Annotated in this window: 103 protein-coding genes, 2 tRNA genes, 2 rRNA genes, 7 pseudogenes and 1 riboswitch (2 of these 115 cut by a window edge); of the genes and pseudogenes, 60 read left to right on the forward strand and 54 right to left on the reverse strand. The window is 60.0% G+C overall.

Going from position 1 to position 113450, the window contains the following annotated elements:
• From NVV94_RS04050 to NVV94_RS04070, 5 genes are all read left to right on the forward strand, one after another.
• Positions 1–511: ribosomal RNA gene (locus NVV94_RS04050) — 23S ribosomal RNA — on the forward strand (it extends 2381 nt beyond the left edge of the window).
• 145 nt (positions 512–656) lie between these two features.
• A 5S ribosomal RNA gene (gene rrf, locus NVV94_RS04055) occupies positions 657–772 on the forward strand.
• A 171-nt stretch (positions 773–943) separates the two neighbouring features.
• Positions 944–1603: a paraquat-inducible protein A gene (locus tag NVV94_RS04060; protein ID WP_258445959.1), complete on the forward strand. Its 660-nt coding sequence runs from the start codon at positions 944–946 to the stop codon at positions 1601–1603.
• On the forward strand, positions 1590–2213 hold the full coding sequence (locus tag NVV94_RS04065; protein WP_258445960.1) for a paraquat-inducible protein A: 624 nt from the start codon (positions 1590–1592) through the stop codon (positions 2211–2213). The genes NVV94_RS04060 and NVV94_RS04065 overlap by 14 nt, the downstream gene beginning before the upstream one ends.
• Positions 2206–4506 (forward strand): PqiB family protein, encoded by a 2301-nt coding sequence (locus NVV94_RS04070; protein WP_258445961.1) that lies wholly within the window; start codon positions 2206–2208, stop codon positions 4504–4506. The genes NVV94_RS04065 and NVV94_RS04070 overlap by 8 nt, the downstream gene beginning before the upstream one ends.
• A gap of 78 nt (positions 4507–4584) precedes the next feature.
• Here NVV94_RS04070 and mksF read toward each other — a convergent pair whose 3' ends face one another.
• The 3 genes from mksF to mksB are packed head-to-tail and all read right to left on the reverse strand — an operon-like array spanning position 4585 to position 9378.
• Positions 4585–7413: an Mks condensin complex protein MksF gene (gene mksF / locus NVV94_RS04075; protein ID WP_258445962.1), complete on the reverse strand. Its 2829-nt coding sequence runs from the start codon at positions 7411–7413 to the stop codon at positions 4585–4587.
• Positions 7410–8111 (reverse strand): Mks condensin complex protein MksE, encoded by a 702-nt coding sequence (gene mksE, locus NVV94_RS04080; RefSeq protein ID WP_258445963.1) that lies wholly within the window; start codon positions 8109–8111, stop codon positions 7410–7412. Before mksE ends, mksF begins: the two co-directional genes overlap by 4 nt.
• Positions 8101–9378: an Mks condensin complex protein MksB gene (gene mksB / locus NVV94_RS04085; protein WP_258445964.1), complete on the reverse strand. Its 1278-nt coding sequence runs from the start codon at positions 9376–9378 to the stop codon at positions 8101–8103. The genes mksE and mksB overlap by 11 nt, the downstream gene beginning before the upstream one ends.
• A 177-nt stretch (positions 9379–9555) precedes the next feature.
• On the opposite strand from mksB, the gene NVV94_RS04090 reads away from it, so the two are divergent.
• Together NVV94_RS04090 and rimI are read left to right on the forward strand one after the other, a co-directional pair.
• The gene (locus NVV94_RS04090; RefSeq protein ID WP_258445965.1) at positions 9556–10335 is read left to right on the forward strand and encodes an energy transducer TonB; all 780 of its coding nucleotides are present in this window, start codon (positions 9556–9558) and stop codon (positions 10333–10335) included.
• Entirely contained in the window at positions 10328–10780 is a 453-nt protein-coding gene (gene rimI / locus NVV94_RS04095) for a ribosomal protein S18-alanine N-acetyltransferase (protein WP_258445966.1), read from the forward strand. Before NVV94_RS04090 ends, rimI begins: the two co-directional genes overlap by 8 nt.
• An 11-nt stretch (positions 10781–10791) precedes the next feature.
• On the opposite strand, the gene NVV94_RS04100 is transcribed toward rimI, so the two are convergent.
• Positions 10792–11202, reverse strand: coding sequence for a serine kinase/phosphatase (locus NVV94_RS04100; RefSeq protein WP_258445967.1), 411 nt, complete (start codon positions 11200–11202; stop codon positions 10792–10794).
• A 149-nt stretch (positions 11203–11351) separates the two neighbouring features.
• On the opposite strand from NVV94_RS04100, the gene can reads away from it, so the two are divergent.
• Positions 11352–11990 (forward strand): carbonate dehydratase, encoded by a 639-nt coding sequence (gene can, locus NVV94_RS04105; protein ID WP_258445968.1) that lies wholly within the window; start codon positions 11352–11354, stop codon positions 11988–11990.
• Between the two features lie 6 nt (positions 11991–11996).
• Here can and NVV94_RS04110 read toward each other — a convergent pair.
• Positions 11997–13131 (reverse strand): annotated as a pseudogene (locus NVV94_RS04110) (hypothetical protein).
• 118 nt (positions 13132–13249) lie between these two features.
• On the opposite strand from NVV94_RS04110, the gene NVV94_RS04115 reads away from it, so the two are divergent.
• The gene (locus NVV94_RS04115; protein WP_408733448.1) at positions 13250–13819 is read left to right on the forward strand and encodes a D-Ala-D-Ala carboxypeptidase family metallohydrolase; all 570 of its coding nucleotides are present in this window, start codon (positions 13250–13252) and stop codon (positions 13817–13819) included.
• A 167-nt stretch (positions 13820–13986) separates the two neighbouring features.
• Here NVV94_RS04115 and NVV94_RS04120 read toward each other — a convergent pair whose 3' ends face one another.
• Together NVV94_RS04120 and NVV94_RS04125 are read right to left on the reverse strand one after the other, a co-directional pair.
• Positions 13987–14313 (reverse strand): DUF3077 domain-containing protein, encoded by a 327-nt coding sequence (locus NVV94_RS04120; RefSeq protein ID WP_258445969.1) that lies wholly within the window; start codon positions 14311–14313, stop codon positions 13987–13989.
• Positions 14314–14683: 370 nt separating this feature from the next.
• Positions 14684–14760, reverse strand: a tRNA-Met gene (locus tag NVV94_RS04125).
• 177 nt (positions 14761–14937) lie between these two features.
• Here NVV94_RS04125 and NVV94_RS04130 point away from each other — a divergent pair.
• Positions 14938–16155 carry an MFS transporter gene (locus NVV94_RS04130; RefSeq protein WP_258445970.1) on the forward strand — a complete coding sequence of 406 codons (1218 nt, stop codon included), beginning with the start codon at positions 14938–14940 and terminating at the stop codon, positions 16153–16155.
• Between the two features lie 67 nt (positions 16156–16222).
• On the opposite strand, the gene ychF is transcribed toward NVV94_RS04130, so the two are convergent.
• The 8 genes from ychF to NVV94_RS04170 all read right to left on the reverse strand — a co-directional run bounded on the left by ychF (position 16223) and on the right by NVV94_RS04170 (position 23135).
• Complete coding sequence (ychF, locus tag NVV94_RS04135) at positions 16223–17323, reverse strand: redox-regulated ATPase YchF (protein WP_258445971.1); 1101 nt, start codon at positions 17321–17323, stop codon at positions 16223–16225.
• Positions 17324–17345: 22 nt separating this feature from the next.
• The gene (gene pth / locus NVV94_RS04140; RefSeq protein WP_258445972.1) at positions 17346–17930 is read right to left on the reverse strand and encodes an aminoacyl-tRNA hydrolase; all 585 of its coding nucleotides are present in this window, start codon (positions 17928–17930) and stop codon (positions 17346–17348) included.
• A 171-nt stretch (positions 17931–18101) separates the two neighbouring features.
• Positions 18102–18692 (reverse strand): 50S ribosomal protein L25/general stress protein Ctc, encoded by a 591-nt coding sequence (locus NVV94_RS04145; protein WP_258445973.1) that lies wholly within the window; start codon positions 18690–18692, stop codon positions 18102–18104.
• A gap of 141 nt (positions 18693–18833) precedes the next feature.
• On the reverse strand, positions 18834–19775 hold the full coding sequence (locus tag NVV94_RS04150; protein WP_258445974.1) for a ribose-phosphate pyrophosphokinase: 942 nt from the start codon (positions 19773–19775) through the stop codon (positions 18834–18836).
• Positions 19776–19823: 48 nt separating this feature from the next.
• Positions 19824–19898 (reverse strand) — tRNA-Gln (locus tag NVV94_RS04155).
• Between the two features lie 34 nt (positions 19899–19932).
• Positions 19933–20784: a 4-(cytidine 5'-diphospho)-2-C-methyl-D-erythritol kinase gene (gene ispE / locus NVV94_RS04160; protein WP_258445975.1), complete on the reverse strand. Its 852-nt coding sequence runs from the start codon at positions 20782–20784 to the stop codon at positions 19933–19935.
• A gap of 1 nt (position 20785) precedes the next feature.
• On the reverse strand, positions 20786–21403 hold the full coding sequence (lolB, locus tag NVV94_RS04165) for a lipoprotein insertase outer membrane protein LolB (RefSeq protein WP_258445976.1): 618 nt from the start codon (positions 21401–21403) through the stop codon (positions 20786–20788).
• A gap of 4 nt (positions 21404–21407) precedes the next feature.
• Complete coding sequence (locus tag NVV94_RS04170) at positions 21408–23135, reverse strand: tetratricopeptide repeat protein (protein ID WP_258445977.1); 1728 nt, start codon at positions 23133–23135, stop codon at positions 21408–21410.
• 175 nt (positions 23136–23310) lie between these two features.
• Here NVV94_RS04170 and hemA point away from each other — a divergent pair, with 175 nt between their 5' ends.
• The 6 genes from hemA (at position 23311) to NVV94_RS04200 (ending at position 28676) form a co-directional block, all read left to right on the forward strand.
• Positions 23311–24588 (forward strand): glutamyl-tRNA reductase, encoded by a 1278-nt coding sequence (gene hemA / locus NVV94_RS04175; protein WP_258445978.1) that lies wholly within the window; start codon positions 23311–23313, stop codon positions 24586–24588.
• Positions 24585–25667, forward strand: a complete 1083-nt coding sequence (prfA, locus tag NVV94_RS04180; RefSeq protein WP_258445979.1) for a peptide chain release factor 1 — start codon at positions 24585–24587, stop codon at positions 25665–25667. The genes hemA and prfA overlap by 4 nt, the downstream gene beginning before the upstream one ends.
• Positions 25668–26498, forward strand: a complete 831-nt coding sequence (gene prmC, locus NVV94_RS04185) for a peptide chain release factor N(5)-glutamine methyltransferase (protein WP_258445980.1) — start codon at positions 25668–25670, stop codon at positions 26496–26498. It begins immediately after the preceding gene.
• Positions 26492–27247: a molybdopterin-synthase adenylyltransferase MoeB gene (locus NVV94_RS04190; protein ID WP_258445981.1), complete on the forward strand. Its 756-nt coding sequence runs from the start codon at positions 26492–26494 to the stop codon at positions 27245–27247. The genes prmC and NVV94_RS04190 overlap by 7 nt, the downstream gene beginning before the upstream one ends.
• Positions 27240–28040: a glutamate racemase gene (gene murI, locus NVV94_RS04195; RefSeq protein ID WP_258445982.1), complete on the forward strand. Its 801-nt coding sequence runs from the start codon at positions 27240–27242 to the stop codon at positions 28038–28040. Before NVV94_RS04190 ends, murI begins: the two co-directional genes overlap by 8 nt.
• A 117-nt stretch (positions 28041–28157) precedes the next feature.
• Positions 28158–28676 carry an acyloxyacyl hydrolase gene (locus tag NVV94_RS04200; protein WP_258445983.1) on the forward strand — a complete coding sequence of 173 codons (519 nt, stop codon included), beginning with the start codon at positions 28158–28160 and terminating at the stop codon, positions 28674–28676.
• A gap of 34 nt (positions 28677–28710) precedes the next feature.
• Here the strand turns inward: NVV94_RS04200 and NVV94_RS04205 are convergent, their stop codons facing one another.
• From NVV94_RS04205 to NVV94_RS04220, 4 genes and pseudogenes are all read right to left on the reverse strand, one after another.
• Positions 28711–29424 (reverse strand): SDR family oxidoreductase, encoded by a 714-nt coding sequence (locus NVV94_RS04205; RefSeq protein WP_258445984.1) that lies wholly within the window; start codon positions 29422–29424, stop codon positions 28711–28713.
• A 112-nt stretch (positions 29425–29536) separates the two neighbouring features.
• Positions 29537–30469 (reverse strand): MerR family transcriptional regulator, encoded by a 933-nt coding sequence (locus tag NVV94_RS04210; RefSeq protein WP_258445985.1) that lies wholly within the window; start codon positions 30467–30469, stop codon positions 29537–29539.
• Between the two features lie 4 nt (positions 30470–30473).
• Positions 30474–30929: pseudogene (locus NVV94_RS04215) on the reverse strand (YbgA family protein); the annotation flags it as partial.
• Positions 30930–31127: 198 nt separating this feature from the next.
• Positions 31128–32117 carry an NAD(P)/FAD-dependent oxidoreductase gene (locus tag NVV94_RS04220; protein WP_258445986.1) on the reverse strand — a complete coding sequence of 330 codons (990 nt, stop codon included), beginning with the start codon at positions 32115–32117 and terminating at the stop codon, positions 31128–31130.
• 195 nt (positions 32118–32312) lie between these two features.
• On the opposite strand from NVV94_RS04220, the gene NVV94_RS04225 reads away from it, so the two are divergent.
• Positions 32313–33215 (forward strand): TIGR01777 family oxidoreductase, encoded by a 903-nt coding sequence (locus tag NVV94_RS04225; protein ID WP_258445987.1) that lies wholly within the window; start codon positions 32313–32315, stop codon positions 33213–33215.
• 13 nt (positions 33216–33228) lie between these two features.
• On the forward strand, positions 33229–34245 hold the full coding sequence (gene hemH, locus NVV94_RS04230) for a ferrochelatase (RefSeq protein ID WP_258445988.1): 1017 nt from the start codon (positions 33229–33231) through the stop codon (positions 34243–34245).
• A gap of 55 nt (positions 34246–34300) precedes the next feature.
• Here hemH and NVV94_RS04235 read toward each other — a convergent pair whose 3' ends face one another.
• On the reverse strand, positions 34301–35575 hold the full coding sequence (locus tag NVV94_RS04235; protein WP_258445989.1) for a uracil-xanthine permease family protein: 1275 nt from the start codon (positions 35573–35575) through the stop codon (positions 34301–34303).
• A gap of 2 nt (positions 35576–35577) precedes the next feature.
• On the reverse strand, positions 35578–36216 hold the full coding sequence (gene upp, locus NVV94_RS04240) for a uracil phosphoribosyltransferase (RefSeq protein ID WP_258445990.1): 639 nt from the start codon (positions 36214–36216) through the stop codon (positions 35578–35580).
• Positions 36217–36385: 169 nt separating this feature from the next.
• Here upp and NVV94_RS04245 point away from each other — a divergent pair, with 169 nt between their 5' ends.
• From NVV94_RS04245 to NVV94_RS04260, 4 genes are all read left to right on the forward strand, one after another.
• A complete protein-coding gene (locus NVV94_RS04245; RefSeq protein WP_258445991.1) occupies positions 36386–36943 on the forward strand; it encodes a hypoxanthine-guanine phosphoribosyltransferase in 558 nt (185 codons plus the stop codon).
• A gap of 3 nt (positions 36944–36946) precedes the next feature.
• Positions 36947–37420 carry a WbuC family cupin fold metalloprotein gene (locus NVV94_RS04250; RefSeq protein ID WP_258445992.1) on the forward strand — a complete coding sequence of 158 codons (474 nt, stop codon included), beginning with the start codon at positions 36947–36949 and terminating at the stop codon, positions 37418–37420.
• Between the two features lie 207 nt (positions 37421–37627).
• Positions 37628–38038 (forward strand): hypothetical protein, encoded by a 411-nt coding sequence (locus tag NVV94_RS04255; protein WP_408733476.1) that lies wholly within the window; start codon positions 37628–37630, stop codon positions 38036–38038.
• 69 nt (positions 38039–38107) lie between these two features.
• Positions 38108–38395: a PA4642 family protein gene (locus NVV94_RS04260; RefSeq protein ID WP_258445994.1), complete on the forward strand. Its 288-nt coding sequence runs from the start codon at positions 38108–38110 to the stop codon at positions 38393–38395.
• 51 nt (positions 38396–38446) lie between these two features.
• Here NVV94_RS04260 and mqo read toward each other — a convergent pair whose 3' ends face one another.
• Both mqo and NVV94_RS04270 read right to left on the reverse strand, forming a co-directional pair.
• On the reverse strand, positions 38447–39958 hold the full coding sequence (mqo, locus tag NVV94_RS04265; protein WP_258445995.1) for a malate dehydrogenase (quinone): 1512 nt from the start codon (positions 39956–39958) through the stop codon (positions 38447–38449).
• A gap of 608 nt (positions 39959–40566) precedes the next feature.
• Positions 40567–40800, reverse strand: coding sequence for a hypothetical protein (locus NVV94_RS04270; protein ID WP_258445996.1), 234 nt, complete (start codon positions 40798–40800; stop codon positions 40567–40569).
• Between the two features lie 180 nt (positions 40801–40980).
• Between NVV94_RS04270 and NVV94_RS04275 the strand changes: the two genes are divergently transcribed.
• Both NVV94_RS04275 and NVV94_RS04280 read left to right on the forward strand, forming a co-directional pair.
• Positions 40981–41565 (forward strand): YajG family lipoprotein, encoded by a 585-nt coding sequence (locus NVV94_RS04275; RefSeq protein WP_258445998.1) that lies wholly within the window; start codon positions 40981–40983, stop codon positions 41563–41565.
• 177 nt (positions 41566–41742) lie between these two features.
• On the forward strand, positions 41743–42009 hold the full coding sequence (locus NVV94_RS04280) for a hypothetical protein (protein ID WP_258445999.1): 267 nt from the start codon (positions 41743–41745) through the stop codon (positions 42007–42009).
• Positions 42010–42118: 109 nt separating this feature from the next.
• On the opposite strand, the gene NVV94_RS04285 is transcribed toward NVV94_RS04280, so the two are convergent.
• The gene (locus tag NVV94_RS04285; protein WP_258446000.1) at positions 42119–43285 is read right to left on the reverse strand and encodes a 1-acyl-sn-glycerol-3-phosphate acyltransferase; all 1167 of its coding nucleotides are present in this window, start codon (positions 43283–43285) and stop codon (positions 42119–42121) included.
• A 121-nt stretch (positions 43286–43406) separates the two neighbouring features.
• Between NVV94_RS04285 and NVV94_RS04290 the strand changes: the two genes are divergently transcribed.
• From NVV94_RS04290 to NVV94_RS04305, 4 genes are all read left to right on the forward strand, one after another.
• Positions 43407–43589: a CPXCG motif-containing cysteine-rich protein gene (locus tag NVV94_RS04290; protein ID WP_258446002.1), complete on the forward strand. Its 183-nt coding sequence runs from the start codon at positions 43407–43409 to the stop codon at positions 43587–43589.
• On the forward strand, positions 43589–43849 hold the full coding sequence (locus NVV94_RS04295; protein WP_258447618.1) for a putative signal transducing protein: 261 nt from the start codon (positions 43589–43591) through the stop codon (positions 43847–43849). The genes NVV94_RS04290 and NVV94_RS04295 overlap by 1 nt, the downstream gene beginning before the upstream one ends.
• Before the next feature lie 34 nt (positions 43850–43883).
• Complete coding sequence (locus NVV94_RS04300; RefSeq protein WP_258446003.1) at positions 43884–44504, forward strand: SOS response-associated peptidase; 621 nt, start codon at positions 43884–43886, stop codon at positions 44502–44504.
• A 74-nt stretch (positions 44505–44578) separates the two neighbouring features.
• Positions 44579–45397: a M48 family metallopeptidase gene (locus tag NVV94_RS04305; protein ID WP_258446004.1), complete on the forward strand. Its 819-nt coding sequence runs from the start codon at positions 44579–44581 to the stop codon at positions 45395–45397.
• 196 nt (positions 45398–45593) lie between these two features.
• Here the strand turns inward: NVV94_RS04305 and NVV94_RS04310 are convergent, their stop codons facing one another.
• From NVV94_RS04310 to NVV94_RS04320, 3 genes are all read right to left on the reverse strand, one after another.
• Complete coding sequence (locus NVV94_RS04310; RefSeq protein WP_258446005.1) at positions 45594–46181, reverse strand: TMEM165/GDT1 family protein; 588 nt, start codon at positions 46179–46181, stop codon at positions 45594–45596.
• Between the two features lie 90 nt (positions 46182–46271).
• A riboswitch (yybP-ykoY riboswitch) is annotated at positions 46272–46391 on the reverse strand.
• Between the two features lie 39 nt (positions 46392–46430).
• Complete coding sequence (locus NVV94_RS04315) at positions 46431–47429, reverse strand: class I SAM-dependent methyltransferase (protein WP_258446006.1); 999 nt, start codon at positions 47427–47429, stop codon at positions 46431–46433.
• A gap of 45 nt (positions 47430–47474) precedes the next feature.
• Positions 47475–48440, reverse strand: a complete 966-nt coding sequence (locus tag NVV94_RS04320) for a 2-hydroxyacid dehydrogenase (protein WP_258446007.1) — start codon at positions 48438–48440, stop codon at positions 47475–47477.
• A gap of 83 nt (positions 48441–48523) precedes the next feature.
• On the opposite strand from NVV94_RS04320, the gene NVV94_RS04325 reads away from it, so the two are divergent.
• From NVV94_RS04325 to NVV94_RS04345, 5 genes are all read left to right on the forward strand, one after another.
• A complete protein-coding gene (locus NVV94_RS04325) occupies positions 48524–49153 on the forward strand; it encodes a LysE family translocator (RefSeq protein WP_258446008.1) in 630 nt (209 codons plus the stop codon).
• Positions 49154–49318: 165 nt separating this feature from the next.
• A complete protein-coding gene (locus tag NVV94_RS04330; protein WP_258446009.1) occupies positions 49319–51001 on the forward strand; it encodes a fatty acid--CoA ligase in 1683 nt (560 codons plus the stop codon).
• A 339-nt stretch (positions 51002–51340) separates the two neighbouring features.
• Positions 51341–53230 (forward strand): DUF1302 domain-containing protein, encoded by a 1890-nt coding sequence (locus NVV94_RS04335; RefSeq protein WP_258446010.1) that lies wholly within the window; start codon positions 51341–51343, stop codon positions 53228–53230.
• A gap of 28 nt (positions 53231–53258) precedes the next feature.
• Positions 53259–54623: a DUF1329 domain-containing protein gene (locus NVV94_RS04340; RefSeq protein WP_258446011.1), complete on the forward strand. Its 1365-nt coding sequence runs from the start codon at positions 53259–53261 to the stop codon at positions 54621–54623.
• 206 nt (positions 54624–54829) lie between these two features.
• Positions 54830–57553 (forward strand): LuxR C-terminal-related transcriptional regulator, encoded by a 2724-nt coding sequence (locus tag NVV94_RS04345; RefSeq protein ID WP_258446012.1) that lies wholly within the window; start codon positions 54830–54832, stop codon positions 57551–57553.
• 38 nt (positions 57554–57591) lie between these two features.
• Here the strand turns inward: NVV94_RS04345 and NVV94_RS04350 are convergent, their stop codons facing one another.
• Genes NVV94_RS04350 through NVV94_RS04375 form a run of 6 tightly spaced genes read right to left on the reverse strand, consistent with a single transcriptional unit; the run spans position 57592 to position 63059 of the window.
• A complete protein-coding gene (locus NVV94_RS04350) occupies positions 57592–58476 on the reverse strand; it encodes a ChaN family lipoprotein (RefSeq protein ID WP_258446013.1) in 885 nt (294 codons plus the stop codon).
• 57 nt (positions 58477–58533) lie between these two features.
• A complete protein-coding gene (locus NVV94_RS04355; RefSeq protein WP_258446014.1) occupies positions 58534–59301 on the reverse strand; it encodes a heme ABC transporter ATP-binding protein in 768 nt (255 codons plus the stop codon).
• Positions 59301–60284 carry an iron ABC transporter permease gene (locus NVV94_RS04360; protein ID WP_258447619.1) on the reverse strand — a complete coding sequence of 328 codons (984 nt, stop codon included), beginning with the start codon at positions 60282–60284 and terminating at the stop codon, positions 59301–59303. Before NVV94_RS04360 ends, NVV94_RS04355 begins: the two co-directional genes overlap by 1 nt.
• 50 nt (positions 60285–60334) lie before the next feature.
• Positions 60335–61222 (reverse strand): hemin ABC transporter substrate-binding protein, encoded by an 888-nt coding sequence (locus NVV94_RS04365; RefSeq protein WP_258446015.1) that lies wholly within the window; start codon positions 61220–61222, stop codon positions 60335–60337.
• A 12-nt stretch (positions 61223–61234) separates the two neighbouring features.
• Positions 61235–62305, reverse strand: a complete 1071-nt coding sequence (locus NVV94_RS04370) for a hemin-degrading factor (RefSeq protein WP_258446016.1) — start codon at positions 62303–62305, stop codon at positions 61235–61237.
• Positions 62306–62321: 16 nt separating this feature from the next.
• Positions 62322–63059, reverse strand: a complete 738-nt coding sequence (locus NVV94_RS04375; protein ID WP_258446017.1) for an energy transducer TonB — start codon at positions 63057–63059, stop codon at positions 62322–62324.
• A gap of 243 nt (positions 63060–63302) precedes the next feature.
• Between NVV94_RS04375 and NVV94_RS04380 the strand changes: the two genes are divergently transcribed.
• The 3 genes from NVV94_RS04380 (at position 63303) to NVV94_RS04390 (ending at position 67741) form a co-directional block, all read left to right on the forward strand.
• Positions 63303–65531, forward strand: coding sequence for a TonB-dependent hemoglobin/transferrin/lactoferrin family receptor (locus NVV94_RS04380; RefSeq protein WP_258446018.1), 2229 nt, complete (start codon positions 63303–63305; stop codon positions 65529–65531).
• 771 nt (positions 65532–66302) lie between these two features.
• Positions 66303–66947 carry an MBL fold metallo-hydrolase gene (locus NVV94_RS04385; protein ID WP_258446019.1) on the forward strand — a complete coding sequence of 215 codons (645 nt, stop codon included), beginning with the start codon at positions 66303–66305 and terminating at the stop codon, positions 66945–66947.
• Between the two features lie 95 nt (positions 66948–67042).
• The gene (locus tag NVV94_RS04390; protein ID WP_258446020.1) at positions 67043–67741 is read left to right on the forward strand and encodes an OmpA family protein; all 699 of its coding nucleotides are present in this window, start codon (positions 67043–67045) and stop codon (positions 67739–67741) included.
• A 106-nt stretch (positions 67742–67847) separates the two neighbouring features.
• Here the strand turns inward: NVV94_RS04390 and NVV94_RS04395 are convergent, their stop codons facing one another.
• The 3 genes from NVV94_RS04395 to NVV94_RS04405 form a co-directional block, all read right to left on the reverse strand.
• On the reverse strand, positions 67848–68750 hold the full coding sequence (locus tag NVV94_RS04395) for an acyltransferase (protein WP_258446022.1): 903 nt from the start codon (positions 68748–68750) through the stop codon (positions 67848–67850).
• Position 68751: 1 nt separating this feature from the next.
• Positions 68752–70848: a phosphate acetyltransferase gene (gene pta, locus NVV94_RS04400; RefSeq protein ID WP_258446023.1), complete on the reverse strand. Its 2097-nt coding sequence runs from the start codon at positions 70846–70848 to the stop codon at positions 68752–68754.
• Positions 70849–71083: 235 nt separating this feature from the next.
• On the reverse strand, positions 71084–71422 hold the full coding sequence (locus tag NVV94_RS04405; RefSeq protein WP_258446024.1) for a DUF3565 domain-containing protein: 339 nt from the start codon (positions 71420–71422) through the stop codon (positions 71084–71086).
• On the opposite strand from NVV94_RS04405, the gene NVV94_RS04410 reads away from it, so the two are divergent.
• The 3 genes from NVV94_RS04410 to NVV94_RS04420 all read left to right on the forward strand — a co-directional run bounded on the left by NVV94_RS04410 (position 71391) and on the right by NVV94_RS04420 (position 73775).
• Positions 71391–71876: a peptidylprolyl isomerase gene (locus tag NVV94_RS04410; RefSeq protein ID WP_258446025.1), complete on the forward strand. Its 486-nt coding sequence runs from the start codon at positions 71391–71393 to the stop codon at positions 71874–71876. The two genes, NVV94_RS04405 and NVV94_RS04410, sit on opposite strands and share 32 nt — an antisense overlap.
• A gap of 156 nt (positions 71877–72032) precedes the next feature.
• Positions 72033–72515: a glutathione peroxidase gene (locus tag NVV94_RS04415; RefSeq protein WP_258446026.1), complete on the forward strand. Its 483-nt coding sequence runs from the start codon at positions 72033–72035 to the stop codon at positions 72513–72515.
• A 156-nt stretch (positions 72516–72671) separates the two neighbouring features.
• On the forward strand, positions 72672–73775 hold the full coding sequence (locus NVV94_RS04420; RefSeq protein ID WP_258446027.1) for an NADH:flavin oxidoreductase: 1104 nt from the start codon (positions 72672–72674) through the stop codon (positions 73773–73775).
• Here the strand turns inward: NVV94_RS04420 and NVV94_RS04425 are convergent.
• Positions 73744–74967 (reverse strand): glycosyltransferase family 1 protein, encoded by a 1224-nt coding sequence (locus tag NVV94_RS04425; protein WP_258446028.1) that lies wholly within the window; start codon positions 74965–74967, stop codon positions 73744–73746. The genes NVV94_RS04420 and NVV94_RS04425 overlap by 32 nt on opposite strands.
• Positions 74968–75071: 104 nt before the next feature.
• Positions 75072–75827 (reverse strand): sulfate transporter CysZ, encoded by a 756-nt coding sequence (gene cysZ / locus NVV94_RS04430; protein WP_258446029.1) that lies wholly within the window; start codon positions 75825–75827, stop codon positions 75072–75074.
• A 258-nt stretch (positions 75828–76085) separates the two neighbouring features.
• Here cysZ and NVV94_RS04435 point away from each other — a divergent pair, with 258 nt between their 5' ends.
• A complete protein-coding gene (locus NVV94_RS04435) occupies positions 76086–76685 on the forward strand; it encodes a peroxiredoxin (protein WP_258446030.1) in 600 nt (199 codons plus the stop codon).
• Between the two features lie 61 nt (positions 76686–76746).
• The gene (trxB, locus tag NVV94_RS04440) at positions 76747–77703 is read left to right on the forward strand and encodes a thioredoxin-disulfide reductase (RefSeq protein WP_258446031.1); all 957 of its coding nucleotides are present in this window, start codon (positions 76747–76749) and stop codon (positions 77701–77703) included.
• Positions 77704–77869: 166 nt separating this feature from the next.
• On the opposite strand, the gene NVV94_RS04445 is transcribed toward trxB, so the two are convergent.
• The 3 genes and pseudogenes from NVV94_RS04445 to NVV94_RS04455 form a co-directional block, all read right to left on the reverse strand.
• Positions 77870–78211, reverse strand: a complete 342-nt coding sequence (locus tag NVV94_RS04445) for a HopJ type III effector protein (RefSeq protein ID WP_258446032.1) — start codon at positions 78209–78211, stop codon at positions 77870–77872.
• A 163-nt stretch (positions 78212–78374) separates the two neighbouring features.
• Positions 78375–78578: pseudogene (locus tag NVV94_RS04450) on the reverse strand (divalent metal cation transporter); the annotation flags it as partial.
• Positions 78579–78622: 44 nt separating this feature from the next.
• Positions 78623–78967: pseudogene (locus NVV94_RS04455) on the reverse strand (acetolactate synthase large subunit); the annotation flags it as partial.
• A gap of 297 nt (positions 78968–79264) precedes the next feature.
• Between NVV94_RS04455 and NVV94_RS04460 the strand changes: the two are divergent.
• The gene (locus NVV94_RS04460; RefSeq protein WP_258446033.1) at positions 79265–79534 is read left to right on the forward strand and encodes a helix-turn-helix domain-containing protein; all 270 of its coding nucleotides are present in this window, start codon (positions 79265–79267) and stop codon (positions 79532–79534) included.
• Positions 79535–80706: 1172 nt separating this feature from the next.
• On the opposite strand, the gene NVV94_RS04465 is transcribed toward NVV94_RS04460, so the two are convergent.
• Positions 80707–81183, reverse strand: coding sequence for a hypothetical protein (locus NVV94_RS04465; protein WP_258446034.1), 477 nt, complete (start codon positions 81181–81183; stop codon positions 80707–80709).
• 481 nt (positions 81184–81664) lie between these two features.
• Here NVV94_RS04465 and NVV94_RS04470 point away from each other — a divergent pair.
• The 4 genes and pseudogenes from NVV94_RS04470 to NVV94_RS04485 all read left to right on the forward strand — a co-directional run.
• Positions 81665–82522: pseudogene (locus NVV94_RS04470) on the forward strand (IS110 family transposase); the annotation flags it as partial.
• A gap of 45 nt (positions 82523–82567) precedes the next feature.
• A pseudogene (locus NVV94_RS04475) lies at positions 82568–82765 on the forward strand (helix-turn-helix domain-containing protein); the annotation flags it as partial.
• A 188-nt stretch (positions 82766–82953) separates the two neighbouring features.
• Positions 82954–83379: a structural protein gene (locus NVV94_RS04480; RefSeq protein ID WP_258446036.1), complete on the forward strand. Its 426-nt coding sequence runs from the start codon at positions 82954–82956 to the stop codon at positions 83377–83379.
• A 419-nt stretch (positions 83380–83798) separates the two neighbouring features.
• Complete coding sequence (locus tag NVV94_RS04485) at positions 83799–84419, forward strand: tyrosine-type recombinase/integrase (RefSeq protein WP_258446037.1); 621 nt, start codon at positions 83799–83801, stop codon at positions 84417–84419.
• Between the two features lie 456 nt (positions 84420–84875).
• Here NVV94_RS04485 and NVV94_RS04490 read toward each other — a convergent pair whose 3' ends face one another.
• Positions 84876–86981: a hypothetical protein gene (locus tag NVV94_RS04490; protein WP_258446038.1), complete on the reverse strand. Its 2106-nt coding sequence runs from the start codon at positions 86979–86981 to the stop codon at positions 84876–84878.
• A gap of 255 nt (positions 86982–87236) precedes the next feature.
• Here NVV94_RS04490 and NVV94_RS04495 point away from each other — a divergent pair, with 255 nt between their 5' ends.
• Positions 87237–88772 (forward strand): hypothetical protein, encoded by a 1536-nt coding sequence (locus NVV94_RS04495; RefSeq protein ID WP_258446039.1) that lies wholly within the window; start codon positions 87237–87239, stop codon positions 88770–88772.
• A 339-nt stretch (positions 88773–89111) separates the two neighbouring features.
• Here NVV94_RS04495 and NVV94_RS04500 read toward each other — a convergent pair whose 3' ends face one another.
• Positions 89112–89432 carry a TetR family transcriptional regulator gene (locus NVV94_RS04500; protein ID WP_408733477.1) on the reverse strand — a complete coding sequence of 107 codons (321 nt, stop codon included), beginning with the start codon at positions 89430–89432 and terminating at the stop codon, positions 89112–89114.
• Positions 89433–89645: 213 nt separating this feature from the next.
• On the opposite strand from NVV94_RS04500, the gene NVV94_RS04505 reads away from it, so the two are divergent.
• Complete coding sequence (locus tag NVV94_RS04505; protein ID WP_258446040.1) at positions 89646–91013, forward strand: PDZ domain-containing protein; 1368 nt, start codon at positions 89646–89648, stop codon at positions 91011–91013.
• Positions 91014–91593: 580 nt separating this feature from the next.
• A protein-coding gene (locus NVV94_RS04510) for an IS3 family transposase (RefSeq protein ID WP_258443255.1) occupies positions 91594–92756 on the forward strand; the annotation gives its coding sequence in 2 pieces (ribosomal slippage) (positions 91594–91849 and positions 91849–92756; 1164 coding nt in all).
• A gap of 178 nt (positions 92757–92934) precedes the next feature.
• On the opposite strand, the gene tnpC is transcribed toward NVV94_RS04510, so the two are convergent.
• From tnpC to NVV94_RS04550, 8 genes are all read right to left on the reverse strand, one after another.
• Complete coding sequence (tnpC, locus tag NVV94_RS04515; protein ID WP_258446041.1) at positions 92935–94563, reverse strand: IS66 family transposase; 1629 nt, start codon at positions 94561–94563, stop codon at positions 92935–92937.
• A 416-nt stretch (positions 94564–94979) separates the two neighbouring features.
• The gene (locus NVV94_RS04520; RefSeq protein WP_258446042.1) at positions 94980–95315 is read right to left on the reverse strand and encodes a TetR family transcriptional regulator; all 336 of its coding nucleotides are present in this window, start codon (positions 95313–95315) and stop codon (positions 94980–94982) included.
• Positions 95312–97210 carry an integrase gene (locus NVV94_RS04525; RefSeq protein ID WP_258446043.1) on the reverse strand — a complete coding sequence of 633 codons (1899 nt, stop codon included), beginning with the start codon at positions 97208–97210 and terminating at the stop codon, positions 95312–95314. Before NVV94_RS04525 ends, NVV94_RS04520 begins: the two co-directional genes overlap by 4 nt.
• Positions 97207–98883 carry a hypothetical protein gene (locus NVV94_RS04530; protein WP_258446044.1) on the reverse strand — a complete coding sequence of 559 codons (1677 nt, stop codon included), beginning with the start codon at positions 98881–98883 and terminating at the stop codon, positions 97207–97209. The genes NVV94_RS04525 and NVV94_RS04530 overlap by 4 nt, the downstream gene beginning before the upstream one ends.
• Entirely contained in the window at positions 98883–100028 is a 1146-nt protein-coding gene (locus NVV94_RS04535) for a tyrosine-type recombinase/integrase (protein WP_258446045.1), read from the reverse strand. The genes NVV94_RS04530 and NVV94_RS04535 overlap by 1 nt, the downstream gene beginning before the upstream one ends.
• Before the next feature lie 132 nt (positions 100029–100160).
• Entirely contained in the window at positions 100161–100457 is a 297-nt protein-coding gene (locus tag NVV94_RS04540; RefSeq protein WP_258446046.1) for a DUF1244 domain-containing protein, read from the reverse strand.
• Positions 100458–100478: 21 nt separating this feature from the next.
• Complete coding sequence (gene folM, locus NVV94_RS04545; protein ID WP_258446047.1) at positions 100479–101177, reverse strand: dihydromonapterin reductase; 699 nt, start codon at positions 101175–101177, stop codon at positions 100479–100481.
• 157 nt (positions 101178–101334) lie between these two features.
• A complete protein-coding gene (locus NVV94_RS04550) occupies positions 101335–101940 on the reverse strand; it encodes a hypothetical protein (protein ID WP_258446048.1) in 606 nt (201 codons plus the stop codon).
• A gap of 180 nt (positions 101941–102120) precedes the next feature.
• On the opposite strand from NVV94_RS04550, the gene NVV94_RS04555 reads away from it, so the two are divergent.
• From NVV94_RS04555 to NVV94_RS04575, 5 genes and pseudogenes are all read left to right on the forward strand, one after another.
• The gene (locus NVV94_RS04555; protein WP_258446049.1) at positions 102121–102576 is read left to right on the forward strand and encodes a flavodoxin; all 456 of its coding nucleotides are present in this window, start codon (positions 102121–102123) and stop codon (positions 102574–102576) included.
• Positions 102577–102888: 312 nt separating this feature from the next.
• The gene (locus NVV94_RS04560; protein WP_258446050.1) at positions 102889–103788 is read left to right on the forward strand and encodes an alpha/beta fold hydrolase; all 900 of its coding nucleotides are present in this window, start codon (positions 102889–102891) and stop codon (positions 103786–103788) included.
• A gap of 140 nt (positions 103789–103928) precedes the next feature.
• Complete coding sequence (locus NVV94_RS04565) at positions 103929–104843, forward strand: SDR family oxidoreductase (RefSeq protein ID WP_258446051.1); 915 nt, start codon at positions 103929–103931, stop codon at positions 104841–104843.
• A 128-nt stretch (positions 104844–104971) separates the two neighbouring features.
• Positions 104972–105322: a hypothetical protein gene (locus NVV94_RS04570; RefSeq protein ID WP_258446052.1), complete on the forward strand. Its 351-nt coding sequence runs from the start codon at positions 104972–104974 to the stop codon at positions 105320–105322.
• Between the two features lie 304 nt (positions 105323–105626).
• Positions 105627–105775, forward strand: a pseudogene (locus NVV94_RS04575) (response regulator transcription factor); the annotation flags it as partial.
• Between the two features lie 15 nt (positions 105776–105790).
• Here NVV94_RS04575 and NVV94_RS04580 read toward each other — a convergent pair.
• Positions 105791–106567, reverse strand: a complete 777-nt coding sequence (locus NVV94_RS04580) for an IclR family transcriptional regulator (protein WP_258446053.1) — start codon at positions 106565–106567, stop codon at positions 105791–105793.
• 169 nt (positions 106568–106736) lie between these two features.
• On the opposite strand from NVV94_RS04580, the gene hmgA reads away from it, so the two are divergent.
• From hmgA to maiA, 3 genes are read left to right on the forward strand one after another with little or no spacing between them, the layout of a single operon-like run.
• The gene (gene hmgA / locus NVV94_RS04585) at positions 106737–108041 is read left to right on the forward strand and encodes a homogentisate 1,2-dioxygenase (protein WP_258446054.1); all 1305 of its coding nucleotides are present in this window, start codon (positions 106737–106739) and stop codon (positions 108039–108041) included.
• Between the two features lie 3 nt (positions 108042–108044).
• Positions 108045–109337, forward strand: coding sequence for a fumarylacetoacetase (gene fahA / locus NVV94_RS04590; protein ID WP_258446055.1), 1293 nt, complete (start codon positions 108045–108047; stop codon positions 109335–109337).
• Positions 109338–109349: 12 nt separating this feature from the next.
• Positions 109350–109988: a maleylacetoacetate isomerase gene (maiA, locus tag NVV94_RS04595; RefSeq protein ID WP_258446056.1), complete on the forward strand. Its 639-nt coding sequence runs from the start codon at positions 109350–109352 to the stop codon at positions 109986–109988.
• 29 nt (positions 109989–110017) lie between these two features.
• On the opposite strand, the gene NVV94_RS04600 is transcribed toward maiA, so the two are convergent.
• Positions 110018–110824, reverse strand: a complete 807-nt coding sequence (locus tag NVV94_RS04600) for a SirB1 family protein (RefSeq protein ID WP_258446057.1) — start codon at positions 110822–110824, stop codon at positions 110018–110020.
• A 171-nt stretch (positions 110825–110995) separates the two neighbouring features.
• Between NVV94_RS04600 and NVV94_RS04605 the strand changes: the two genes are divergently transcribed.
• The 3 genes from NVV94_RS04605 to NVV94_RS04615 all read left to right on the forward strand — a co-directional run.
• Positions 110996–112024 (forward strand): Glu/Leu/Phe/Val dehydrogenase dimerization domain-containing protein, encoded by a 1029-nt coding sequence (locus NVV94_RS04605; RefSeq protein WP_258446058.1) that lies wholly within the window; start codon positions 110996–110998, stop codon positions 112022–112024.
• 87 nt (positions 112025–112111) lie between these two features.
• Positions 112112–113212, forward strand: a complete 1101-nt coding sequence (gene pdhA / locus NVV94_RS04610; protein ID WP_258446059.1) for a pyruvate dehydrogenase (acetyl-transferring) E1 component subunit alpha — start codon at positions 112112–112114, stop codon at positions 113210–113212.
• Positions 113202–113450, forward strand: partial view of an alpha-ketoacid dehydrogenase subunit beta gene (locus tag NVV94_RS04615; protein ID WP_258446060.1) — the 5' portion only. Its footprint extends 738 nt past the window's final position; only the first 249 of its 987 coding nucleotides appear in the window; it begins with the start codon at positions 113202–113204; its stop codon lies beyond the right edge, outside the window. The genes pdhA and NVV94_RS04615 overlap by 11 nt, the downstream gene beginning before the upstream one ends.

The following is a 113450-nucleotide window of genomic DNA, read 5'->3' on the forward strand; positions in this document are numbered from 1 at the left end:
CCGGTGGTTCTGTATGGAAGGGCCATCGCTCAACGGATAAAAGGTACTCCGGGGATAACAGGCTGATACCGCCCAAGAGTTCATATCGACGGCGGTGTTTGGCACCTCGATGTCGGCTCATCACATCCTGGGGCTGAAGCCGGTCCCAAGGGTATGGCTGTTCGCCATTTAAAGTGGTACGCGAGCTGGGTTTAGAACGTCGTGAGACAGTTCGGTCCCTATCTGCCGTGGACGTTTGAGATTTGAGAGGGGCTGCTCCTAGTACGAGAGGACCGGAGTGGACGAACCTCTGGTGTTCCGGTTGTCACGCCAGTGGCATTGCCGGGTAGCTATGTTCGGAATAGATAACCGCTGAAAGCATCTAAGCGGGAAACTAGCCTCAAGATGAGATCTCACTGGAGCCTTGAGCTCCCTGAAGGGCCGTCGAAGACTACGACGTTGATAGGTTGGGTGTGTAAGCGCTGTGAGGCGTTGAGCTAACCAATACTAATTGCCCGTGAGGCTTGACCATATAACACCCAAGCAATTTGCTGCTCCTGTAAAGAGCAGGGCCAAATTGCGGTAGTGAAGACGAAACGAACCGAAAGTTTGCGACGCACAAATCATCACATACCCGATTCGCCAAGACGTCGAAAGACGGCCTGGCAGCAGAATTTCTTGACGACCATAGAGCATTGGAACCACCTGATCCCATCCCGAACTCAGTAGTGAAACGATGCATCGCCGATGGTAGTGTGGGGTTTCCCCATGTGAGAGTAGGTCATCGTCAAGATTAAATTCCGAAACCCCATCTGCGTAAGCAGATGGGGTTTTGTCTTTATCCCGCGAAAAGCCAAGGCGACACCTCCGTGTAGCCGCGGGGAATTTGGTGTACCAAAAATGCCCGGCTATTTTCGAGTCAGAACACTAGAATAGAGCCATTTCTTTCATACAGAATCCGTTTATGCCTGATCCTGTTGAGCCCAGTCGGCTAGTGCAATTGCCGCTGGACGAGCTGGTAGCCTGCCATGAGTGTGACTTGCTGATGCGCAGACCCACGCTTGCCCACGACGAGAAAGCCCACTGTCCCCGCTGTGGATACGAGCTTTACGCCCACCGTCACAATGTCGTCAGCCGCAGCCTGGCCTTGGTGCTGGCTGCGTTGTTGTTGTACGTACCAGCGAACTTTCTGCCCATCATGCAGCTCCATCTGTTGGGCCAGGCCGCCGAAGATACGGTCTGGAGCGGTGTGGTGGGGCTGTTCAATACCGGGATGCAAGGCGTCGCGGTGGTGGTCTTTCTCTGTAGCATGGCTATTCCGCTGCTCAAACTGCTGTGCCAGTTGGCGGTGTTGCTGAGCATCCGCTTGAATATCGGCCACAGCTACGGCTTGCTGCTCTACCGCACTTATCACCACATGCGGGACTGGGGCATGCTCGAGGTTTATTTGATGGGAGTGCTGGTGGCGATCGTCAAACTGTCCGACCTGGCGGAACTGACGCTCGGGCTGGGACTGGCCTGCTTTGTCGGGCTGCTGCTGGTTCAGGTGTGGCTGGAGGTGGTGATGTCGCCGCACCAGATCTGGGTCGCGTTGTCAGGGGAGGATCCACATGCGGGCGATTGATGCAGGCATCCTGATCTGTGGCGAATGCCATGAGCTCAACCGGCAGGAGCCGGACACCGATGATCAGGTCTGCACGCGTTGCGGGGCCCTGGTGCATGCCCGGCGACCGAACAGCCTGGCACGAACCTGGGCGCTGCTGATTACTGCGGCCATTCTGTACATACCCGCCAACGTGCTGCCGATCATGACGGTCAGTACACTGGGGCAGGGAAGTCCGGACACGATCATGTCCGGGGTGATTACCTTGATGCAACACGGCATGTATCCGATTGCCGGCGTGGTGTTCGTGGCCAGTATCCTGGTCCCGACCTTCAAGCTGGTGGGCATCGCCTTGCTGCTGTATTCGGTGCAACGCCATCAGCCCTTGTCGGCCCGGCAGCGCATCTGGATGTACCGCTTCATCGAGTTCATCGGACGCTGGTCGATGCTGGACATCTTCGTCATTGCCATTCTGGTGGCCGTGGTGAATTTCGGGCGACTTGCCAGTGTCGAAGCCAACCTCGGTGCGGTGGCCTTTGCCAGTGTGGTGATTTTGACGATGCTCGCTGCAGTAACTTTTGATCCCCGACTGATTTGGGATAACACGGAGTCGGATGACGACAATGAGTGATTTGCCAACGGCTAAAACCCGCCCAGCTTCCAATTGGTCGGCCATTTGGATTCTTCCCCTGATTGCATTGATTATCGGCGGCTGGTTGGGCTGGAGGGCCTACAGCCAGTCCGGCATCGAGATTCAAGTGCGCTTTGAAAGCGGTGAAGGCATCCAGGCGAACAAGACCGAAGTGGTCTACAAAGGCATGTCGGTCGGCAAGGTCACGGCCCTGGAGCTGGACGACAAGGGTGACAACAAGGGGGTCGTCGCCACGATCGAAATGAACAAGGCCGCTGAACCGCACATGCGCAGCAACACTCGGTTCTGGCTGGTCAAGCCCAGCGTCAGCCTGGCCGGTATTACCGGGCTGGAGACCCTGGTCTCGGGCAACTACATTGCCGTCAGCCCGGGCGATGGTGAATATACCCATCGTTTCGACGCGCTTTTGACCGCGCCGCCATTGGCGGACACCGAGCCTGGCCTGCACTTGACGCTCAAGGCCGACCGGCTTGGCTCGCTCAATCGTGACAGCCCGGTGTTCTACAAGCAGATCAAGGTCGGCCGGGTAAAGAGCTATGTCTTGTCCGACGATCAGAACACGGTCGAACTCAAGGTCTTCATCGAACCTACCTACGCCAAACTGGTGCGCAAGCACACACGTTTCTGGAACGCCAGCGGCATCAGCATCGATGCCGACCTGTCCGGTGTGAAGGTACGTAGTGAATCGCTGTCGAGTATCGTTGCCGGCGGTATTGCCTTTGCAACGCCCGAGCATCGTCGGGACAGCCCGCCTACGGATCCGAGCTTGCCATTCCGGCTGTACGAAGACTTCGATGCCGCTCAGGCGGGCATTCGGATCAAGGTCAAGCTGACAGATTACGAAGGCTTGCAGGCCGGGCGTACGCCGGTCATGTACAAGGGCATCCAGGTTGGCACGCTCAAGACACTCAAGGTCGACTCGGACCTGAACAGCGCCACCTCAGAGCTCACGCTGGACCCGCTGGCCGAAGATTATCTGGTCGAGGGTACCCAGTTCTGGGTGGTCAAACCTTCCATTTCGCTGGCAGGGATCACTGGCCTGGAGGCTCTGGTCAAGGGTAATTACATCGCGATCCGTCCGGGGGACAAGAACGCTACACCACAGCGCGAGTTCGAGGCGCAACCCAAGGCCCCGCCGCTGGACCTGCGTTCGCCCGGCCTGCACCTGGTGCTCTTCAGCGAGAACCTCGGTTCGCTGGATATCGGCAGCCCGATCCTCTACAAACAGGTCAAGGTCGGTACGGTGCAGAGCTATCAGTTCTCGCGTACGCGCAAGCAGTTGGTCATCGGGGTGCACATCGAGAAGGAATACGCCAACCTGGTCAATGGTTCGACGCGCTTCTGGAACGCCAGCGGCATTACGCTAACGGGCGGTTTGTCCGGCATCGAGGTCAAGAGCGAATCGCTGCAGAGCCTGATGGCCGGTGGTATCGCCTTCGAGACGCCGAACCCCAACACGCCTTTGCAAAAGCGAATCCCGCGTTTCCGTCTGCATGAGAATCGTGAAGAAGCGAACAAGACCGGCACCACGGTGACGATCAAGGTCGAGCGCGCCGATGGCCTGAAAGCCGGAACGCCCATTCGCTTCAAGGGGCTGGATGTCGGCAAGGTCGAAGATGTCGATTTGAGCGATGACCTGCAATCGGTCCTGCTCAGCGCGCGCATCACCGAAGTGCCGGAGCACATTGCCCGTGTCGGCACGCAGTTCTGGGTGGTCAAGCCGGAATTGGGTATCGTCAAGACCGCCAACCTGGAGACGCTGGTTACCGGTCAGTACCTGGAAGTCCAGCCGGCAACCAGGAATGCCGGGCCGCAGAAGAACTTCACGGCACTGCCGCAACCACCGGACTTCTCCGAGCGCGAGGCGGGGTTGAGCCTGGTCCTCAGTGCACCTCGTCGCGGGTCGATCAAACCGGGCGTGCCGGTGACCTACCGTGAAGTGACGGTGGGCAAGGTGACCGGCTTCGAGTTGGGCGATACGGCGGATCGGGTATTGATCAAGATCCTGATCGAACCGCGCTATGCCACGTTGGTACGTGGAGGCAGTCGCTTCTGGAACAGCAGTGGCTTCGGTGTCGATTTGGGGTTGTTCAAGGGCGCCACGGTGCGCACCGAGTCGCTGGAAACCCTGATTGAGGGCGGTATTGCATTTGCCACGCCTGATGGCGAGCGCATGGGCAGTCCAGCCCGGCCACAGCAGACCTTTGCCCTGTTCGACGAGGCCGAGGAGGAGTGGCTGCAGTGGGCGCCGAAGATTCAGCTGGGTAAGTGAGATTGATAAGGCCCGCAGGGCCTTCAAAATAAAAAGGCCGCGAAAAAATCGCGGCCTTTTTTCGTTACTGGATCCGGATCAAGCCGACTCGGTCTCGACTTCCTCGACCACGGCTTTGACTTCGTCATGCCGACGAATGTACTTCCAGTCCGCCTCATCGATGTAGATGCCGTTCGGCCCGCTGCCACCTTCCAGGTCAATTGCCACCTTGGCCGAAACCTGGGGTTTCACGCTGGCCAGGATCGGCACGAAGCCCAGTTGCAGGCTGGTCTCGAGCAACGCTGCCTGGTTGCGTTCGTCGATATCGGCTGCTTCGTCGAGGTAGTACGGCAGGCGAATGCGACCGGCCAGGTCACGGTCCATCAAATGCAGCAACAGGTACATGTTGGTCAGCGCCTTGATGGTCATGGTGGTGCCGTTGGACGCGGCGCCGTCGATGTCCGTATGGATGACCGGCTGGCCGTTGACCTTGGTGATCTCGAACGCCAGCTCGAACAGGTCCTTGAGGCCCAGCTGGTTATGGTTGGCGGCCACCAGGCGGGCGAGGTATTCCTTGGCTTCTTCGTTCTTGTTGTCCTGCTCGGCGCTCTGGCTCAGGTCGAATACCGACAGGGTCTGGCCTTCCTCGTACTGACCGGCACTGTGGATAATCTGATCGATATGCTTGAGCGCTTCCTTGTTCGGCGCCAGAACAATGCGGAAGCTTGCCAGGTTGGAAACCTGACGCTTGTTGATCTCGCGGTTGAACAAGGCCAGTTGGTGTTCGAGGCTGTCGTAGTCACTGCGAATGTTGCGTAGTGTCCGGGCAATGTCGGTCACGGCGGCACGGCGAGCCTTGCCCAGGGTCAGGGCCTCTTCCTGGCGGTGGCTGTACGCGTTGATCAACAGCTGCAGGCGACGCTCGACGTCTTCTTCGCTATCGAACTTGGCCACGCCCTTGAGCCGGACCTGCGCATACAGTGCCTCGATCTGCCCGTCGCTGCGCAGCAGGCCTTGCCAGCTGTCCTGATAGTCGTTGAGCAGTGGCAGCAAGTTGTCCATGGAGTCGTCGACCGGCTCCATGAACGGCGTGCCGAATGGCAGGTCGGCCGGCAGCAGCTGACGACGGCGTAGGGCGTCATCGAGGGTGCGTTGCTTGGCTTCCAGGTCGGAAATCTGGCGGCCGACCAGTTGCAGCTTGGCCGACAGTTGCTGGACGCGTTCGGTGAAGGCATCGCTGGAGCGCTTGAGCTCGTCCTGGGCAGCCTCCATCTGCGCCAGTTGCTCCATCTTGTCGGCCTCTTCGGCACTCAGGGTCTGGGTGCGGCGGAAGTCTTCCAATGCCTTCTGGGCATCGAGCACCTGCTGGTACAGGGCTTCGGTCTGGGTCTTGCTGGCGGCGCGGTCGGCGGCCACGGCCTGCTGGGTTTTCAGTTGCTTGAGTTCTTTTTCCAGACGCTCTTTCTGATCGCGCAGCGCCGCACGGTCGGCCAGGGCTTGCAGCGCTGGCGGTTCGATGTGCGACAGATCGATCGACAGGCCGGGAGCTTCGAAACGCTCACCCTTGAAGCCATCGAGTATCGCCTCCAGGGATTTGACCCAGGCGACGTTGTCGTCCAGCGCAATGCCGTGCTCACCCAGTGGCAAGCTGAACAGGGCGCTGTTGAACAGGCGCATGAGGCGTTCGACATCCTGTTGCGAGAACTCCTCGCGCAGGCGTGCATAGCTGTTGTTGTCGGCATGGTCGAGCTGCTGCTTGACCGACTTCAGGCGCTTTTCCAGATCGCGCAGGCGCTCTTCCAGGTCTTCGGCGCTGAACTGTCGCGATTGCGCCAGGGCACCGGCCAACTCGTCGTGGGCATCCTTGGCGGCCAGCAGCTGTTGTTCCAATACACGTACGTCATCGACCAGGGCAAAGCGATGCTTGAGCACCGACAGTTCGCCGAGCCAGCGCTGAATGCCGGTAATTTCCCGCTCCAGACGCATCAGCTCCTGGGTGCCGCCACGCTGATCGTTCTGCAGCGCATCCTGTTCGCTACGGTAGTGTTCGGCCTGGATGACCAGCTCTTCCTTGCGCGCACCGGCGTAGTCCTGCCAGGTGCCGAGCAGCGAATCGAGCAGGGGCGACAGGCGGTGCAGTTTGCCGCGCAGTACTTCACGCTGTTTGACGCCATTGGCCAGGGCTTCGACCAATGGGCCGGCAGCGACCAGCGAGTTGTAGTCCTGCTCCATGCGGCGGACATCGCGGAAGGCCTCTTCACAGGCGGCGATGTAGTCGACACTGCCCGAACGCAGGCTGTGTTCGAAAGCGTCGAGGAATAGTTGCTTGAGCTTGGCTGCCGTGATTTCACGCATGTGCAGCAGGTTGATGAACAGCGCGCGGAAGGTTTTCAGGCTCTGCTCGCTGGTCGAGCGCAGTGGAATCAGGGTCAGGTCCAGCGGGATCGAGGTATGGCCGCCGACCAGCAGGCGACGCAGCTCGTCAGGCTTGAGCTCGTAGGCCTTCAGGCCTTCACGCTCAAGGTTGTTGAACAACTCTTTCTGACGCAGGCAGGTGTCGTTCTTCTGATAGTGGGCCAGGTCCAGTTCGCCGGCATAGGCGAAGAACTGGTGACCGAAACCGCCCCCCGGGCCACGGCCGACCACGCCGATCACATGGGGACCGTGGGGCAGCGAGACTTCGCAGAGGATGTAACTGGTGTCGCTGGCAAAATAGAAACGACGTGACTGCTCGAGGCTGTACTTGCCGAAGCTCATGTCCGACATGCGCGCCAGAATCGGGAACTGCAGGGCGTTGATCGAGGCACTCTTGCCCAGGTTGTTGGCACCGTAGACCGACAGCGGATGCTCCAGCGGGAACAGGCCGAGGCTGTAGCCAGCGGTATTGAGCAGTGCAAAGCGGCGAATGCCGTAGCGTTCCTGGCTCATGCATCGATCTCCTGTTGTTCTTCGGCGATGGCGCGGGCCAATGCCTGCTCTTCGGTTTCTTCGAATGGGCTCAGATCGAGCGGGTCGTCGGTTTTCAACAGCTTCTCATCGCTGTCATCGTCGACCAGTTCCGGCGTCGGCAATGGCAGGTTGCTGTGCAGGCTGGCGGCCAGGTCGCGGTCCTGCTGGACCGAGAGGCAGACGTCGAGGAAGCGGTGCATGGGCGGCAGGAAGCGGTAGATACCGTTTTCTTCGCTGGCGAAGCCCAATTGGGTCATGCGTCGCATGATTTTCTCTTCCAGCTCGTCCTGGGTCTGGACCTCGGCCTGAATGAACAGGTCACGGTACTTTTCCAGCAGCGAGGGCAGTTCGTCACGACCTAGGCTGCCGCCGTCGAGCACGGCCATCGGGTCGCGGCCCTGATCTGCCAGGTGTTCGACCAGGATGAAGGTGAACAACGACAGGCGCTGCGCGGTCTTGTTGACCTGGGCGGCGGCCAGTTCCGGGACGAAGTAGTAGAAACCGCGAGTGTCGCAGACCAGCTCGAAACCCAGCGCCTTGAACAGGCCCCGGTACTGGTCCTGGAAATTCGACAGCTGTGCGTACAGTTCCGGGTCGCGGCGGCTGATATGGAAACCCTTGAACAACTCGCGGAAGATCGGTGCCAGTTGCGACAGTTCGGAAAGATCAAGATGCATGAGGTGTGCTCGCAGAAGGGTCCAGCGGCTCGTCTCGGCCAGACATCAAGGCGAAAGAGCGCAGGCTGACCTGATGCTCATGAGTGTGATAATCGCGGCGCTCCAGGCGTTCGCGGCTGAAACGCTTCTCGCGCGACAGGCGCGAGAACCAGTAGAGCAGCTCGTCGGTCGCTCCGTCCGGCTCCTGCTCGAGCAGCCAGGCCATGAGGTCGGGCATTGGCAGCGCGTTCTCGCAACGGTCGAGCATTTCGCGCACGGTGCGCGGCGCACGGGGCGTTTCGCCCTTGTCCGTCTTGTGCGACTTGGGAAACTGCGCAGGCTTTGGCTCGAAGCGGGCCAGGGCATAGACGTAGGCCTCGACCTGGCTGGCGCTGCCCAGGAAGGTGCTTTGCGGGCGCGTAAACATTGGCATCGCCGCTTGCGGCACGGCATCGAGCCCCTTGCGACGGATGGCCGAGAGGGCGAGGGCCGCGCCACGGGTCACGGCGTTGTGCCGGCGCGCTTCCTCGCGAAGCGGCAGCAACAGCTCGCGGGCGTGACGCAGGGTCAGCTGGGCGCTGGTCTGCATCTCGAGGATTCGCGCATGGGTGCGCAGCAACATGTCGTCGTCGACCAGATGGCCCAGGCGCTGCTGTTCACTCAGCATACGCAGCAGAACGTTCTCGACCTTGCGTACGCCCTGTTCAAAGGCGCCGTCGGCATTGACCAGCTGGATCATCGGCTCGACGTATTCGTCCCAGGTCGCCAGTACTTCGGCATAACGCTGGCGCAGCGGGATCTGTCGGTCGCTGGTCTTGGCTCTTTCGGCCACGGCGACCAGCGCCTGTTCGTCGTTATCGAGCTTTTTCAGGACATCGCGCACCCGCATGTCGAGCAGGCGCAATTGGCGGGCCAGGTCATTGCCGTCGCGGATGTCGAAGGCATCCTGGATGTGCCCGGCCAGGCGCTCGAGGTGGCGCAGATAGGCTTCGATCTCCAGGCACAGGCCCAGCCGGTGCTCGCGACGCAGGTAGGCGAGGAAGTCATGGATCTGGGCGTTGAGTTCAAAGCGGTTCGGGCTTTTGGCCACCGGCACCAGAATATCCAGGCGGATCCATACGTCCAGCAGGCTGGTAATGTCTTGTGGCGTACTGTCCAACTGTTGGGCCGCCAGTTGCTGGCGCAGTTCGCCAAGGCTCAGGGTGCCTTGGTCGAAGTGCTCGCACAGCGGCTCGAGCAGGGCCCAGTGTTCGGCGAGGGCGCGCAGGACGCGCTTGGGTTCGATCATTGGATGGTCGACTCGTTGCCAGATAAAAGCGGCGATTGTACTGCATCATTCGCCTGGCGATTCATCCCCCTGATCGCTCGGATCACCGGCGTGCTGTTTTTCTGCTGATCTACTGCGGCGAAGAAAGGCGAAGGGCGTTAGAATTAACGACTTAACCCAGCCACAGATGGCCGACCCTTGTTAATCGAGTCCCGCCGCCGCGCTTACCTGAATGCCATGCAAGTGGTGCACTGGCTGCCGCGTACCGAGCTGCCGTTCGCCGCGCCGTCGCGCCCGGAGCTGCTGTTGCCCGTGGAGCCGCTGCCTGAGCCGGTGTCGGTACAGGAAGAGGCTGTGCCGGTTGCTGCAGCGGTGGTCCGCCCGGCCGAGCGGCCGAAAATCGAAGTGCCGCGCCCCAGTGCGAGTCCTCGGGTGGCGAGCAAGCCGGCCGCCGAGATCGAACCTGCGCCTGTCGTGCCCAAGGTCGCGGCCGTTCCGCCTCCACGCTTTACCCTGCAGCTGCTGCGGGCAGGCTCGTGCCTGCTGCTGGTCGAGCTGGCGACCGGTGAGCCCTTCCAGAGCCGGGATCCGTCTTATCTGTTGCTAAAGGACATGCTGCGCGCCGCCGGCTTGCCGGACAGCCCGCAAATCATTGGCGAGCCTGTGCGTTGGCCGTTGCTGGTGCGCGGTAATCTCGACCAGGGCCCCGAGGCTGCGCGGGATTTCGTCCAGGGTTTTGTCCAGGCACGCCTGGAAGAGGCGCCGTGCACCTGTCTCTGGCTGATCGGTCTGCCGGCCATCCGCTTTGCCGGGCAAGCCGATGCCCAGGCCTATTGCCTCGAATTGCCGGTCGAGGGCCTGGGCGCTGCCTGGGCGCTGCCGGGTCTGGAATTATTGATGGACGAGCCGCAACGCAAGGCGGACGTCTGGAAAGCCATGCGTCGGCTGATGGCGCGCTGGAAACAAACCGATGAGTGACGCTGTAACCTTCCGCCCGATGACCGAGGCGGACCTGGACGCTGTATTGAAAGTCGAATATGCCGCGTTCAGTCATCCCTGGACCCGTGGAATCTTCCTCGACGGGCTCAAGTCCTACGAAATCTGGTTAATGTTCGAAGGCAATCAGCAAGTCGGGCACGGCGTCATCAATGTCATTATCGACGAGGCACACTTGCTCAATATCACGGTGAAGCCGGAAAGCCAGGGCCGCGGCCTGGGCTTGCGCCTGCTGGAACAGCTGATGTCGCGTGCCTACCAGTTGAACGCGCGCGAGTGCTTCCTGGAGGTACGGGCCAGCAATCAGCCGGCCTACCGCTTGTATGAGCGCTATGGTTTCAATGAGATCGGCCGCCGACGCGATTATTATCCAGCAGTGGGCGGGCGCGAAGACGCGCTGGTGATGGCCTGCACCTTGCTCGAATAAGTCTTTGCTGGCTAGCCTTCGGGCTTGCCGTCCAGCGGGTCGCGACGAGCCAGCTCCGCTTCATCGAGCCCATTGCCGCCGCCGATGTCGTCTTCGTTGACGACTGTCAGCTCACAATCGGCGGGCTTTCCGTTACCGAGCTCATGGGCTGAGCGCGCGCCGTCTTCGTCGATCATGGTTTCCAGGTCCAGGTCGTCAGCTGTCAGCTCGTGATCCGGTGTGGAAGCGCCGGTCATGCCCGCTTCGCGAACCCGCTGTGGAGGAATCTGCTGGTTAAGTTCTTTTTCCGGAATCAGGTCACCGATCTTGCCGGTGGGTTCGTCGACATCGAACTGGAGTTCTTCGATCGAGCCCATGCGGTCTTCGTTATCATCGATGGGCGGCGGTTCCGGTGCGTGCAACGGGCGAAGTGGCTGGGTCATGGCTACTACTCATGCTTGGGGCCTTATTTAAGAATAGACCCGGTACGCAACGTGAGAATTCAAAGGTTTTGCCCCGACCAGCGACAGGGAGACGTGACCTCGGGCGTTCGCCGCCTGTCAAAGCTGCGCATCATTTATGAGGCTTGAACATGAACGACTTACAAGAACTGATCGATAACAACGCGCGTTGGGCCGATGCAATCAAGCAGGAAGATCCTGATTTCTTCGCCAAGCTGGCGCGCCAGCAAACCCCTGAATACCTCTGGATCGGTTGTTCGGATGCGCGAGTACCGGCCAATGAAATCGTCGGCATGCTCCCGGGCGATCTGTTCGTGCACCGCAACGTGGCCAACGTGGTGCTGCATACCGACCTGAACTGCCTGTCGGTGATCCAGTACGCAGTGGACGTACTCAAGGTCAAGCACATCCTGGTCACCGGGCACTATGGCTGTGGCGGCGTACGCGCGGCGATGCAGGATCGCCAGCTGGGCCTGATCGACGGCTGGCTGCGTTCGATTCGCGACCTGTATTACGAAAAACGCGTGGAACTGGGCCAGTTAGCGACGGAAGAAGAACGTGTCGACCGGCTGTGCGAGTTGAACGTGATCCAGCAAGTGGCCAACGTCGGCCACACCAGCATCATTCAGAACGCCTGGCACCGCGGCCAGAGCCTGTCGATCCATGGTTGCATCTATGGGATCAAGGATGGTCGCTGGAAGAGCCTGAACGCGACCATCAGCGGCTTTGAGCAACTGCCGCCGCAATATCGCCTGCGGCCGATCGACTGAGTCGGCCTAAGTCGGTTCATCCAGACTGCGAAGGGTCCGATTGACGGGCCCTGTCGCGCATTTGGTCTTGGCCTGCGCTGCGGTCATGTTACGCACCGAGCTGTAGAACAGTTCGCAGGTCTGCTTTTTGGCGGTGACCTGCCATTTGCGTGTACAAGCGTCGAGCGTCGCCTTTGCATCGGCCTTGTGATTACGCCCCATTCCAGCCTGCCAGCACGCCGCGCTCAGGTCTTGCCCCATGATTCTCAACCCGGCCTGATCGGCCTTGTCCTGATCGCCGCTGTAGTTGTTCCTGTCTGCCGCATACCAGATGTAGCTGGGGTGATTGGCGCCAAGCACGGCGACGCTCTGGCCCGGTGTCGGGTTGATGCTGGCAAGGCCAAGGACTTTGAGCGTTGGTCCATACTGCTGCTTGACCCAGTTACGCACGGGCGCGCCGAATGCGACCATCGGCAGCGAGTCGCCGGCGGTAGCCTGGCTGAGTTGCTGGACCATTCGGGTCTGGTAGTCCTGAAAGTAGCCATAGACGCCTTCCAGATCCTTGCCGGCGCTGGCGGGGGCCGCGATCGGGGCAATGTCGATGATTGTCTGGTAGGCGGATACCGTTGCGGGTCAGTAGCGAGGCCCAGCGATCGCTGGTGGCCGAACGCAGGTAGTCCTGGGCCTGAGTCAGCGAGTAGTCGGGCGGGAAGTGCAGCAGCTCAATGCTGCGGCGCTGCTCCAGCGCCATGCCCAGCGGCAGGAACAGGTTCCAGTTGTAGGCCCATTTGCCGTCGCGGTTTAGCCGGTTGGCACTCTGGAACGCCAGGTCGCCGGCATCGAGAAGCGCCTTGAGGGGCTTTTCGTAATCCTGTGGCACCTCGGTTATCCGGGCGTAGAGCCGATCATCGTCACGGCTGACCCTGACCGTGGCGCTCGTGTAGCCGTCGCGCCGCAGGCTCTGGCCCAGGTAGTGCTCGACCGTCTGTTCCAGCGTCCAGTTGCGAAAACAGATCACATTGCAATTGTTGGGGTAGGCGAAGAGCCGGGCGACGCGCTCCTGGCTGCCCAGGGCAATCCGGGTGTCAGCGATTGCAGGGGTGACGAACGAAAATGCCAGCAGACCTGCGGCAAGGAGGGGCAGGGGGGCGGTTATGGGCATGCGAGACTCCTTCTCAAAATGCTCCCTTGATTGGGAAGGCTTGCCATACTGAAACACGGCTGGCGATCTGCCTAGCAGGGTTTCGTATCAATGTCTGACGCTCGCAGGGGGCCACTCATTGCTCAAAGGGATGCTGGCGCTGCTGCTTCTGAGTGCCCTGGTGGTTCAGGCGGATGAGCGTGATGAGGCAGTGTTCGCCCAATGGGCTGCCATGCATGACCTCAGCGGGTTCAAGCGCATGTTGGCAGGCAATCGAATCGACGCGATCGTCCCGCTGTATCAGTTGCTGCGAACGGCCAGCGACTGGGAAAAGTGTTCGGCCGAGCCGTTTTCAGCTCCGCCGCAAAGTCTGTGGCCGTCAGTCAAGTCAACGCTGCAGCTTCTCAAGGCTCTGAGCGATATGCAGGTGCTGGGCGAGTTCGAAATGGTCTCGGGCTACCGCGACCCCCAGCTCAATGCCTGCGCCGGCGGCGCCCCCCAGAGTGCCCACACGCGCGCTTTCGCAGTCGACCTGATCATCGCTACCCCCAATGACGCTGCAGCGCGCCTATGCGCGTTCTGGAGGCTTGAAGGGGCACGCTGGAACATGGGGCTGAGCCAATATGCCTCTGGGCGCATTCATATCGATACGGCGGGTTATCGGACGTGGGGGGATGACTTTACCTACAAGAGTTCATTCTGCCGGTAGTCACGTAGTCTGGTGCACCTCGGTCGGCGTAGCCGCTGCCGCCAGGCTGCGCTGGAGTCCCGCAGGGGATCCTCCAGCGATCTCAGGATCTAGCGCCTGCTGCGCAGGCGAGCGCAGCCTCTGGCAGCGGCTACAGCGACCGCGTCGTACCTTGCCTTAGTGCTGTGTCAGCTTCGGCAAAGCGGGATTCCCGACGTGTTGGTTCCCTCCAGTGACGCGTTGACCAACGCCTTCGCCATTTCTAGCAAATGGAAAATTGCAATCGCCTGGCTGCGATTGCTGTCTTGCAGGGTGTTGGCGATTTCAAGGGAGGTGGCCGAAGCACAGCCAAGCAATTCCGTTGCGTGTATCAGGGCATCTTCGACATTGATGTCCTTGCAAACGGCGAACAGTTTCTTGTCACCGTAGCTAGCGCCAAAGGTGGTTTCGGAAGTGAAAAAATGAGCCAGTTGCTCATTCGTTTCGTGAGGTGGGTCCGGGGTGATCTTTTTCATGGTGAAGCTCCGATAGAGTGGAGCTGCCATCGAACGCTGCTAAACGATAGGGTGGCAGCTGTGCGCGGGTTAGCAGACCGGTCTATCGGAACCCGGCGCATCCGAAGATGCCCCACGCACAGCCACCATAAAGTGCAGGCGATAAAAAAGCGCCTGACTTGAGGGTGGCGCTTGAGCGCCGATAGATGCGGACTGCTAAATCCGGTCGCTGGGTTTGCAGCGACGGGAAAAGGTTAGAGGCGAGGCTCTGACACAGCAAGCTCGATCGGTCTCAAGAATTAGTAGGCCTTTTCCTAAGGCGCAATGGAAGGCTTACTTTTCTGCAGGCATAAAAAAAGGGCCTACCTTTCGGTAAGCCCTTTTTAGTACTTGGTGGCTACACAGGGACTTGAACCCCGGACCCCAGCATTATGAATGCTATGCTCTAACCAACTGAGCTATGTAGCCAAGTGGCGCGCATTATTCGCTGAGAAGGGATATGCGTCAAGCCTTTTTTTAAAATTTTTCTACACGCTATCAAAAGGTTAGCGATTCAATGGGCTTGGTGCCCGGTAAAAAACGCTGGCGCGGGGCTCGGCGGATTCTGGATAATTGGATCCAAATCGCTGATTGGAATGTTTTCCCGTGGCCGTGAGCAATACCCAGTCCAGTACGACCTCTTCTGCGGCCATCGGCCAGAGCAGTCCTTTTGTGATGCGCATCATTGCAGCCTGTGCGCTGGCGCATCTGATCAATGACCTGATCCAGGCGGTACTGCCCGCGATCTACCCGATGCTCAAGGCGAACTACGGCTTGAGCTTCACCCAGATCGGGCTGATTACCCTGACCTTCCAGGCCACCGCCTCCCTGCTGCAGCCGTGGGTAGGGTTTTATACCGATCGCAGGCCCATGCCGAATCTTCTGCCGCTGGGCACGCTCTGTACCCTGGTGGGAATCTTGATGCTGGCATTCGTCGGCAGCTTTGCGATGATTCTCCTGGCGTCGGCGCTGGTGGGGATCGGTTCCTCGACCTTCCATCCGGAAACCTCGCGCATCGCCCGGCTGGCTTCCGGGGGGCGTTACGGGCTGGCACAATCGACCTTTCAGGTGGGGGGGAACGCAGGCTCTGCCTTTGGGCCGCTGTTGGCGGCGGCAATCGTCATTCCGTTCGGCCAAGGCAATGTTGCCTGGTTCGGCTTGTTTGCGATATTCGCTGTGGTGGTGACCTATGCGCTGAGCCGCTGGTACCGCGAGCATTTGAACCTGTTCAAGGCCAGGCGAGGGCAGGGCGCCACGCACGGGCTGTCGCGACAGCGGGTTATCGGTGCGCTGGTAGTGCTCGGGCTGCTGGTGTTCTCCAAATACTTCTACATGGCCAGCTTCACCAGCTACTTCACCTTTTACCTGATCGAGAAATTCGACCTGTCGGTGGCCAGTTCGCAGTTGCATCTGTTCCTGTTCCTCGGTGCGGTAGCGGCAGGGACCTTTTTCGGTGGACCGATCGGCGACCGCATCGGGCGTAAGGCCGTGATCTGGTTCTCCATCCTCGGGGTTGCCCCCTTCACCTTGCTGCTGCCTTATGTAGACCTGTTCTGGACCAGCGTCCTGAGCGTAATTATCGGCTTTATCCTGGCCTCGGCATTCTCCGCCATCGTGGTCTACGCCCAGGAACTGGTGCCCGGCAATGTCGGCATGATTGCCGGGGTGTTCTTCGGTCTGATGTTCGGTTTCGGCGGGATCGGCGCGGCCTTGCTCGGGTATCTGGCGGATGTCCGCGGCATCGAATACGTCTACAGCCTGTGCTCGTACCTGCCGTTGCTCGGCGTACTGGCGATTTTGTTGCCGCGCAGGAAAAAGGTCTGATGCCGGCGTAGGCGCCGGATGCAAAAAAGCCGCGCAATTGCGCGGCTTTTTCTTGGGGCGGCAGGTGTCAGACGTTAAAGCGGAAGTGCATCACGTCACCGTCCTTGACGATGTAGTCCTTGCCTTCCAGGCGCCATTTGCCGGCTTCCTTGGTCCCGGCTTCGCCCTTGTACTGGATGAAGTCGTTATAGGCGATCACTTCGGCGCGGATGAAGCCTTTTTCGAAGTCGGTATGGATCACGCCGGCGGCTTGTGGCGCGGTGGCGCCAACGCGGACGGTCCAGGCGCGGACTTCTTCGACACCGGCGGTGAAGTAGGTCTGCAGGTGAAGCAGTTCGTAACCGGCGCGGATCACGCGGTTCAGGCCAGGCTCTTCAAGGCCCAGGGCCTCGAGGAACATGTCCTTTTCTTCGCCGTCATCAAGCTCGGCGATTTCCGCTTCGATCTTGTTGCACACCGGCACCACGACCGCGCCTTCTTCCTCGGCAATGGCCCTGACCACGTCCAGGTACGGGTTGTTCTCGAAGCCGTCTTCTGCGACGTTGGCGATGTACATGACCGGCTTGGTGGTCAGCAAGTGGAAACCACGGATCACGGCTTTCTCGTCGGCACCCATGTTCTTCATCAGGCTGCGCGCAGGCTTGCCTTCGGTGAAATGGGCGATGAGTTGCTCCAGCAAACCCTTCTGGATCACTGCGTCCTTGTCACCACCCTTGGCGTTGCGCGTGACTTTCTGCAGTTGCTTCTCGCAGCTGTCGAGGTCGGCGAAGATCAGTTCGAGTTCGATGATCTCGATGTCGCGCTTGGGGTCGACACTGTTGGAAACGTGGATCACGTTATCGTCTTCGAAGCAGCGGACCACGTGGGCGATGGCATCGGTCTCGCGGATGTTGGCGAGGAACTTGTTGCCCAGGCCTTCACCTTTCGACGCGCCGGCGACCAGGCCTGCGATGTCGACGAATTCCATGGTGGTCGGCAGGATGCGCTTGGGTTTGACGATTGCGGCCAGGGCTTCCAGGCGCGAATCGGGCATCGGCACGATACCGCTGTTCGGCTCAATGGTGCAGAAGGGGAAGTTTTCCGCCGCGATACCGGATTTGGTCAAGGCGTTGAACAAGGTGGACTTGCCGACATTGGGCAGGCCGACGATACCGCAGTTGAAACCCATGGTGTATCCCCTCTTCGTGAAGTCAGGCCTTCTGGCTGTGCAGGTTTTTCATCGCGCGATTCCACTCGCCAGCGAAGATATCCGGCAGCACGCCGAGGGCAAAATCGATACTGGCATCCAGCTTTTCCTGTTCGGCACGCGGCGCGCGACTCAGGACGAAATTGGACACCTGGCTACTGACACCCGGGTGGCCGATGCCAAGCCGCAGACGGTGAAAGCTGTTGTTGTTGCCGAGCTGCGCGATGATGTCGCGCAGACCGTTGTGCCCGCCATGGCCGCCGCCCTGCTTGAGCTTGGCAACCCCCGGGGGCAGGTCGAGTTCGTCGTGCGCCACCAGAATCGCCTCCGGAGGTATCCGGAAGAAATTCGCCAATGCCGCTACGGCCTGGCCGCTGCGGTTCATGTAGGTGGTGGGGATCAGCAGGCGAACATCCTGGCCTTGATGGCTGAAACGAGCCGTCAGGCCGAAATACTTGCGATCGGCAACCAGATTGACACCTTGGGCCGACGCGATGCGCTCAACGAAAAGAGCCCCTGCGTTATGCCGGGTCTGTTCGTATTCGGGGCCAGGGTTTCCCAGGCCAACGATCAGTTGAATGGCGGTCACGACAGGGGCTCTTCCCAGGAATTGTGGATAACATCGCCACCAGTTGGGCTGGCGGCGGGAGCGAACGAGAATTGCTCATTTACCATTGTAAACTCCGCGATCTCGTCCGCTTTCTCGCAGGGCTCTCGCTCGCGATGTTACCTAAGCAACTCCGGCTAACCGAGTAACGAATTACTCTGCAGCAGGTTCTACTGGTACACGTGGAGCGTGAACGTTGGCTACTGCCAGGTCGTTGCCGTGAGCCAGTGCCACGAACTCAACGCCGTTTGGCGCCTTGAGGTCGGACAGGTGGATGATCGCGCCGATTTCAGCGTTAGCCAGGTCGACTTCGATGAACTCAGGCAGATCTTTCGGCAGGCAGCTGACTTCGATTTCGCCAACAATGTGGGAGATCTCGCCACCTTTCTTGACCGGTGCTTCTTCGTTGATGAAGTGCACTGGAACAACAGCGGTCAGCTTCTGACCAGCAACGACGCGAACGAAGTCAGCGTGCATTACGTGGCCTTTGGCTGGGTGACGTTGCAGCGCCTTGATCACGACGTTCTGCTTGGTGCCGCCAACGTTCAGTTCGATAACGTGGCTGAAAGCAGCTTCGTTTTCCAGCAGCTTGGCAACTTCTTTAGCCAGCATGCTGATGGATTCAGGGGCTTTGTCGCCGCCGTATACGACTGCTGGAACCAGGCTTGCGAGACGACGCAGGCGGCGGCTCGCACCTTTCCCCAGGTCGGAACGCACTTCAGCATTCAGAGTAAAATCGTTCATTTTGTATCTCCAAAATAACCACACTCGCCCCAGCGTTTGCGACCAGCGCTAAAGGCGATATGGGCAAAAAAGCCCCGCCCCGACAGATGTGCCGGGGCGGGGCGCTTTTCGTCAACGAGATGCGTGCGAAGGGCTGAGCCCTTAGCGGAACATCGCGCTGATCGATTCTTCGTTGCTGATGCGGCGAACCGCTTCGGCGACTACCGGTGCGATATCCAGTTGACGGATACGCGCACAGGCTTGTGCTGCAGCGGACAGCGGGATGGTGTTGGTCACCACCAGCTCGTCCAGCACGGAATTTTCAATGTTTTCGATCGCCCGACCCGACAGCACAGGGTGTGTGCAGTAGGCAAAGACCTTGGCAGCGCCATGCTCTTTCAACGCCTTGGCCGCATGGCACAGGGTGCCGGCGGTATCGACCATGTCATCGACCAGAATACAGGTACGCCCTTCGACATCACCGATGATATGCATCACTTCGGACTGATTGGCTTTCTCACGGCGCTTGTCGATGATCCCGAGATCCACGCCTAGGGACTTGGCAACGGCACGTGCACGCACGACGCCACCGATATCCGGGGATACGATCATCAGGTTTTCGAAGCGTTGATCTTCGATGTCATCCACCAGAACGGGGGAGCCGTAGATGTTATCTACCGGAATATCGAAGAAACCCTGGATTTGGTCAGCATGCAGATCAACCGTGAGAACACGGTCGATCCCGACTACGGTCAGCATGTCAGCAACGACTTTCGCGCTGATAGCGACGCGTGCGGAACGCGGACGGCGATCCTGGCGGGCATAACCAAAGTAAGGAATCACCGCAGTGATTCGGGACGCTGAGGAACGGCGGAAGGCATCGGCCATCACAACCAGTTCCATCAGATTGTCGTTGGTCGGAGCGCAGGTCGGCTGAATGATAAAGACGTCTTTACCGCGGACGTTTTCATTAATCTCAGTGCTGATTTCGCCGTCGGAAAATTTACCGACAGAGACGTCACCCAGTGGGATATGCAGCTGACGTACGACACGCCGAGCCAGATCGGGGTTGGCGTTCCCCGTAAAGACCATCATCTTGGACACGCGCAGTACCTGAAGGCTGAGGGTATACCTGGATGAGTATAAGGAAAATGGCAGGGGCGGCTGGATTCGAACCAACGCATGGCAGGATCAAAACCTGCTGCCTTACCGCTTGGCGACGCCCCTGTATCTGTTGCTGCGAGTACCTGATACTCGATTCCTAGAGCAGACTTTGCAGCTTGCGATGCAACATCGAAATGTTGCTTCCTTTTGCTACAAACCCTGTTTGGGTCCCTGCAAGAAGGGCCAAAACTTTATCAGCTTCAGCTTTGCTTGGGAAGGCCCCAAACACACAACTTCCAGTTCCGGTGAGTCTAGCATCAGTGAATTTGTTTAGCAAATTCAGTGAGTTACGTATTTCTGGGTAACTCTGCTCTACCACCGGTTGGCAGTCATTTCGACTGTTTCCCTTGGGAACGGGGCGCATATTAATGGGCGTTGAATCACGTGTCAACAATGGATGTGAAAAAATTTCTGCTGTACTTACAGATACTTGCGGGACAAGCACGACATACCAGGGTTCTTCGGGATCTACCGGGGTGAGGATCTCGCCCACGCCCTCGGCGAACGCCGCGTGCCCACGCACGAAAACCGGCACGTCGGCCCCCAGTTTCAGGCCCAGTGCGGCCAGGCGATCTTCACTCACGTCCAGCTTCCAGAGGTAATTGAGCCCCAGCAGCGTGGTGGCTGCATCGGAACTGCCGCCGCCGATCCCGCCGCCCATGGGCAGGATTTTTTTCAGCCAGATATCCGCCCCGAGTTTGCCGCCGGACAGATTTTGCAGTTGTCGAGCGGCCTTGACGATCAGGTTGCTCTCATGGGGAACGTTGTCGATTTCCGTGCGCAGATGTATTTCGCCATCGTCGCGCAAGGCGAAAGACAGCTCGTCGCCGTAATCGAGAAACTGAAAGAGGGTCTGCAACTCGTGATAGCCGTCAGGACGGCGCCCGAGAATGTGCAGCATCAGGTTGAGCTTGGCCGGGGCGGGCAGGGTCAGGGTAGGCTGGGACATGTCAGTGCCCCAGTTGGCGTGGTTGCCAATCCTTGACGACGAGTGTCACGTCGAGGTCGCGGCCATGCAGCTTGAGGCGTTCAGGCAGCCAGTAGCCCTTGTGCTGGGTGTAGCTCAAATATTCGACGCTCCAGCCATCCTGCTCGAGGTTGGCCAGGCGGCTGTCGCTGTCCAGGGTCAGACGACTCTTGCTGTCGGGGGCGGGCAAGCCACGTACCCACCAGACCAGATGCGAGACCGGCAGTTTCCAGCCCATTTGCTCTTCAAGCAGGTTTTCGGGGCTATGGGCTTCATAGCGGCCCTGGTTGGCAACTTCCAGCACGACCTGGCCGGGGCGGCCGGTGAGGCGGGCGGCGCCGCGCCCGAGCGGGCCGGACAGGCGGATGTCGTAGTACTCCTGGCGCTGCAGCCAGAACAATGTGCCACTGCCCGAATCCTTTGGCGCACGGATGCCGACCTTGCCGTTGATTTGCCAGCCGTCGAGTTGACTCAGCTGCTCTTTGTGCTCGCGCCATTGTTGGCGATTGCCCTGACCTTCGAGGGCTTCCCTGGGGCCCAGGGCGGCACAGCCGGCGAGCAGGGCGATGAAGCTGAACGTAATGAAGTGGCGCAAAAACATGGCTTTAGAGGGTCTCGGATCCGGTCAGGCGCAGCACGGTGCTGCGCAGGATAGGGCTGTCGGGTTGGTCCTTGAGCGCTTTGCTCCAGACTTTTCGGGCTTCGCGTTGCTTGCCGTTGGCCCAGAGCACTTCGCCCAGGTGAGCGGCGACTTCGTGATCGGGGAAGCGTTCCAGGGCCTGGCGCAACAGGCGTTCGGCCTCATCGAGGTTACCCAGGCGATAGTTCACCCAGCCGAGGCTGTCGAGAACCGCCGGGTCTTCCGGATTGAGCTTGTGCGCCTGTTCGATCAGCGTTTTGGCTTCGGCATAGCGGGTAGTGCGATCGGACAGGGTGTAACCCAGGGCATTGAGGGCCATGGCGTTGTCCGGCTCGCGCTTGATGATGGTGCGCAGGTCTTTTTCCATCTGCGCCAGGTCGTTGCGCTTTTCAGCCAGCATGGCTCGGGTGTAGAGCAGGTTCAGGTCCTCGGGATACTGCTTGAGGGCTTGTTCGAGCACTTGCCAGGCTTGCTGTTGCTTGTTGTTGTTGACCAGGGTCTCGGATTCGATCAAGTACAACTGGATAGCGTAATCGGGCTGGATTTCACGGGCCGCTGACAGGCGCTGGGAGGCCTCGGCCGAACGCCCGTTGGCCACCAGGATGTCGGCCTGGCGCAACTGTGCCGGTAGATAGTCGTTGCCGGGGCCGACTTGCGCATACTCGATCAAGGCGCCTTGCGGATCCTTGCGTTCTTCATGGACGCGGCCCAGGTTCAAATGCGCCGAGTCGACATGGCTGCCACGGGCGATAAGGTCTTCCAGGTAACCGGCAGCCTCATCCCAGGCCTTGGCCTCCATGCACACCAGTGCCAGTGAATAGCGCAGTTCATCGTCATCGGGATATTGCTGAACCAGGCTCGAGAATTCGACCTTGGCGTCGTCGAGCCGGTCCTGTTCGACCAGTGTGCGCGCGTAGGTCAGGCGCAGGCGCTTGTCATCGGGGTATTGGCGAATGCTCTTTTCCAGCAGCGGTATGGCTTCCTTGCCCCGATTGAGGCTTTGCAACAGGCGGGCACGCAAAAGCATCGGGGCAATTTCGCCTTCTTCCGGCGGGTTGTCTTCGAGCAGCCTCAGCGCCCCTTGGGAATCACCGTTCTGCTGCAACAACAGGGCCTTGCCGAACAGCAATTGACTGTTGTTCGGGTATTTGGCCAGCAGGCGGTCGAAACTTTGCAGCAAGCCGTCGCGGGTGTCCTGATCGGTTTCGGCAGCCGACAGGGCGAGGAAATCGAAATGGGTATCGCCCTGACCTTGCAGGACCTTTTCCATATAGGCCATCGAGTCGTCGTAGCGACCTGCGCGCGCCAGCTGAACGGCCGCTGCGCGCTGGGCATCGAGGTTGCCAGTGTCGTTTCGTGCCCAGATCAATGCCGTGTCGAGGGCCGCCGGATCGGCGCCCAGGTACTCGGCGATTCGAAAGGCGCGCTCGGAAATACCCGGATCCTGCGTGTTGATCGCCTGGGTTACATAGTTGTCCAGGGCGATATCGAAGCGATTGCGCTGGCCGGCCAATTCCGCAGCCAGGAGGCTGTAGATCGTGTCCTGGCTGAATGATCCATACACCTGGGGCTTGGCTTCAGGCGCCTTGGCGGTTTCTTCGACGGGCGGTGAGCCGTCTTGTGAAACGGGCAACCAGGCCTGGCAACCCTGGAGCATGACAAAGGCAAGGAACAATGCGGAAGATCTATTCATATTGGGGAATTGGCGACTAACCTGCGGTCGGATCATCATGACACAAGCGCTAGGGCAAACCCATAATTGATGGCACATCCAGACACGGACTATTGAGACAATAGAGAGCGGAGGTTGTTCTCAATCTAGCGAAGTAGGACAATTGTCGGCTTCTCGACATCATCAGCGACCTTGAATGGCCTTTCTTGCCCTCGGTATCAACCATAAGACTGCCTCAGTAGACGTGCGCGAGCGCGTGGCGTTTACCCCTGAGCAGCTGGTCGAGGCCTTGCAGCAGCTCTGCCGCCTGACCCACAGCCGCGAAGCTGCGATCCTCTCGACCTGTAATCGCAGCGAGCTGTATATAGAACAGGATCACCTGGGGGCCGACAGCGTTCTGCGCTGGCTGGCCGAATACCACCAGTTGAGCCTGGACGAGCTGCGTGCCAGTGCGTACATCCATGAAGATGACGCGGCGGTAAGGCACATGATGCGGGTCGCCTCCGGGCTCGATTCGCTGGTGCTGGGCGAGCCGCAGATCCTCGGCCAGATGAAATCGGCCTATGCCGTGGCCCGCGAGGCGGGCACCATTGGTCCGCTGCTGGGGCGTTTGTTCCAGGCCACCTTCAGCGCGGCCAAGCAGGTGCGTACCGACACCGCCATCGGCGAGAACCCGGTTTCGGTGGCCTTTGCCGCGGTGAGCCTGGCCAAGCAGATTTTCAGCGATCTGGCCCGTAGCCAGGCCTTGCTGATCGGTGCTGGCGAGACTATCACCCTGGTTGCCCGCCATCTGCACGAGCAGGGCGTCAAGCGTATCGTGGTGGCTAACCGGACGCTGGAGCGCGCGAGTACTCTGGCCGAACAGTTCGGTGCGCATGCCGTGCTGCTTTCCGATATCCCGCATGAGCTGGTCAACAGCGACATCGTGATCAGTTCTACTGCAAGCCAGTTGCCGATTTTGGGCAAGGGCGCGGTGGAAAGCGCGCTGAAGCTGCGCAAACACAAGCCGATTTTCATGGTCGATATCGCCGTACCGCGCGATATCGAACCGGAAGTCGGCGAGATGGACGACGTTTACCTCTATTCGGTCGATGACCTGCACGAAGTCGTTGCAGAGAATCTCAAGAGCCGACAAGGTGCAGCTCAGGCGGCTGAAGAGCTGGTTGCCGTGGGCGCCGAAGACTTCATGCTGCGCTTGCGTGAGTTGGCGGCAGTCGATGTGCTCAAGGCCTACCGCCAGCAGAGCGAGCGCATGCGCGACGAGGAGCTGCAAAAGGCCCAGCGGTTGCTGGCCAATGGCACCAGCGCCGAAGACGTGCTGGTGCAACTGGCCCGTGGTCTGACCAACAAATTGTTGCATGCACCGAGCGTGCAACTGAAAAAGCTGTCTGCCGAAGGCCGCCTCGATGCGCTGGCCATGGCCCAAGAACTCTTTGCCCTCGGTGAGGGCCCGACGGATAAAACCCCGCAATGAAAGCGTCACTGCGCAATAAACTGGAGACCATCCAGGACCGTTTCGAGGAATTGACTGCCCTGTTGGGCGATGCCGAAGTCATTTCCGAGCAAACCCGATTTCGTGCCTATTCCAAGGAGTACGCCGAACTCGAGCCTATCGCGGCAGCCTGGCAGCGCTGGTGCAAGGTCCAGGATGATCTGGAAGGGGCGCAGGCATTGCTCAAGGACAGCGACCCGGACATGCGTGAAATGGCCGTGGAAGAAGTCCGCGAAGCCAAGGAGCAACTCGTCGAGCTCGAAGGCCAGTTGCAACGCATGCTGCTGCCCAAGGATCCCAACGACGGTCGCAACGTGTTCCTGGAAATTCGTGCCGGCACCGGTGGCGATGAGGCGGCGATTTTCTCCGGCGACCTGTTCCGCATGTATTCACGCTATGCCGAACGGCGCGGCTGGCGGCTCGAGATCCTCTCCGAGAACGAAGGCGAGCACGGCGGCTACAAAGAGGTCATTGCCCGGGTCGAAGGCGAGCACGTCTACGGCAAGCTGAAATTCGAATCCGGCGCTCACCGCGTCCAGCGCGTGCCGGAGACCGAGTCCCAGGGCCGTGTGCATACGTCCGCCTGCACCGTGGCGGTGTTGCCCGAACCCGACGAACAGGTGGCGATCGAGATCAACCCGGCCGATCTGCGCGTCGATACCTACCGCTCTTCGGGGGCCGGTGGCCAGCACGTCAACAAGACCGATTCGGCAATCCGCATCACCCACTTGCCGACCGGTATCGTGGTCGAGTGCCAGGAAGAACGCTCCCAGCACAAGAACCGCGCGCGGGCCATGTCGTGGCTTTCGGCCAAATTGAACGACATGCAGACCAGCGCCGCGCAGAATGCGATTGCCAGCGAACGCAAGTTGCTGGTGGGCTCGGGCGACCGATCCGAGCGCATTCGCACCTACAACTATCCACAAGGCCGCGTGACGGATCACCGCATCAATCTGACCTTGTATTCCCTCGATGAGGTCCTGGCAGGTGGCGTCGACGCGGTAATCGAACCGCTGCTGGCCGAGTACCAGGCCGATCAACTTGCAGCACTGGGTGAGTAAATGACGATTATTGCCAGCCTGCTCCGAGGCGCAGAGCTTCCCGACTCACCGACGGCACGTCTGGATATCGAGCTGTTGCTCGCCGCTGCCTTGGGCAAGAGCCGCAGCTACCTGCACACCTGGCCCGAGCGGATTGTCAGCAGCGAGGCGGCGGACACTTTCTCCTCTTACCTGCAGCGACGCCGCGCCGGCGAGCCTGTGGCCTATATCCTTGGCCAGCAAGGTTTCTGGAAGCTGGACCTGGAAGTCGCGCCACATACGCTGATCCCGCGTCCGGAAACCGAATTGCTGGTGGAAGCGGCACTCAATCTGTTGCCGGCGACCATGGCCCGGGTTCTGGACCTGGGCACGGGTACCGGTGCGATTGCCCTGGCCGTGGCCTGCGAGCGTCCGGCCTGGCAGGTGACGGCGGTCGACCGGGTACTTGAGGCCGCGGCCCTGGCCGAGCGCAATCGCCAGCGCTTGCAACTCGAGAACGTAACGGTGCTCAGCAGTCACTGGTTCAGTGCGCTTGAGGGCAAACGCTTCGACTTGATCATCAGTAACCCACCGTACATTGCCGCCACCGACCCGCATCTGGTGGCGGGTGATGTGCGCTTTGAACCTGCCAGCGCGCTGGTGGCAGGCGATGACGGGCTCGATGATTTGCGGACAATCATTGCCCAGGCGCCGGGACACCTCGAGACCGGCGGCTGGCTGTTGCTCGAGCATGGGTACGATCAGGCCGCTGTCGTGCGCGAGTTGCTGGCCAGACATGATTTCGAGCAGATCGAAAGCCGCCTTGACCTTTCCGGTCACGAGCGCATCAGCCTGGGGCGTCTATCGTGCTGACCGACCAGGAATTGCTGCGTTACAGCCGCCAGATTCTGCTGCAGCAGATCGATATCGACGGCCAATTGCGACTCAAGGCAAGCCGTGCATTGATCGTCGGGCTGGGCGGGCTCGGCTCGCCCGTGGCGTTGTACCTGGCGGCGGCCGGGGTCGGCGAATTGCATCTGGCAGACTTCGACACTGTCGATGTGACCAACCTGCAGCGCCAGGTCTTGCACGATAGCCAGACGGTAGGCATGAGCAAGGTCGACTCGGCCATTGCTCGCCTGGGTGCGATCAACCCTGAGGTTGCCCTGGTCGCCCACCGTGCGGCGCTGGACGAGGACTCACTGGCTGCGGCCGTGGCGGCGGTGGATCTGGTGCTCGATTGTTCGGACAATTTTTCGACCCGCGAGGCCGTCAATGCGGCCTGCGTGGCGGCGGGCAAACCGCTGGTCAGCGGGGCGGCGATCCGCCTGGAAGGCCAGCTTTCGGTGTTCGATCCCAGGCGCGGTGACAGCCCTTGCTACCACTGCCTGTACGGGCATGGCAGCGAAGCTGAACTGACCTGCAGTGAAGCCGGCGTGGTCGGCCCGCTGGTGGGGCTGGTCGGTAGTCTGCAGGCGCTCGAAGCGCTGAAGCTGCTGGCCGGTTTCGGTGAGCCTCTGGTCGGTCGATTGTTGTTGATCGATGCCTTGGGTAGCCGGTTCCGAGAGTTGCGAGTCAAGCGCGACCCGGCCTGTCGTGTCTGTGCAGATGCCCATGCCTGACGCGAACCAGGCGCCGATCGGCGTGTTCGATTCCGGGGTCGGCGGCTTGTCGGTGTTGGGTGAGATCCGTCATCTGTTGCCTGATGAGTCGCTGCTGTATGTTGCAGATTGCGGGCACATTCCTTATGGCGAGAAATCCCCCGAGTTCATTCGCCAGCGCTGCCGCAAGGTAGCCGAGTTTTTTCATGCCCGGGGTGCCAAGGCATTCGTGCTGGCCTGCAATACCGCTACCGTGGCGGCGGTTGCCGATTTGCGCGAACAGTACCCACACTGGCCCATCATCGGCATGGAGCCTGCGGTGAAGCCGGCAGCGGCCGCCACCCGCACGGGGGTGGTCGGCGTTCTGGCCACCACCGGGACCTTGCAGAGTGCAAAGTTCGCGGCCTTGCTCGACCGCTTCGCCAACGATGTACGGGTGATCACCCGACCTTGCCCAGGCCTGGTGGAACTCATCGAGCAGGGTGAGCTGCAAAGCCCGGCCCTGCGTGAACTGCTGGCCGGTTATGTCGAGCCTTTGCTGGCCGGTGGCTGCGACACGCTGATTCTCGGCTGCACTCACTACCCCTTCCTCAAGCCTCTGCTGCACGAAATGGTGCCTGAATCGGTGGCAATCATCGATACCGGCGCGGCGGTAGCCAGGCAACTCAAACGACTGCTCGGTGAAAGGGCGTTGTTGGCAACAGGGCCGTCGTTGCCTGCGCAGTTCTGGACGAGTGCCGATACCGAGCATTTTAGCAAGATCCTACCTATGCTCTGGATTAAGAGTGGCGACGTGCATAAATTCGACCTGTGAGAAAGTGCGCAAAGCATTCGATTCGGGTGAACTAACACGCAACCACCGATTTCTATAAGTTGCCGAGTGCGGCGACAAAAAAGTCCAACAGCTGTATTGGAAAGCAGGATGTTGCTCATGAATAAACTACTTGGTCTGGCTGCGCTTGCAGTCATCAGTCTGGGGCAATCGCTCACAGTGCAGGCAGCGGATGTTTCCTTTTCCGTAGGTCAGACCGCTGAGTCCACCATGACCTATCGCCTGGGCCTGCAGTCGAATTGGGATGCCAGTTGGTGGCAAACCAGTGTCGGGCGCATTACCGGTTATTGGGATGGTGCCTACACCTATTGGGACGGTGACGAGACCAGCAGCAACCATAGTCTTTCATTCGCTCCGGTCTTCGTTTATGAGTTCGCTGGCGAGTCGATCAAGCCTTATATCGAGATTGGTGTCGGTGTGGCGGCTTTCTCCAGTACTGAAGTAGAAAGCAATGAACTAGGGTCATCCTTCCAGTTCGAAGACCGTATTGGTTTGGGCCTGCGATTTGCCGGAGGGCAGGAAGTCGGCATTCGCGCCATCCACTATTCAAATGGCGGATTGCAGAAACCCAACGACGGTATCGAAAGCTACGCCGTGCATTACCGTATGCCGCTGTAAGGGTGAGCACTTTACGCAGTCTGGCGGTGGGGTGTCAGTGCTGCACCTTGTGCGGCAACGGCCAGAGGTTGGCAAGGAGCAGGGCGGGGAAAACGATTTCCCTGGGCCGCGATTGCAGGCGGTCGTTCAAGTAAATCGCAGCTTTTTCAGCGGGCCATAACAACGGTGTCGCGACCTTGCCCTTGGCGCAAGAGAGCGAGCCATCGGGGACAGGGCAGACCACTGTCATATCGATTTCGTCCCGGGCCAGCTCGCGTTTCATCCTCTTGAGCAAAATGTTCAGGCCGGTAGGCGGCACACCGTCTTTGCTACCGGGCAGCGGTAGCCAGGTAATCGAGCTGGCAATGGCCACCACATGCGGTTCGTGCCCTTGGCGAAGCAGAGGCAACGCCGATTCGAAGCAGTGTTGACTGGCCAACAGATTGGTTGCGATGACGCGCTCGAACACCTTGTCATCCAACGCGCCGGCATCGACATATTCACACGTCCCGGCATTCAGAATCAGAGTATCCAATGTGCCCCAGGCCTGGGCGATTCGCTCGCCAATGGCCCGAGCCTCGACGCGGTCACTCAGGTTTCCCGGTGCATACAGGACCTGTCCGGGAAAGCGCTCTGCCATTCCCATCAATGAAGCGCTGCAATTGCCGCTCAAGGCCAGCTGGGCACCACCGAGCAACAGGTGCTCGGCCAGCGCTGAGCCCAGGCCACTGCTGGCGCCGGTCAACCAGATACGTCGTGACATGCTCATCCGATGCTCCTTTTGGCCGGGCAGGCAGAGGGGCTAAAAACATGGCAGGTACTACGGTCGGTCCGGCCTCGTAGATCGCTGCGCAACCAGATCAGATGCATGCTTTTCCTGTTCATGCCGGTTGTGACTGGAGAAGCTTCAGTTGTTGCAGGCACTGATAGGCTGACAGGAGATCCTCGCTCAGATGCAATCCTGCAATAACAGTGAGCGATTCACGCAGTTCAGCCTTATGGATGATGACCGCAGGCCCACACAGGAGTTTCGGACAATCGATGCCCTTCAATAACCGCCCGAGCTGGGTAGGGTTGAGTGCTTTGCTGGCACTGAGCAGCACCGCGCGTGCTGCGAGCCGGTCGATGGCCAGGGCCAGTTCGCCGGCCGGCAACGGCCAATCAAATACCTCCACGGGGCAGCCAGCGCTACTGACCAGCCAGGCGATCAGCCACAGCTGTGGGTCCAGTGGCAGGTCGGAATGGTTGATCAACAAGAGCGGCGGACCATTGAGTTGCCGGTTGTTGTGATAGATCCGCGCGCCGAGTTTGCTGCGCAGCCAGGAATGGAAGAACACTCGCTCCATCTGCATGCCGAATTGGCCCTGCCAGCGCTGTTCCAGGTCGACCATCAACGGGATCAGCAGTTGTTCGCACAGGGTCGTGGGAGGGTAGAGCGCCATCGCTTGATTGATGCTTTCATCGAGACGGCGCTCGGCCAGCTCACCGACGCTTTGTAGCACGCTTTGACGCATGGCCAGCCACTCACTGGTTTCTGACTCCCGCAGGCCCTGGGGCGGGGAGTGGAGCAGCGCCTTGACCTGGCTTACCGACACGCCACGGTTGAGCCAGGTCAGAATGTTCTGGATCCGCTGGACATGCCCATCGTTGTAGAGCCGGTGCCCCTTGGCCGTACGCTGCGGCACGATCAAGCCATAGCGGCGTTCCCAGGCACGCAGGGTTATGGCATTGACGCCCGTCTGGCGCGCCACTTCGCGGATCGGCAGCCAGCCTTCGGCTTGATTGCAGAGCGCTTTGGGGGGTGGTAGGGCCATGGCTTCAGTTCGCATTTTGCAGGTGGGTACTGTCCGGGTGCTGCTGCAGGTAAACCTGTTGGAGCAGGTACGGGTCGGGATGTTGGCGCAGGTGCTGCTTGAGCAGGGTAATCGGCACCACCAGCGGCACGGTGCCTTTATGGTATCGGTCGATCGACTGGTGGATTTCCTGTCGGTCTTCGGCGCTGATGGATTTGCGCAGGTAACCGCTCAGGTGCAGCAAGACATTCGTGTGGTTGCCGCGGCTGGCAGGGTGCTTGAGCGCCTGGATCAACTGGCTGAAGTATTGCGGGCCCAGCTGTGCGGCATCGGCGTTTCCCATGCTGCCCAGCAGTTTGCCCAGCGCCTTGTACTGCGGTGGGTTGTGGGCCATGAGCAAATATTTGTAGCGGGCATGAAAGCTCGTCAGTGCACGCCGGGTCAACCCGCTTCGAAGCAGTTGTTGCCAGTCGGCATGGGCACGCGGCTCATCGAAGCAGGACATGTCTCACCTCCGTAGAGGAACCTGTACATAAAGGCCGTCATGCACAATCTTGGTTCATCATAAAAGTGTTGGTGTACAAGTCAAATAGTTTGTATAACTTTGATGAACGGATTTTTTACAGGGCATGGCTTGCATACAAGGGCCGCCATCGACGCGCAATGGATCTGCCCCTGATCAATCAAGGTGTTCGAGCAGGCGCCGAGCCGCTTCCTGGCCACTGAGCCATGCACCTTCGACCCGGCCCGACAGGCACCAGTCACCACATACGTACAGGCCCAGGTCGGCATCGGCCAGGGCGCCCCATTCATGTGCGACAGCCGGTCGGGCATACAGCCAGCGGTGGGCGAGGGTAAAAGTCGGCGCAGGCACCACGCAGCCGAGCAGTTCGGCAAATGCACCGTGCAATTGCTCGATCGCTTGCTCCTTGGCCAGGCCGATATGCTTCTTGCTCCAACTACTGCTGGCGTGTAGCACCCAGGTGTCAGGGGTGCTTTCGCGACCGGGCTTGCTGCGGTTGAGGGCGAGCCAGTCCAGTGGGCCGTCCTGGACGAAGCAGCCTTGCACGGGGGTGTCCAGCGGTGTATCGAAAGCCAGGGCAACCGCCCAGGTGGGCTCCATTTTCACACCCGCCGCGACGTTTGCGAGCTTCGGTGCAACCGTCGTCAGCAGGGCATTGGCCTGGGGCGCCGGGACAGCAATGATCACATGACTGAAGGGGCCGTGGTCGCAGTCTTCGATGTCATGTAGAAACCAATGCTGTTCGCCTCGGAAGACGTCGCTGATCCGGCAGGAAAAGGTTCTTGGCAAATCACCGAGCATGGCCCGGGTGATGGCGCCCATGCACGGTACTCCGACCCATCGGGTCTGCTCGTCGGGAGACGGCATGAGATTGCCGGCACGGTAGTTATAAAGCTGCGGCGTCCACTCTTGGATACAACCCTTGGCTTGCCACTGCTGTATCTGTTCGACAAAACGGCGATCCCGCGCAGTGAAATACTGTGCGCCCAAGTCCAGCGCACCGGCATCGCTGCGCTTGCTGGACATGCGCCCGCCGCAGCCGTGGCTCTTGTCGAACAAGTGAACGGCCTGCCCGGCTTTGTGCAAAGCCTGGGCCGCCGAGAGTCCGGCGATGCCGGTGCCGATGATTGCGATAGGTACAGTCATAGTGGCCTCGTTACCCTCTATACACAGACTACGCTGTAGCACAAACCTGTACAATAATGAATTTCGGTACAACTTGCTCCATTCATGGCTGACAGGGTTTGGCCTATGGTTTATTTGTGAGTGTCTGCAGTTAAAGAGCCTTGCTCTTAAAAATAGACTAGTGATCGACGCTCAACGCCACGCGAGGATGCGCACATGCACATATTGCTGACCGGCGGTACGGGTTTGATGGGGCGACAGCTCTGCCAGCACTGGTTGGGGCAAGGGCATCGACTCACGGTGTGGAGCAGGCGCCCCGGGCAGGTGGCCAAACTTTGCGGTGCCGCCGTCAGGGGGATCGGCCAGCTCCAGGAGTATGGAGCAGAGCCAATCGATGCGGTGATCAACCTGGCCGGCGAACCGATTGCCGATCGACCCTGGACAGCCCGGCGCCGGGCATTGCTCTGGGGTAGCCGCATCACGTTGACCGAGCAGTTGCTGTCGTGGCTCGAACAACGATCACAACGGCCGGCAGTGTTGATCTCGGGTTCGGCGACAGGCTGGTACGGCGATGCCGGCGAGCGTGAGCTGAGCGAGGATTCGCAGCCGGTCAAAGAGGATTTCGCCAGCCATCTTTGCCTCGCCTGGGAAGAAACCGCGCAACGTGCCGAAACCTTGGGCATTCGGGTGGTGCTGGTGCGCACCGGGCTGGTACTGGCCAGCGAGGGCGGGCTGCTTTCACGTCTGCGCCTGCCTTTCAAACTGGGCCTGGGCGGTCCGATCGGCGATGGCCGGCAGTGGATGCCGTGGATCCATATACACGATCAAATCGCCCTGATTGACTTTCTTTTGCACCGCGCTGACGCCAGCGGTCCTTATAATGCCTGCGCCCCGGAGCCGGTACGCAATGGCGAGTTCGCCAAGCGATTGGGCAAGGTCCTGCACCGCCCGGCCATTATGCCGATGCCGGCGTTGCTCCTGCGCGCGGGGCTCGGCGAGTTGTCCGGGTTGTTGCTGGGCGGGCAGAGGGCCCGGCCGGTTCGTTTACTGGCGGCAGGTTTCACCTTCCGTTTCAATGATGTGGAATCGGCCCTGGACGAGCTGTCCAGTCGCCTCTGAAATAGGACGTTGCATGACCGATCATGCTTTGCTGCTGGTCAATCTGGGCTCACCGGCTTCCACCGAGGTGGCCGATGTTCGCAGTTATCTCAATCAGTTTCTCATGGACCCCTACGTCATCGACCTGCCCTGGCCGATTCGGCGACTGTTGGTCTCGCTGATTCTCATCAAGCGACCGGAACAGTCAGCCCATGCCTATGCCTCGATCTGGTGGGACGAAGGCTCGCCCCTGGTGGTACTGACCCGACGCCTGCAGCAGGCGATGAGCGAGCACTGGCCCCATGGCCCGGTAGAAATGGCCATGCGTTACGGTGAGCCGTCGCTCGAGACCGTCCTGGCCAGGTTGGCAGCCCAGGGCGTTGGCAAGGTGACTCTGGCGCCGCTGTATCCGCAATTTGCCGACAGTACCGTAACCACTGTGGTGGAGCTGGCCAGGCAGATCGTGCGCGACCAGCAGTTGCCCTTGCAGCTGTCGCTGTTGCAGCCCTTCTATGATCAGCCCGAGTACATCGATGCTTTGGTCGCCAGCGCCAAACCTTACCTGGAGCAGCCGTACGATCATTTGTTGTTGAGCTTCCATGGTTTGCCCGAGCGCCATCTGAAGAAGCTCGACCCCACTGGCAAGCATTGCTTTGCGGATGCCGATTGCTGCCGTGATGCATCGCCGGAAGTCCTCGCCGTCTGCTATCGCGGGCAGTGCCTGCGTACCGCTCAAGCCTTTGCCGAGCGCATGGGCTTGCCCGAGGGCTCGTGGTCGGTGTCGTTCCAGTCGCGCCTGGGCCGGGCCAAATGGATCGAACCCTATACCGAAGCGCGGCTCGACGAATTGGCCAGGCAGGGCGTGAAGAAAATCATGGTCATGTGCCCGGCCTTCGTTGCCGATTGCATCGAGACGCTGGAGGAGATCGGTGATCGCGGGCGCGAGCAGTTCCTGGAGGCTGGCGGTGAGGAGTTGGTGTTGGTGCCTTGCCTGAACAATCACCCGGAGTGGGTGCAGGCGTTGAAGACGCTGTGTGAGCGGGCGGTCTAGCGTAGTGGGGGTGACTGTTCCGGCCTCATCGCGGGCAAGCCCGCGATGCTTTTAGCTACGGCAACTGATCATCCAGTGCCTTGTTCTTCCAGCTCTCATGGCCAGGCAGCAGCAGGTTCAAGGCAATGGCAACCACGGCGCACAGGGCAATGCCCTTGAGGCCGAAGTCGTCAGGGCCGGTACCGCTGCCGATCAGAACGCCACCGATGCCGAATACTAGGGTGACCGAGACGATCACCAGGTTGCGCGCTTCGCCCAGATCGATCTTGTGGCGGATCATGGTGTTCATCCCCACCGCGGCGATCGAACCGAACAGCAGGCACAGGATCCCGCCCATGACCGGCACCGGGATGCTTTGCAGCAGGGCGCCGAACTTGCCGATGAAGGCCAGGCTGATGGCGAAAATCGCCGCCCAGGTCATGATCTTCGGGTTGTAGTTCTTGGTCAGCATCACCGCGCCGGTCACTTCGGCATAGGTGGTGTTGGGCGGTCCGCCGAACAGCCCGGCGGCAGTCGTGGCTATACCGTCACCGAAGAGGGTGCGGTGCAGGCCGGGTTTCTTCAGGTAGTCGCGACCGGTCACGCTGCCGACGGCGATAACCCCGCCGATATGCTCGATGGCCGGGGCCAGGGCCACAGGTACGATGAACAGGATGGCCTGCCAGTTGAACTCCGGTGCGGTGAAGTGCGGCAGGGCGAGCCATGGCGCCGCCGCAATCTTCGCGGTATCGACCACGCCGAAGTAGAACGACAGGGCAAAGCCTACCAGTACCCCGGAGATGATCGGCACCAGGCGGAAGATGCCCTTGCCGAATACGGCGACGATCAGGGTGGTCAGCAGCGCCGGCATGGAAATCAACATGGCGGTGCTGTAGGGGATCAGCTCGGTACCATCGCCGGCCTTGCCCATGGCCATGTTCGCGGCAATCGGCGCCATCGCCAGGCCAATGGAAATGATCACCGGGCCGATGACTACCGGCGGCAGCAACCGGTCGATGAAGCCGGTGCCCTTGATCTTCACCGCCAGGCCCAGGAACGTATAAACGAACCCGGCCGCCATCACCCCGCCCATGGTCGCGGCCAGGCCGAACTGGCCCTTGGCGAGTATGATCGGCGTGATGAAGGCAAAGCTCGAGGCCAGGAACACCGGGACCTGGCGCCCGGTGACCAGTTGGAACAGCAGAGTCCCTAAACCTGCGGTAAACAGCGCGACATTCGGGTCGAGGCCTGTAATCAGCGGCATCAATACCAGTGCGCCAAAGGCTACGAAAAGCATTTGCGCGCCGGAGACGACCTGCCGCCAGAGCGGGTCCTTGAACTCATCCGGCATTATCAGGCGTCCTTCTGTTTGGTGCCGAATATCTTGTCACCGGCATCGCCCAGGCCCGGGATGATGTAACCGTGTTCGTTCAGGCATTGATCGATGGACGCGGTGTAGATCTGCACGTCCGGGTGGGCCTTCTCGACCACCGCGATGCCTTCGGGGGCGGCCACCAGCACCATGGCGCGAATATCCTTGCAACCGGCCTTTTTCAGCAAGTCGATGGTCGCAACCATGGAACCGCCGGTTGCCAGCATCGGGTCGATGATCATCGCCAGGCGCTCGTCGATTTCCGGGACCAGCTTTTCCAGGTAGGTATGCGCTTCCAGGGTTTCTTCGTTGCGGGCAACGCCCACGGCGCTGACCTTGGCGCCTGGGATCAGGCTGAGCACGCCGTCTAGCATGCCGATGCCGGCGCGCAGGATCGGTACCACGGTAATCTTCTTGCCTGCGATCTTTTCGACCTGGACAGTGCCGCACCAGCCTTCGATATCGTAGCTTTCAAGGGGCAGGTCTTTGGTCGCTTCGTAAGTCAGCAAAGCGCCGACTTCCTGGGCGAGCTCGCGGAAACTCTTCGTGCTGATGTCGGCGCGGCGCATCAGGCCGAGCTTGTGGCGGATCAGCGGGTGGCGGATCTCACGGATGGGCATAGGGTAAGGCTCCGGGGGGGGGGGGGCGGGCAAAAAACGGCGCTAGATTAATCTATTCAGCCATTGAGTCCTACAAGCATTATTGGACGTTAGTCCAGAAATGCTTGATCTGATCCGAGCGGATGCGTACCTTTGCCCGCTTTTCTTCCACCGCCCCCTGGAGAGCGCCATGTCCGCTAATCTCGAGCACATCCGTCAAGTCATGCGAGAGGCCGACTGCCTGTACACCGAAGCTGAAGTCGAAGCGGCCATCGCCCGCGTCGGTGCACAAATCAATGCCGACCTGGCAGAAAGCAATCCGGTGGTCTTCTGTGTCATGAACGGCGGCCTGATCTTCGCAGGCAAGTTGTTGACGCACCTGAATTTCCCGCTTGAGTCCTCCTACCTGCATGCGACCCGTTATCGCAACGAAACCAGCGGCGGCGACCTGTTCTGGAAGGCCAAGCCGGAAGTTTCCTTCATCGATCGTGACGTCTTGATCATCGACGACATTCTCGACGAAGGGCACACCCTGGGTGCCATTATCGATTTCTGCAAACATGCCGGTGCCCGCGCCGTGCACACGGCCGTACTGATCGACAAGGACCATGACCGCAAGGCCCGTCCCGACCTCCAGGCGAACTATGTCGGCCTGCCTTGCATCGACCGTTACATCTTCGGTTACGGCATGGACTACAAGGGCTACTGGCGCAACGCGGCCGGCATCTACGCCGTCAAGGGGCTGTAACCCATGAGCCAGCCCGGTTTTCTCGACCAGTCGCTATTTGCCGAACTTGCACAGAAAGCCGCGGCTAACCCGCGCGGGCGCCAGCACCACAACTTCCATCAGATGGAAGAGCCTTGCCACCGGATGGCCGTGGGGCTGCAGCCTGCGACCTACATCCCGCCGCACCGGCACCTGGGTGCCGACAAGGCTGAGACCTTGATCGTGCTCAAGGGCAAGTTGGGGCTGCTGATTTTCAGCGAGAGCGGGGAAGTCCTGGTCAAGCGTGTGTTGCAGGCCGGTGGCGACTGCCTGGGCGTCGATTTACCGCCGGGCATTTTCCATGGCCTTGTGGTGCTTGAAGCCGACTCGTCGATGTTCGAGTGCAAGGCCGGGCCTTACCGGCCGGTGGGCGAGGGTGAGCTGGCCAGTTGGGCGCCGCGTGAAGGCGAGGCTGGGGTGGCCGAGTACCAGACGTGGATGCGGGCCCAGTTCGACTGACGGGCCTCATCGCGGGCAAGCCCGCTCCTTGTATCGCCTCAGACCTCTGTAGGAGCGGGCTTGCCCGCGATAGCCGCCCCGCAGGACCTCCAGACTGTCCTCATGCTAGAGTGCCCAGCTTCTTTCTCGGAGCCTGCCATGCACTCGCTGACTCGCTTTTTAGCCATCTTCCTGCTCTCCCTCAGCCTGCCACTGGCCGCTGCCCCCATGCACAGCCAATTCCTGCCCCCCGACGACCTGTCCCTGCGCACCGAGCAGCCCGAGCAACAGCAACTGCTGCAAGTCACCGATTTCTCGGTCGTGGTCGGCAATCAGCGCCAGTCCAACCAGCAACCCATTCCGGTGACGTCGCCGCTGCTGCTGCGCCTCAAGGGCAAACCCTTGAGCAAGGGCGCAACCCTGTCCCGAGTGCTGATCAGTTTCGATGCCGAGAGCAAAAGCCTGAAAAAGCCGGTATTCGATGAGAAGAACCGTACCTTGACCCTCAATTATCCGCTGGCCCAGTACCGGGTAATCCTCGACCTGCTGCGCAATGACACCGTCTATGTCCAGTTCCTGGCCTATGCAAACGGGCATATCTGGGTCGATTTGCATACAGGCGCCATACGCGCGCGTTGAGCCGCAAGGCGGGCGGGGGGTAAACTGCCCGCCCGTGAGATGTCCGTGTTCGTTCAGTTGGAGTCGGCAATGCGTAAAGATAAGAAGCAAGTGATTGGTGATGAGATCGGCGATGCGCAGATCAAGTTGTTCCTTGATTTCGAACCCGTCGACGCCACATCGCCGTCGCTGCATAAATTGATCAAGGCCTACCGTGGCCTGCGCATCGACGATTTCGAGCGTTTTGTCGGTTTCTTCGTCGAAGCGGGTTACGACCTGGCTGGCAAGGATGAGCACGGCAATGATTTCATTGCTCTGATCCAGGATCAGCGCAATGCCCCGGAATACATCGAGATCATCAACAAGGCCCGCGGCTGAATTGATGGCATAAAAAAAACGCCCCGAAGGGCGTTCTTTTATGGGTGCGAATCAGGCGTAGCTTTGTGCTGCGCTGTTGTTCTCCACCAGGCCCAGGCATTCGTCGCTATGGGTGCTGACCTTGCGGTACAGCGCAGCGTCGGATTCCAGGGCCTTTTCCCGAGCAGGGAAGATTTCCTTGAGCTTGGCAGCCCAGACCGTGCAGGTTTTTTCCGGGAAGCAGCGTTCGATCAGTTCGAGCATGATCGAGACCGTCACCGAGGCGCCTGGCGATGCACCCAGCAGGGCGGCGAGCGAGCCGTCCTTGGCCGAGACCAGTTCGGTGCCGAACTGCAGGACGCCGCCTTTTTTCGGGTCTTTCTTGATGATCTGCACGCGCTGACCAGCGACTTCCAGGCGCCAGTCTTCAGCCTTGGCCTGCGGATAGAAGCGGCGCAGCGATTCCAGGCGTTGCTCCATGGACTGCATCACTTCGCTCATCAGATACTTGGTCAAGTCCATGTTGTCGCGAGCCACGGCCAGCATCGGGCCGATGTTGGCGGCGCGAACCGACATCGGCAGGTCGAGGAACGAGCCATGCTTGAGGAACTTGGTGGTGAAACCGGCGTAGGGGCCGAACAGCAGGGAAGTCTTGCCGTCGACGACGCGGGTATCCAGGTGGGGTACCGACATGGGCGGCGAACCGACCGCTGCCTGGCTGTAGACCTTGGCCTGGTGCTGTTTTACCACTTCCGGGTTGTCGCAGCGTAGCCACTGGCCGCTGACCGGGAAACCACCAAAGCCCTTGCCTTCTTCGATGCCAGACAGTTGCAGCAGCGGCAGGGCCGCGCCACCGGCGCCAAGGAACACGAAGCGGGCGTCGACTTCGCGGGTCGAACCGCTGTTGACGTCCTTGATGCTGACGGTCCAGCCATTGGATTTGTTACGGCTAAGGCTGGTGACCTTCTTGCAGTACTTGACCTGGGCATCGGGTGCGCTGGCCAGGTGCTTGAGCAATTTGTTGGTCAGTGCGCCGAAGTTGACGTCGGTGCCGTTCATGCAGCGGGTGGCGGCGATTTTCTGGTCGGCAGGGCGCCCAGGCATCATCAGCGGCATCCACTGGGCCATGGTGGCCTTGTCTTCGGAGTATTCCATTTCGGCGAAGGCATGGTGCTGCTTGAGCAGTTCATAGCGCTTCTTCAGGAAATCGATGCCCTTGTCACCTTCAACGTAGCTCAGGTGCGGCACCGGAGCGATGAAGGACTTGGACGAGCCAAATGTGCCTTTCTTGGTCAGATAGGACCAGAATTGCTTCGACACCTCGAACTGGGCGTTGATGTGCACGGCTTTCTTGATGTCGACGGAACCGTCGGCAGCCTGTGGCGTGTAGTTCAACTCACACAGCCCGGCGTGGCCGGTCCCGGCATTGTTCCAGGGGTTGGAACTTTCCGCGGCACCGGAGTCCATCAACTCGACGACTTCCAGCTTGATCGCCGGGTCGAGTTCCTTGAGCAGTACTGCCAGGGTGGCACTCATGATGCCGGCCCCTACCAATACCACGTCGACTGCTTCGTTCTGCGCCATGTAACGCGTCTCCAAAATCTTCAGCACCAAATTGACAGCATAGGATCCTGACGTATGCCAGGATCGCCATGTCCGATTCTTCGCAATTCCTGCAACTTCAGCGGACGCTACCTTTCGGGCTATCGAGTCCATATGAACTCATTTTACGGCCCGGGCGGCAATTCGACTTATGGCCGAGGCATCCGTTTTGCGTAGTGGACAGGCATCAGGCTCCCATCGTGAATGAGGAGTCCATGCAGCTCATCAGGGTTGATCGGGACACAGTCGGTGCTTTTACACATGCCAAACTATTCATTGCTCGCCACACTCTCGTGAAGTTGTGAAAACCCGTTTTTTCACGCTCTTTTGGAGTCGTGAACCTCAAAAAGGGCTGCGCGGGGCAGCTCTGGCAGGCCAGAGGAAGAGATGGGCGCCGAAAAAAGGCGGGTGCACATCCAGCTCACATGACCTGTGTGGGCGGCTCTCTGTGGGCGGTGCGGGGGAGCTGATGCAATGCGTCAGCGATGCTGCGAGGCCCGATCAGGAGACGTCCTTATAATCGGGGGGAGATTATAGCGATGAAATGCGCAGAATTGATGTTAATTAACTGACTTTTATTGGCGCGTCGGTCAGGCGGTTAGGGCGCGTTGCATCCGGTTGAGTTCGGGACGACGGGTAAGGTGGGCACTGGCGGGCAGAAACTGGCCCAGCCACTGCAGGCGAATTTCATTGATTTCCACCCAGCCGGCGCCGACCGGTGGCTGAGAGCATTGCTTGAACGCCTGGCAGCGGCCATTGCCATCGAGCCGGGCAAAGCAGCGGTAAGCCCTGCGGGGAAAAAACCATGACCATAGGGATTGCATCACGTGTCACCTCTTCTGAACTGCCTGCAAGGTTGCCCCATTGGCATGACATGCGCGTGACAGGAACTGGCTTTGCGCCGATGGGTCTGACAGTAACCAGTGCCGATGATCTCTGGTGAGTCCCATGCGGGGCCCGGTATACTGCGGCCCTATTTAGAGCCAATTGCTGGAGAGATGAGCATGTTGCAACGCCTGTTGTTCGGTTTGATCGCTGTGACCAGTCTGACCCTGGCCGGTTGTGCCCACAGTCCGCAACAGCTCAGCCCGCAGCCCAAGCTCACCGCCCAGCTTGCACCGGTCGGCCATGGTCAGCCGGTGGTAGTGAAGGTTGTCGACGGGCGTGCCTCGCCAACCCTGGGTACGCGCGGTGGCCTGTACCCGGAAACCAGCGCTATCAGCGTCCCTGCCAATGATATCCTGCCCAAGCTGCAGGCCCAGGCCGAAGCCGCCGTGCGCCTGCTGGGCTTCACGCCAACGCCGAACGCATACAACGCGCCGCAGTTGACCGTGACCCTGGCCGATCTGAAGTATCAGTCGCCCAAGGAAGGCCTGTACGTGACCGAGGCCACCATCAGCGCCACCTTCCGCGCCGATGTCGCCAACGCCAACCGCCGCTACAGCGGTCGCTACGGCGCGTCCCTGGACCAGCGCTTCGGCATGGCCCCCAACCAGCAAACCAACACCAAGCTGGTCAGCGACGTGCTCAGCGACGCCCTGACCCGTTTGTTCAAGGACCCGACCGTGGGCCAGGTACTGGGCGAGTAAGGTTCAAGCTGCAAGCTTCGAGCAGCAAAAATAAAGCCGGTGCCATCCTTGGGGTGACATCGGTTTTTTTTGTTCCAGGGTTGGGTCATTGGTCGTAAAGGAAAGGTTTTTTCGGGCGGCTTGGGTAAACTTCGCGCCGCCTGAACGGTTTCGATTGGCTTTTATTCGAGGTTTTCGATGTCGCTGCAAGTGATCTGGTCGCTGTTCGCTTCCCACCCGGCCAAGTTGGTCAATGTCCTGGCCTTGCTGTTCGCCTGCCCGGGCGCCTGGTTGTTGCATGCCACTCGTCGTCGCGAGCAGCTGGCGGTGGGTAGTGTTGTTGCGCAGGGTGAACAGCGCGGTGTCGATGGCCGGACCTTGAAGATGAACCGGTTTTTTTATCGGTTTGGCTTTGGGTGCCTGGGGGTGGCGCTGCTGGTGTCGTGGATCAGCACGAAGCTCTGATTTTTACGACCGCTTCGCGGTCGATCGCGGGCAAGCCCGCTCCCACAGAGATGGTGCGGACCACGCAACCCCCTTGTGGGAGCGGGCTTGCCCGCGATGAGGCCCTCACTTACAACGCAAGCCCCGCCTTGACCCGGTACTGATTACGCACCGGCGTCGCATATTGTTGCACCAGGTACGGCCGGTGCTCGGCCGGGCAAGCGTCCAGGCGACGTTGCCACTCAGCCCTGGCGCGCTCCAGCTCATCGGCGGCAAACACCTTCTCGGCACTGGGAACCTGCAGCGTCGGGTCGGCATCGGCCCATTGCGCGTAGGCCAGGTAGTGCGCCGGGAACAGCCGGTAGCCGCCGAGAATCTGCCGATCGATCTCCACCGCCAACTGCTTGGTATCGTCGAATTGTCCGGTGATCGGCGCTGCAAAGTTCACGTGCACCCGCCCTTTGTAGCCGGTGATGCCCTGGGCGATGCTGACGTCATCTTCGCCCGGTGCCTTGCTGTAGGTGCCGGTGGTGGCGCGTATGTACAGCTCGCGGGCCTTGGCCTGGTCACAGGGGTCGTATTCATAGCTGATCGACACCGGCGTCAGGTTCAACGAGCCAATGACCTCGGCGAACGGCTCATCCTTGCGGCTCATGTGGAACATCTTGAGGATCGCCGAATCGGTACGGTCGTCGCCGTCCTTGGCACGGCCTTCGGCCTGGGCAATCCAGATCGACTGGCAATCGTTGCGAATCGAATGGTTGATATAGGCCGAGAGCAGTTGATAGGCCGCCATCTTTTCGCGTCGCCCGGTAATGGAGCGGTGCACGATGAAACTCTTGTTCAGGCGCATCAGATCGCTGACGAAAGGCTTCTGCAGCAGGTTGTCACCGATGGCGATGCGCGGCGTCGGCAGGCCGGCGTGGTACACGGCGTAGTTGACGAACGCCGGGTCCATCACGATATCGCGATGGTTGGCCAGGAACAGGTAGGCACTGCCTGTCTTGAACTGCTCCACGCCGGTATAGGTCACACCATCAGTGGCCTTGGCAATTGTATGGTCGACATAAACCTCGACTTTATCCTGCAAGGTCGAGACGCAATTGACCCCGGCGAACTCGCGGCGCAGTCGATGAGCTATAAGTGGTTTGAGCAACCAGCCGAAGGTGCCCGCAATGCGCGGGAAGCGGAAGTGGGTGAGGATATCGAGGAACGCCTGATCGCTGAGCAACCGTGCCAGAACGGCAGGTACCTCGGCGTCGTCGTAAGGTCGGATGGCATCGAATTCGCCCATCATGCTCTCTTGTTGGAAACGGCTAGGGTAATAGTTAAGGCTTTGGTCTGAAAATTGGCTCAGACTCGAATCGGGCCTTCAAATAGACCGGCGATTATACGCACAAGTCACCTGGGAGACCGCGATGCTGGTAACTGACCGATATGATTGCCCGTATTGTGGCGAAGAGTGCGAGGCGGTGCTCGATCTGTCTGGTGGCGATCAACAGTATGTCGAGGACTGCCCGGTGTGCTGTCGCCCGATTGTTTTCAAACTTCAGACCGATGGTGAAGAGTGGATGCTCGACGTGTACAGCGAGAATGAATGATGGAACGCATCTACGAGCCGGAAAACCTGCTGGAAGCCGAGTTGCTGCTGGGGATGCTGGCCAGCGAAGGCGTCGAGGCCTACCTGGCCGGCCGCGATCTGGTGGGCGGGGTGGGTGAGCTGCCGCCCCTCGGTCTGCTGAGCCTGACGGTGGAGAACGACCAGGCCGATTACGCACGGCAGTTGATCGCCGAGTACAATGCAGCCCTGCCGCTTCCGGGCGAAGAACCGGATAGTTTTCCCGGCACGCTGGTCTGTTGACCGGTGGCCGGCTACCCAAGAGTCTTGTTGCCCCATGTGTGGACGCTATGCGCTGTTTCGTTGGTCCCCTGCATTCGCTTCGTTACCCGGTTTCCCGGCCGATCAGAAGGCGCAGTGGAACATTTCGCCTGGCGATTCGGTGCTCATCCAGCGCAGTACCGATGGCCAGCTCGATCTGGCTCGTGCGCGCTGGGGGCTGACCCCGGCCTGGTTGACCGACCTGTCGCGCACGCCGGCCCATGCCCGGGCGGAAACCCTGGCCGAGCAGCCGATGTTTCGTGAAGCGTTTCGTCTGCGCCGCTGCCTGCTGCCGGCCAACGGCTTCTACGAATGGCGCGGCACGGTGCGCAAGCGTCCCTACTGGCTGACCCCGGGGGAGGGGTCATCACTGTTTTTCGCCGCGGTATGGGAAGCGTATCCCGTGCAGGGGCAGGTCTGGCTGAGCACTGCGGTGGTGACCCAGGCGGCCGTCAATCAACGGCGCCCGCTGATACTCGATGCCGCAGGGCAAGCCGCCTGGCTGGATGCCGATACGCCATTGCCGGCCTTGCAGTCATTGTTGGCCAGCCCCCAGGCGCCGCTGCGTGAACGAGCGCTGAGTAATCTTGTCAATGATCCGAAGCTCAACGCGCCGGAGTGCCTGACGCCGGCTTGAGGCCGGCTTCGATCAAGGTGGCGCATCTACATTTGTCGGCCTGGGATACCGGCCGAGTTTCCAAGGGGTTTTTCATGCGTAAGTCATTTGTCGTCGGCGCCTTGAGTGCCAGTGTCCTGCTCAGTGGCTGCCAGGCGGTCAACACCACCAGTGCCGGTGCGGTGGGTGTCGAGCGCCAGCAATACATGTTCAGCATGCTGTCGACGGACCAGGTCAACCAGATGTACGCCCAGTCCTACCAGCAGACCCTGGGGGAGGCCTCCAGCAAGGGCGTGCTGGACAAGACCAGTACCGATGCCAGGCGGGTCCGGGCGATTGCCGATCGCCTGATCGCCCAGACACCGAAATTTCGCCCCGATGCGGCGCAGTGGCAGTGGGAAGTCAATCTGATCAAGAGCGATGAGCTCAACGCCAACTGCGGTCCGGGCGGCAAGATTTTTTTCTACAGCGGGCTGATCGACAAGCTGAAGCTGAGCGACGATGAGATCGCAGCGGTCATGGGCCATGAAATCGCTCACGCCTTGCGCGAGCATGGCCGCGAAGCCATGTCCAAGGCCTATGGCATAGAAATGGCGAAGACGGGGGCCGGTGCCCTGCTTGGTCTGGGTCAGAGCAGCATGGCGCTTGCCGACACGGTCGTGCAATACAGCCTGACCCTGCCCAACAGCCGCAGCAACGAAAACGAGGCTGACCTGATCGGCCTGGAGCTGGCGGCGCGGGCCGGGTACAACCCGAATGCGGCAATCACCTTGTGGAACAAGATGACCGCCGTATCGGGTGGTTCGCAGCCGGAGTTCATGAGCACTCACCCGGCCTCCGCCAGCCGGATTGAAGCATTGGAAGCGGCGATACCCAAGGTCATGCCGCTGTATGAGCAGGCCAGGAAATCCTGATACAGCTCACTGCAACAACTGCCGCTGCCGAAGGCTCGGTGCGCCGCTGCGACGCTCGCGTGCGAAGCGCGCGCAAGATCTCTAGATCGCCGGGGAGCCCCTGCGGGTCTCCGGCGCAGCCTGGCGGCAGCGGCTACGCCCACCGAGGTACGCCGACCCCATGTAGCAGCTGCCGTAAGGCTGCGTCCGCTTCCCGTCAGGACACCCAGCCGCTGACCTGCATCGCCGTGTACACCGCTACCGACGCCAGGACGAAGAAGGCGCTGGCCGCCAGACGGCGAATCAAGGTCAGTGGCAGCTTCTCGGCGGCAAAGTTGCCCGCCAGCACCACCGGTACGTTGGCAATCAGCATGCCCAGGGTGGTACCGATGATGACCAGCCACAGGTGCGGGTATTGTGCGGCGAGCATGACCGTGGCGATCTGGGTCTTGTCACCGATCTCGGCAATGAAGAAAGCGATCAGGGTCGTCAGGAATGGCCCGAAGCGTCGTGCGGTGCTGGCCTCGTCATCGTCCATCTTGTCCGGCACCAGGGTCCATAATGCAGTGGCGGCGAAGCTGGCGGCGAGAGTCCAGTGCAGGGTTGCATCGCTGAAGAAGCTGCTGAACCAGGCACCTACGGCGCCAGCGGCGGCGTGGTTTGCCAGGGTCGCAGCAATGATGCCGGCGATGATTGGCCAGGGTTTGCGAAAGCGCGCGGCCAGGATCAGTGCGAGCAATTGGGTCTTGTCGCCGATTTCGGCCAAGGCCACGATCGCGGTGGGGACGAGCAGGGATTCCAGCATCAGGGTTTTCCTACGGGGGCGGGCCGACACGGCTATGACACGTACAGCCTCCCCGCCCCGGGTAAGGTGTGCGTGTCATAGGTCTTGTCAAACCCTGAGGTCCGTCTGTGCGGACTTCGGGTCGCATGCGCCATGGCCTGTGGACCAAGTATGTTGACGCATGCCGGACGAGCTGGCGCTCGTGGGAGACTACTCCCCTAGGACGGTGCGGATTCTGCCTAGGCAAAGCCGATTGGGCAAGTGAAGTTTTTAACCGCGTGTTGCCTGATAGATCTTGAAGCCCTGGCCTTGGGCGCGAACCTGGCACTCGCCGAAGCGCTCCTCGATCAGCGGTTGATAGCGCAGGAAACTATTGGCTACCAGTCGAAGTTCGCCGCCTTTTTTCAGATGTTCGGCTGCTTTTCTCAACATGGTTTCCGAGGCTTGGTAGTCGGTGTGCACCCCGGTGTGGAACGGCGGATTGCTCAGGATCGCATTGAGCCCCCTGGGGGCGGCGTCGATGCCATCACCGCAGATGACTTCTCCGGTCAGACCATTGGCGGCCAGGGTCAGGCGACTGCTGGCGGCGGCGAAGGCGTCGACATCGAGCAGGGTCAACTGGATTTGCGGATAACGGCGTTTGATGGCTGCACCCAGCACCCCGGCTCCACAGCCAAAGTCCAACACGTGGCCATCAGGCAGATTGTCCAGGTGTTCGAGCAACAGCGCCGTCCCGCGATCGAGCCGGCCATGGCTGAATACGCCCGGCAGGCTGACGATTTCCAGCGGGCCCTCGGCCAGTGGCAGGCTGTAGCGTTGCGCCAGGTTTTCGAGTTCGACCGCTGGCGGCGGCGTCTCGATCACTACCTGCCACAGCTGGCAATGCCGGGCGCTGTCGAGTTTGCGTGGCTTGCCGAACGCGTGCAGTTGCTTGGCCGCGCCCTCGATGCCGCCGCGTTTTTCCCCGACCAGGTACAGCTCGCGGCCAGCCAGGCGCGAGGCCAGGGCGTTGAGCAGGTAGTTGGCCAGGTCGCGGGACTTGGGCAAGAACAGCACCGCGGCTTCGAACGGCTGCTCCGGTACCGTGACGCCAAACTGGCTACGGCCGGCGAAGCGCGCGTCGAGCGCCGCCTGGTCGCCGGCGTGCCAGCTCCAGCCATGGGCCTTGGGCAGTTTCCCGAGCAGGTCATCGGCAGGCAGCCCGGCCAACATCAGCGGGCCCTGGAACAATTCTGCCTGTCGAAGCAACACTTCACTGCGCGAGTCCATGGAAGGCTCCTGAAAAAGTGGCGAAGTCTACCAGAGCCGGCCGGCTCAGCTGACTACCCGGCGTGGTGCGTCGGCGAAAAAAGCCTGGGCGTTCTCCATCAACTGGTCGACGATACGTTGCCGTGCCTCTCGGCTGCCCCAGGCGCAGTGCGGGGTGACGATCAGGCGAGGAATGTCGGCGGCCAACAAAGGGTTGCCGTGCACAGGCGGTTCGACGCTGAGCACGTCGGTCGCCGCGCCGCCGAGGTGGCCGCTGCGCAGGGCATCGGCCAGGGCCTGCTCGTCGATCAGGCCGCCGCGGCCGGTATTGATGACAAAGGCGCCGGGCTTGAGCTGGTTCAGTTGGGCGGCGCCGATCATATGCAGGGTATTTTCGTTGAGCGGGCAGTGCAGGGTCAGGGCATCGACCTGCGGCAGCAGTTCATCCAGGGCCAGGCGGTCGGCGCGTTCCGGCCGGCCGGGCAACTGGCCCAGCAGCACACGCATGCCAAAGGCTTCGGCCAGGCGGCCGACCGCGCTGCCCAGTTCGCCATGGCCGAGCAGACCGAGGGTCTTGCCTTCCAGTTCGACGATCGGAAAGTCCAGCAGGCAGAACTGTCTGGACTGTTGCCAGCGCCCCTCGGCCACGACCTTCTGATAGTCGGGCAGGCGCGTCGCCAGGGCGAGCAGCAGCATCAAGGTGTGCTGGGCAACCGACGGGGTGCCATAGCCCTGACAGTTGCTCACGCAAATGCCCTGGGCGCGGGCGGCGTCCAGATCGACATTGTTGGTGCCAGTGGCGGCGACCAGGATCAGTTTCAAGTCCGGGCAGGCAGCCAGGGTCTGGGCGTCGAGCATGACCTTGTTGCTGATGACGACGCTGGCCCCCTGCAAGCGTTCGCGCACCTGCTGCGGCGAGCTGGAGGGGTACACCTGCAATTGATCGAAGCAGCCCTGCAAGCCACTGAGGTCGAGGTCGCCAAGGTCCAGCGAGCTGTGATCGAGGAAGACGGCGCGGCGATTGTTACTCATCAACTGTACCTTTTGTGCTGCCTGGTGAAGGGGTAATGTTACCAGCCTGACACAGCTGTTTCCGAAGTTGCCTTGGAGGCTCCATGTACTGGACCGAATTTCTTGCCGTTGCCCTGATTCACCTGCTGGCGGTGGCCAGCCCCGGTCCCGATTTCGCCGTGGTGGTGCGCGAGAGCGTGACCCATGGCCGCCGCGCAGGCACCTGGACCGCATTGGGCGTGGGTACCGCGATCTTCCTGCATGTGGGGTATTCGCTGTTGGGCATCGGCCTGATCGTGTCCCAGTCGATCGTACTGTTCAATGCCTTGAAGTGGGCGGCGGCAGCGTACCTGGTCTACATCGGTATCAAGGCACTGCGCGCAGGCCCGGCGAGCCCGGAGGCTGCGGCCGTGGCCGCTTCGACGGTCGAGCGCACCCCGCGTGGCGCCTTCGTCGCCGGTTTCATGACCAACGGCTTGAACCCCAAGGCGACCCTGTTCTTCCTGTCGCTGTTCACGGTCGTGATCAACCCGCATACGCCGCTGGCGGTACAGGCTGGCTACGGAGTCTACCTGGCCGTGGCCACCGGGGTGTGGTTCTGCCTGGTGGCGATGCTGTTCAGCCAGCAACGCGTGCGCGCAGGCTTCGCGCGGATGGGCCACTGGTTCGACCGGACCATGGGCGCGGTATTGGTGGCGTTGGGCATCAAGATCGCCTTCACCGAAATGCATTGATCCGGCGGGGTTGATTCAGGGCGCTCAGGTGAGGCGAGCGTCCTGAACGCGCCCCGGCGTTAACGGCGCGTTCCAAATCATTCCTTCGGCTGATTTGGATGTAACACGAGGGATCTAGAGTGTGAGTGTCTTTGCCAAGCCTTTGAACTCAGAAAAGGGATCCTTATGTTGCAGACTCGCGTAATTCCGCCAGCCGACGGCGCCTACCAGTACCCTCTGTTGATCAAACGGCTGCTGCTGTCGGGCAGCCGCTACGAGAAAACTCGCGAGATCGTCTACCGGGACCAGCTGCGCTACAACTACCTGACCCTCAACGAACGCATTGCGCGCCTGGCCAATGTGCTGACGCAAGCCGGAGTCAAGGCCGGCGATACCGTCGCGGTGATGGACTGGGACAGTCATCGCTATCTGGAATGCATGTTCGCCATCCCGATGATCGGCGCGGTGATCCACACCATCAACGTGCGCCTGTCTCCCGAACAGATTCTCTACACCATGAACCATGCCGAAGATCGCTTCGTGCTGGTCAACAGCGATTTCGTCGGGCTCTACCAGAGCTTTGCCGGCCAACTGACGACGGTCGAGAAGACCCTGCTGATTACCGATGGCGCCGAAAAGACCGCCGAGCTACCGAATCTGCTGGGCGAATACGAACAGCTGCTGGCTGCGGCCAGCCCGGTGTACGACTTCCCGGACTTCGACGAAAATTCGGTCGCCACAACCTTTTACACCACCGGCACCACTGGCAACCCGAAGGGCGTGTACTTCACTCACCGGCAACTGGTGTTGCACACCCTGGCCGCGGCGACGGTGACGGGCAGTGTCGACAGCGTTCGGCTATTGGGCACGAACGATGTGTACATGCCGATTACCCCAATGTTCCATGTCCATGCCTGGGGTATCCCTTACGTGGCGACCATGCTCGGGCTCAAACAGGTCTACCCGGGCCGTTATGAGCCGGACCTGCTGGTCGAACTGTGGCGCCGTGAACAAGTCAGCTTTTCCCACTGCGTGCCGACCATCCTGCAAATGCTGCTCAATGCCAAGGGCGGCCAGGGTGTCGACTTCAATGGCTGGAAAATCATCATCGGCGGCAGTGCACTGAACCATGTCTTGTACGAAGCGGCCAAGGCTCGTGGTATTCAACTGACAGCGGCCTACGGGATGTCGGAAACCTGCCCGCTGATCTCCTGCGCGCACCTGAACGAGGAGTTGCTGGCCGGCAGCGAAGACGAGCGCATCACTTACCGGATCAAGGCCGGCGTACCTACGCCATTGGTCGACGCAGCCATTGTCGACTGCGATGGCAACTTCCTGCCCGCCGATGGCGAGTCCCAGGGTGAGTTGGTATTGCGTGCGCCCTGGTTGACCATGGGCTACTTCCGCGAGCAAGAGAAGGGTGCCGAACTCTGGGAAGGCGGCTGGCTGCATACCGGTGATGTCGCAACGCTCGACAGCATGGGGGTAATCGATATTCGCGACCGGATCAAGGACGTGATCAAGACGGGCGGCGAATGGGTTTCGTCATTGGACCTCGAAGACCTGATCAGCCGGCACCCGGCGATACGTGAGGTAGCAGTGGTCGGGATCGCCGATCCGCAATGGGGCGAGCGGCCCTTCGCGTTACTGGTTGTGCATGAGGGCCAGTCAATAGATGCCAAGGCGCTCAAGGAGCATCTCAAGCCTTTCGTGGAGCTTGGGCACATCAACAAATGGGCCATTCCCAGCCAGATCGCGCTTGTTACTGAAATTCCCAAAACCAGCGTCGGCAAGCTCGACAAGAAGCGTATCCGCCTGAATGTCACTGAGTGGCAAGCCACCAACAGCACCTTCCTCTCGACGCTTTGACGCGTCCCTTGCCGTGCCCGAAAAGGCACGGCAAGCCCACCAAGCAAGCGCTTGGCTTGTCAAACCCTGTTTTTCAGCCATTCTTGCCACTGCCATATGGCGGGATGGACACAATGGCCGTGCCAGTGCGGTTGGAGACTGCAAATCACACTTTAGAGGGATCAAGCAGTACTACCTGCTGGCTATAGTCGGGTCAGGGGATTTTTAGGAACGAAGGTCTGCGCAAATGAATGCGCACTGCCACTTTGGCCGATCAGGAACATGTCAAAACACCTGTCGATCGAGGCGTTTTTAGAAGGACTCACTGCCATAAAAATAAAAGTACATGGAGTAGCGTCGATGACATCAGTAAACCAGTTCTGGCGCCGGGCGAAACTTCCCCTGGCCGTCAGTCTCGCTTCTACGCTCGCCGGTCCTGCATTCGGCGTCAGTTTCAACATCGGGGAGATTGAAGGTCAATTCGACTCGTCGCTGTCCATCGGCGCCAGCTGGTCGACCGAAAACCCCAACAAAAACCTGATTGGCGTCAACAACGGCGGCAGTGGACTGTCCCAGACGTCCGATGACGGCCACCTGAACTTCAAGAAAGGCGAAACCTTCTCGAAGATCTTCAAGGGTATCCATGACCTGGAGCTGAAATACGGCGATAGCGGGGTTTTCGTGCGCGGCAAGTACTGGTACGACTTCGAGCTCAAGGACGAAAGCCGCGAGTTCAAGGACATCAGCGACTCCAACCGCAAGGAAGGCGCCAAGTCTTCCGGCGGGCAGCTTCTCGACGCCTTCATCTACCACAATTACGCGATTGCCGAGCAACCGGGTTCCGTGCGTCTCGGTAAGCAAGTGGTGAGCTGGGGCGAGAGTACCTTCATCCAGAGCGGCATCAACGCCATCAACCCGGTCGACGTCTCGGCATTCCGCCGTCCGGGCGCCGAGATCAAGGAAGGCCTGATCCCGGTCAACATGTTCTATGTTTCGCAAAGTCTGACCGACAACCTCTCCGCCGAGGCCTTCTATCAGTTGGAGTGGGACCAGACAGTCGTCGATAACTGCGGCACCTTCTTCTCCCAGCCGGACATCATCGCCGACGGTTGCGACGATAACCTGCGGCTATTGAACAAGCGCTCCGCGGTTCCGGCCGCCGCCCTGCCATTCCTCGCTTCGCGTGGCGTGGACATCAACCAAGAAGGCGTGTTGGTCCGTCGTGGCCCCGACCGTGATGCCCGTGACAGCGGTCAATTCGGCGTTGCCTTGCGTTACATGTTCGACCCGCTGGATACCGAATTCGGCGCCTACTTCATGAACTATCACAGCCGTAACCCGATCTTCAGCGCAAGCGCCGCCGCGCCATCGGTGTATGCCGGGCTCGCCAGCCTGCCGGCTTCGCTGCGACCATTGGCGCCGCTGATCGTGGCGGGCAACTCCAGCTACTTCGTCGAGTACCCTGAAGACATTCGCCTCTATGGCTTGAGCTTCTCCACCACCTTGCCTACCGGTACCGCCTGGAGCGGTGAGATCAGCTATCGGCCAAATGCGCCGGTGCAGTTGAACTCCACGGATATCCTGTTCGCCGCCGTGCGTCCGATCGGTGGTTCGCTGGCCAACGCCTCGCTGCTCAACGCCGTGCCGGGACAGGACCTGCATGGTTACACCCGCAAGGAAGTCACCCAGTTCCAGACGACCCTGACGCACTTCTTCGATCAAGTGATGGGGGCCGAGCGGCTGACCCTGGTCGGTGAAGTTGGCGTGACCCAGGTCGGCGGCCTGGAGAGCACCTCCAAGATGCGTTACGGCCGTGATCCGGTCTACGGTCCAGGCGAACTGCCTGCCACCGGCGGCCTCAATACCTGCTCGCAGATCCTCAACACCAACACCATCAACGGCGCAGGCCCGGGTGCGGCCACCAACAACCGCAGCCGCAACTGCAACGACGACGGCTTTACCACGGCGACTTCATGGGGTTATCGCATGCGCGCCATCTGGGACTACAACGACGTTTTCGCCGGGGTCAACCTCAAGCCTAGCGTGGCCTGGTCTCACGACGTCGACGGCTACTCGCCAGGCCCTGGCGGTAACTTCGAGGAAGGTCGCAAGGCCGTCAGCCTGGGGCTCGATGCCGAGTACCAGAACACCTATACCACCAGCCTGTCCTACACCAATTTCTTCGACGGCAAGTACACCACCGTGGATGACCGCGACTTCGTTGCACTCAGCTTCGGCGTGAACTTCTAAGCATCCGGATTTCGGGACGAGTATGAAAATGAAAATTACCAAAGGTCTGTTGCAAGTCGGTGTGCTGGGCTTGTCCTTGCTCGCAACGAGCGTGATGGCGGCCGTCTCGGCCACTGAAGCGGCCAAGCTGGGCACCAGCCTGACCCCGATGGGCGCCGAAAAGGCAGGCAATGCCGACGGTTCGATCCCCGCTTGGACGCCAATGTCGAAAACGGCTGGCTCGGCCGATAGCAAGGGCTTCCTGTCCGATCCTTACGCCAGCGAAAAGCCGCTGTTCACCATCACGGCGCAAAACGTCGACCAGTACAAGGAAAAGCTCGCGCCGGGGCAGTATGCGATGTTCAAGCGCTACCCGGAAACCTTCAAGATGCCGGTCTATCCGTCCCATCGCGGCGCGACCGTGCCCGACGACGTGTTTGCCGCCATCAAAGAGAACGCCACCAAGACGACTCTGGTCAGTGGTGGCAACGGGCTGGAAAACTTCAAGACCGCCGTGCCGTTCCCGATTCCCCAGAACGGTGTGGAAGCCATCTGGAACCACATTACCCGCTATCGCGGCGGTAGCGTGAAGCGTCTGATCACCCAGGCCACCCCACAGTCGAACGGTTCGTACAGCCTGGTGTATTTCCAGGACCAGTTCGTCTTCCGCGACAAGATAAAGGACTTTGATCCGGCGAACCCGGGCAACATTCTCTTCTACTTCAAGCAGGAAGTGACGGCGCCTGCCCGTCTGGCCGGTGGCGTACTGCTGGTACACGAGACCCTCGACCAGGTGAAGGAGCCGCGTCTGGCCTGGGTCTATAATGCTGGCCAGCGTCGAGTACGCCGGGCTCCGCAAGTTTCCTATGACGGCCCGGGCACTGCCGCCGATGGTCTGCGTACTTCCGATAACCTCGATATGTACAACGGCGCGCCGGATCGTTACAACTGGAAGCTCGAAGGCAAGAAAGAGATGTACATCGCCTCCGACAGCCACAAGCTCGATTCGCCGACCCTGAAGTACGCCGACATCATCAAGGCCGGGCATATCAATCAGGACCTGGCCCGTTACGAGTTGCGCCGGGTCTGGCATGTAGTCGCCACCTTGAAGGAAGGCCAGCGGCACATCTACGCCAAGCGTGACTTCTATATCGACGAAGACACCTGGCAGGCTGCGGTGATCGATCATTACGACGGTCGTGGTCAGCTCTGGCGCGTCGCCGAGGCGCATTCCCAGAACTACTACAACAAGCAAGTGCCTTGGTACACCCTGGAAACCCTCTACGACCTGCAGTCCGGCCGTTATCTGGCCCTGGGCATGAAGAACGAAGAGAAGTCGGCTTATGACTTCGGTTTCACCGCCACCACCGCTGACTTTACCCCGGCAGCCTTGCGCCAGGCGGGTGTTCGTTAAGCGCTATTAGAACCCAAGTGATCCCCCAGAACGCCCCGGCTTGCCGGGGCGTTTCTGTTGGTGCGGGCCTATTGGCCGGGGTTGAAGCTTTTTGTTGAAGTCTTTTTGCGCTGACTTGTTATAAAAAACTTTCAGTTGCGTTGATTTAAACGCTAGTCTGCGGACATCTGCAACGCCGACCCCAGCACGTTCAACAAGAGCCGGCCATGACTGACCCGTCCCGTATGCAAGGGTTTACCCGCCACGCGACACCTGAGCCGGAAGGGCGCTTCTATCGTCCGCCATTGCCCGACGGTCATGTCGCGCGCCCGCGTTTGTGCGAGCGCTTGAGTGCCGGCCTGGGCGGTTGTCTGCTGCTGGTCAGCGCCCCGGCAGGTTTCGGCAAGAGCTCCCTGGCAATAGAGTTTTGCCAGGGGCTGCCGCAAGAATGGCGGAGCCTGTGGCTGGGCTTGAGCCGCCGTGACAACGATCCGGGGCGTTTTCTCGAACGCATGCTCGAAGGCCTGCAGCAGTACTTTCCGCAGCTGGGCAGCCAGGCGCTGGGGCTGTTGAAAATGCGCCAGCGCCACCAGCCATTCGCCTTCGAGGAGTGGCTCGACGGTCTGCTCGACGAGTTGTCCGAGCAGCTGCTGGCGGACCACCCCTTGCTGCTGGTGCTGGACGACTATCATCTGGCCCAGGGGCCGGTGCTCGATCGCTGCCTGCAGTTTTTCCTCAATCATCTGCCTGCAGGCCTGGTAGTCATGGTGACCAGTCGCCAGCGTCCCGATTGGCATCTGGCTCGGCTGCGCCTGTCTCGGCAGTTGCTTGAACTCAATGAACAAGACCTGCGCCTGACCACTGATGAATCTCTGGCAGTACTCGGCCAGCACCGCGGGCAACTGCGCGGTCAGGCCCTGGAAAGCCTGATCCTGCGCAGCGAAGGCTGGGTAGCCGGACTGCGGTTCTGGCTGCTGGCGGCTGCCGAGGTCGGTGCCGAGGCATCCCTGCCGCAGGCCTTGCACGGGGGCGAAGGACTGATCCGTGACTATCTGCTGGAGGAGGTGATCGATTGCCTGCCCCAGGAAGTCCAGTCGTTTCTCTTCGACACCGCCTGCCAGGAGCGTTTCTGCAGCGAACTGTGCGATGCCATGCGTGAAACCCACGACAGTGCCGAAATTCTCCACTACCTGCAGGCCCATCAGGTGTTTCTGGTGCCGTTGGACGAGCACGGCCACTGGTACCGTTACCATCATCTGTTCTCCGATCTGCTGCGTACCCGCCCGGCCAGCATCTCGGCGCCCAGCTTGCACCTGCGTGCCTGCCGCTGGTTCAACACCCAGGGCCTGCTCGACGAAGCGGTCGAGCAGGCCCTTCGTGCCGGGCATCTGGATGTGGCCGCCAACCTGGTGCAGAACCTGTCCGAAGAGCAGCTGTTGGCCGAGCAGAATGTCGGCATGCTGCTGCGCTGGAAGATGGATTTACCCGACAGCCTGCTCAGCAGTACCCCGCGCTTGATCGTGCTCTACAGTTGGGCGCTGGGCCTGGCGTGCCAGCTCGATGCAGCGCAGGAGCTGGCCAGCCAGTTGAGTCGCTTCCTGCCAGCGCCCTCGGCCACCGCACAGAAATCGATGCTGGCCCAATGGCTGGCCTTGAGTGGCATCATCGCCCGGGGCCGGGGTGACCGGGCGCAAACCCTGGCCTACTGCAGCGAAGCCTTGCAAAGCCTGCCACGCAAGCGCTATGGCCAGCGGCTGCTATGCCTGTCGACCTTGTCGAACCTGGCAATCGTCGACAGCGACTTCTGGCGTGCGCGTGGCTGGAACCGTGAAGCGCTGGAGCTGGCCCAGCGGGTCGGTAATCCCCTGTTCGAAGCGCTGGCCCATTACGACCGGGCCAGGGTCTTGCATGCGCGGGGAGAAGTGTTACGTTCGCTCGAGGAAATCCGTCAGGGCTTGCAACGCCTGCACGGGTTGTCGGCGCAACGGCTCTATGCCATTCGGGCGCGTCTGACCTTGTATGAAGGGTATCTGCTGACCGTGCGCCTGGACTCCCGGGCCGGCCGTGCCAAGCTGCAAGCGGGCCTGGTGGAAGCACGGGCCTGCCGTGATATCAGCGTGCTGATCGGCCATTGCGCAATTGCCGGGCTCGATGGGTGTGAGGGCCGTTTTGCCGAAGCCTTCACCGAATTGGCCGAGGCCGAGCGATTGATGCATATCTGGGACGTACCGCCGATTTTCTATCTGGCCATGATTACCCAGGTCAAATGCGAACTGTGGCTGGCCCAGGGCCGTACCGATCTGGCCGAAGCCTGGCTGTTGCGACTGTCCCAGACCTATGGCGGCGAGCAAGCGGCAGCCGCACCGGAATTTCACCCGCAACTGCCGTTGCACATCGAACTGCTGCGGGCTGCGCTCGAGGCTACCCAGCAACGCTTGCCGCAGGCCGAACAGCGCCTGGAGGTACTGGTCGAGCGCGGCCAGGCCAGCGGTGGGCAGTTGTTATGCGTCAACGCCTTGAATCAATGGATTGGCCTGTTGCTCGGCAGTGGCCGCGAAAGCCAGGCTCGGCAACTGCTCGCACGTAGCCTCGACGCAGCCAGTGGCGGAGCCCTGCAACCCTTCCAGCGGTTGATCGCCGAGCACCCGGCATGGCTGCGTGAGCAGTTGCTGCACGGCCCGAGTTGCCCGGTAAAAGCCTCGCTGCTGGCCTTGCTGCCGGCCAGCGAAATCCATGAGGTGCAGGCCAGTGGCAACGATCAACTCAGCGCCCGCGAACTGGCGGTTCTGCAGCTGATTGCTCAGGGATACTCGAATCAGGAGATCAGCAATCAGCTGTTTATCTCCCTGCATACGGTCAAGACCCATGCCAGCCATATCAACAGCAAGCTGGGTGTAGAACGGCGCACCCAGGCTGTGGCCAGGGCCAATGAGTTGGGCCTGCTGGCCTGATTGCGGGCGGCGTTCCACTTGCCCGCGATGCGGCCGCCTTAGCGCCGCAATTTTGCGCAATGATCCTCCACCGGCTGCGCCGCCGTGTACCACACATAATCGGCACTACCAGCGGCCACCGGCTTACCCACCTCAGCCAGAATCAACACCACATTCCCCTCGCCAGCCCCCAAGTCCGCCAAGTGCAACGGCACCCCCAGATCCTTGCGCACATGGAAGGCACCGGCCAACAACACCGCAGGCTGCGGCGCGGCGAGCAGGCGCTCGGCCATGCGCCGGTCACGCTGCTGCTGTACGGCAAGCATGGCCGGCATCTGGCTTTCCGGCAAAAGACCGCAATGCGACTCGCGGATATCATCGAGCAACGTGGCCTGCACGTGTTTGGTGGTGGAAACATCACCACTCAATACCGGGCGCTGCTTGTAGATCTGCATGATCTGCGCCCGGTCCAGGTTGGCTGACAGCAACGGGTACGGCTGGCGCAGCGCGTAAGTTGCCAGCGCGCCATACACCCCCCAATCCCAATTGGCCTGCCAACTCAGCGCGCGGAACGGATCGGCCGGTAGCTGCCCGGCACGGGTCGCGGCCTGCACCGCATCGACGTTTGCCTGCTGGTCCGGGTTGAGCATTTCCATCAGCAGGCTGCCTTGCGGGCGTTGCGCCGCCAACTCGCGCAGCAGCCAGAGCTGCAGGGCGTGGTGATCGGGATTGTCATGCTGCTCACCGACCAGCACCCGTGGTGCGGCAGCCAGGCGCTCGACCAGCTCTTGAGGGCTGAGGGCGCGGCCAGTGGCGAGTTCGCGGATCACCCCGAGCTCGGCATGATCACGACCTTGCGGCGCGATCGGAGCCGGTGGTGGCAATACTTGATGGGATTGGCAGGCCGCCAGCAACGTAAACAGGCAAAGCAACAGAATGCGCATCGGGTTTCCTTAAAAGGCAGTTGCCCCCTCGACCATTCGTGGAGGAGGGGGCTGTTATCAGCGCGCGATAATCAATGGGTGGCCACGTTCAGGATGCTGTTGGATAAGCACCTGCAGCCCATACACCGCCTCCAGCGCCTCGGCAGTCAAGACGTCATCCGGCGAGCCATAGGCATGCGGGCGACCTTGCTGTAACAGCAGCAGATGGTCGCAATAGCGCGCCGCCAGGTTGAGGTCGTGCAGGATCACCAATACCGCCGCCCCGCGTCCGGCGAAATCGCGTACCGCCTGCAGGATAGTGTGCTGGTGCAGCGGGTCGAGCATCGATGTCGGCTCGTCGAGTAGCAGGGTCTGCCCCTCGGCGCCCGGCCACAACTGCGCCAGCACCCGTGCCAGGTGCACGCGCTGCCGTTCACCACCAGAAAGGGCCAGGTAACTGCGCCCGGCCAGGTGGCTGGCGTCGGCGGCGCTCAGTGCCTGGGCAACGGTTTCGGCATCGCGCACGCGGCCACTGGCATGGGGCAGGCGGCCCATGCCGACCACTTCGTTCACCGAAAAGGCAAAGTTCAGCGTCGAGCTCTGGGGCAGTACCGCCAGGCGTTTCGCGCGCTCCTGGCCTGCCCAGTCGGCCAGCCGCCGTCCCTCCAGGCTGACCTCGCCTTGCGTAGCCGGCAACTCGCCGCACAAGGCGCCGAGCAAGGTGCTTTTGCCCGCCCCGTTGGGCCCCAGCACACCGAGTACTTCACCCGGTCGCAGTTCGATGTCGATGTCCGCCAACACGGTGCGAGTGCCGCGCCGTACCAGCAAGTTCTTTGCCCGCAGCATCAGGAACGCCCCCGTACCAGCAAATAGAGGAAGAAGGGCGCACCGATGAGCGCGGTCACGATCCCGATTGGCAACTCAGCCGGCGCCAACATCAGGCGCGCGACCAGATCGGCCAGCAACAACAGGCTGGCGCCGGCAAGCAACGAAGCCGGTAGCAGCACCCGGTGATCGGGGCCCACCAGCAGGCGCATCAGATGCGGCACCACCAGGCCGATGAAGCCGATCAAGCCGGCCGCTGCCACCGCGGCGCCGACGCCCAGGGCCGTACAGATCACCAGTTCCAGCTTGATCCGTTCGATATCGAAGCCCAGGTGACGGGCTTCCGACTCGCCAAGCAGCATCGCATTGAGCGCTGCCGCCCGGCGCGGCAACCACAACGAGACACCCACCGCCACGATCAGCAACGGCCACAAGCGCGGATAGCTGGCGCCGTTCAGGCTGCCAAGGTTCCAGAAGGTCAGGGTGCGCAGCGTCGCGTCGTCGGCGAGATAAGTGAACAGACCGACACCGGCGCCGGCCATGGCCGTCATCGCCACACCCGCCAGGAGCATGGTCGCGACATTGGTCTGCCCATCGCTGCGACCGAAGCGATACACCACCGCAGTGACGATCAGGCCGCCGACGAAGGCGCAAACCGATAGCAGATAGGGCTCGATCGACGGTGGCAACCCTCCCAGCATACTGCCGCTGACAATGGCCATGGCCGCACCCAGCGCCGCGCCACCGGAAACGCCGACCAGCCCCGGGTCTGCCAGCGGGTTGCGGAATAACCCCTGCATCGCCACGCCGGAAAGTGCCAACACCGAGCCGACAGCAATGCCGAGCAAACTGCGCGGCAAACGGATCTGACCGAGGATCAGCTCTGCCTGTTGCGTACCGCTGCCGTCGACCGGCAGCCCGAGCAGGCGCAGCCCGGCCAGCAGGGTATCGCTCAATGGCAGGCTGACCGGCCCCAGGGCAAGGGACAGCCAGAACACCAACAACAGCAACAGGCCAAGCGTGATCAGCATCGGACGCGGGCGAACAATGGCCGTCATCGGCTGATCTCGGCGGTCTGGGACTTCACGGCAGGATAAAACGCAGTCGCAAGCATGCTCAGTGCATCCGGCACCCGTGGGCCGAGCCCGCCCACCAGCAGCGTCGGGTCGATCACCAGTACCCGGCCATCGCGCCCGGCTCGGGTTTGCGCCAGGACCGGATTCTGTTCGAGCAGCGCAGCACGTGCTGCATCGCCCTGCAGGCGGCCACCGGCAAAAATGATCACCTCTGGATCGAGGGCCAGCATGGCTTCATTGGAAACCGGCTTGTAGCCGTTGTGTTCACCCAGGCTTTGCCCCCCGGCCTGGCTGATGATCCAGGCGGCCAGCGTGTCTTTGCCGGCCACCTGCAGGTTGCCGCCGGAATGGCTGAGCAGCATCATCACCCGGGGCGCCTGGTACTGCTGTTGGGCCTGTTTGACCCACGCGGCCTGGCTTTGCAGACGCTGGCGATACCCCCACATCAGCGCTTGTGCCTGGGCCTGGTTGCCGAGCAATTGCCCGAGCTGGGTCAGGTTGTGTTCCAGAGCCTGCACGTCGGCCCTGGCCGAGAGCAATTCGATGCGTACGCCACCGGCCTTGAGCTGCTCCAACACAGGCGGTGGTCCCATTTCATTGCTACCGAGCAGAATATCCGGCCGCAAGGCCAGAATACCTTCGGCCGCCAACTGGCGCTGGTAGCCGATGCCCGGCAGGTTTTGCAGTGAACGCGGGTACTGGCTGGTGCTGTCGACACCGACCAGTTTGCTTTCACCGCCAAGCGCAACCACCCATTCGCTGAATGCACCGCCGGCACTGACCCAGCGTTGGGGCAGGGCATCGGCGGCAGTGGCCATCTGGCTGAGCAGCGCGCCAGCGCAGGCCAGCAGTGTTGTCAAACGCATCGGGACGCTTCCTTAGCCGATCAAGGTTTTGGCGGATTCTGCCAGGGCACGCCAGTCGTCACGCTCCGGGATGCCCGGTTTGCGCGCGCCGAACAGCTGGATGACCAGCTCGCCCTCGGCATCGAAGCCTTCGTAGCTGGTGATGATCCCATCGCTGCTCGGCTTGCGCACGCGCCACAGTTCGGTCACCCCGGTGGTCTGGAGGTGCAGGTTGAATTCGGGGTCGAGCACGTTGAACCAGGTGTCCATCCAGCGCAGGTTGCTCACGGTGCCGGAGTGGATCTGGATGCAGTGCTTGTTGCCGACAAACACCATGACCGGCACTTCGCGCTTGCCCGTTTCTTCGATGACCTTGGTCAACTCGACAGTGGCCAGCGGCTCGGCCCACTCATGGCCGGCCAGGCGCAAGGCCTGGGTGCGTACCACGTCATGGCGCTTGAGCAAGGCAAAGAAGTGGTGGGTGTCCTGCAACTGCGACCATTCAGTGCGCATGGCGGCGGCATCGACTTCGTCGTCAGCGCGCGGTGCCTTGGTTTCTGGCAGGGGTTGCAGGTTCAGCTCGGCAGTCTGCTCCTCGACACGGAAATGCTCGACCAATGGCGCCCAGGCGGCTTCATCGCTTTTGGCCGTCAGGTAGACCTTGTGTATAGCCATGCCCTGACGGTCGAACACCTGAATGCTGCGCTGTGGACCGCGCGCGGTTTCTTCGTCGACGGCAAACACGCTGGCCCAGCCGCTCAGGAACAGGCGCAGATCGATGTCGGCGGAAACCACCAGGCCCATCTGACCATTGCCCATCACCGTCACGTCGCGATAGAAACCCTTGCGCTCGTGCACGCAATGCTCGTTGCGGGTCAGCGTCATGATATAGCCCAGCTCGCCCAATGCCGGCAGCAGCGCGGCCCAGTCCGGGCGCAGGCGCACGGCATCGATCCCCAGGCGGCTGGCCGTAAGCTCGGCCTCGCTGACGCCGAGCCTGGCAGCGGCATCGCGGGCACGCAGGCCCGCTTGCCCGGCACGCAGCTGTTGCCAGTTCTGGTAGAGCAGCGGCCCGGCGAGCAGGGGCGAAGTGGGTGCGGTCATGTGAACTCCTTCAGGATCAACGGTTCGCCGTCAGGGCGAATTCTATGGGTATTTCCACGCGGCTGGGCACAGCCCGGCCGTCAACGATTTCCGGGCGAAAACGCCAGTTTTTCACCGCATCGAGCGCCGCCTGATCAAGGCTGGCCACACCCGAGGATCCTGTCAGCGCGAGTTTTTGCTGCTGACCGCGCTCATCCAGCTGCACCTCGACCCGCACGATACCTTGTTGGTTGCGGCGTCGGGCCACAGAAGGGTAACGGGGTGCTGGCGGTGGGGTGACGAAGCTGGGGCGCAGGCTGACCATGGGGGTGAGCGATGGGGCGGGTGCGGCAACGGCCGGCGCCGTCGGGCTGACGGTTTTCGCGGGTGCAGGCTGGGCGTCCGTTTGCACCGTTGCAGGTGTCGAGCGAGCGGGTTGCGAGGGGCGCGACTCAGGACGCCGCTGCGGTGGCGGCGGCGTCTTGGCGATGACAGGTGATGTCGTGACCGGGTGTGGCTTGGGCTGCGTAGCCTCCAGTTTGGGCGTCACTGGCACTTTCGGCGGCGTCGGTGCCTCGATCTGCTTGAGCTCAGGTTCTGGTTGGGCACGCGGTGCCGGCACAGGTTGGGAGACCGGTGCAAGGCTGACCAGTTGAATCGCCATCGGTGGTTGCCAGGCCAGCGGCTCGGGCTCTGCCCGGAGGTCGCGCAGCAGCCAGCCCACGCTCAAATGCAGCGCGATGGAAACAAGCAGGTAAGACCAAAAGTGCTTCATGCACGTTCGTCTCGTTTTGAAAGATAATGCGCATGGTAATTATTTGCATTTACAAGTCAAGCTGGATTATCTTCTCCACCGCTGCCAAACAAGCGTTTGCATAGACCAGCCCCTCGCAGAAAGGGACAGAGCGCTGTGATTACTAAAAAAATCAGACACATGCCGGACAGCTCCACCCGCTGACGCAGGGCCGCAAAAAGGCCTGGCAGCGCGTGCCCGCTGTCAGACCCAGGAGTAATTTAGATGTCGATTCACCCGCCATTTGCCCGTCGTCCCTGGCTTGCCTTGCTGCTGCTTTCGCCATCGTTGGCCTTGGCTGCAGAGACAACGACCCAGTTCGACACAGTCAGCGTGACCGCGACCCGCACCGAGCAGACCTTGCTGCAAGTGCCGAGCACCGTTTCGGTCCATACCGAACGCGAAATCGACCAGCACAACGACAAGGACCTGAAGGACCTGGTGCGCTACGAACCGGGTGTTTCGGTCAGCGGCACCGGCGATCGTTTCGGCCTGAAGGGCGCCAATATCCGCGGCATCGACGGCAACCGCGTCCTGACCCAGGTCGACGGCGTGCGTGTGCCGCAGAGCAACTTCTTCAGCCCGTTCCAGGATGTGCGCAGCAACTACGTCGACCTCGATACCGTGAAGACCGTGGAAATCATCCGTGGGCCGGCGTCTTCGCTGTACGGCAGTGACGCCATCGGCGGTGCGGTCAGCTACCTGACCAAGGATGCCGGTAACTACCTCGACGAAGGCGACGACACCTACGCCCGTCTGAAAACCGGCTACGACGGCAGCGACGACAGCTGGCAGCGCAGCGCCACCTTCGCCGGCCGCCTGGGCAGCGTCGACGGTTTGCTCCATCTGGGACGTCGCGATGGCCAGTCCACCGACACCTGGGGCGGCAGCGGCGGTACCGGCAGCAGTCGCGAAGAGGCCAACCCGCTCGATTACACCACCAGGAACCTGCTGGCCAAATTCGGTTGGGACTATGCTGAAGGCGACCGGTTGCAGTTCACTTACGAGCGCTACCAGGACGATGCCAACAGCAACCTGCTCAGTGACCTCACCTCAAGGGCGACCCTCAGGAGCCCGGCTATTCTGGGTTCGCAGGCCGAAGACAGCATTGATCGCACCCGCTACAGCCTGGAGCACACGCTGAGCCTGGACAGCCTGATGGCCGACCAGTTGAAATGGCAGTTGAACTATCAGGAAAGCGGCAACAACCAGAAGACCCTGCAGCAGCGCCAGACAGTCACCCAGGTCAACAGCATCCGTACCCGCGACTCGCAATACGATGAGCGCCTGTGGAGCCTGAACACGCAGCTGGACAAAGAATTCGCCATGGGCGAGACCCGCCACCACCTGATCTACGGTGCCGAAGTCAAACGCATCGAGGCCAGCAACCTGCGCAAGGGCGGGGAAGTGCGCCTGGACACCGGCGCAGTGGTACGGCCGCCGGAAAACTTCCCGGTCAGTGACTTCCCGGACCCGACCAGCGATTCCCTGGGCCTGTTCGTGCAGGACAGCATCGAAATCGGCCGCTGGACGCTGTTGCCAGGCGTGCGCTACGACTACTACCGTCAGACGCCGCATGTCACCTCTGAATACCTCAATGGCCTGCCGTCGGAAACCGATCCGTCGCGCATTACCGACGATCACATCTCGCCGAAGTTCGGCGTCACTTATCAGCTGACCGAGCACGAAAGCGTCTACGGCCAATACGCCGCCGGTTTCCGCGCACCGAGCCCGACCAACATGTTCGGTGAGTTCAGCAACCCGCAGCATCGCTATCAGCAGATCGGCAACCCGGACCTGAAACCCGAAACCAGCAACAGCTTCGAGACCGGCCTGCGCGGTCGTTATGACCTGGGCAGCTTCGGCATTGCGCTGTTCTACAACAAGTACAAGGACTTCATGGAAACCGCCACAGTGGCCGACCCCAATGGCACCAACCTGACGACCTTCCAGACGCGCAACCTCAACAAGGTCACCATCCGCGGCGCCGAAGCCAAGGGCGATATCAAGCTCGACGCCTTCATGCCTGCCGGCACCCGCGCCCTGGGCTCCATCGCCTATGCCCGCGGCAAGAACGAAGAAAGCGGCCAGCCGCTCAACAGCGTCGACCCGCTCAAGGCCGTCATGGGCCTGGGCTACGATGCGCCGAGTGGTGTGTTCGGCGGCCAGCTGACCTGGACCCTGGTCAAGTCCAAGGACCGTGTCGACCACAGCGAAGATGCCGCCCGGCTGATCAACAGCCAGTTCGAAACCCCCGGCTACGGCGTGCTCGACCTCAATGCCTGGTGGCAAGTCACTGATCAGGTGTCGATCAACGGCGGGCTGTTCAACATGACCGACAAGAAGTACTGGAACTGGGGTGACGTGCAGGGGCACGATGCTGATGCGGCAGGCTTGGGTCGCCTGACACAGCCGGGGCGTTATGCGGCGGTCAATGTGATCTGGGAGATCTGATCACGCTGAGCTGAGCTGATCGCGGCCAGGGCCGCTCCCACGGATGCATTTGTGGGAGCGGCTTCTTTTGGGGGGCGTCGCATCCATGTAGCCGCTGCCGAAGGCTGCGCTGAGGTCCGCAGGACCTCCCTGCGGTCTTGAGATTTAGCGCCCGCTGCGCGGTCGAGCTGGTGCGCCACTGCGACAGCCTGTGGCAGCGGCTACGGGGCTACGGCTACAGCACCTCCCCAGTTCCCAGGCCATCTTCAAGCCAAGGCTTGCCTTCACCGGCACGCAACGTTAGGCTTCCAATGTCGCTGCAAAATCAGCGACCGGGTTTAGTCGCCCGAGCAAGCAAAAGGCGCATAGCGCCCCAAACCCATTGTGTGGCGTTTTTTTACGCCTATCGCAATGCTTTATGGTGGCTGTGCGCGGGAGGACTTCGGTCCTGCCGGGTTCCTTTTGCCCCGGTCGACTAACCTGCGTACAGCTGCCACCTAATTCGTTTAGTCGCGGTCGGTGGTAGCTCCACAGACCCCGAGTTCCAGGTGCTGGCCCGTTCGGTGGTGCATCAGATTGAGGTCGCCAAGGCGTTGGTAGAGGCGTCGATTGCAGGTATCGAGACCTGATTGACGATAGGTCCTCAGTCCTACGTTTTCCCGCAATACGGCCCCAGTCGATTGAAGCGTTTTGGCGTTGAGATTGCTCTGGGGTTTTTTGGAATATGTCCTGACCGTCGCCATAACCGACCAAATTGAGCGAAAATGGGCCATTACCCCATAGGAATACCTCATGGAAGCCTCAAAACCGGCGCTCATCCGCGAAACCTTCCCCGTCGGCCCCTTACAGTGCAACTGCACCATCATCGGCGACCCCATCACCAAAAAAGCCATCGTGGTCGACCCCGGTGGCAACCACGAGCTGATCCTCGCCCGCCTCGATGCCCTGGGCCTGAAGGTGGTCAGCATCATCCACACCCACGCCCACCTGGACCATTTCCTCGCCTCCGGGCAGTTGAAAGAGAAGACCGGCGCGACCTTGCACCTGCACAAGGACGACCAGTTCCTCTGGGACAACCTGGAAATGCAATGCAACATGTTCGGCGTGCCCTACACGCCAGTGCCATCGCCGGATCGCTGGTTGGCCGATGACGAGGAGTTGGCCTGTGGTTGCGGGGTGGCGTTGCACACGCCGGGGCATACGCCGGGTTCCATGAGCTTCTGGTTTGCCGATGCGAAGTTGTTGATTGCCGGTGATACCCTGTTTCGCCGCGGCATTGGCCGTACGGACTTGTGGGGCGGCGACCAGCCGACCATCGTGAAGTCGATCAAGCAGCGGCTTTACACGCTCGATGAGCAGGCTACCGTTGTTACCGGGCACGGTCCCGATACGCGCCTGGGCGATGAAATGCGGGAAAACCCGTTCGTGCGCGCCTGAGGCCGGGAATTTTTTGCGCTTTGTGCGTTCCAACCCCAGCAGAGGTCCGCAGCAACCACCGCTGCACTATCGAATGAAAAAGTAGGAGCTTCTCCATGTTCACCTCGCGTCGCTTGATTATTGCCGCCACCGCCGTTGCCCTGTTGTCCGGTTGTGCCTCGCAGAACCCGTACAACGAACAGGGGCAGGCGCAGCAAGGCTCCACCGGGATGAGCAAAACTGCCAAATACGGCGGCCTAGGTGCCTTGGCCGGCGCCATCGCCGGTGCCGCGATCGACCACAACAACCGTGGCAAGGGTGCACTGATCGGCGCCGCCGCCGTGGGTGCGGCTGCAGCCGGTTATGGCTACTACGCCGACAAGCAGGAAGCCGCCCTGCGTGCGAGCATGGCCAACACTGGCGTTGAAGTGCAGCGCGAAGGCGATCAGATCAAACTGATCATGCCGGGCAATATCACCTTTGCCACCGACTCGTCGGCCATCGCCCCAGGCTTCTATTCGCCGCTCAACAACTTGGCGAACTCGTTCAAGCAGTTCCCACAGAACAACATCGAGATCGTCGGTTACACCGACAGCACCGGCGGCCGCCAGCACAACATGGACCTGTCGCAGCAGCGCGCGCAGAGCGTCAGCACTTACCTGACTTCCCAGGGTGTGGATGGTTCGCGCCTGTCGGTACGTGGTGCCGGGCCTGATCAGCCGATTGCCAGCAACGCCGATGCCAATGGGCGGGCGCAGAACCGTCGGGTTGAGGTGAACCTCAAGCCGATTCCCGGGCAGACTTATCAGCAGTAATCTGGAATGAAAAAATCCCGCTCTGGTAGCGGGATTTTTTTGTCTTTGAGGGCCTCATCGCTGGCGGCGCTCCGCTTGCCAGCGATAGGGCCATCAGCGGCAACACCTACCCCGGATATTGCTGATGCATCCGCCCCAGCAACACATCCTTCTCTTCCCAAAGCTGGTTGATCCACTGCTGGAACTCCAGCCGGTAGGCATCGTCCTGGTCATAGTTCCTGCCGATGAACTGCGGCGCGATGGCCACTTCTTCGAAATGCACCACGATCTCTTTCACCCTGCCGCACAGCAGGTCCCAGAAACCGGGGCGGCCTGCCGGGTAGTGTAGGGTCACGTTGACGATCGACTGCAGTTGTTCGCCCATGGCATCAAGCACGAAAGCAATGCCGCCGGCCTTGGGCTTCAGCAGGTAACGAAAAGGCGAGTTCTGCTGTACGTGCTTGGCCTTGGTGAAACGCGTGCCTTCGACGAAGTTGAAGATACCGGTCGGCTTGCCGCGAAATTTCGCGCAGCTCTTGCGGGTGGTTTCCAGGTCCTCGCCTTTCTTCTCCGGATACTTGGCCAGGTAGGCCTTGGAGTAGCGCTTCATGAACGGAAAGCTCAGCGCCCACCAGGCCAGACCAATGACCGGAACCCAGATCAACTCCTGCTTGAGGAAGAACTTCAAGGGGCGAATGCGGCGGTTGAGCACGTACTGCAGCACCAGGATGTCGACCCAGCTCTGGTGGTTGCTGGTGATCAGGTAGGAGTGCTGGTAGTCCAGCCCTTCCAGGCCGCTGATGTGCCAACGGGTATGGCCGATCAGTTTCATCCAGGCCTTGTTGTTGCTGATCCAGGCTTCATGGATGTGGCTCATCAGCCAGTCGCTCAGGCGTTGGGCGGCAGGGAAGGGCAGGCACAGCTTGAACAGGCTGACCACGAACAGCGGCGCGCAGCAGACAAGGGTGTTGAGGCCGAGCAACAACGAGGCGATCACGCCTCGCATTGCAGCGGGTAAAGAGTCCAGCATTTCAGATTTCCACAGAGCGGTTGGCCTGGATGGCGGTAAGGGCGATGGTGTAGACGATGTCGTCGACCTGGGCGCCGCGCGGCAGGTCGTTGACCGGTTTGCGCAGGCCTTGCAGCATCGGGCCGAGGCTGACGCAGTCGGCGCTGCGCTGGACTGCCTTGTGGGTGGTGTTGCCGGTGTTCAGGTCGGGGAACACGAACACGGTCGCGCGACCGGCCACCAGGCTGTTGGGCGCAAGCTGCTGGGCGACCCGTTCGTTGGCGGCGGCGTCGTATTGCAAGGGGCCGTCGATCTGTAAGTCACGCTGGGATTCCTGCGCCAACTGGGTGGCTTCGCGGACTTTCTCGACCTCTTCGCTGCTGTCCGAATTACCGCTGGAGTAGCTGATCATGGCAACCCGTGGGGCGATACCGAAGGCGGCTGCCGAATCGGCACTCTGCAGGGCGATTTCCGCCAGCTCCGGGGCGCTCGGGTGCGGGTTCATCACGCAGTCGCCATACACCAGCACCTGCTCGGGGAACAGCATGAAGAACACCGACGACACCAGGGTGCAGCCCGGGGCGGTCTTGATCAGCTGCAGGGCCGGGCGAATGGTATTGGCCGTGGAGTGGATCACCCCCGAGACCAGCCCGTCGACTTCGTCGAGGGCCAGCATCATGGTGCCGATCACTACCGGGTCCTCCAGTTGTTGCTCGGCCATCGGTGCGTTGAGGCTCTTGGTTTTGCGCAAGGCCACCATCGGTTCGACGTAGCGTTCGCGGATCAGGTCCGGGTCGAGGATTTCCAGGCCTTCGGGCAGGGTGATGCCCTGGGCCTGGGCCACCGCGTGGACGTCCTCGGGCTTGGCCAGCAGCACGCAGCGGGCGATGCCGCGCGCCTGGCAGATGGCCGCTGCCTGCACGGTCAAGGGCTCGCTGCCTTCGGGCAGGACAATGCGTTTGTTGGCTTCCTGGGCGCGCTGGATCAACTGGTAGCGGAACACGGCCGGCGACAGGCGCATTTCCCGTGGGGTACCGCAACGCTGGTGGAGCCAGTGGGCATCCAGGTGGCTGGCGACAAAGTCGGTGATGATCTCGGCCCGTTCGCGGTCGTCGATCGGGATTTCCTTGTTCAGCTGGTTCAACCGGTTGGCGGTGTCATAGGAGCCGGTGCTGACCGAGAGCACCGGCAGGCCGGCCTGCAGCGCGCCACGGCACAGTTCCATGATGCGTGGGTCGGGCACGGTGTCGCTGGTCAGCAGCAGGCCGGCCAGGGGCACGCCGTTCATCGCTGCCAGGCTGACTGCGAGGATGATGTCATCGCGGTCGCCGGGGGTCACCACCAATACGCCGGGCTTGAGCAGCGGCACGGTGTTGAGCACGGTGCGGGCGCAGATGATGATCTTCGACATCCGTCGTTGTTCGTAGTCGCCGGCATTGAGCACCTGGGCGCCGAGCAGGTCGGCCACATCGCGGGTACGCGGGGCGTTCAGGTCGGCCTGGAAGGGGATGCAGCCGAGCAGGCGGAAATCACCGCTGCGCAGCAGAGGCGAATGCTCTTTCAGGCGCGCGGCAAAGGCCTCCATGCTTTCGTCGGTGCGCACCTTGTTGAGGATCACACCAAGCACTTTCGGGTCTTTCGGCCCGCCGAACAACTGGGCCTGCAGCTCGACACGGCCGGAGAGTTCGGTGAGCACTTCGTTTTCCGGCGCCGAGACCAGGATCACTTCGGCGTCCAGGCTCTTGGCCAGGTGCAGGTTGACCCGTGCCGCATAGCTGGCGTGACGGGTCGGAACCATGCCTTCGACGATCAGTACATCCTTGCCAACCCCGGCTTGCTGATAGAGGGTGATGATTTCCTCGAGCAATTCATCCAGCTGGCCGTCGCCCAGCATCCGCTCCACATGGGCCAGCCCCAGTGGTTTTGGCGGCTTGAGGCCGTGGGTACGGGCCACCAGTTCGGTGGAGCGCTCCGGCCCCAGGTCGCCCGGATGCGGCTGGGCGATGGGTTTGAAGAAACCGACCTTCAGCCCGGCCCGTTCAAGGGTGCGGACCAGCCCGAGGCTGATGGAGGTCAGGCCGACGCCAAAATCTGTCGGCGCGATGAAAAATGTCTGCATGCGAAGCTTCTCGATGTGAGCTGTGCAAAGGCGTTGTGTAGGGCGTGTCGTCAATTAGTTCCTGGCTTGCGTTGTCGCCTGAGCGCGTGCCGGGCCTGTTTTTGCGCAGGGCTGCGTTACTCGTCGTTCATTTGGAATGACCAAATTTCTCTCCTCGCGCCTTGCCCTGCGCAAAAACAGGCGCCGGCGCAAGCCAGGAACTAATTGACGACACGCCCTAGCCAAACTGCCGGAATCAATTGCCAAGGGTATCGCTATCGAGGCCCTGAGCACACCAGCCGCACGCAAAGGTTTTTCCGATGCGCTTTTGCCGCTGCAGCGGGTCCAGTACCCATTGGCGCATTTGCCAGGGCGGCTGGTGGCGCAGATGCTGGGTATGCCCGCAGGAAAGCTCGGCAACCCAGAAACCGTCCTCGTCTTGATGAAAACCCAGTAGTACACTGGCTTTCGCACCAGTCCGTCTGTCCGGGTTCCGTTCGCTTTCGGCCGATGGCTTGGTTACACTTGAACGTTCTTCATTCTTATGCAAAAGGTCTCGCCCCATGCTGATCGCCGCCAATAAGGCTGTCTCCATCGACTATACCCTGACCAATGACGCTGGTGAGGTCATCGACAGCTCTGCCGGCGGCGCACCGCTGGTGTACCTGCATGGCGCAGGTAACATTATTCCAGGTCTGGAAAAGGCTCTGGAAGGCAAGCAGGCCGGTGACGAACTGAAAGTGTCCATCGAACCGGAAGACGCCTACGGCGAATACCTCGCCGAGCTGGTCAGCACCCTGAGCCGCAGCATGTTCGAAGGCGTCGACGAGCTGGAAGTTGGCATGCAGTTCCACGCTTCGGCGCCCGATGGCCAAATGCAGATCGTGACCATCCGTGATCTGGACGGCGACGACGTGACCGTCGACGGCAACCACCCTCTGGCCGGTCAGCGCCTGACCTTCCAGGTCAAGATCGTCGACATCCGTGACGCCAGCCAGGAAGAAGTGGCTCATGGCCATGTTCATGGCGAAGGTGGCCATCACCACTGATTTCACTGCTAAGCTCAGTTGGCCGCTGAGGCGCCCGAGCAGGTTCGGAGAAAACTTTCGAGGTTTTCGACCGGCTTGAGAGGGCGCCTTTTTAGTGTGCTAGTGTTTTTGGTCACCCAATAGTGCGGTACCGGGATCTGGAGAGGGGAGTTCGTCATGAGTGTATTTCACGACCTTACGCTTAAAGCGCTGGACGGCCAGGATCTGCCGCTGGCGCCGTTCAAAGGTAATGTCGTGCTGGTGGTCAACGTCGCCTCCAAGTGCGGGCTGACTCCCCAGTACGAAGCGCTGGAGAGTCTCTACCAGCAGTACAAAGGCCAGGGCTTCAGTGTGCTTGGCCTGCCGTGCAACCAGTTTGCCGGTCAGGAGCCGGGTACCGAGCAAGAGATTCAGGAATTTTGCAGCGTCAATTACAAGGTGACCTTTGCGCTGGGCAGCAAGCTGGACGTGAACGGTCCGCATCGCCATCCGCTGTATCGTCAGCTGGCGGGTGAAGGCGCGGAGTTCCCTGGCGACATCACCTGGAATTTCGAAAAATTCCTGGTCGGCAAGGATGGCCGGGTCCTCGCCCGTTTCTCGCCGCGTACCGCACCGGACGATTCCTCGGTGGTCCAGGCCATCGAAAAGGCCCTGAGCTGACTTCGGACCTTTTGCAGGAGCTGCCGCAGCCTGTGGCAACTCCTGCAACCAGCACGCCCGTATCTTTTAGATCTTGATCACTCTGATCAATAGTACTGTGCTCGTTCTGCCGAGTCGCTTTATGCTCAGGCGCATCCCACGTTCAAGGAGCGCCACATGCCGGTCAAAGCTTTGTTCAAACCGTTTCACCTGGGTGCCCTGGAGCTGCCGACGCGGGTAGTGATGGCGCCGATGACGCGTTCGTTTTCCCCAGGCGGGGTGCCTAATTCCAAAGTCATCGAGTACTACCGTCGCCGTGCAGCGGCAGGTGTAGGGCTGATCATTACCGAAGGCACCACGGTCGGCCACAAAGCGGCCAATGGTTATCCCAATGTTCCGCGTTTCTACGGTGAAGATGCCTTGTCCGGCTGGAAGAAGGTGGTCGAGGCGGTGCATGCCGAAGGCGGCAAGATCGTTCCGCAGCTGTGGCATGTGGGCAGTGTGCGCCGCATCGGCGCCGAGCCGGACGCCAGCGTGCCAGGCTACGGCCCGAGCGAGAAGCTCAAGGACGGCCAGACGGTCGTGCACGGCATGACCCACGCGGACATCCGGGAAGTCTTCGCCGCCTTCGCCCAGGCGGCCCGCGATGCTCAGGCAATCGGCATGGACGGCGTGGAAATTCACGGTGCCCACGGTTACCTGATCGACCAGTTCTTCTGGGACGTCAGCAACCAGCGCACCGACGAATACGGTGGCAGCCTGGCCAATCGCTCGCGTTTCGCCATTGAACTGATTCAGGCGGTGCGTGCCGCCGTTGGCCCGGATTTCCCGATCATTTTCCGCTACTCGCAGTGGAAGCAGCAGGACTACAGCGCCCGGCTGGTGCTGACGCCTGAAGCGCTGTGCGAGTTCCTGCAACCCTTGGCCGCAGCGGGCGTGGATATCTTCCACTGCTCGACCCGCCGCTTCTGGGAGCCGGAGTTCGAGGGCTCGGAGCTGAACCTGGCGGGCTGGACGCGCAAGCTGACCGGCAAACCGACCATCACCGTGGGCAGCGTCGGCCTGGACGGCGAGTTCCTGCAGTTCATGGTCGCTACCGACAAGGTGGCGCAACCGGCCAGCCTGGAAAACCTGCTGGAGCGCCTGAACAACGAGGAGTTCGACCTGGTAGCCGTCGGCCGTGCCTTGCTGGTCGACCCGGATTGGGCGGCCAAAGTGCGTGATGGCAACGAGCAGGACATCCTGCCCTTCAGCCGTGATGCGTTGATGTCTTTGGTTTGATCAGCCGTTGAGGGTCGCTTTGGCTGACCCTTGCCACCGGCGCAACGCTTGCCCGTTCGCAGGCGTTGCGCAGTTGTTCTTCGAACTGTTCGATGATCAAGGCCCAGCCCTGGCGGCTGGCATGCTGGCGCGCATTGAGGCGTACCCTGCGCAAGGCTTCACTGTCTTCGAGCAACCAGCCGGCCGCGTCGATAAAGGCGGCTTCATCGCCGGGCATCGCCAGCGCGCCGTTGTGGCCATGGCGGATGTGCTGCGCAGCGGCGGCTTCATCGTATGCCACCACCGCCAACCCCGAGGCCAGGCCTTCAAGCACGACGTTGCCGAAGGTTTCGGTCAGGCTTGGGAACAGAAACATATCCCCTGACGCGTAGTGCGCCGCCAACGTTTCGCCACGCTGTGCCCCGCAGAAGATTGCATCGGGTAGCTGCTGCTCCAGTGCGGCCCGCTGCGGCCCGTCACCGACCACGATCAACTTCATCCGTCGCTGTGGATAAGCACTGCGCAAGGCGTCGAGGCTGCGCTTGAGCAGGCCCAGGTTCTTCTCCGGTGCCAGCCGGCCTACATGCAGCAGGGCTATGTCATCGCTGCCCAGCCCCCAGCTTTCACGCAATGCCATCGAGCGCCTGGCCGGGTTGAACAGCTGGCTGTCGACGCCACGCGACAGCAACGCCAGGCGCTCGAAGCCACGGCGCTCCAGTTCCATCCGTTGGCTGACACTGGGTACCAGGGTCAATTGGGTACGGCGGTGAAACCAGCGCAGGTAATGCGTGAGCAGGCGGGTCAACAAACCCAGCCCGTAGGTGCTGGAATACTGATGAAAATTGGTATGGAAGCCGCTGACCACCGCAATTCCCAAGCACCGGGCCGCACGCAAGGCGCTCAAGCCCAGCGGGCCCTCCGTGGCGATGTACAGCACGTCCGGGCGGTGGCGACGCCAGCGTCGCAGCAACTTGTGCATCGACGAGTGCCCCCATTGCAGGCCTGGGTAGCCTGGCAGCGCCCAGCCTCGACAGAGCAGCAGGTTCTCGTCACCTGGCATCTCATCGCCGTTCTGGCGCGGGCGCACCAGCTCCACCCGATGGCCTCGCTGGCGCAGCCCCTCGCTCAAGCGACCGAGGGTATTGGCCACGCCATTGATTTCCGGTGGGAAGGTTTCGGTGATGAGGGTGATGTGCAGGGAGGGCGCTGTCATGACCTACAGTATCGACGCGCGTGATTGCGCTGTTGTGACGCTTGTGTGATGGATCGATGACGTAGGGGCGCTTGCCTTCCAGTTGAAGGCAAGCAGGTTCGACCCTAGGGTTTTGTCGGCACCAATGCCTCGACCCCGCGCTCACGTACCCAAAAAAGCGTCGCACCGGCCACTGCCGCCGGCATCATCAGGATGTTGACCAGGGGAATCAGCAGCACCAGATACACCGACCCACCAAAGCCCAAACTCTGCCAGCGTTTTTCCCGCAGCCAGGCGAGCATCTCGTTCCAGCCCAGCTTGTGGTTGTCCGCCGGGTAGTCGATGTATTGGATGGCCATCATCCAGACGCCGAACAGCAGCCACAGCGGTGCGGCAATGAGGTTGAGCACCGGGATGAACGACAGGATGAACAGGGCGATGGCCCGCGGCAGAAAGTAGCCGAGCTTGCGCATTTCCCGCGCAAAGGTGCGTGGGACCATGGCGATCAGTTCACCCCAGCTGAAGGCCGGGAAGTCATCGGTGCCGCGCACAACCACTTCGACCTTTTCCGCGAGAAAGCCATTGAAGGGCGCGGCAATGACGTTGGCCAGCATGGTGAAGGTGAAGAACACCATGAAAATCACCAGGATCACGAACAGCGGCCAGATGATGTAGCTGAGAAAGCTCAGCCAGTCCGGCAGGCTTGGCATCAGGGAATCGACCCAGAGACCGAACTGATGGCTGGCCAGGTAGATCAGGCCGACGAACAGCAGCAGGTTGATGGCCAGGGGTAGCAGGACGAACAGGCGCAGGCCAGGGCTCAGGACCAGTTTCAGGCCTTCGCGCAGGTATTGCGGGCCAGAGAGTACGGGGGCTTGCATGGCATGCTCCAAGCAGTTGAAAACGCGCCGACCTTACCGAGTTTGAGCGCTCGGTGAAAGCGTGGCGCCGTCCAGGAAATGCACTGTAACAAAGCCGTGCAGGAAAAGTTGATAGGCATCAAGGCCTGCCCTCCCAGGCCAGGATAGAACATGCCTATGAGGTGGATTGTGAAACGATATTTCCCTAATCTTCGCCACCTCGCTAAGCTGCGCACAACTTTTAAATCGCCTTTGAACTTTGATCTCCAAGGAGTTTTCATGAGCATTCTGGTCAACAAGCAAGCCCCTGATTTCGACGCAGCCGCAGTCCTGGGCGACGGTTCCATCGTCGACAGCTTCAAACTCTCGTCCCTGCGCGGCAAATACGTCGTGCTGTTCTTCTGGCCGCTGGACTTCACCTTTGTCTGCCCGTCGGAAATCATTGCGCACAACAACCGCATGGCTAAATTCCGCGATTTGGGTGTTGAAGTCGTGGGCGTTTCCATCGATTCGCAATTCACCCACCACGCCTGGCGCAGCACGCCGGTCGAGAAGGGCGGCATCGGCGAAGTCGAGTTCACCATGGTCGCCGACGTCAAGCACGAGATCACCCGTGCCTACGGTATCGAGCACGACGACGGCGTGGCACTGCGCGCTTCGTTCCTGATCGACCAGCAAGGCGTGGTTCAGCACCAGGTCGTGAACAACCTGCCGCTGGGTCGTGAAGTTGACGAAATGGTGCGCCTGGTCGAAGCCCTGCAGTTCACCGAACAGCATGGCGAAGTCTGCCCGGCCGGCTGGCGTCCAGGCCAGAAAGGCATGAAGGCCGATGCCAAGGGTGTTGCCGATTACCTGGCCGCAAACGCCAATAGCCTGTAATTCGATTTCTCTTTTATTCCATCACGGCCGGCAAGTTATCGCCGGCCGACAGGAGTCTGTCATGTCTGAAGTACGTCATTCGCGAGTGATCATCCTCGGTTCCGGCCCTGCCGGTTACAGCGCTGCGGTCTACGCTGCCCGTGCCAACCTCAAGCCCCTGCTGATCACCGGCATGCAGGCCGGTGGCCAATTGACCACCACCACTGAAGTCGACAACTGGCCAGGTGACGTTCATGGCCTGACCGGCCCGGCGCTGATGGAGCGGATGCGCGAGCACGCCGAGCGTTTCGAGACCGAGATCGTCTTCGACCACATCAATGCCGTGGACCTGGCTGGCAAGCCATTCACGCTCACCGGCGACAGCGGGACTTACACCTGCGACGCCCTGATCATTGCCACCGGTGCCAGCGCTCGCTACCTGGGCCTGCCGTCCGAAGAAACGTTCATGGGCAAGGGCGTTTCCGCCTGCGCGACCTGCGATGGCTTCTTCTATCGCAACAAGGAAGTGGCCGTGGTCGGTGGTGGTAACACTGCTGTCGAAGAGGCGCTGTACCTGGCCAACATCGCCAGCAAGGTGACCTTGATCCACCGTCGCGAAACGTTCCGCGCCGAGAAGATCCTGATCGACAAGCTGCACGCTCGCGTTGCCGAAGGCAAGATCGTCCTCAAGCTCAACGCCACCCTGGATGAAGTGCTGGGTGACAACATGGGCGTGACCGGTGCGCGCCTGAAGAACAACGACGGCAGCTTCGACGAGCTGAAAGTCGACGGTGTGTTCATTGCCATCGGACATACCCCGAACACTTCGTTGTTCGAAGGCCAGCTGGAATTGAAAGATGGCTACCTGGTGGTTCAGGGTGGTCGTGACGGCAATGCCACTGCTACCAGTGTTGAAGGTGTCTTTGCTGCGGGCGACGTGGCTGACCACGTGTACCGTCAGGCGATTACCTCGGCTGGTGCGGGTTGCATGGCGGCGCTGGATGTCGAGCGTTACCTGGATGGGCTGCAGAACGCTTGATGGTTTGAGCGACCGCCTTGCGGTCGCATCGCGGGCAAGCCCGCTCCCACAGATCGAGATAACCGCCAGGTAATTGGCCTGACACAAATCCCCGTGGGAGCTGGCTTGCCAGCGATGAGGCAACATAAAAAAACCGGCTAATCGCCGGTTTTTTTATTGGATCAAATCAACTTTTACGCTTCAAAGGCTCACCCGCAAATTTCACCCCCGCCAAACCATGCGCAATCAATGCACGAATATTCCCATGGTCACTCCCCTCAGGCGTAGCCACCACCGAACGGTAATGCTCACCAAAGGCCAACAGCGCCTCCTGGTCGCTCAACCCTTCGAGCAGGGCCAGGCCCAGGGTCTTGCAGGAACCTTCGTTCTGCCCGGCGGCGTTTTCGACACCGCCATTGTTGAAGGCTTGCGGCTGGTAGTCGTAGCCGGCGGCAATGAACGCCAGGGTGTCGGCGAAGGCGTGTTCGCCGCTGTTCAGGCTGGCGCGCAGGGTGTTCAGGTCAGTCACGCTTTACGGATCCTTCTTAACTGTTATATGCGATATTTACGAGTGTATTCAGATAGTTACAGATAGTAACTTTTTTAGGTCATTTCGAACCACGTGCGCTCTCCACTTGACCACCTGATTGCATCGGCAAAGTGCCCAGCCGGGCTTGTCTCCCGAGCGACGGTTACAGCCATTGCTGCACGGCACTGACTAGGAGCGTGATGTTCAGCGTCACGATAATTGCCGTAATGCTCCAGGCCAGCACCGCCAGCCTGCGGCCGGCAACTAGCGAACCCATTTTCGAACGATCGGTAACGAAGCGTACCAACGGGATAACTGCCAAGGGCAACTGCATTGAAAGTATAACCTGACTGAATACCAGCAACTGTACCAAGGGTCCAACTTATGGAATACGGTAAAGAGCTGCCCGTTGATGCCGGCGGCCATGGTCGCTAGAGCATTATCGAGCAGCACGGTGTTCGGCTTGTGCGCCTTGTAGTTACGGGCGAACCAGATCTTATAGATACCGTTGTCCAGCGCCACGATGCCCTCGAACGGCAGCGCACGGCGGATATCGACCACCAGACGCTGCGGATACATTGGGTAGCGATCATCATCAGCCCCTTCGGCGATCTGCACTTCGTTGGCTTCACGAATCGCTAGCAGGCGGGTGAAGTCCCAATGTGCGGTGTCGTTCAGCACCTCGCCGACCTGCCAGACAGCGTTGGCGATGTCTCCGATCACCTCGATTTGCGGGAAATATACGGCATCGACTTCAGGCCCTTCCGAGATACATCCTGGTAGGTTTCAGAAAAACCGATCCAATACCAAGGTATCAACAAAACACGGTGCAATGTCCGGGCTTAAGGCATCGTCACTCGGAATCGGCCATCTTGCCCAAGACAGGACGTAGAACCTAGACGATTCTCATCCTAACGCTGCACAGGCGGAGTTTAGTGCAGAATCCGAATTGAATTTAGAGCAAGCCGTGCTCATTTCGGCATGGTGAACACTATAGATTGTACTCCTATAGATTTCAAGAAGGCCTGATAGCTCCTTTTGGGAAGCATGAAAATGGAGCTAAAGCAGGCGTTTGCAACCGCACTCAAGGCACTAAGGCAAAAAAAACATCGCACGCAAGAGGACTTCTATCTTGTGAGCAGCAGAACTTACATCAGCACGCTTGAGCGAGGTTTGAAAAGTCCTACGCTGGATAAATTAGAAGATATCGCCGGTGTACTCGGTGTTCATCCTGCCACCCTTGTGATCAGTACCTATATGAACAAAGACGACACCAGTTTGGATTCGATTATCCAGTGTATCCGCGCTGATTTAACTAACTGATACCGAGCGAAGCTGTGCTCAAAAACCAGCCTGAGTCGCCCTTTTTCGCATATTTCCACCTCTGCTCCATGTGCTGGGTATCGGGTCGCGTTGAAACCTATAGGGCTACAGCCTATAGTGCGCGATCAATGACCCGGCCCGGGCATGATGGACACAACCTGAATGGGGAAGACAGTGGGATACCAAGACGATTACGCCCGTGAGGGACGACCCAAGCAGGTCAGGCGCCTGAATCAATTAGTAGAAATCGAAATCGATAATTGGGGTAAGCGATGGACGCTGGACGGCATTCACGTGAGGTGCCGACATTGCGGTGGTACGCAAAAGCTTTCAGACTCCGGAAAGCCCTTTCTAGCCCAACACAAGGCTAACTGTGCTTTTGCCTGTAGCCCTTCACAAATCCCTTTCGGAGAGCTGGCCGACATTTTGTCAGGGTGGCGTTTGGAGCTATGGGATGACGAGACGGATCTCTGCTAACCAGGGACTGATCATCGTGCGCGCAAAAATTTTGCCGCTAATGGGAGCAGCGTTTTGTAACCGTTTTTCCCTTTCCGATCTAGATAGAAGCCCCGCATGTAGGCGATAGAATTATCACAATCACACCTCGTGGTATCACCAATCATTCAAGGTTCATCAGGTAACGCAGACACCAGCTACAGATTATGCCGATAGATTTTTAACGAAGGCTTGATAACTTCGTCAGAAAAACTGTAGGCCATCCAGGCCTGGATACAGCCTTTCGATCGCGGATGCATACGGCAGAGCAATGCTGGGGCTTACAACTGCCTCTATTCCTGCAGCCTGAAGCGCTTCAACCGCAGCTAGCCTTCAGGATAGGCCTGAATACTGGCCAATTCGTCTTGGACGATCCGCCTCGAGTCGATTCATGAAACCGGGCTCCACATTGATTCCGAAAAAATTCTGCGGCTTGCCTCAGGTCCATCGGAATAGATAGCAAGTCTGCGAGTCACTCACTCTGGGGCGTCGGCTGTTCAATACCTAATTTAGGATTTTCGATAAGGATGAGTTCTCTCGCTCATCTTTGGAACTCAGATCAGTGTTTGGGCTTGAGCCGTTAAGCCCGTCGACGCTTCTTACAATTCAATTGATGAAAAACGGGTTGATCATGATTCCCCCTGATAGGTCTCATGCTAGAACTTGGAGGAATCTACTTAGCGAGGGAAAGGTTCATCCATCGCATTGCCGATCATAGGCGCTCGCTGAGTAGCTTCGTAATGCCTAGTTTGAAAGGGTAGGATCTTTTGGACCTTCAATCCAAGTCCTTCGTTTAAACACCACTCCGACGCGAGATAGTCTTTACGGACTTTCCCTGGTTCACGTAGATGGACAGAGTCAAAAACCTCCGGCTTTTTTAGCAAGCTGATCGCGAGCAATGCATCTGACACACGCTCATTGGTGGCACACGAGAAACGAGTCAGCCGCTGGATCAAATACCCTGCACGGCTAATGTGCTCGCTACTAGGCTGGGTTTCCAGGAACAGCCTGATTTCGGTTTCCAGATCGGTAGAGGCGTACCAAAATTCTAAGGCAATGCGAACGAGTAACTCATCCTCAACGTCGTTCAACGGCCGTTGAACCAATCGCCTTAAATCGACCGAAAATCTCTGGGGGGGAAATTCAAACAGCATAGGTTACTCCCGCAGCATTCGACGCTCGTTGAGAGGTTTGCATGACTACACATTGTGTCAGCCTATTGCTCTTATTTTGCTATGGCTGCCTGCTTTCCAGGTATGTTAGCAGTATTGGGAGACGTCCTTTGGTGATGTGGACCCGGAAACGGCCTCGGTGTCGGTCCCCGTTTTTTGGAATTGGCCATGAATTGAAGGGGATCCTGACTATCTCCTGGCCAGATGATTGATTCAAGGGGGAGCAGGTACAAGCTGCCAGTGTGACGTTGTTGCCGCTCAAGCGGCCATGGCGCTGGAAGCGACAATCGCTATTGAGTACTCTGGAACGGTTCCAATGTTGAGGCGTGCGGCGAACCGGCTGAGCAACGCGGGGGAGATGATGCGAGCCCGAAAGCAATGGGATGGACTCCTCCTCACTTCGGCATCTTGAGTGCCAGACTGAAAGTGCGAACCACAGTCAACGGTGAGAAGGAGTCCACACATGAAGCTTATGCGAATTGGAGTCGACCTGGCCAAGAACGTGTTTCAGATCCACGGCGTGGATTGTCATGAGCTACCCGTTTGGCGGCAGCGTTTATCGCGCGATCGCTGGCTGCAAACGGTGCTGGAAAAGATCGAACCCGGCTGTGAGATCGGTATGGAAAGTTGCGGTGGTGCGCACCATTGGGCGCGGCAACTACAAGCACACGGATTTCGGGTGAGGCTGATCGCGCCGCAGTTCGTCAAACCGTACGTCAAGAGCAACAAGAACGGCGCCAACGATGCCGAGGCGATCTGCGAAGCCATGAGCCGCCCCAGCATGCGCTTCGTCGCCGTCAAGACCATCGAACAACAGGATATCCAGGCGACACACCGCATCCGGGCCGGCTTAATCGAACAGCGGACGGCCAAAGCCAATCAGATTCGTGGGCTGATCGCCGAGTATGGCCTTGTTGCACCGAAGGAATTACTGATGCTGCGTCGCGCAATACCGTGCTGGCTGGAAGATGCAGATAACGGTTTGACGGCACGCTTTCGTCGTCTGCTGAATGGCTTGTGGGGCGACCTGCGCGCACTTGACGAGCGCGTGAGCGAACTCAATGGCGAGATATCTGCGATCGCGGCAAGTGAGCCAACGGCCGTCCGCTTACAGCAGTTACGCGGTGTGGGCCCAATGATCGCTACCGCGCTCATCGCCGCTATCGGTGATGCCCGCCAGTTTGCCAATGGCCGACAATTGGCGGCCTCACTAGGGCTGACACCCAGACAACACAGTTCTGGCGGAAAGGACCGATTACTTGGTATCAGCAAACGAGGAGATGCCTATTTGCGAACGCTGATGATCCATGGTGCTCGATCGGCATGTAATCGACTGGAAAGCTGACAGTCCGACCAGGCCCAGTGCGGCAGAAAAGGGGGGCGCCCGTTCAAGATGACCGCTGCCAAACTACGCCTGGCGATGGCGGCCATGGGGCAGTCGGAAACCAAGGTATCGGTTTTGTGTGAAGAGCTGGGTATTACCCGTCAGACGCTCTATCGACATGTCTCGCCCAAGGGCGAGCTGCGGCCTGACGGAGCGAAATTACTGGAGAGAGTCCAATGAGTGGCTCAGAACGACCCCAAGCTGCCTGTCAGCACAGGCAGAAATCGGCCAAGAGCGGGCATTTTTTTGCCTGGAGAAAGCATGTGGATTGCCCAGTAGCAGATAGTGTAAATCCCGCCGTACGGTAGTATGTTCCAGCTTCTTACGTCTAAGCTTCAGTATGCCACACACTAAAAAGAGGATTGGATATGGGTATTCCACGTGGAATTCGAAATAATAACCCGGGAAACATAGATTACAATTCTAATAATAAATGGCATGGTCAGCTTCCCTACGATCCGTCAGTAGAGTCAAGGTTTGCGGTTTTCGATACGCCTCAGAACGGTATCAGAGCCATGGCAAAGCTCTTGCTGGTGTATCAAGATAAGCATGGGCTTAATACTGTTGATGGGATAATTTCTCGTTGGGCTCCATCCAACGAAAACGCGACAGGGGCTTACATTAGGGCTGTTAAAAGTCAAATTTCTCAGGCGACTGGCCAAAGCGAAAAAATTAACCTTCACAATCCGCAGGTTTTGGCAATCATGGTGGCAGCCATCATTCATCATGAAAATGGTGATATGCCTTATAGTAGTGATGTAATCTACGCAGGTGTAAATATGGCAATGACGTGATTATGCTCGCTATGAGATTGCCCCTCTCTCTGTTTGCAGACAAAATCAAGATGTCCGCATGCAAAAGTTACCTCAGATGCAAAGTGGTTGAGTGCAAACAGAACAATGCCCCCTACGCTTCATGACATCGCCCTTTTTTGGACTCGATGAGCCTTAACAATAGCCCTTCCTTGTCAGGCTTGCTCGATAGCATTGCGGGGTGAGCTTCTGCGATCGTTTTGGAATATGGTGATTGCGAAAAGTAATGGAGTTACGGCCGCATATTCGGTTGTCTGGGATGAAAAATGAAACTAGTTAATTTTCTCGAGCGTCCGCTTTTTGCCGTTTTTTGTTTGTTACGACTGGCCGATTTGGATCGGATAGCGACCACGCACCGTGACTGATCCACCCTTGTCCTCCCTCAATGTGGAGGACAAGCCATGAACACTATTGCTACATGCAGCCATCAGCCTTGGAACAAGGGAAAGCTTGTCGGACAGAAAGCGCCGCTCCGAGTCAGGGATATCTGGGCCATCCGGGTAAGACTCCAGCTCGCGGAGAAGACACGGGATCTGGCTCTCTTTAACTTGGCTATCGACAGCAAGCTGCGTGCCTGTGACTTAAACAAGCTGCGTGTGCGAGACATAGCCCATGGGGAACATGTGTCGTCACGGGCGATCGTGATGCAGCAGAAAACTCAGCGCCCAGTGCAATTTGAAATCACTGAGCAAACCCGAACAGTTCTGGAGGCCTGGATGCATCAGGCCCACCTCCGCAGCGAGGACTTCTTGTTTCCGACTCGGTTGCACGGCTCAGATCATCTATCCACCAGGCAATACGCTCGAATAGTCAAAGCCTGGGTGACAGCCATTGGCCTTGACCCAACCATGTACGGTACTCACACGCTACGGAGAACGAAAGTATCGCTGATCTATCGCAGGACGAAGAACCTGAGAGCAATCCAACTCCTGCTTGGTCATACGAAGCTTGAAAGCACCGTCAGATACCTGGGAATCGAGGTCGATGATGCCCTGGAAATGGCTGAGCAGACGGAGGTGTAATTTTTCAGCGACGGTCGCAACTAAACCGTCGCTATCGACCCAGGCTGTGTGAAAATGCGCTGCCGGTGTTGATGCATGCGTTCCTACGCGAAATCTACTGACGATCGGCTGCTCAGCAGACCTGAAATTTGCGTAGGAACACGATTTTTCGGGTGATTCCCGCTCAGGCGTACCGATCGAAAACGTTTTTACACAGCCTCGACCCATAGCGGACGTTTAGCAAGCGCAGCTCGCGAGCATGCATGAGGTCGGGGTACCTGGAATTCCCTTCGATTTCAGCGTGGGCAGCGCCGTTGCGGGATGCCATTTGTGCAGGAGCGGCCCTGCGCCGCTTGAGGATTGCCCGCGCGCCAAGTGTGGCGCGCAGGCTTAAGCTCACTCAGTGGGGGACTCGGTGTTTACAAAGGGCGGCACTTTCGCCAAAGGCAAGGTGTGACGCTAGTCGTTGGCCGCGCCTTAATCACCCGACCCGGTCCAGGATAATTGTTCAGAGAGCTCACTGAACCGCAAACCTGAAGTGTTCAGAGTGCCCTTCAGTAAACCGGCACGGAAACGACCCTCCTTCTTTATCTCGGCAATCTGCACCAGATCCGGGACACCATCACCAGTGATATCAGCCAAAATCATCTGGCCGCCGCGTACCCGCTCGGCATATTGACCAAGCGCCACCGGGTCGGCATTACCGGGCGCTTTGTTGGCAGCAACGAGTGCATCCAGTTCCTCCTGTTCAGCAAAGTATTTGAAAAAATCAGGGAAGGTGAACTCGCTAACTGCAGAAGCAGAACATGCCCCCCCAACCAATGTGGCCACGGCGACGTCCAGTTCGGCGGCCTGTGCGAGCACCTTGTTCTGCATATCCTTGAGTCGCACTCGGGAGAACACCATGTAGCTGCGGTTCGCGTCGTGGGGATCTGGCACCAGGTAGGTAGGGCGGTGCAACCATGAGGTCGGTGCATTGCGCAAGCATTCTAGCGTAGCTGTCACAGACTGCTCGCCCTTGGGCACTGCAGCTTGAGCACGCAATTGCACACCGTCCTGGCCAGCTACAAGGCTCACAAAGGTTGGGTTGGCCGATGTCGCATTAGTAATGAACGCCGGCTCCATGGACTCGGGAAAAGCCGTTAGTGTCTTTTCTCCGAGGTCGGTGGCGACATCCTCGCCAGGCTTGCCGACTGTGTAATGCCGCACCCTGGCACCTTCCTCATAGCCATCGCCATTACCGCTACCTCGGCGTGTCCAGATCAAGGAAGGCGGGGTAGCGTGCGCAACCACAAATGGTGCCCCCACATAGTTGCGATAGCGGTCGCAGGTATCCGTGCGCGGGCCTTCCGACTTGTCTTTTCTGCAATTGCGCTCCGTAACGCGATACAGGTGCCGGGCCCCAGGCTCTTCGTGAAGTTGGCGCAGCCTGGTGTCAAATGCTACGTCCACCACGCACGGCGAGCGGTCCTTGATGGCTTTGTTTGAGCTGCACGAATGGGTACTCAGGCCCATCAGGCGCACCACTCCCGGCGTGTCAGCCCCGTTGACAGGGTGCAACTCGGAAAACTTGAAATTGCGGTTCTTGATAACGAAGGCCAGCAACTGGGCGGCAGATGCATCGCTCCACATTTCCCTGTGCTCGCAATGCCCTGCGGGTTTGCGCGGTGTAAAACCGCCTGCAGCCTCGACCCAGTCCTGGCGCGTGGCCCGGCCGGGCGGAAGAATCGCGAACTCGCCATACGTATTCGTCAGTTGGTCGCGCCTCCACCAAACGAACCAGTCTTCTCCCCGAGGCGAGTCACGCACCACCATTGGCGGGCCGTTGATGGCATTGTATGAAGCTGGCAGTTCGAAGCTGGAACAGACCATGCTGCCGCCGGGCTTCCAGCCAAGAACATGCACCCGGCTCCCTGAAGGGCGGATATCGAAGTGGTAAGCGGCCTTGGTCAGCAGCCCCTCGCGTACCCACTGGCGCGGCGCATCTGCGATTCGTACGACCTGATGGGTATTGGCTCGCACCGGGTAAGGGTCGAACTCCATAAAAGTGGAGGCCTTCGCGTCTTCCAACGCCCGCGCACGTTTGAAACTGCCGAATCCGCCCAGGCGCACGCCAATGGTGACCTTGCGCGCATTGGTCTCACATTCGCTGATACTCGCACTGGGTGTGATGTACTTGCACAGGCGAAAGGCCTGCTGTTGCAACATGAAATCGCAATCGGCCTGACTGTAACCGTATGTCGCGTTGCCGTGGCGATAGCAATAATCATGGAAGGCGCAGGCTTGACGCATTTGCAATGCAATGGGGGCCTGTTCGCTGCCACGGGTAAACGCCAACGTCTGAGTACCAAGCGGCAAGCTGCAACTCAGGCCGCTGCCTTGCCCTCCCACTGACTGCACCTCATCAGCGGAAGCGGAAATGGCGTAAGCCGTTCGTGGGGTCTCTTGATCGTCAAAGCGCACTTCGTTGGCTAATACAGTGTCGGCGATTCGATCGAACGCACCGGAGCAGCCAGCAATTACGGTTACCATCGTGGTTGCAAGGGCAGCGATACCAAGAATTGATAGAGAGAACTTACTCATGGAGGAACACCTTCCCAAAGGACTCAGAACAATGAGCTTGAAGATGCGTCCAATACACTCATGCCTACATCGTCGGTTACCGCATACACCTTGAAAGTGAGCAAAGCTCAGGCAACGCGAATCTGCAAGTTCGGCACATCCTGATTCGATGTGGCGCCGGTTGCTTGCGCTTTCAAAAGTCCGCTATACACTTCTTGAAATCGCGTGAAGCCATCATTTTGATGTTATGCAGAATGAATCAAGGAGAGGTGTGTGATGAAGCGTTTCGTTCTTGCACGCGATTTGCACATCCTCCCCGTGCTGGCGACCTGTTTACTGCTGGCCAGCTGTATTTCGGTGCCCACGGGCACCACACAGGTCTATCGCAAATCGGATGCAGCCAAGCCTGCAACGCCTCCCGTAGCATCGGCTGCGGGCACGGTGGTATTCAACAAGACACTATTCAGGAACGCCGTCGATCCCCACTTGACCATCCGCAAGGCCGGTACTGATAAAACCAACGCTGATGTATTCGCCATCTATCTCAGCGATGGCTATTTCAAATACCTGAAAGACATGGGCGGTGTTAATGAGGTGGTGGTGGTTGCCGAGTTCACCGAAACCAGCGCAGGCAACGATTCCGATACAGTTACCCGTGTACTGGGCCCTTATTTCGGCGTGTCCGACAAAGCCAGTACCCCCTTCCTCAACAAGCTGCTCTACGGCCCGAAAACTCTCGACGCCGACCACCTCAACATGAGGCTTACGGTGATCGAGTACGACCAGGGCGAGAACCAGAACTCTGCCGCATTCCTCGACTTCATCCAGTCCGTGACCCAGACGCTTTCCCTGGCCAACCCAGTCACGGCTTCGGAGCAAGCCTTCGCCAAGGAAATTGCCAAGAGCCTGCTGAGCCTGAACAAAGATGATGTGGTCATGGAGATCGACATCAACTTCACCGGCAACGCCGGTCAGTTGCCGAACATGGACCACAATGGCTCCTACATTCCGCTGAACGTGGGGGACTACGTGCTGATCAACCAGGAGCACTGCGTTCCGGCCAATTGCTATCTACAGATGACGAATGAAGGCCGTTCCTGGAACCCCTTCGCCTGGATCGGCGATATCGCCATGTTGGTTCCCACTGCCGTGCGCCGTGGCTGGGCGGATACACCCGACGGCCCCTCGCTGGCAGAGATCAAGAGCGATGATCTGGACTATGTCGATCACAAACTCACCAAGAAACCACCCGTGCAGCCCGCACGGGCCCCAGCTCCCGAGCCCGAGCTCTTCGCTGACAAAACCTGGCTCGCCCTGTCCATCGTCAAAGGCGGTGACGCCTCGCTCTGGCAGAAACGCAAACTGTTGACCCAGGCAGAAACCTCCATCCAGAAAATGATCAAGGTTCGCGGCGGGCCGATTGCCTTCAGCCAGGATTACCAGACTGCCAGGCAGGCGTTGGAAGATGCCCGCGAGACCGAGCGCATGAGCAGTTCCGGTGTCACTTTCGTCTCCCCGCTGGCTGCCAGTGGCGACTTCTCCCCCACTACGGGTGACGATGAGTACTGCGTGCACCACTCGCATGCCGTCACTGATGTCGTGGCAAGTTTCTACCGCGTGGACAGCAATAACGTGCCCCAGCAATTGCCAGCCGGCGACATCAGCAAAAATGCTGGCAAAACCACACCCAACAACACCTGTTTTACCGTGGCGGCCTCGGCGCGCACGGTGGGTACCTACGACATGATCGCGGCGTACAAGGTCGGCAACGAAGTCTTGACCCAGAAGGTTCGCTACAAGATCGCAAAATGACCTCTGGCCCAAGGTACGACGCGATGAGGCCGAGGCTAGCCCTGCAGGCCAGTTGCTCGTGCAGGTTGTTGCCACAGCTCGCTTTCGGCCAAAAGCGGGCATCCGTTTAGCCAAACAAAAAGATTGCAATCATTGGCGCGGCCTTATGCCATCATGCCGCCGAATTTGTTCGTATCGTGACGAACGCAGCCATAACTCACATTTGGACCTCAAGTGGAGTGCAATTTCGATGCGACCGGGTCGTGTCCCAGCGACCCCAGAGGGGGGGAAGCGCGAGATGCTTATCCTGGCTACACAACCCGGTTAGATCAGCTCTGGACTGTCAAATGCCAATAGGGGCTATCTGCCGGGTTTCGGGGCCAAAGCGACAACCTTTCCGCTGGAGACTGCTTTCAACTCAGCCATTTCGAACAGCAGGCGCTGGTTTACAGAAGCAATGCGGGCTAGCTCCTCTAAGAGTTGGTCGTTTTCCGCACGGAGCGCCCTGCTTTTCTCCTTCTCGCTCATCAACGCCTGGTGCTTCGAATCACGCTGGGCGCGCACCGACTTGCCCATGAGATTGCGAATTTTCTCTGCCACCGCTGGGTAGGTATTATGGATGAGACCCGGTGTAACAGGGGTTTGGGTAGCAATGGAACTGAAAACCAACGTAAGCCGAATTAGAGTTTGTTTTCCCCCATACTCCGGACGCACTTAAGGAGGCACTGATTAGCTCCCTGCAGGCCTTGATTTATCAGGGGGCATCAACTGGACTTCTGAATAAATCAGCGTCTCCTTAAGCATGGCGAATGCCTCGGGAAGAATGAAGCGATCGCCTCTCGTCTTCGCCTTCAGCTGTCGTTCAATCTCGGGTTCCACAGGAAGGAAGAACAGATGGGCTGGGAAACACTGTCTCTGATTCTAAAGGTCTTGGCCGGCCTGTCTGCCGTGATCGGGATCACTCTTCCGCTCCTGGAGATCGCCGGTTGGCGACTCGTCGATTTGCCGAAGGCGCAACTGATCGGCGTCGGCGCCCTACTGTTAGGCCTCGCCCTCGTCCTCGCCGGCACGGAGCGGCTGGTCGACGCGAGGAAGGAGGAAGAAAGGCAGACTCGCGCGCAGGAAAGGCTGACGGCAGAGATCATCGCCAACGCTCGGGCTCTCGACAGCCGTCTCGTGCTGATGTACCGGGCCATGGCGCCGAGCGGCTGGGATTCGGAGGTCGCCGCGATGCGCGAGAAGGTGGCACCGGCCCTCTCCCACTTAGGTTCTGGCTATACGAAGCTGATGGCCGAGCAGCGGTTGAGCGGTCTTCAGGCCGCTTGGGCCGGTACGCCCCTCCATGTCGATCGCGCGGCGAACCTCGTAGCCCTATTAAACGAACTGGAGATCGGCTCTGCGGCTGTAGTCGCCTACTACAGCGCACTAAACGAGGTGGTTGCCGAGTCAGACGCGCTTCTGCGGGCACTTCGGCAAGCGATCTATCGACCGGCGGAGCTCAAGGAGGAATTGCGTCTTCGTGTCGATGGCGTCGAGGTCAAGACCGAGATGGCGCACCTTCAAGGCCTTCGCCTTCTGCTGCCGATACCGGCCGACCAACAGGCGAATCTTGCAGCCTCGCTGGGCGGCTTGACGCAGTTGAACCCTCGAGATGTCCCACTGGCGGCCGAGATAGACGCACGCATGCAGGCGGCAGTTGACCGCCTCGCGCACTATGTCGAGGAGAAGGGGAGGCTCGTCTCCCAAGAGGAGACGAAACTCCAACAGGAGCTCGCCAACTATGCATCGCTTATACAGGAGCTGGAGATTAGCCCTGGCGATAGCTGGAGCGAAGTGATCGGCAAGGCCATCTCGGTTCGGCAGCTCGGCCATACCGATCAGGCTGTCCGCGCCTTCGAACTCTACGGCGTCCTCTTCTCCGAGACCGATCCCGGGGCCGCGCCCTACGCAGCGGCCGCCATGGTGTTCACCCGCTCGCTCAACGAGCTCGCTCTTGGCAAGGGCGGCCGCGGCGGCGTCTATATCTACGAAATCGATCCTGGCGGGGCGGCACGTCAGGCCGGGCTGCAAGCAGGGGATATCATCATCGCAATCGACGGCCGAAGGGTCGGCGGGATGATCGAGTACGAGGACGCGATCCAAGCGACTGCAGCGCAGCCGGAGCGGACGGTGACCTATGTCCGCATCATCGACGGCAGAGCGGTCAAGGCGACCGCGCGGTTCCGCGGTCCGCGGCTGCAAGCCTCGATCATGCCCATCTGAAAGGCCGCAACGCCGGGCAGATCAGGCTTGCTGGGAAAATGCTTGTCCAGCAGGGCCAGTCGATCGCCCAGACTGTCCAGCTTGGCTATAGGTCATATGGACACTGCTGCTTATATCGGCTGAAGCGGACACTGTTATGACGCCCCCCCAGCAGCCGGGGGAGGGAGCTCTACTGCTTCAAATACGGTGGTGCACTTTCATAGAGCGAGCTCACGCTCTTATGAATCTAAGTTCTGGCAGCGGATCAGTACTCGCCTCCTTTAACCAGTGCCCACAAGCATCCTCGGCCCTAAAAAAAGTGCTAACTCGCAGCGCTCGCGCGAGCCTGACGCAGCCGAACCGTAAAACGGGAACGCTGTCATCCGGTATGCCGGTGCCATCCGGACGCTCCACATAGGTCAGTTCAGACAACATGATTTTCAGTCCAACATTAAGCAGTGAGTAACAGCTAGAAGTGATCCATTCCGGGTGCCCTTCCGATATCTCAGTCAATGCGCTTAGTGCCCATGGCAAGACTGTAGTGGTCTAATGAAACCGGACACCCATTTAGGCGAGAATGCTCGCCAGATCGAGGTGTCAAATGACCAAACAACGCCGTTCCTTTTCCGCTGAATTCAAACGCGAGGCTGCCGACCTCGTGCTCAAGCAAAACTACAGCTACATCGAAGCCAGTCGTTCACTCGGCGTCGGCGAGTCGGCACTACGCCGCTGGGTTGAGCAGGTTCAGAAGGAGCGCCAAGGTGTCACCCCGCTAAGCAAAGCGCTGACCCCGGAGCAGCAGAAAATCCAGGAACTGGAAGTCCGGATCGCCCGCCTTGAACGGGAAAAATCGATACTAAAAAAGGCTACCGCGCTCTTGATGTCGGAAGATCACGAGCGTACGCGCTGATCAATCAGCTTAGCGTCCACGAGCCGATTGATTGGCTGTGCAAAGTGTTTGAAGTCACCCGCTCGTGTTACTACGCCCAGCGTCTCAGGCGCCGGACTCCTGATATTGAGCGGCTTCGGCTGCGCAGTCGGGTCAATGAACTGTTCACAGAAAGTCGTAGTGCTGCGGGCAGCCGCAGCATCTTGTCGATCATGCGTGAAGACGGCGAGCAACTGGGGCGATTTAAGGTACGCAGCTTGATGCGTGAGCTTGACCTCGTGAGCAAACAGCCAGGTTCTCATGCCTATAAACGAGCGACGGTCGAACGGTTGGATATCCCGAACATCTTGAATCGGGAGTTCGATGTCTCGGCCCCCAACCAAGTGTGGTGCGGCGACATCACCTACATTTGGGCCCAAGGGAAATGGCATTATCTGGCTGTTGTGCTAGATCTTTGCGCGCGCCGGATAGTGGGTTGGGCATTGTCGGAAAAGCCGGACGCCGAGCTGGTTATCAAGGCACTGGATATGGCCTATGAGCAACGAGGAAGACCTCAGGGCCTGCTGTTTCACTCGGATCAAGGGTCGCAGTATGGGAGTCGTTTATTTCGCCAGCGGCTGTGGCGTTATCGCATGCGCCAGAGCATGAGCCGCCGGGGTAATTGCTGGGACAATGCGCCGATGGAGCGTGTGTTTCGCAGCGTGAAAACTGAATGGATACCGACCATGGGCTACCGAACTGCTCAAGAAGCCCAGCGCGATATCAGCCATTTCTTGATGCATCGGTACAACTGGATTCGCCCCCATCAATTCAACGGTGGGCTGGCGCCAGCTCAGGCCGAAGAAAAACTTAACGTCGTGTCCGGGATTAGTTGACCACTACATAGTTACTCTATCGTAAGGGGCGCGGAAGCCGTGGGGGAGTCGGTTCAGGATAGGTCATCAGTTGGGACCCGATGCGGCTTTACCCAGGTGCACCAAGCAGAAACTAGATACGTGGTCAGTGTCGATCAGTTACGGGACGTTGTGTCGGCGAGCGGTAAGCGAATGGGCATTACAGGTTGCGTAACGGCATCCAATTATGTGGCAACAGCTCGGCGATCTGGCTCGCCCGCTGCGTCGGCAGCCGCGCCAGTACGTTCTTCAAGTATTCGTACGGATCATGCCCGTTGAGCTTGGCCGACTGGATCAGGCTCATCAGTGCCGCCGCACGTTTGCCGCTGCGCAACGACCCGGCAAAGAGCCAGTTCTTGCGACCCAGCGCCCACGGCCTTATCTGCTGCTCGGCGTGGTTGTTATCTATGGGTACCGCGCCGTCATCGAGATAGCGTGACAACGCCGCCCAGCGCTTGAGGCTGTAATCCAGAGCCTTGGCGATAGCCACCCCATCGTGCACAAGCTGGCGCTGGGCGGTCATCCAGGCATGCAACGCATCCATCGCTGGCGCGGCTTTTTCCTGGCGTATCCGTCGTCGAGCGTCAGGTGCGAGGTCGCGGACTTCATGCTCTATTTCGTATAGCACCTGGATGTAGCGCAAGGCCTGTTCGGCAAGCTGGCTTTTGTTCGTGACGTGCAGCTCGAAGAACTTGCGCCGGGCATGAGCCATACAGCCGATCTCGGTGACGCCGAGTGCAAAGCTGGCCTTGTAGCCACCAAAATCGTCGCAAACCAGTTGGCCCTTCCAGTCTTGCAGGAAAGCGCGGGCATGTTCACCCGAGCGGCTGGGGCTGAAGTCGTAAACAACCGCCTTTACGTCGGCAAACGAGCTGGTAGCGTAGGCCCAGACATAGGCGCGGTGAGTTTTCTTCGCGCCCGGCGTGAGCATCTGTACCGGCGTTTCGTCAGCGTGCACCACGTTGTGTCCAAGCACCACCTCGCGCAACGCATCAACCAGCGGTTGCAACTGCACACCGCAGGTGCCGACCCACTGCGCCAGGGTTGAGCGCGGGATGGCCAGGCCAGCCCGGGCAAAGATCTTTTCTTGACGATACAGCGGCAAATGATCACCGTACTTGGCGATCATCACCTGGGCCAGCAGGCCTGCTGTCGGGATGCCCTTGTCGATCACCTGCGCCGGAACCGGGGCCTGGATCAGGGTTTCGCACTGATCGCAGACCCACTTGCCACGGATATGGCGTTCGACGGTGAACACGCCCGGCGTGTAGTCGAGTTTCTCGCTGACATCCTCGCCGATGCGCTTGAGGGCGCAGCCGCAGGTGCACTGCGTGTTGTCCGGTTCGTGATGGATCAGGGTGCGCGGAAACTGCGGCGGCAAAGCCGTACGCTTGGGCTTTTGACGAGCCTCGGTCGGCACGGGAGCCGGTTGCAGAGCTGCAAGCTCGGCTTCGATGGCTGCGATGTCAGTGTCGATCAGGTCATCGAGCAGGCTGGCTTGATCCGGGCTTAATTGCTCGCTGCGCTTGGCAAATTTGAAGCGTTTGAGCTGCGCGATCTCGTGGGTCAGTTTCTCGATAACCGTTTGGTGACGATGGATTTGCTTGTCCATCGTCTCGACGCGCTGCATCAACTGCGCGGCCAGCGCGGCGCGACGATTGGCAAACAGATAAGCACAGTGCGGCTGCGCCGCACCGAACACGGCGACCACCCGCGCCAGCGCGGTTTCGGTGCCGGCGCGCATGTCCATGGGCTCCGTCGCCAGCCAGATGGAGTCGATGCGGATCATCGCAACAGATCTCGCAGAAAGGTGGCGCAGGCAGCCGCGCTTTCGGTTCGAGGCGCCGGGCTGGGCGCACTCTTGAATGACTTGGACTTTGAAGGATTTGGAGTAGGAACGGCGTTGTGGTTGCATGAAATACCCGCTTGAAAGGCTCGAACTGGTGCCCACTTAAATTTAAGTGCACACCATGTCTTGGCTTTGCAGGGCTGGGTAGATGACTTGGCCGGACGGATACGGCGAGCGTGCCAATCCAGACATAACGATAGGTTTTCGAGTCACGCCAGGTAGTAGCTGGTAGGCATTGCATTGCTCCAATCTTCTCGGTTCGCGGAAACAATTTTATGCGTACAACTCAGCTCATGAGCGGAGACTGACCACTCTAGGATCGTTCTGCTTAGCTTTTAGCATCCGATTTTCGTTTATCAGCACTTCGTTGAGAGAGAAGCAAGGCTGGCGACCTTGGCGCGCAGCTCCTCTATTTCCAGACGCAGAGCACGGCCCTTCTCTCGCTCGGCACGTAGATCCTGGTGCTTCACATCGCGCTGAGCGCGGCTAGAGCGTCCTTGAACCTCACGGATGGCCTCGGCGATGTTCGGATAGTAGTTATGGATCAGTGCCGCCGAAACACCCGCCTCACGTGCCACGGCTGCGATGGTAACCTTCTTTTCACCTGTCTTTGCCCGACCACGCTCAATGCGGTGGAGCGCGAGCAGTAGCTCCTTTTCTCGGGCGTCGGCGGGCTTCCGTCTGACTGTCATGCTGCGCCGCTCTCTGGGTCATAGCCAAGCTGCATGAAAACATCGCGACAGCGTTCCAAGTCGCGCAGAACGCGCATACGACCACTTTCGCCAATATCTCTGCACTCCAGCAATTCCTTGAGGTTGCCGTAGAGCTGACGGTAGATGCCAAGATGGCTGCGCCCAATCACGGCATTGTTGCAGTCGCCGCAGCGCGTCCGCTCCAGTGTGTTGCCTATGCAGCCATCATTGTCGGCAGTGCACCAAGCATGTCCGTTGCTGCGGATTGCGGTGCTCTCGGCAATCGAAAGCACCATCGTCTGGTGGTTCTTGAAGAGGGCAAGGTTGGCTGGATCGCGCTGCCACCGTTTGATCGAGCGACCATAACCTCCAGCCAACTTATCGTCACCCAGCCAGCTATCCACAGTGCCGAGCTTGATATCTTCAAGTTCAGTCTGGATGTCATTGTACAATTCCAGGTCAAGATGACTGCCCCAGCCATCATCCATCGCATAGCCGAGAGTCATGTCCATGCCCCAGTGCGCAAAATGCTCGCGTAAGTAACGTAGATCGCCGAACTGGCTGTGGGCCACGTAGTTGGCAAACTTGCGACGAAACTGGTGGGTGGTAAGCGACCAGTCAAGTCCTGCGTCCTTGCTGAATGCCTTGAGGGAACGATCCCATGAATTGTTCGACAGGGTACGAACTTGGTTGCCCTTTTTTGAGGTTGATCCTAGGAACAGCGCATGACGATGTTTCTGCGCACGGGCGATTTCCGGGTCGAATGGGTTGATCCTGCGTCGCTTGACAATCTCTGCGGAGATGATGACTTGGTAAGGTTCAGCCCAACGCTCCATCAGACGCAGAGCCCGCACGGCTGCTTCGGGAATCATCCAGTCGTGTACCCCGGTATCGGTTTTATCGGACTTGGAGTGCATCCAGTGGAAGATGGTGCCTTCATCGTCCTCTGTGCGGTGGTGCGCACCTAACTGCACATTGGTCAACTCGTGGTTGCGACACCCGGAAGTGCAGGCCAGTACGATGTAGCAGGCGGTGCGCAGATTAAGGAGTGATTGATTGAGCGCTGCCAAGCCGTCTTCCCAGCCAAGGGCGGCGAGGTGTTGATTCTTAGCATCAATGACAGCCCAAGGCTTTTGTGCTGTTCGCTCTGCTACGACAGCTCCGACGGCATCGCGTAGATCGAGCAGGTGCTTGCCGCGCTGAACTTGCTCGTAGGCGTTCTCGAACAGAGCGCAGAACACCATATCCGGTATCAGCGACGTCTTACTTCCCTGCCTACGGGGTGCGCCACTGCCGGTCAACCCAGCCATAGTCGTAGAAGAAGTCTCACGCCATGGATGCTCTGGGATTGGGTCGTGAGTATATTGACTCAACTCGTAGAGCGCTTCGACGGCCCGGAAGCGCTGCTGAAGGCCTCCCTGAGACAGCGGCTTGTTTTTCCGTTGGCTAGATTGGCGGTACTCCCGACATTCAGCAGCGTAATTTGTGCAGACAATGGGGGTGACCAGTCCCAAGCGGGTAAGTGTAAGGTCGTCTAAGTAGCGTAGGAAGAGCGTTGTATTAGTGAAAAAATGGTTCAGTGCCCCCCCTTTCGGCCGTTGCTGGCCCTCCCGGCCGCGCCGCAAATAGCGATACATGATCGCTTTCATCACTGCTCTGAATGCAGCGGGCACGCGCTGGAAGTTCAGGCGTTTTCGACAGTCACATGTGTTGGTTGGCATACCGCCTATCTGCCAACAGTCATCGCCGTAGCGACTGAGAATGACCCAATGCCCCTCGACCTGGATGGCGCTCACGATAAGGGCATCGCACTGGCTCTCTGGTAATTCCCGAACATCTCCAGGCTGCGACTCGACGTACGCCCAAGGCAGTGAAACCACAGCATTATTGCTCATGCGAAGACCTCCAAGTGCGGTACTAAATCGAACGACCAGAAGGGGTGTGGCTCGATGCGAGCTCGCTCACGAGCGGCCTCTACGGCTGCGAGTTTGAAGACTCCACGCCTCAGACCCTCAGCCACGATGTAATTGTCAATCAGCCGAGGGATGTGCGCGTACTCTCGTATCCAGCGCCTCTTGACTATGTGCATGCGCTCGGCGAACACGCGGAAGTAGAAACTGAATAGTTTGTACAGGTCGTTTTCCGTCACCGCGTAATGCCGGCAGCGAAGGCAGTTGAGGAAATTCATGCAGGTAGCGCCTTCTCGCTTGGGGGCGTACTGGCCATTTACTGGATCGCTACAGCGTCCCATAGGCGTCTTATAGGTTCTGCCTATAGTGTGAGTCAGCAGTTCGTCGACCATGACGTCGCCCATGAACCGCCAGTTGCGCTTGGCATCCTCGTCCGGCAGCAGATAGTTTCGTCCGGCCACCAGAGGCGTGTTGCCAAGGGCAATTGCAGTAGTCGTCAGGTCACCATCCAATAACTCGAAGATGCGGTTGGCGAAGGTCTTGCGCAGGCGTGAGATGTTGATCCGCAATGGCTGGCCATCGCTGTCTGTGAGCCTGTAGTCGGTCACAAGCTTCTGAATGGCATATCCCAATACCGAATCAGACATTGCAGTGACCTGTCCTATTCCTTTGTTGCCGCGTGACCGATACATCCAGACGTGATCCTTAAGGTCGTGGGGAGCCTCAGCGCGTAGCGGCTCGGTGCGGTTGATCACGTGCCGTATCAGACGTTCGACGTTGATCTTGATGGTCGGTGTGGACTCCAGAAGGCGCTCGTTCGTGCTTTCGCCTCGAAGGACGACTTTGCTGGTGTTGTGCCCGCGCCGTTTCCACAGGATCAGGAAGGTGCTGTTATCCTTGGGGTGGGCGCGTAAACAATCGCGCTCCATCTCCAGCAGGGGGGTGGTATTGCGTCCCGTGTGCAATGCCACGATCAGTAAGGCATAGGCTAACAGCTCACTGGTTAGAGGCACGTCGTCGCGCCAGATTGGCATGACCGCCTGTTTGACAGCCGCCGCGAACGATTGGCGCTGGCCCTTCGGAAGCGGGATCTCGCCCTGTTTTTTTCGGTTGCTGTTCGGGAAGGGGTTGCGCGGGAAGGTTGCCGCGTCACCTGCGGTGACTAAGACAATCAGTCCACGTTGGCCGAGCGCCTGGAGTACGGACTTTGTGAGCGTATAGACGGTCTTCTGGGTGGTTGAAGACAGCTCTTGGCCAGTGAGATGGCCGAGATAGCCGTCTATCAGTTCACGGTCGATGTCGGTCAGAGCCAATTCGCGCCCGAGGGCGGTGGCACGCAGCACTAGATAGTCGAAAAAGTTGCACAAACCATTGCGGCAATAGGAGACCACTGTACTGACTTCGATCGTAGTATCCCGCCCGGCCAAGAAGCGCTCAACCTGCCTCTGGCAGGCATAGGTAATCGGATCAATATCTGTACCGTACCAGGGTGCAAAATCGAAGTTTCGGGCACTAGTAGTATTTCGTCCAAATGCGACTAGGGTTCTTGCTGGAGGAATGGCTTCGGGAAGCGTGGGGACATGCCCTTGCTGATCAAGGCGGTGCTCGACCTGCGGAATGCTGAGATCGGTTCTGACGTAGATTTTGCGCTTGCCCATCAGGCCGTCTCCAAACTGTCACTGAGTTCGTCGTCGTAGGCCAGCACCGCGCCATCGGCCAATTCGTTAATCAAATGCAGGTACACTATCGTTGTCTGGATGGAGCTATGGCCGAGTTGCCGTTGTACGAAAACTAGCGGTTCTACGTCGCCGCGATTGCGTTGTAGGGCAACCAGGGTATGGGTGGCATAGGTGTGGCGCAGCATGTGGGGATGAACATTGATGCCGACCTTCTTGCCGATATTGCGGACGATGCGCTCGATGCCCTTTCCATCATTGGAGAGGGGCTCCCCAAACTGGTTGAGGAACAGTGGGTCGTACTTTGCTTGGCTTAGAGAGCTCCGCTCACCGCGAATCTGGACCACGTAACGATGCAGATCGGAGAGAAAGCGGCGACTGACGTAGATGTCGCGTGCCTTACTGCCTTTCGTCAGCATGCCATGGCCATCGTGCGGATCGAGTCGAATCCGAATGTTGCACTCACGCCTGCCGGTTTTATCGGGATCGAAGATGTAAGCCAGTGGGAACGTGGCGATTTCCTCTCGACGCAGGCCGCTTTGTAACCCGAGCCGGATCATCATTCGGTGATGGGGATTCTCGGCGGCCTGTAAGAGCGCCTTGATCTCATCCATGCTCAAAAACTTCGGCAACGTCCTATGCGCACGCGGCATCACGTCGTTTGCCATGGCCTTACCGCCACTGGCATCGATGTGGGCGAGGAACCCGACCTCGCGTTTGACCGTCCGCTCTTCATAGCTAAACGGCAGACTGATCACCCATCCCTGTGTTTGTGCGTATTCGTAGAACTTGCAGATGTAGTGCAACCGTTGCCGCGTCGTTGAGAGGGCTAACTTGCACTCGACCAGACAGAAGTCCCGGTAGGCAGCGACAATGCTCTTGGCCTCGCCACGGTCAACATCGCGCCAATCGATGTCATGTGCCTGGAGGAAGCTGAAGAAGTCGTACAGCGCACGGCCAGTGCTTGGCCAAGACTTTGTCGACCCTATGGTCCCGCGCAGAAGGTAATGACGAAGGAAATCATTGGCGGGAACACAACTTTGCATTGTGTCCCAAAGCAGGATCGGAAAGCCGGTATACGGACGCCCTGCAATCACCAAATCTTCGGTAGCCCAAACAAGCTCCATCAGCTCGCCCCCCTCTGATGAATCAAAAATCCTTCTCGAAAGGACTCAGAGTCAGAGGCTTAAGCCATAGCGTCTGAAGCTATTTAACTCCTTGTTTGTAAAGCTAGCCTGTTACTAACGCTTAGCAAGCGCCTAATCATGCTGTTTTCCTTTGGCGAACGCCACTTGCTGGTCGGCGCTGGCTTCTTTCTGGTATTGGGCTTTCCACTCGTTGTACGGCATGCCGTAGACCATCTCGCGGGCATCGTCGAGGCTGACCTCGATCTGGCGCTCGTCGGCGGCGGCCTTGTACCACTTGGACAGGCAGTTGCGGCAGAAACCGGCGAGGTTCATCAGGTCGATGTTCTGCACGTCGGTGCGCTCGCCCAGGTGCTGGACCAGGCGGCGAAAGGCGGCGGCTTCCAGTTCGAGTTTTTCTTGGTCGTTCATGTTGTTCTCACAAAGGCAGAGTCAGTCACGTGTGACTCCTTTCTTCAGATGGCGGCCACCGTTGATGACCACACTGCTTCCGGTGCTGTATTGGGTGTTCAAGAGATAGGAGACCGCTTCGATCAGCGGCTGGGCCCCGGGCTCGAATTCCAGCAGGGCCTTTTTCAGGGTCCTGCGGCGATACTCTTCATCGCTGTTCTCCTTGAGAATCAGCAACCCCGGCAAAATGGCATTGACGCGAATCGCCGGCGCATATTTCTCGGCGAACGACAGCACCATGTTCTGCAAGGCCGCTTTCGTGGCGGCATAGGCGATATGGCTTTTGCTGCCGCGCGAAGACGTTTCATCGCAGATGTGGATGATGTCCGACTTTTCCAGTTTTGCCAGTTGCTCGCCAAGCGCCAGGTTCAGGTGGTAGGGCGCCTCGACATGGAGCTTGAACATGGTGTTCAGGTTTTCCAGGCCATCGTCCAGCCACAGCGACGCGTTGTGGATGATCGCGCGCAGGCCGTCGTAATTGGACGTCAGGTGTTCGATCAAGGCCAGGCGGTCCTCTTCCTGTTGCAGGTCGGCCTGGAACTGCACGATGTTGGGGTGGGCTGAATGGGGGCTTATGCTGCGGCTGGCACTGACAATGGTATGGCCTGCCTGGGCCAGGCTGATGGCAAGTTCCAGACCTACCCGTCGACTGGCTCCGGTGATGAGAATTGGGCTATTCATGTAGTGGCTGTCAGCTTCAGAGGGTCCATGCGTGAGACGTGCTCGGTGCGAATGGCCCCAGCATAACCGAAGTTTTCAGCGATGAGTGCCCCCCGGCCACTTCAGTATGTGTATGAGCTGCGCAGTGGCAGGTCCCAGGATCCGCTGCGCCAAGGCATCAGGGATGAAGTTCGGGATGTACCAGGCGGTGTTGTGCCAGGATGTATTGGCGCAACAGCTCGGCTTCTTCGGCATTGCCCTGGTCCAGAACGTAGGCGGCCAGGCCTTCGCTGGTTTCCCGCTCGAACGTCCCGCGCAGCGCGATGGGAGCATGGCCGCTGGGCTTGAACCACAGGCGAAAACGTTTTGGCGGCTTGGTCGTGCCGCGATTCTCGATCAATACACCCTTGCAGGATATTTCCTTGACCAGCAAGGCTGTTGGCTGACGCTTGTCGTTCTCCAGCGCCAGAGGCTCATCCAGCACCAGCCGCCAGGGGCGGGCCGAAGGGCCGTCTTCATAGATGCTGGGTGCACCCAACTGCAGGTGCAGGGCGTGGAACTCGTCTTCGACCAGTTGCAATGGGAAGGTCATCTGCTGGTTATCGAACCGGGCCTGGATCGTCACGTGTTCGTGGGCGATCAGCCGTGTCAGCAGTTCCTGGAGCTGGGTGCCCCCATTGACCAGCAGGCTCGATGTCGCGTCGGCCACATTGAGTTGCGGGGAGTGCTGCATGGTCTGAATGAAGTCCAGCTCATCCTGGGTGAGGAGGGCGTTTCGCTGCATGGTCGCACTCGAAGTAATCAATAAGAACAATTCGGTCAATCAGGCTCATGGACAACAGTATTCGTGTTTTGTTACGACCGTTCGTCGCCTTTGAGTTCGGCCGTGGCCGATAACCCATCACTGCCAAGCAGGATCGAGCCTGTTAATATCCCAGGCATTTACTCAGGTTCAGGATCTTTTATGAAAGTCGCCATCCTTTGCGGTTCGGTCTATGGCACGGCTGAAGAAGTTGCCCGACATGCCGCGACCCTGCTCAAAGCCGCTGGCTTCGAGGTCTTGTGCAATTCCCGGGCGGCGTTCGACGAAGTGCAGGCGTTCGGGCCCGAAGCGTTTCTGGCCGTGACGTCGACCACCGGGATGGGCGAGTTACCGGATAACCTGCTGCCGTTGTATTCGCAGATTCGCGATGTATTGCCCGCCGCGTGGCGCGGCTTGCCGGGTGCGGTGATCGGGCTGGGTGATTCGAGCTACGGTGACACCTTCTGCGGCGGCGGTGAGCAAATGCGCGAATTGTTCGCTGAGTTGGGCGTTCGTGAGGTATTGGAGATGTTGCGGCTCGATGCCAGTGAAACCGTCACGCCGGAAACGGACGCCGAGCCGTGGTTGGCCGATTTCATTGCGCAACTGCGCGGCTGATCTCAGCGCGAAGGCGGATGGAGCTGGTGCTGACCGGCTTGTTGAACCTGTTCGCGGCGCCTTTGCTGGCGGCGTTTATTTGACGGCTGCGTCAACTGACCCGCACGGCCAATAAGGTGGCTGCCAACGCAACTGGCCAGTCGGCTGGCGCTGGCTAGACTGATTGCCAAAGCGAGCACATGAACGTGCCGAGGTGATTGTCGTGACTGCAGCCCATGTCTTGCCAACATCGAAACAAATGGATCGAAAGCGTTCAACCCGGCCCCAGGCTCTGATCGGTCTGGCGGCCTGTCATCGTTTGGGGGCGCTGTGATGCGTCTGGCCGAGATCCCGTTGTGTGTCTGGCGCACCCGGGGGCAGACGTTCCTTTTCCGTGGCCAGAACATTCGTTACTGGACGGCCGGGCAGGGCGAACCGCTGCTGCTCATTCACGGCTTTCCGACGGCCAGCTGGGACTGGCACTACCTCTGGCAACCGCTGGCCCAGCGTTACTGCCTGATCGCCTGCGACATGCTGGGCTTCGGCGATTCAGCCAAACCGGTCAAGCACCATTACAGCATCGTCGAGCAGGCCGACTTGCAGCAAGCGCTGCTGGCGCATCTGCAAGTCAGGCAACCGGTGCATGTGTTGGCCCACGACTACGGCGACAGCGTCGCTCAGGAATTGCTTGCCCGCCATCATGAAGCACGCGCCGCGATTGCCAGTTGCGTGTTTCTCAATGGCGGTCTGTTTCCGGAACGGCATCGTCCGGTACTGATTCAGAAACTGTTGCTCAGCCCCTTGGGCTGGCTGGTCGGGCGCTCGTTCACCCGTGACGATCTGGTCAAGCACATTACCCAAATCTACGGCCCGCAGACCCGGCCCAGTGAAAGCGTGCTCGACGACTGCTGGAGCCTGATCGACGCCAATCACGGCACCCGCATTATCCACAAGCTGGTCGGCTACTTGCCCGAGCGTATTGCCCAGCGCGGGCGTTGGGTCGGCGCAATGCAGCACGGGGATGTGTCATTGCGCTTCATCAATGGCGCCTTCGATCCGGTATCTGGGCACCACATGCTCGAACGTTACCTGGAGTTGATACCCAACCCCGATACGGTATCACTACACGGTATCGGTCACTATCCTCATACCGAAGCGCCGGGTCAGGTACTCAGGCATTACCTGGCTTTTCGCCAGCAGTTGCAGCCTTTCAAGAAAATAGCCTGTTCGTGAGGGCGCGGGCGACGCTGCCGCGCTACATCGCATTACCTTATCGGGCACCATTCAGCCCCTGCCGTGTTGATTGTGAGCGGCGGGCCTGTGCCTGACACTCACTCAGCCCTACTTCCTCTTGGCCCATGCTGGAGTATTGAATGAGTGAATCCGTACGTTTCGAAGATAAGGTCGTGATTGTCACGGGTGCCGGTGGTGGCCTGGGGCGCGCCCATGCACTGCTGTTTGCCCGACATGGCGCCAGGGTGGTGGTCAACGATCTGGGTGGTTCGACCCAGGGCGAGGGCGCCAATGCCTCGGCTGCCGACAAGGTGGTCGCAGAAATCCGTGCAGCCGGTGGCACGGCGGTGGCCAACCACGACTCGGTGACCGATGGCGACAAGATCGTCCAGAACGCGCTGGATGCTTTCGGCCGGGTCGATGTGCTGGTCAACAACGCCGGGATCCTGCGTGACAAGACCTTCGCCAAAATGGAAGACAGTGATTGGGACCTGGTCTACCGAGTGCACGTCGAAGGCGCCTACAAGGTCACCCGTGCCGCCTGGCCGCACCTGCGCGAGAAGAACTATGGCCGGGTCATCTTCACCGCCTCGACTTCCGGGATCTACGGCAACTTCGGCCAGTCCAACTACGGTATGGCCAAGCTGGGGCTTTACGGCCTGACCCGTACCCTGGCCCTCGAAGGTCGCAAGCACAACATTCTGGTCAATGCGATCGCGCCCACTGGCGGCACCCGCATGACCGAAGGGTTGATTCCGGCCGAGGTGTTCGAGCAGCTCAAACCGGAATTGGTCAGCCCCCTGGTGGTGTACCTGGGCAGCGAGCAGTGCCAGGACACTTCAGGCCTGTATGAGGTCGGCGGCGGCTGGATCGGCAAGGTACGCTGGGAGCGCAGCCTGGGCGTGGGCTTTGACCCTCGCGAAGGGTTCGCCGTCGAAGAGGTGGCTGCCAACTGGGCACGGATCGGCGACTTCGAGGGTGCTGTGCACCCTCGCGACAATATCGAAGCGCTGAATCAAATGATGCTGAACCTGCAAAAATACGTGAAGCACTGAGTCGTGCGTTGCCGAGGCCGGGGAAACGTGTAGTTACTGTTTTCCCCGGTCAAAGCTGATCATGAATGTTTTGGGTTGCCCTGTTCGCCACTATATTGGTCGATAGTGAGCAAATAAGGATTGTTCGAGTGTATGAATCAAAAAATCAGCCGGTATTGACGCGCCGGCAATTCATTTATCGGCTGTTCTTGCACAGTTTGACGGCCTGCCTGCTGATTGGCGGCTCCGTCGCGCTGGGCGCCGGTGGTCATCTGTATTTCGAAGAAGGTGTCAGCTGGCATGATGCGGTGTTCAACGCCACATTGATGCTGGGCGGCATTGGGCCGATCAGCCTGCCTCAGTCGGTCGCCGGGAAGCTGTTTTTCGCCGGTTACGGGCTCTATGCCGGGCTGGTCTTCGTCACCAGCATCGGCCTGATCCTGGCACCTGTGGTCCACCGAATCCTGCACCGCTTTCACTGCGATGAAGATCTCGATTGATCAGTCTTTCACAAATAAAAAAGGCCGCTGTAAAACAGCGGCCAAATAAGACGTTCGATCAGGAGCTTCAAATCAACGTCAGTGAACCTGTGGTCTTGCGACCGGCCCATGCAGAGGACACTACACTCTGAACATTAATGGGCGATTAACCAGTGCCGTTAGAGCCAGGCAAGAATAAGCACTAATCCCTCCCTGAAACATACTCGATTGCGACAATGACTGTTACGCACTGCGCAATAGTCTGGTGATGGCCGAGGTTGCCTTTATGCAGGGTGATCACTGCACCGCCCGTAGCCAGCTCGAACAGGAGAACTCCAATCAGCAGATTGCCGAACAGTTGTTTATTTCCCTGCACACAGTAAAGACCCATGCGCGGCGTATTTGCAGCAAGCTGGGGTCGAGCGCAGGACGCAAGCGGTCGCCATGGCGAAGAAAGCCGGACTGATGAACTGAGCAGGCCGCAGCCCTTCAGCAATCGTGGCCCATTCGCCAACTGATCGCCCGGGTCGCCGCCAACAACTGCTGCGCCGCCGGGCCTTGTTCGTCAGCGTGGAAAATCGATGTCGGACCGACCACAGTCACCACCGCAGCAATCTTGCCAAAGGCATCGAAGACCGGTGCCGACAACGCATCGACGCCGGGCATCAGCAGGCCATGAACATGGTGCAGGCCGCGCTGGCGGATCGCTTCGAATTGCGCGTCATAGGCGTCGGCCTGGCCGAGCCCCTGCGTTTCCCGCTGGCGCAACTCAATGGTCTCGCGCTGCGGCAGATAGGCGCCGAAAACCAGGCCGGTAGAGGAACTCAATAGCGGTAGCACCGAGCCGATCTGTGTGACCACGGTCACCGCGCGCACGGCAGGTTCGATACTGACGACAGTTGCCCCCTGATTGCCCCACACCGCCACAAAGCAGGTCTCGTTGAGCTCGTCGCGCAACTGCGATAGCGGCATGGCCGCGACTTTCAACACATCCATTGCGCCCAGGGCAGCCAGCCCCACCCGCAAGGCTTCGCGGCCCAGGCCGTAATGGTTGGTGGCTGGATTCTGTTCGGCAAAACCGCTGGCGATCAGCGCTTGAAGGTAGCGATGGACTTTACTGGCAGGCATTTGTACATGTTCGGCCAGCCGCGACAGCGAAGTCGACGGCGACAGCTGCGCGAGGGCCTTGAGGATGTCGGTGCCGACTTCGGCCGAGCGGACCTTTTGCTTGCCGGGGCTTTCGGCAGTGGGGCTGGCTTTATCCATGGTGCGCTTTGATCCGGGGAGACTGGTGGGCGTCTTTATAGCTTGACGGTCAACGGCAATCAAATTACGTTATACGTAATCTAATTACGATAATTATAACGCAGCACTACCGTCGCTCAACAGGCAGCGGTCAACTGCCACCAACCGGCCGTTGCGGCCAGGAGGCTCGATGAACCTCGATTCCACCCCGCCAGCGCTCGACTACCAGAGCGGCTTTGGCAACGAATTCAGCAGCGAAGCGCTTCCTGGCGCCTTGCCCGTCGGTCAGAATTCCCCGCAGAAAGCGCCTTACGGTTTGTATACCGAGCTGTTCTCCGGCACGGCCTTCACCATGGCTCGCAGCGAATCGCGGCGCACCTGGATGTACCGCATTCGTCCTTCGGCACTGCACCCGGCATTTGTCCGCCTGGAGCGGCAACTGGCCGGTGGTCCGCTGGGCGAGGTGACGCCCAACCGCCTGCGCTGGAGCCCGCTGGAGATCCCGAACGAACCCACTGATTTCCTCGATGGCTGGGTCACCATGGCTGCCAACTCGAACCAGGAGAAGCCGTCCGGGGTGAGCGTCCACAGTTACCGCGCCAACTGCTCGATGAAACGCGTGTTCTTCAACGCCGATGGCGAACTGCTGCTGGTACCGGAACTGGGGCGCCTGCGTATTGCAACCGAGCTGGGCGTGTTGGACGTCGAGCCGCTGGAAATCGCCGTGTTGCCACGCGGCCTCAAATTCCGTGTCGAATTGCTCGACCCGCAGGCTCGCGGCTACATCGCCGAAAACCATGGCGCGCCGCTGCGCCTGCCCGACCTGGGGCCGATCGGCAGCAATGGCCTGGCCAACCCACGTGATTTCCTGGCACCGGTAGCACATTACGAGGAACACAACGGTCCAGTGCCGATGGTGCAAAAATTCCTCGGCGAACTCTGGGGTTGCGAACTCAACCATTCGCCCCTGGACGTGGTGGCCTGGCACGGCAACAACGTGCCGTACAAATACGATCTGCGCCGTTTCAACACCATTGGCACGGTCAGCTTCGACCATCCGGACCCGTCGATCTTTACCGTCCTGACTTCGCCGACCAGCGTGCACGGCCTGGCCAATATGGACTTTGTGATCTTCCCGCCGCGCTGGATGGTGGCCGAGAACACCTTTCGTCCACCATGGTTCCACCGCAACCTGATGAACGAGTTCATGGGCCTGATCCAGGGCAGCTACGATGCCAAGGCCGAGGGCTTCCTGCCGGGCGGTGCATCGCTGCACAGTTGCATGAGCGCCCATGGCCCGGATGGTGAAACCTGCACCAAGGCCATCGCCGCCGAATTGGCGCCCAGCAAGATCGACAACACCATGGCGTTCATGTTCGAGACCAGCCAGGTCCTGCGCCCCAGCCGGCATGCCCTCGAATGCCCACAATTGCAGAACGACTACGATGCCTGCTGGGCATCGCTGCCGTCCACCTTCAACCCGAATCGGAGATAACCCATGAATCAGCCAGCCATTACTCGCAGTTGGGTGGAAAGCGCCAACGGGCACGCCGACTTCCCGCTGCAGAACCTGCCGCTGGGGATCTTCAGCCAAAAGGATCAGGCGCCGCGTTGTGGCGTCGCCATTGGTGATTCGATTCTGGATCTCGAAGCGGCACTGGCCGCCGGGTTGTTCGACGGCCTGGCACGTCAGGCGGTCGAAGCCACCCGTGGCGGTGCCCTGAACGCCTTCTTCGAACTGGGCCGGCCTGCTCGCGTCGCACTGCGCGAGCGTCTGCTTGAGCTGTTGGGCCAGGACAGCCAGCACCAGGCGGCGTTGCAACCATTGCTGCAGGCCGCCGCCGATTGCCGGATGCACCTGCCAGCGCGCATCGGCGACTACACCGATTTCTATGTGGGCATCGAGCACGCGAAGAATGTCGGCAAGCTGTTCCGCCCGGACAACCCCCTGCTGCCGAACTACAAGTACGTACCGATTGGCTACCATGGCCGCGCCTCGACCATTCGCCCTTCGGGTACCGACGTGCGCCGTCCGAAAGGCCAGACCTTGCCCGCCGGGCAGGCCGAGCCGAGCTTCGGCCCCTGCGCGCGGCTGGACTATGAACTGGAACTGGGTATCTGGATCGGCCAGGGCAACGCGCTGGGCGAGCCGGTGCCGATCGCCGAGGCTGGCGAACACATTGCCGGCTTCTGCCTGCTCAATGACTGGTCGGCGCGGGATATCCAGGCCTGGGAATACCAGCCGCTGGGCCCGTTCCTGTCCAAAAGCTTCATCACCAGCGTTTCTCCGTGGGTGGTGACCGCAGAAGCCCTGGCGCCGTTCCGTTGCGCCCAGGCACCGCGCCCTGAAGGCGACCCACAGCCGCTGTCGTACCTGCTGGACGCGCGTGACCAGGCTGGCGGGGGATTCGACATCGAGTTGGAAGTGCTGCTGCTCACCGAACAGATGCGCGAGCAGAACCTGCCCGCCGAGCGCCTGACCCTCAGCAACACCCAGGCCATGTACTGGACCGTGGCGCAGATGGTTACGCACCACAGCGTCAACGGTTGCCAGTTGCAGGCCGGCGACCTGTTCGGCTCCGGCACCCTGTCCGGGGCGCAGCCTGGTCAGTTCGGCAGCCTGCTGGAGATCACCAACGGCGGCAAAGAACCGGTGAACCTGGCCTCGGGCGAGGTTCGCCGCTTCCTTGAAGACGGCGACGAAATCATCCTGCGCGCCCGCTGCCGCGCCGATGGCGTAGTCTCGATCGGTTTCGGCGAATGCCGTGGCAAAGTGCTTGCAGCGCACTGAGAGGGATAGGCGATGGAGCTCTACACCTACTACCGTTCGACTTCGTCTTACCGGGTGCGCATTGCCCTGGCCCTCAAGGGCCTCGACTATCAGTCGATCCCGGTCAACCTGCTCAAGGGTGAACATCGGCAGGCGGACTTCCTCGCCCTCAATCCACAGGGCCGCGTGCCGGCCCTGCGGGTCGAGGAGGGTGACCTGCTGGTGCAATCGCCGGCGATCATCGAGTACCTGGAAGAGCGCTATCCGCAGCCGGCACTGCTGGCGACCGATCCGCTGCAGCGGGCCCATGCCCGCAGCGTGGCGGCGCTGATCGGTTGCGATATCCATCCGCTGCACAACGTCAGCGTGCTCAACCAACTGCGTCAGCTGGGGCATGATGAAAACCAGGTGACTCAGTGGATCGGTCACTGGATCAGCCAAGGGCTGGCGGCGGTCGAGCAACTGATTGGCGACAGCGGTTATTGCTTCGGCGATGCACCGGGGCTGGCGGATGTCTACCTGATTCCGCAATTGTATGCGGCAGAGCGCTTCAATATTTCCCTTGAAGCCTACCCGCGTATCCGCCGGGTGGCGGCGCTGGCCGGGCAACATCCGGCGTTTGTCCGGGCACATCCGGCGAATCAGCCTGATACGCCTGTGGCGCCTGCCTAGGCCTCATCGCTGGCAAGCTGAAGTGAAACTCAATGCATCGACGGCCTCGGCACCGCCAGCTGGCCGAGCCGTTCGGTCAGGCGCAAGCGCTGGATCGGGTCGTCGCTGAGCAACAGCGCATGCTCCAGGTCGAAGCGTTCGGCCTGGGGGCAGTCCAGGCGCTGGTAGATCACCGCGCGTGCCAGGTAGTCACTGGCATTGGCCGGGCCCAGGTCCATGACGCGATCGGCGTCCTTGAGGGCGGACAGGTCGTTATCGTGGCTGGTGTGCAGTTGCCTCAGGTTGCGCGACAGGCGCTGGAGCATCTGCAAGGGCGTGGCCTCGAGCAGGTGCTCGGCGGTCAACTGGATCTGCGGACCGAACTGCCTGCCGAGCAATTCGCGGCAGTCGGCGGGATACAGGCGGCGTCCGCCGCAGGGGTCCAGGTGATGATCGGCGCCAGGAACCTTCAATAAGAAGTGCCCGGGGAAGTTCACGCCCACCAGCGGGATCGCCAGTCGCCTTGCCAACTCCAGGGCAATCAACGCCAGGGCCAACGGTTGCCCGCGCCGACGCTGCAACACCTTGTCGAGCAAGGCTGCGTGCGGGCGCAGCGGATGGAACTCATCCTGCTGAAAGCCCAATGAAGTCATGCGCCGCAACAGGGGTTGTGCCAGTTCGCTCACCGGCAGCATGGGCAAGCTGGCGCTGACCTGCAGCTGCAAGTCGTTGAGATCACGCAAGATTTGCTCAGGCTGCACGCTCGCATCGTGTTCGGCAGCGACCCACAACGCCGCCTCGAACGTGGCTGCGGGGTTACGCTGCAGGCAAGCAAGGCAGGCTTGGCGTGGGCTCATGATTGTCTCCGCTCATGCTTTCCTTGTAGCGCTGGCGCAAGGTTTCGTCCAGTGAGCCGGGCTGGATATGTAACAAAACCGCAATTGCCGGGGCATTTATTCCGGTGCACATCGGCAGGCTGTGTGCCGCCGCCTATACTTGGATCAGCAACATGATTCGGGAGCCCATCGATGTTCGCTCTCATGCAAAGCACTCGCACACAATCACTGCACCTGACCGTCGACGCGGCGACCGGGTTGAAGGCCGTTATTGCCATTCACAGCGATCGCGTCGGGCCGGCGTTGGGTGGCTGTCGCTACCTGGCCTACCCGGACGACGAGAGCGCGATGATCGATGCGATCCGTCTGGCCCAGGGCATGAGCTACAAGGCTGCCCTGGCGGGGTTGCCGCTGGGCGGCGGCAAGGCGGTGATCATTCGAAATCCCCATGTGGAAAACCGCGCGGCACTGTTCGAAGCCTTCGGCCGGTTCATTGAAAGCCTCGAGGGACGCTATATCACTGCGATCGACAGCGGCACCTCGACCGTCGACATGGATTGCATCGCCCTGTCCACCCAGCACGTGACCAGCACTACCGCTGCCGGCGATCCCTCGCCGCACACGGCCATGGGGGTGTTCGCCGGTATTCGCGCGACCTCCATGGCACGCCTGGGCAGCGACAACCTCGAAGGTCTGCGCGTGGCCGTACAAGGGCTGGGTAACGTTGGCTACGCCCTGGCCGAACAATTGCACGCCGCCGGTGCCGAGTTGCTGGTCAGCGATTACGATTCGGGGCGCGTGCAACTGGCGATGGAGCAATTTGGCGCTCATCCGGTGGCCAGCGAGGCGCTGATCAGTACGCCGTGCGACATCTTCGCGCCCTGTGGCCTGGGGTCGATCCTCAATTGCCAGAGTGTCAACCAGCTGCGTTGCGCCGCGGTGGCTGGCTCGGCCAACAACCAACTGACCAATTTGCAGGCCGCCGACCAGCTGGAGGCACGCGGCATCCTCTATGCCCCGGACTATATAATCAACTCCGGCGGGCTGATCTATGTGGCGTTGAAACACCGGGGCGAAGACCTTGGGACGATAACGGCGCACCTGGCTCGGATTCCTCTGCGCCTGACCGAAGTTTTTGCTCACGCTCAAGCCGAAAAGCGCTCTCCGGCGCGGGTAGCCGAGAGCCTGGCCGAGCGGCTGGTTTACCAGAAAGGAGTGTAAGCGCGCCATTACCGCTGAAAGGAACAGCGACCGCCACCAGCCGTCGACGGACTAACCACGCGTACCCCGCGTGTCAGGAGTGGTGCAATGACTGCCAAGAAAATCGAGCTTCCCTATACCCGCTACCTTTCCCCGGATGGACACCTGATCGGTGAATTGCCCGGTTGGGCCGACGACTTCAACCTGCTCACTCGCCTTTACCGGCAGATGGTCCTGACCCGCCTCTTCGACCAGAAAGCCGTGGCCCTGCAACGCACTGGACGCATCGGTACCTATGCGCCGACCCTGGGGCAGGAGGCAATCGGCGTCGCGATCGGCTTCCTGATGCAACCTGAAGATGTGCTGGTGCCGTATTACCGCGACACCGCCGTGCAAGTGGTGCGCGGCGTGCGCATGGAAGAGATCCTGCTGTATTGGGGCGGAGACGAGCGCGGCAGCGATTTCGCCGAGCCGGGTGTGGCCCAGGACTTTCCCATTTGTGTGCCGATCGCCACCCAGGCCTTGCATGCCTGTGGGGTGGCGAGTGCCTTCAAGATCCGTGGCGAGCATCGGGTCGTGGTGACGACCTGCGGGGATGGTGCGACCAGCAAGGGCGACTTCCTCGAAGCACTCAACGTCGCCGGTGTCTGGCAGTTGCCGGTGGTGTTCGTGATCAACAACAACCAGTGGGCCATTTCGGTCCCCCGGCGGATTCAATGCGGCGCGCCGACCCTGGCGCAGAAAGCCATCGGTGCGGGGTTCCATGGCGAGCAGGTCGATGGCAACGACATGCTTGCCGTTTACGATCGCATGCAGGTAGCGCTGGAGCGGTCCCGGCAGGGCAAGGGGCCGGTTCTGCTCGAATGCGTGAGCTATCGCTTGGGCGACCACACCACGGCCGACGATGCCACGCGCTATCGCCCGGCCGAAGAGGTCAAGCACGCCTGGGAGGAGGAGCCGATCAAGCGCCTGCAGTCGTTCATGGCCAGCCAGGGTGTCTGGGATGAGGGTCGCGAGCAGGCGCTGATCGCCGAATGCCAGGCCAAGGTCCAGCAGGCGGTGGATAACTTCGAAGGAGCCGGTTTGCAGAAGCCCGAATCGATCATCGACCATGTCTATGCCCGCTGGCCGAAGGCTTTGGCCGAGCAGCGCGAGGAAATCCTCGAACGGGCAACCCGCCACGAAGGAGGCCGCGCCCATGGCCAATGACAAGGTGACGTTGCTCGAGGCCGTCAATCTTGCCCTGCACCGGGCCATGGCCGAGGACGAACGAGTGGTTGTCCTGGGCGAGGACGTTGGCGTGAATGGCGGGGTGTTCCGGGCCACCCTGGGCTTGCGCGACAGCTTCGGGTTCAAGCGGGTGATCGACACGCCGCTGGCCGAGACCATGATTGGCGGGCTGGCTGTCGGCATGGCCGCCCAGGGCCTCAGGCCTGTGCTGGAAATC

Origin of the sequence: Pseudomonas sp. LS1212, from assembly GCF_024741815.1 — a bacterium.
Lineage (GTDB): Bacteria > Pseudomonadota > Gammaproteobacteria > Pseudomonadales > Pseudomonadaceae > Aquipseudomonas.

Bases quoted from the DNA above. Each gene is read 5' to 3' on its own strand.
- NVV94_RS04060 (WP_258445959.1), top strand. From the start codon at position 944: ATGCCTGATCCTGTTGAGCCCAGTCGGCTAGTGCAATTGCCGCTGGAC.
- NVV94_RS04065 (WP_258445960.1), top strand. From the start codon at position 1,590: ATGCGGGCGATTGATGCAGGCATCCTGATCTGTGGCGAATGCCATGAG.
- NVV94_RS04070 (WP_258445961.1), top strand. From the start codon at position 2,206: ATGAGTGATTTGCCAACGGCTAAAACCCGCCCAGCTTCCAATTGGTCG.
- mksF (WP_258445962.1), bottom strand. From the start codon at position 7,413: ATGAGCCAGGAACGCTACGGCATTCGCCGCTTTGCACTGCTCAATACC.
- mksE (WP_258445963.1), bottom strand. From the start codon at position 8,111: ATGCATCTTGATCTTTCCGAACTGTCGCAACTGGCACCGATCTTCCGC.
- mksB (WP_258445964.1), bottom strand. From the start codon at position 9,378: ATGATCGAACCCAAGCGCGTCCTGCGCGCCCTCGCCGAACACTGGGCC.
- rimI (WP_258445966.1), top strand. From the start codon at position 10,328: ATGAGTGACGCTGTAACCTTCCGCCCGATGACCGAGGCGGACCTGGAC.
- NVV94_RS04100 (WP_258445967.1), bottom strand. From the start codon at position 11,202: ATGACCCAGCCACTTCGCCCGTTGCACGCACCGGAACCGCCGCCCATC.
- can (WP_258445968.1), top strand. From the start codon at position 11,352: ATGAACGACTTACAAGAACTGATCGATAACAACGCGCGTTGGGCCGAT.
- NVV94_RS04120 (WP_258445969.1), bottom strand. From the start codon at position 14,313: ATGAAAAAGATCACCCCGGACCCACCTCACGAAACGAATGAGCAACTG.
- ychF (WP_258445971.1), bottom strand. From the start codon at position 17,323: ATGGGTTTCAACTGCGGTATCGTCGGCCTGCCCAATGTCGGCAAGTCC.
- NVV94_RS04145 (WP_258445973.1), bottom strand. From the start codon at position 18,692: ATGAACGATTTTACTCTGAATGCTGAAGTGCGTTCCGACCTGGGGAAA.
- ispE (WP_258445975.1), bottom strand. From the start codon at position 20,784: ATGTCCCAGCCTACCCTGACCCTGCCCGCCCCGGCCAAGCTCAACCTG.
- lolB (WP_258445976.1), bottom strand. From the start codon at position 21,403: ATGTTTTTGCGCCACTTCATTACGTTCAGCTTCATCGCCCTGCTCGCC.
- NVV94_RS04170 (WP_258445977.1), bottom strand. From the start codon at position 23,135: ATGAATAGATCTTCCGCATTGTTCCTTGCCTTTGTCATGCTCCAGGGT.
- hemA (WP_258445978.1), top strand. From the start codon at position 23,311: ATGGCCTTTCTTGCCCTCGGTATCAACCATAAGACTGCCTCAGTAGAC.
- prfA (WP_258445979.1), top strand. From the start codon at position 24,585: ATGAAAGCGTCACTGCGCAATAAACTGGAGACCATCCAGGACCGTTTC.
- prmC (WP_258445980.1), top strand. From the start codon at position 25,668: ATGACGATTATTGCCAGCCTGCTCCGAGGCGCAGAGCTTCCCGACTCA.
- murI (WP_258445982.1), top strand. From the start codon at position 27,240: ATGCCTGACGCGAACCAGGCGCCGATCGGCGTGTTCGATTCCGGGGTC.
- NVV94_RS04200 (WP_258445983.1), top strand. From the start codon at position 28,158: ATGAATAAACTACTTGGTCTGGCTGCGCTTGCAGTCATCAGTCTGGGG.
- NVV94_RS04205 (WP_258445984.1), bottom strand. From the start codon at position 29,424: ATGAGCATGTCACGACGTATCTGGTTGACCGGCGCCAGCAGTGGCCTG.
- NVV94_RS04210 (WP_258445985.1), bottom strand. From the start codon at position 30,469: ATGGCCCTACCACCCCCCAAAGCGCTCTGCAATCAAGCCGAAGGCTGG.
- NVV94_RS04220 (WP_258445986.1), bottom strand. From the start codon at position 32,117: ATGACTGTACCTATCGCAATCATCGGCACCGGCATCGCCGGACTCTCG.
- NVV94_RS04225 (WP_258445987.1), top strand. From the start codon at position 32,313: ATGCACATATTGCTGACCGGCGGTACGGGTTTGATGGGGCGACAGCTC.
- hemH (WP_258445988.1), top strand. From the start codon at position 33,229: ATGACCGATCATGCTTTGCTGCTGGTCAATCTGGGCTCACCGGCTTCC.
- NVV94_RS04235 (WP_258445989.1), bottom strand. From the start codon at position 35,575: ATGCCGGATGAGTTCAAGGACCCGCTCTGGCGGCAGGTCGTCTCCGGC.
- upp (WP_258445990.1), bottom strand. From the start codon at position 36,216: ATGCCCATCCGTGAGATCCGCCACCCGCTGATCCGCCACAAGCTCGGC.
- NVV94_RS04245 (WP_258445991.1), top strand. From the start codon at position 36,386: ATGTCCGCTAATCTCGAGCACATCCGTCAAGTCATGCGAGAGGCCGAC.
- NVV94_RS04250 (WP_258445992.1), top strand. From the start codon at position 36,947: ATGAGCCAGCCCGGTTTTCTCGACCAGTCGCTATTTGCCGAACTTGCA.
- NVV94_RS04255 (WP_408733476.1), top strand. From the start codon at position 37,628: ATGCACAGCCAATTCCTGCCCCCCGACGACCTGTCCCTGCGCACCGAG.
- NVV94_RS04260 (WP_258445994.1), top strand. From the start codon at position 38,108: ATGCGTAAAGATAAGAAGCAAGTGATTGGTGATGAGATCGGCGATGCG.
- mqo (WP_258445995.1), bottom strand. From the start codon at position 39,958: ATGGCGCAGAACGAAGCAGTCGACGTGGTATTGGTAGGGGCCGGCATC.
- NVV94_RS04270 (WP_258445996.1), bottom strand. From the start codon at position 40,800: ATGCAATCCCTATGGTCATGGTTTTTTCCCCGCAGGGCTTACCGCTGC.
- NVV94_RS04275 (WP_258445998.1), top strand. From the start codon at position 40,981: ATGTTGCAACGCCTGTTGTTCGGTTTGATCGCTGTGACCAGTCTGACC.
- NVV94_RS04280 (WP_258445999.1), top strand. From the start codon at position 41,743: ATGTCGCTGCAAGTGATCTGGTCGCTGTTCGCTTCCCACCCGGCCAAG.
- NVV94_RS04285 (WP_258446000.1), bottom strand. From the start codon at position 43,285: ATGATGGGCGAATTCGATGCCATCCGACCTTACGACGACGCCGAGGTA.
- NVV94_RS04290 (WP_258446002.1), top strand. From the start codon at position 43,407: ATGCTGGTAACTGACCGATATGATTGCCCGTATTGTGGCGAAGAGTGC.
- NVV94_RS04295 (WP_258447618.1), top strand. From the start codon at position 43,589: ATGGAACGCATCTACGAGCCGGAAAACCTGCTGGAAGCCGAGTTGCTG.
- NVV94_RS04300 (WP_258446003.1), top strand. From the start codon at position 43,884: ATGTGTGGACGCTATGCGCTGTTTCGTTGGTCCCCTGCATTCGCTTCG.
- NVV94_RS04305 (WP_258446004.1), top strand. From the start codon at position 44,579: ATGCGTAAGTCATTTGTCGTCGGCGCCTTGAGTGCCAGTGTCCTGCTC.
- NVV94_RS04310 (WP_258446005.1), bottom strand. From the start codon at position 46,181: ATGCTGGAATCCCTGCTCGTCCCCACCGCGATCGTGGCCTTGGCCGAA.
- NVV94_RS04315 (WP_258446006.1), bottom strand. From the start codon at position 47,429: ATGGACTCGCGCAGTGAAGTGTTGCTTCGACAGGCAGAATTGTTCCAG.
- NVV94_RS04320 (WP_258446007.1), bottom strand. From the start codon at position 48,440: ATGAGTAACAATCGCCGCGCCGTCTTCCTCGATCACAGCTCGCTGGAC.
- NVV94_RS04325 (WP_258446008.1), top strand. From the start codon at position 48,524: ATGTACTGGACCGAATTTCTTGCCGTTGCCCTGATTCACCTGCTGGCG.
- NVV94_RS04330 (WP_258446009.1), top strand. From the start codon at position 49,319: ATGTTGCAGACTCGCGTAATTCCGCCAGCCGACGGCGCCTACCAGTAC.
- NVV94_RS04335 (WP_258446010.1), top strand. From the start codon at position 51,341: ATGACATCAGTAAACCAGTTCTGGCGCCGGGCGAAACTTCCCCTGGCC.
- NVV94_RS04340 (WP_258446011.1), top strand. From the start codon at position 53,259: ATGAAAATTACCAAAGGTCTGTTGCAAGTCGGTGTGCTGGGCTTGTCC.
- NVV94_RS04345 (WP_258446012.1), top strand. From the start codon at position 54,830: ATGACTGACCCGTCCCGTATGCAAGGGTTTACCCGCCACGCGACACCT.
- NVV94_RS04350 (WP_258446013.1), bottom strand. From the start codon at position 58,476: ATGCGCATTCTGTTGCTTTGCCTGTTTACGTTGCTGGCGGCCTGCCAA.
- NVV94_RS04355 (WP_258446014.1), bottom strand. From the start codon at position 59,301: ATGCTGCGGGCAAAGAACTTGCTGGTACGGCGCGGCACTCGCACCGTG.
- NVV94_RS04365 (WP_258446015.1), bottom strand. From the start codon at position 61,222: ATGCGTTTGACAACACTGCTGGCCTGCGCTGGCGCGCTGCTCAGCCAG.
- NVV94_RS04370 (WP_258446016.1), bottom strand. From the start codon at position 62,305: ATGACCGCACCCACTTCGCCCCTGCTCGCCGGGCCGCTGCTCTACCAG.
- NVV94_RS04375 (WP_258446017.1), bottom strand. From the start codon at position 63,059: ATGAAGCACTTTTGGTCTTACCTGCTTGTTTCCATCGCGCTGCATTTG.
- NVV94_RS04380 (WP_258446018.1), top strand. From the start codon at position 63,303: ATGTCGATTCACCCGCCATTTGCCCGTCGTCCCTGGCTTGCCTTGCTG.
- NVV94_RS04385 (WP_258446019.1), top strand. From the start codon at position 66,303: ATGGAAGCCTCAAAACCGGCGCTCATCCGCGAAACCTTCCCCGTCGGC.
- NVV94_RS04390 (WP_258446020.1), top strand. From the start codon at position 67,043: ATGTTCACCTCGCGTCGCTTGATTATTGCCGCCACCGCCGTTGCCCTG.
- NVV94_RS04395 (WP_258446022.1), bottom strand. From the start codon at position 68,750: ATGCTGGACTCTTTACCCGCTGCAATGCGAGGCGTGATCGCCTCGTTG.
- pta (WP_258446023.1), bottom strand. From the start codon at position 70,848: ATGCAGACATTTTTCATCGCGCCGACAGATTTTGGCGTCGGCCTGACC.
- NVV94_RS04410 (WP_258446025.1), top strand. From the start codon at position 71,391: ATGCTGATCGCCGCCAATAAGGCTGTCTCCATCGACTATACCCTGACC.
- NVV94_RS04405 (WP_258446024.1), bottom strand. From the start codon at position 71,422: ATGGAGACAGCCTTATTGGCGGCGATCAGCATGGGGCGAGACCTTTTG.
- NVV94_RS04415 (WP_258446026.1), top strand. From the start codon at position 72,033: ATGAGTGTATTTCACGACCTTACGCTTAAAGCGCTGGACGGCCAGGAT.
- NVV94_RS04420 (WP_258446027.1), top strand. From the start codon at position 72,672: ATGCCGGTCAAAGCTTTGTTCAAACCGTTTCACCTGGGTGCCCTGGAG.
- NVV94_RS04425 (WP_258446028.1), bottom strand. From the start codon at position 74,967: ATGACAGCGCCCTCCCTGCACATCACCCTCATCACCGAAACCTTCCCA.
- cysZ (WP_258446029.1), bottom strand. From the start codon at position 75,827: ATGCAAGCCCCCGTACTCTCTGGCCCGCAATACCTGCGCGAAGGCCTG.
- NVV94_RS04435 (WP_258446030.1), top strand. From the start codon at position 76,086: ATGAGCATTCTGGTCAACAAGCAAGCCCCTGATTTCGACGCAGCCGCA.
- trxB (WP_258446031.1), top strand. From the start codon at position 76,747: ATGTCTGAAGTACGTCATTCGCGAGTGATCATCCTCGGTTCCGGCCCT.
- NVV94_RS04460 (WP_258446033.1), top strand. From the start codon at position 79,265: ATGGAGCTAAAGCAGGCGTTTGCAACCGCACTCAAGGCACTAAGGCAA.
- NVV94_RS04465 (WP_258446034.1), bottom strand. From the start codon at position 81,183: ATGCTGTTTGAATTTCCCCCCCAGAGATTTTCGGTCGATTTAAGGCGA.
- NVV94_RS04480 (WP_258446036.1), top strand. From the start codon at position 82,954: ATGGGTATTCCACGTGGAATTCGAAATAATAACCCGGGAAACATAGAT.
- NVV94_RS04485 (WP_258446037.1), top strand. From the start codon at position 83,799: ATGAACACTATTGCTACATGCAGCCATCAGCCTTGGAACAAGGGAAAG.
- NVV94_RS04490 (WP_258446038.1), bottom strand. From the start codon at position 86,981: ATGAGTAAGTTCTCTCTATCAATTCTTGGTATCGCTGCCCTTGCAACC.
- NVV94_RS04495 (WP_258446039.1), top strand. From the start codon at position 87,237: ATGAAGCGTTTCGTTCTTGCACGCGATTTGCACATCCTCCCCGTGCTG.
- NVV94_RS04505 (WP_258446040.1), top strand. From the start codon at position 89,646: ATGGGCTGGGAAACACTGTCTCTGATTCTAAAGGTCTTGGCCGGCCTG.
- tnpC (WP_258446041.1), bottom strand. From the start codon at position 94,563: ATGATCCGCATCGACTCCATCTGGCTGGCGACGGAGCCCATGGACATG.
- NVV94_RS04520 (WP_258446042.1), bottom strand. From the start codon at position 95,315: ATGACAGTCAGACGGAAGCCCGCCGACGCCCGAGAAAAGGAGCTACTG.
- NVV94_RS04525 (WP_258446043.1), bottom strand. From the start codon at position 97,210: ATGAGCAATAATGCTGTGGTTTCACTGCCTTGGGCGTACGTCGAGTCG.
- NVV94_RS04530 (WP_258446044.1), bottom strand. From the start codon at position 98,883: ATGGGCAAGCGCAAAATCTACGTCAGAACCGATCTCAGCATTCCGCAG.
- NVV94_RS04535 (WP_258446045.1), bottom strand. From the start codon at position 100,028: ATGGAGCTTGTTTGGGCTACCGAAGATTTGGTGATTGCAGGGCGTCCG.
- NVV94_RS04540 (WP_258446046.1), bottom strand. From the start codon at position 100,457: ATGAACGACCAAGAAAAACTCGAACTGGAAGCCGCCGCCTTTCGCCGC.
- folM (WP_258446047.1), bottom strand. From the start codon at position 101,177: ATGAATAGCCCAATTCTCATCACCGGAGCCAGTCGACGGGTAGGTCTG.
- NVV94_RS04550 (WP_258446048.1), bottom strand. From the start codon at position 101,940: ATGCAGCGAAACGCCCTCCTCACCCAGGATGAGCTGGACTTCATTCAG.
- NVV94_RS04555 (WP_258446049.1), top strand. From the start codon at position 102,121: ATGAAAGTCGCCATCCTTTGCGGTTCGGTCTATGGCACGGCTGAAGAA.
- NVV94_RS04560 (WP_258446050.1), top strand. From the start codon at position 102,889: ATGCGTCTGGCCGAGATCCCGTTGTGTGTCTGGCGCACCCGGGGGCAG.
- NVV94_RS04565 (WP_258446051.1), top strand. From the start codon at position 103,929: ATGAGTGAATCCGTACGTTTCGAAGATAAGGTCGTGATTGTCACGGGT.
- NVV94_RS04580 (WP_258446053.1), bottom strand. From the start codon at position 106,567: ATGGATAAAGCCAGCCCCACTGCCGAAAGCCCCGGCAAGCAAAAGGTC.
- hmgA (WP_258446054.1), top strand. From the start codon at position 106,737: ATGAACCTCGATTCCACCCCGCCAGCGCTCGACTACCAGAGCGGCTTT.
- fahA (WP_258446055.1), top strand. From the start codon at position 108,045: ATGAATCAGCCAGCCATTACTCGCAGTTGGGTGGAAAGCGCCAACGGG.
- maiA (WP_258446056.1), top strand. From the start codon at position 109,350: ATGGAGCTCTACACCTACTACCGTTCGACTTCGTCTTACCGGGTGCGC.
- NVV94_RS04600 (WP_258446057.1), bottom strand. From the start codon at position 110,824: ATGAGCCCACGCCAAGCCTGCCTTGCTTGCCTGCAGCGTAACCCCGCA.
- NVV94_RS04605 (WP_258446058.1), top strand. From the start codon at position 110,996: ATGTTCGCTCTCATGCAAAGCACTCGCACACAATCACTGCACCTGACC.
- pdhA (WP_258446059.1), top strand. From the start codon at position 112,112: ATGACTGCCAAGAAAATCGAGCTTCCCTATACCCGCTACCTTTCCCCG.